Origin of the sequence: Paenarthrobacter aromaticivorans (assembly GCF_019038615.1) — a bacterium.
GTDB lineage: Bacteria > Actinomycetota > Actinomycetes > Actinomycetales > Micrococcaceae > Arthrobacter > Arthrobacter aromaticivorans.
In genome coordinates, this window is record NZ_JAHOPC010000003.1 from 57,672 (window position 1) to 173,014 (window position 115,343).

The following is a 115,343-nucleotide window of genomic DNA, read 5'->3' on the forward strand; positions in this document are numbered from 1 at the left end:
CATCTATACCGGTTTCCTCACGACTACTCGCCCCCCATACTTACAAAGGCTCCAGCTAAGCATAGAAGCTCGGGTTACCTAACCGAAATGGAGCCGCCCCGTGCCGGGCAGATCCTGTATCCATCAATCCTCCGAAAAAAGGACCGGCGAGCCCACCCTAAGGGGCCCACCGGTCCTGGTTCCGCAGCATTCAGCCGACGACGGATCCGTCAGCTTTTCGCCGGAAGGGTCTTCGGTTTGAAGGCGGGCCTGGTGGCCTCGTAAGCGGTGATGTCTTCCTCGTGCTGGAGGGTCAGGCCGATGTCGTCGAGGCCTTCCAGGAGGCGCCAGCGGGTGTAGTCGTCGATCTCAAACGGGGCCACGACGTTGCCGCATTCCACCGTCTTGGAGACCAGGTCCACCTTGACTTCGGTGCCGGGGGCATTTTCCAGGACCTTCCAGATGAGCTCGATGTCATCCTGGGCAACCTGGGCGGCCAGGAGTCCTTGCTTGCCTGAGTTACCACGGAAAATATCGGCGAAACGAGAGGACAACACGGCCTTGAAACCGTAGTCCTTCAACGCCCAGACGGCGTGCTCACGGGAGGAACCCGTGCCAAAGTCGGGGCCGGCCACCAGCACGGAGCCGGCCTTGAACGGGGCCTGGTTGAGGATGAACGACTCGTCCTTGCGCCACGCAGCGAAGAGGGCGTCTTCAAAGCCTGTGCGCGTGATGCGCTTGAGGTAGACCGCCGGGATGATCTGGTCGGTATCCACATTGCTCTGGCGCAGCGGAACACCGATGCCGGTGTGGGTGGTGAATGCTTCCATGGGATCCTCCTAGACTGCGATTCCGGTCAATGTGCCTGCAGAAGCGGGCTCAAGGTCCGACGGCGAGCTCAATGTTCCGCGAACGGCTGTCGCGGCAGCCACCACGGGAGAGACAAGGTGCGTACGGCCACCCTTGCCCTGGCGGCCCTCAAAGTTGCGGTTGGACGTTGATGCGCAACGCTCCCCCGGCTCCAGCTGGTCCGGGTTCATACCCAGGCACATGGAACAACCGGCGAATCGCCACTCGGCACCGAAATCCTTGAACACCTTGTCCAGGCCCTCAGCTTCAGCTTCCAGACGGACACGGGCGGAACCCGGCACCACAAGCATTCGGACCTCCGGATCCTTCTCGCGGCCGCGGATAATGTCCGCCGCGGCCCGCAGGTCCTCAATCCGGGAGTTCGTGCAGGAGCCCAGGAACACGGTATCCACGCGGATGTCCTTCATGGGTGTGCCTGCCTCAAGGCCCATGTACTGCAGCGCGCGCTCCGCGGCAGCTTTGGCGTTCTCATCTCCGAAGTCTTCCGGGGACGGAACCCTGGCTGACAGCGAAACGCCCTGGCCAGGGTTGGTGCCCCAGGTGACGAACGGCTCGAGGGTGTTGGCATCGAGGTCCACTTCGACGTCGAACGTCGCGTCGGCGTCAGTGTGGAGCGTGTTCCAGTACTCGACGGCGGCGTCCCAGTCCGCGCCTTCGGGCGCATGCGGACGGCCCTGCATGTAGTCATAGGTGGTCTGGTCCGGGGCGACCATTCCGGCACGGGCGCCAGCCTCGATGGACATGTTGCAGATGGTCATTCGGGCATCCATCGACAGAGCCCGGATGGCAGAGCCGCGGTATTCCAGGACGTAGCCCTGGCCCCCGCCGGTACCGATCTTGGCGATGACGGCCAGGATGATGTCCTTGGCCGTGACGCCGGGGCGCAGCGTGCCCTCGACGTTGATCGCCATGGTCTTGAACGGCTTCAAGGACAGCGTCTGGGTTGCCATGACGTGCTCGACCTCAGAGGTTCCGATGCCCATGGCCAGTGCACCGAAGGCGCCATGCGTGGAGGTGTGCGAATCGCCACACACCACCGTCATGCCCGGCTGGGTCAGGCCCAGCTGCGGACCCACAACGTGCACGATGCCCTGCTCCTTATCGCCGAGCGAGTGCAGGCGGACGCCGAATTCCTTGCAATTGGCGCGCAGCGTTTCAATCTGCGTGCGGCTGGTGAGGTCCGCGATGGGCTTGTCGATGTCCAATGTGGGAGTGTTGTGGTCCTCCGTGGCAATGGTGAGGTCGGTGCGGCGCAGCTTGCGGCCAGCCAGGCGCAACCCTTCGAAAGCCTGCGGTGACGTCACCTCGTGGACCAGGTGCAAGTCAATGAAAAGAAGGTCGGGCTGGGCATTGGCTCCTTCGCCTTCACCTTTGCGCACTACATGCGCGTCCCAGACTTTCTCGGCCAGTGTCTTTCCCACGGCCTTGCTCCCTTCACTGAAGTTGGATGTTCTTCATCCACTGAACTGTTCTTCTAACCACTGAACTCTTCTAACCACTGAACCAGCAGGGCCGCAAAATAGGCTAGTGAAACAACTTGCATCTCAGATATTGAGACGGCAATATCATTACATGGACAATTCTAGTGGAGTCGGGGTCATTGATAAAGCGGCCCAAGTACTCGATGCCCTCGAGGCCGGGCCAACAACACTTGCACAACTTGTAGCGGCCACTGGCCTCGCCCGGCCCACCGTTCACCGGCTCGCGCTGGCCTTGGTCCACCACCGGCTGGTCAGTCGCGACATCCAGGGACGATTCGTTCTGGGCAGCCGCTTGGTGGAACTCGCATCCGCGGCCGGTGAAGACCGGCTCATCGCTTCTGCAGGGCCGGTACTCATCCAACTGCGGGACGCTACCGGCGAGAGCGCCCAGATTTTCCGCAGGCAGGGCGATTGGCGCGTATGCGTTGCCTCAGCGGAGCGTCCGATCGGGCTGCGCGATACCATTCCGGTGGGAACCCAGCTGTCCATGAAAGCCGGTTCGGCCGCGCAGGTCCTCCTCGCTTGGGAAGACCACGACCGCCTGCTGGAAGGACTCCAGAACGCCCGATTTACGCCCACCGTCCTGGCAGGAGTACGACGCCGGGGCTGGGGTCAGAGCCTGGGCGAACGCGAGCCGGGGGTCGCCTCGGTTTCCGCTCCGGTCCGTGGACCCTCTGGACGGGTCATAGCCGCAGTGTCCATTTCAGGTCCCATTGAGCGCCTCACGCGTCAGCCAGGACGATTGCACGCCGAGGTCGTCTGCAATGCCGCCCGGGTACTGACAGAAGCCTTGCGCAAGAACAACGACTAGACCCGCTGTCTTTGAAGGGGGACGTCCATGACCATCTACGCAGTATTCCTCAGGGGCATCAACGTCAGCGGGATCAACATCAAGATGGCCGACCTGAAATCGGCACTTAAGGGCTACCCATTCTCTGACGTGAAGACGCTGTTGGCGAGTGGAAACGTTGTCCTGAAGAGTGATCTGAGCATCAAGGATGTAAAAGCCCAGTTCGAAAAGTGCCTGCGTGAATCCTTCGGCTACGACGCCTGGGTTGTTGTCCTCACTTCTTCGCGGGTGGCCGAACTCGTGGATGCCTGCCCGTACCCTGCCGACGACAAAGCCACGCACAGCTACATCACGCTCACCTCGGACAAAGCCATGCTGGACGAGCTCTTTGAGGCCGGAGAGGCCCTTGGTGGCGTGGAACAGGTGCGGCTCGGACCGGAAGCTACCGCTTGGCTATCACCGGCCGGAGGCACCTTGGATAGTCCCTTCAGCAAACTCTCTGCCAAGCCGCGGTACAAGGCCAGCACCACAACGCGGAACCTTCGGACCCTGATCAAAGTCAAGGACGCTGCGGCCGATCTATAGACGTCCCTATCCTTTGCGCGCGGTTTTTATCGCCGCGTTGAAGGCACCTAAACGGGCAATCTGCACCTCCACCGGTTCCACGATGCGCTGCTCAGCTACGCCTGCTATCGCGGTTTTCAGTCTTTTGGCCACGCCCTTGGCGCGCAGGCGAGCGGCCCAGCCGCCGATGATTCTGCCGAAGATGGCAAGAACAATCCCCAAAACCACTCCGCAGGCCACCATCAACGTAGGCCAGGGCCATCCCTCAGTCCTCGGAACCTCCGGCACAGGCATTTGGAAATAGCCGAGCGCGGCCAGGAGCCCAAGCCAACCAAGTCCACCGACCGCCAGGAGAAGTGCGATCCATTGAAGTGAGTTGAACAACAACCACCAGAACGGGCGTTTTGACGTTTTGAGATCCGTCCCGGCGATGGCTTGGTCCAGGGCATCCGGCAGTTGCTCGCGGCTTTCCCTGGCCACAGCACGGATGGACGCCCGCCACGGGCCAGGAGCGCCTTCCGAAGCCTCATCCACAAAATCACGCACTGCGGCATCCGTCCTCGCACGTTCGGGTGCGCCCGCTACCGGCAAGGAAGTCCGGTTGAGCTCGGGCCTGGTGTCCTGCCTACCCAGGTTCAGCCTCCGCAGGGGATCAGGCCGGAATCGCAGCAACCAGCGCGTCACGGGCCATCCCGTCCGCCGCGCCGATTCCCTCTTGAAGGATCGCGCTACCGCGTCAACCACCACAGGTACGTTGGCCGCCGTCGACAATTCGGTGGCGAGTCTAGCCTTGGTATTTGCTTTGATGCCGCGAGCCTCGCCTGCACCTGAAACCTGGAACAGTTCGGCAGCAGCCTTGGAGACATCGGCAGCCAAGCGTTTTGTGGCGGCCTCCCGTTGGATCACGACGTCCCGGATGGCACCACGAACGGCATCGATGCCTTCGCCAGTCAGTGCCGAAGCGCCCAGGATGCGAACGTCATCCAGGCCGTCGCGCTCAAGGATGCCTTTCAGGGAATGAAGCACATCAGCGGTGTCGGCGTCGTTGAGCTTGTCTATCTGGTTCAGGACAACAAGTGTGACGGCTCCATGGGAGGCCATCGGACGCAGGAAGTCGTTGTGCACGGCAGCATCTGCATACTTCTGCGGGTCCAGCACCCAGACCAGGACGTCCACCATCCCGACCATGCGCTGGACTACCTCCCGGTTCTCCACTTTCGTTGAATCAAAGTCGGGAAGGTCCAGCAGGATCAGGCCGCTCTCCGCAGACGCCAGGCCTGGGAGCCCAGGCAGGCTGTGCCGCTCCTGCACTCCGAGCCAGTCCAGCAGCGGCCCACTTCCGTCCTCGCCCCAAATTCCTGCCAACGGCGCGGATGTGGTGGGCCGACGGGCTGCCGCGGTTGCCAGATTGCTGCTGGAAACGGCATTGAACAAGGATGACTTGCCGCTTCCTGTGGCCCCGAAAAAGCCCACCACCGTGTGTCCTGCCGACAACGAGCGTCTGGACGAGGCCCGTTCAAGGACCTCATACACGGATTGCAGTTCCTCCTCGGGCAGCACTCCCTCGGCCAGCTCCCGTGCTGTGTTCAGCGCTTCGAGCCGCCGCTGGAGTTGGGACGATTCCCGGACTTGGCTGTGCCGGCTCATGCCGCTCCTGCCAAGCGACGGAGTGCCTTGGCATGGTGGTCGAGGTGCATATCGCTATGGACGGTGCCACCGTCCAAGCCAGTGGCCTCCAGCCGACCGAGGAACCTGTCCCGTTCTTCCTCGAGAAGGCGTTGGCAGGACGTGTGAAGATCGGCCCTGGCTTGCTGGGCAAGCCGACGGACGGCATCCTCACCGAAGACAGCTTCAAGCAGCTTCTGCCCCACCACAGCCGTTCCACCCGCAATGCCTATCTCCAACCCTGTCAAACCGGCAGTCATGGAGAAAACCACCACCATCAGCGCTGCGCCCAGCCCGTTCACGCCGAAGGAGAGCCACCGGGCCTGCGTGCGCTTTTCCTGACCTTGGGTGCGGATCAGTTCCATGAGTCCTTCCTGCCAGGAGCGGATGGCGGCCGCGGCCTTCGCGTCAAAGCCAGGACTGGTCCCTGAAAGATCTGCGGCGCCCAAGAGCTGGCGGCCTGCCGCGTCCGAGCGCCAGCGCCTGTCGACGTTTTCTGCGGCGTTGGCGGCCTCATCAAGAATCACTGCTTGCAAACCTGTTTCGATCGCGGTCTCGACTTTCACAGCCGGGGCGGGTTCACCTCTGAAGAATGCCCCCATCCGGTCCCGCATACGCCCTATGTTCTGCTCAAGTGCACGGAAGAATTCTCCCGTGCCCACAAAATCCTGCCATCGTGCCAGCACTTCCCCGCGGAGCAGCGCACCGTCCTTGGTTGCTTCCAGAATGCGCAGCAGGGCGTCGTCGTATTCGTGAACGCAGACAGAGCGCAGCTCATGCGCCGCAGCATCCTGGGCCGCAGCCGCAGCCGCAATGGCTTCAAACCGGGCGCTCACTGCTTTGATGGCACCATTGAGCGTGCGCCGCGCGACGTCTGCTCGTCCGGCGGAATCAGCGGCAAGGCTGGCCAGCCAAAGCCTCAAATCGCTGACAGCTTCGCGCGGCAGCATGCCCAAATCGTCCAATGCACTTTCCTGAACCACGAAGAGTTCTGCAGCAGCCAGGCCATGACGATCCAACATCGCCTTGAGGTCCGTCCTGACTTCTTCCTCCGCTGCCGGTGGCACGCGGTCCAGCACCACGGCGACCGTAATGTCCCTCGAAGCCGCATCCAGGAGCAGGCGCCACGGGACGGCGTCGGCGTATCTGTTTGCCGTGGTGACGAACACCCAAAGATCCGCTGCGGCGAGCAACTGACCCGCCAGCCTGCGATTGTTATCGGAAATGGAGTCGACGTCCGGCGCATCCAGAATCGCCACGCCCTGGGGCACATGGTCGTGACCCACGAGCACCAGGGACGTGATTGCCTGGGCATCCGGCGCCATCCCGGCTTGATTTGCAGGCAACGGTTCCGCAGAGACGCTACCCCTGATCCGCTCCAGGTTGGGAAGAATGCGCTGGCCCTCAAACCATTCCCCATCCTGCGGATGGTGGAGGAGGATCGGCTGACGCGTTGTCGGTCTAATAGCTCCGGCACGTGTCACCGGGTAGCCTACCAACGCATTAACCAGCGTCGATTTACCGGCACCAGTGGAACCTCCGACGACGGCCAGCAGCGGCGCGTCCAGGCTGCGGTATCTGGGGATCACATAGTCGTCGAGCTGTGCGAGGGTCTCCCTGATCAAGCGGCGCCCGGCTTCGGCATCGGGCAAGGCGAGTGGCAAGGCTGCGCCCGCTAGTTCGCTCCGGGCCGCTTCGAGGGTGTTGACGGCATCAGCCTGGGCTTTATTCGTGACAGGACTGGTCCCTGCTCTTGGCGGCTCTTCATGTGCGGTCACAGCATCATCATGCCAGCCCGAAGACTGTCAGCGGGTCATCAGGTGCCTGGCGGAGGGAATGTCGGGGGCGCTAACCCGCAATGTCGGCTGGTAACCGGAAATGCGCTTAAACGAAGAATTCCCCCGGAACCGGAGTTCCGGGGGAATTGTTTGTGACCCCAGCGGGATTCGAACCCGCGTTACCGCCGTGAGAGGGCGGCGTACTAGGCCGCTATACGATGGGGCCTTGCACTTTTTCTTCGCCGTTTCCGGCGAACAAGCTGAATGAGTATTTCACACTTTCAGCTCTCTTCCAAATCGGCTAAGCGATGTGGAATTCTGATTTTCCGCTGCAATAGAGCGGAATTTCAGAGCTGGGATACCAGGACTCGAACCTAGAATGACGGTACCAGAAACCGTAGTGTTGCCAATTACACCATATCCCAAAGTGACTTTTGGACCGGAGTTCTTCGCCGTGGTTTCCCTTGGCTTTTCCCTCCGTGCCCCTCAGCACGAGTAATGACTCTACCGGAGTCTTGCCACCTGCACAAATCGCGAGGCCGTTACCTGCATCACATGGATGTCAGGCTGCGGATGGTGCCTTAATCAGCAGTCTCGACAACGAATCCACCTGACGCCCGACGAACTCTTCAACCTCTTCCCCGGTCCTGTTGAGCCACACGCCAATAAGGCCGGCGGCCGTTGCGCCGTCCGCGTCAAGAAGCCGGTTGTCCCCAACGTAGAGAGTCTCACCGGGTTCTGTCCCCAGCAGCCGCACGCCCTCAAGGTAGATTGCAGGATGCGGCTTCGCCACGCCGACCGTATCCGTTCCTACGAGGATCTTGATCCTGGACAGGCCCGCCCCATCCAACTTGGCCCGTTGGTAGTCATGAACGTTGTTGCTGACAGCACCGTAGGGAATGTCCGCAGCGTCGAGCGCATCCAGCACGCCTGCTACGTCGTCGAAAGCGCGCACGTAGGCCGTTTGCCGCTGATGGTACTCAGCAACCCATGACTGCGATTCCTCACCGTCTCCGAGCTCAACGCCAAAGTGGCCCAAGGCTGCCCGGCCCCTCAAAAGGCGCTGCTCATTGAAGGTCAGTTCGCCAGCAAGGTAGCGGTCATAGAAATGCGTTGTCTCGTGGGTGAAGATACGGCCGAACTTCACCCACCCGGCCTGGTCAAGGCCGGGCAGGAGATGTTCGCTAACATCACGCAGCGCCGTTGTCATGGCGTACTCAAGGTCCACCAAGGTGTCGTCGATGTCGAACAGAACACCGCGGATAGTTCCGAAGGAGCTTGCAATAGCCATGACCGTTGCCGCCTAGCCCCGGAACGCGCGAACGCGGGCCAATGAGGAGTCCTTACCCAGGATCACCATTGACTCGAACAGCGGCGGAGAAATACGTCGGCCTGAAATAGCGGTGCGCACCGGCCCAAAGGCAGCACGGGGCTTGATGCCAAGGTCCTCGACCAATGCCTGCTTGAGTGCCGTCTGAATGTTCTCAGCGGTCCAATCCTCTATGGGCTCCAACGCAGCAAGTGCCGCGTCAAGCACTTCCTGCAGGTTCTCCGGGAGCCCCTTACGGGCGTCGTCAGCAACATCGATCGCGTCGTCGGCCTTGAAGAGGAAGGCCAACATCTCAGGAGCTTCGCCGAGAAGTGTGATGCGCTCTTGGACCAGAGGAGCCGCCTCCCCGAGGATCTCCTCCTGCCGATGCGTGAGGATCTCCCCCACGAAGCCCGCAGCACGGAGATACGGGACGAGCCTCTGCTTGAAGTCCTCCGGCTCGAGCATACGTACGTGGGTGCCGTTGATGGCCTCGGCTTTCTTAAGGTCGAAGCGCGCAGGGTTACCCAGGACATCATGGATGTCGAAGTTAGCCACGAGCTGCTCCACGGTGAAAATGTCCTCGTCCGCGCTCAGTGACCAGCCCAGCAGGGACAGGTAGTTGAGCAGGCCTTCAGGGATGAAGCCACGCTCGCGGTGCAGGAACAGGCTGGATTCCGGATCGCGCTTGGAAAGCTTCTTGTTACCCTGGCCCATGACGTAGGGCAGGTGACCGAACTCCGGCATGTACTCCGCCACGCCGATCGCGTAGAGCGCCCGGTACAGCGCGATCTGCCGGGGCGTGGAACTCAGGAGGTCCTCCCCGCGAAGCACGTGCGTGATGCCCATGAGGGCATCGTCCACCGGGTTCACCAGCGTGTACAGCGGAGCACCATTGGCACGCACAACCGCGAAGTCGGGCACCGAACCGGCCTTGAACGTGATCTCGCCGCGGACGAGGTCCTTGAAGGTGAGGTCCTCATCCGGCATGCGGAGACGCAGCACGGCTTCCCGGCCTTCGGCCTTGAACTGGGCAAGCTGTTCCTCGGTCAGGTGGCGGTCGAAGCCGTCATACCCAAGTTTGGGATCGCGGCCAGCTGCCCGGTGGCGGGCTTCGATCTCGTCCGGCGTGGAGTAGGACTCGTAGACATGTCCCCCAGCCTTGAGCTTGGCGATGACGTCCTGGTAGATATCTCCACGCTGTGACTGGCGGTATGGCTCATGCGGTCCGCCTACTTCGACGCCCTCATCCCAGTCGATGCCCAGCCACTTAAGGGCATCCAGCAGCTGGTGGTAGCTCTCCTCGCTGTCGCGGGCAGAGTCAGTGTCCTCAATGCGGAATATCAGCTTGCCACCGGTATGGCGCGCATAGGCCCAGTTGAACAGGGCAGTGCGGATCAAGCCAACGTGCGGCGTTCCCGTAGGCGACGGGCAGAAGCGGACGCGGACTGGAGTCTCGGCGTTGACGGCAGGGATGGCGCTGGAGGCAGCGCTGGACGCAGAAGCAGTAGTCATAGTGTTTCAACTTTACCGCTTGATATCGGCCCGGTTCCCCGCAGGAATGGCCCGACGACGGCCCGCGCCTTTCGTACGAAAGTCTCGTGCCGTCGTCGGGCGCTAAGGTCTGGTCCGGCCGTTAGCGGCGAACCACCGGGTTGGACAAGCGGCCGATGCCTTCGATCTCCACTTCGAAGCGGTCGCCCTCGCTGACCAGGCCGACACCAGCCGGGGTTCCCGTCATGATGACGTCGCCCGGCAGCAGGGTGAACGCGTGCGAAACGATCGAGACGAGCTCACGAACGCCGCGGATCATCTGGCTGGTGCTGCCGTCCTGACGGAGTTCGCCGTTGAGCCGTCCCTGGATGGAGAGGTCCTCGTGGTCCAGATCGGTTTCAATCCACGGGCCCAGCGGAGCGGAGGTGTCAAAGCCCTTGGCGCGGGCCCACTGGAGATCGGTTTTCTGGACGTCCCGGGCAGTGAGGTCGTTTCCACAGGTGTAACCAAAAATGACGTCGTCGGCACGTTCCTCGGGGACGTCTTTGCAGATACGGCCGATGATGACGCACAGCTCCGCTTCGAAGGAGACTTCATCGGAGAACTCCGGGAGGACTATCGGATCGTTTGGACCGATGACGGAGGTGTTCGGCTTAAGGAAGAGCAATGGATGCTGCGGAACCTCGTTGCCCAGCTCAGCTGCATGCTCGGCAAAGTTACGCCCAACGCCGATCACCTTACTGCGCGGAATGATCGGGGCAAGGAGCCGCACATCCTCAAGCTTGTGCTTCACGTGGGTACGTTCGACGCCATTGAAGAAGGGGTCGCCGTTGATGACAGTGATTTCCTCACTACCGGGCTCGCCTTCAACAACGCCATAAAGGGGATCAGAATCAACTACAAACCGGGCGATACGCATGGGCTCAAGCCTACCTTCCAGTGCTTGGGCGTTTGCGCGCTAGCTGCGAAGGTAATCCAACTGCGCGGCAACCGACGTCTCAGCTGCCCACCTGACCGAAGGATCGACGTCGGGATACACCGCATCAGTAACTGCGGCAATCGGCGCATCCTGGCCGAGCTGTGCCAACGCAGCCCTGATCTGGTCTAGCCGCTGCTGGCGGTGTTCGCGGTACTCACGGCATTTCCCGTCCAGGGCAGGAAGCACCGGGCCATGGGCGGGAAGGAGCGTAGCTGGGCCCAGGGATTCGAGTTTGTCCAGACTGGCGAGGTAATCGCCCAGGCGGCCATCGGGGTAGTCCAGCACCGTGGTGCCGCGTCCCAGGATGGTGTCACCCGTAAGAACGGAGCCTGTGGGTCCGTCTGCGGGGAGATGGAAGCACAAGGAATCCGACGTGTGGCCAGGAGTTGCCAGGACATGGATCTCCACGCCGCCAGCATGCAGGACTTCGCCGTCCACCAGAGGCTCTCCGCCGTGGCAATACTCCGCGGCAGCAGCCCTGACGGGAGCGCCCGTCAGTTCATGGAACCTGGCGGACGCTGCCGTGTGATCAGCGTGCCGGTGCGTAATGAGCACGGCGTCCACCACGCCTGCCGCCGCAAGCGCTGCCAGGTGCCCTTCGTCTTCCGGGCCGGGATCCACGATGGCGACGTGGCCGGAGCCCGGGGCGCTGATGACGTAGGAGTTGGTGCCATCCAGGCTCATCGGGCCCGGGTTGGGTGCCAGCCGGAAGCGGGTGAGGCTGCTGCTTCTCTGCAGTCCAGAGGTGTCGTCGCCGACGGGATGGTTACCGGAAGTCGCCATTGATTCTGAAGTCACTGTCCCATCTTGGCACCACTTCGGATCCTCGCTCACATCCGGACCCCTTTCCACCGATGCTCGCTCACCTCCGGACCGCTTTTCACCGATGCTCGCTCATTTTGAACGTCGACGGCGGACCGCACCGTTGACCTCAACCGACCACTCCGTATGTGAGAGAACATTCCCGCCAAACGGTCAGGATGTGATAAAGGAATCCAGAAAACCCGTTGGGAAGTGAGAGAAGGACCCTGAAAAACCGTTGGGATGTGAGAGAGGACCGGGGATGGCAACGGCGGCCCTGCCGCTTGGTAACCAAGGGCAGGACCGCCGTTGTGCGTTTCAGTTGTGTCAGGAAACCCGGGTACTAAACCAGGCGGGTCAGCCAGCCGTGGGTGTCTTCGACGGTACCGGTCTGGATTCCCAGGAGCTGCTGGCGGATGGCCATGGTGGTTTCGCCTGCCTTGGCGTCCTCGGATCCGATGAATTCCGTCGCGTCCTTGAGCACACCGATCGGGGTGATCACGGCCGCCGTACCGCAAGCGAAGACTTCAGCGATCTCGCCTGAAGCAACGCCGTCGCGCCATTCGTCCAGTGTGATCTTGCGCTCGGAAACTTCCCGGCCCATGTCCTTTGCCACCTGGATGACGGACATGCGGGTGACGCCCTCGAGGATGGTGCCACTGAGCGCGGGAGTAACCAGCGAGCCGTCCTTCATGACGAAGAAGACGTTCATGCCGCCGAGTTCTTCCACGGCGTCGTCGTTGAAGTGGTCCAGGAAGAGGACCTGCTTGCAACCGTTCGCTTCGGCTTCCTGCTGAGCGATCAATGAAGCTGCGTAGTTGCCACCGCACTTGGCCGCTCCGGTTCCGCCGCGGCCGGCGCGGGCGTACTCACGGGAGATCCAGATGGAGACCGGCTTGAGCTCGCCACCGAAGTAGTTACCGGCGGGGGAAGCAATAACGCGGAAGGACACCTCGCGGGCAGCACGAACGCCAAGGAAAGCCTCGGTGGCGATCATGAACGGACGGAGGTAAAGGGCTTCGCCGTCGCCCGACGGAACCCATTCCTGGTCGGCCTGCACGAGTTCACGGATGGCACCGAGGAAGTATTCCTCCGGCAATTCCGGAAGGGCGAGCCGGCGGGCCGATTTGTTCAGGCGCGCGGCGTTCGCTTCGGGGCGGAAGGTCCACACCGAACCGTCAGCGTGGCGATACGCCTTAAGGCCCTCGAAGATCTCCTGACCATAGTGCAGGACTGCGGCCGAGGGATCCAGGGAGATAGGTCCGTAGGGTTCGATCCGGGCGTTCTGCCAACCGCCATTGCCATCGGCGTCAACTTTGTAGTCGACGACGGCGGTGTGGTCGGTGAAGTAATCGCCAAAGCCTGGGTTCGCCAGGATGGCTGCACGCTCCTCAGCAGACTTCGGGGTTTCCGAAAGCTGCTGGCTGAATTCGACGCCATGGGCAGTCTGAGTCATGTTTCCTCCACAGTCAGCTACCTGGTAGCGCGAAACGGGTCCCGGAGGAAGCGGTTCAGCGGTGGACCAGGGAAGCAGGTAAATAATTCAAGACAAGCTTACGCCTGAGAAATGAGCCTAAAGTGCCGCCGCAATGGCATCGCCGATCGCCGCAGTAGTGCGCGGCTCGCCGGTGCGGCTTTCGACGTCCGCGACCACTGCCGCCTCGATCTTGCGGGCCGCCGTGGTGTAACCAAGGTGGTCCAGGAGGAGCACTGCGGAGAGGATGGCCGCGGTGGGATCGGCTTTCTGCTGTCCGGCGATATCCGGCGCTGAGCCGTGGACGGGTTCGAACATGGACGGTGCTGTGCGGTCCATGTTGATGTTGCCCGATGCCGCCAAGCCAATGCCACCAGTAACGGCAGCGGCGAGGTCGGTCAGGATGTCCCCGAAAAGGTTGTCGGTGACGATCACATCGAAGCGGGAGGGATCGGTAACCATGAAGATGGTTGCAGCATCGATGTGCAGGTAATCGTGGGTGACCTCGGGGAATTCGCTGGCCACTGCTTCAACGGTGCGCTTCCACAAGTGTCCGGCGAAGACCAGGACATTGTGCTTGTGGACGAGGGTGACGTGCTTGCGCGGACGTTCACTGGCGCGGCGGAATGCATCCCGCACCACGCGCTCCACGCCATGCGCAGTATTAAGGGAGACCTCGGTGGCAACCTCGTGCGGGGTTCCGCCGCGCAGGGTGCCGCCGTTGCCTACGTAGGGACCTTCGGTGCCTTCGCGGACAACGATGAAATCGATGACTCCGGGGTTTGCCAAGGGGCTCCCGACGGTTCCATACAACCGGGACGGCCGCAGGTTCACGTAGTGGTCCAGGCTGAAGCGAAGCTTGAGCAGCATCTCGCGTTCGATGATGCCGGAAGGAATCCTGGTATCGCCCGGGGCTGCTCCCACTGCACCAAAGAGAATGGCGTCACGCGTCCGGAGGTCTTCCAAAACCTCGTCCGGCAGGGTCTCGCCCGTTTCAAGCCAGTGCTGCGCACCGAGCTTGTAGTGGGTCTGCTCAAGGGCCACGCCTTCGGCGGCGACAGCCTTTTCGAGGACCTTGACAGCTTCGGCGATGACCTCGGGGCCAATGCCGTCGCCGGGGATGACAGCGAGGTTGATGGACGATGCACTCATACGTCTATCTAGCCAAGCAATCCACATGTTGGTCAAAATCGTCTCACTCTTCGAACACGCGACAAGCGCGAAATCAGACCAGGGCATGATGCCTGCGACCAAACCGAACACATAGAGTCGTACCGTGGACAGAAGGCACGCTTTATACGAATGGTTCCGGATCAACCGCTTCAAGGTAGATCTGGCGGCCACAGGCTTGCTCGTCCTGTTGTTCGGACCTGTCTATCTGGTGGCCGACCGCCCTTTGCTCTTCCTCATCTCCTGCGGCCTCCTGTTGCCGCTGGCTTGGCGACGCACGCGCCCCGTGGTTGCGGCCGCCGTCGTGGTTTTGGTGTGCCTGATCCAGTGGGCGATCGGCGCCGAACCGGTGGCCAGCCAAATAGCCGTGCCCCTGGTCATCTATGCAACGGCCGCTTATGGACCGGCCTGGGCGAGCCGGACGGTCCTGCTCCTTGGTTTGCTGGGCGGTGTCATGCTCACCACGCGTGAATACTCAAGCTCCGCCGAGTCAGGCATCATGGGCCTCACCATCGGGGCCCTGTACACGGTCCTTATCTGGATGCTGGTGCTGGTCAGTTGGACACTCGGCGATCTCACCCGCGTGCGGCGGCTCCAGCTCCAGGCCCTTGAGGACCGGACCCGCCGCCTTGAAATCGAACAACTGCAGGAGCGCCAACTGGCCGCTGCTGATGAGCGCTCCCATATCGCGAGGGAAATGCACGACATCGTGGCGCACTCGCTCTCCGTGATCATTACCCAGGCCGACGGCGCCCGTTACGCCGCCACCGCTAAGCCGGAACTGGCCACCGAAGCATTGGCCACCATCGCAGCCACAGGCCGGGATTCCCTCGGCGAAATGCGCAGGCTGCTAGGGGTCCTGCGTTCGGACGAGGACGCGCCGACAAGGCCGCAACCGAGGCTCTCCGATCTCGATGAGCTGCTGCTGGGATTCCGTGCTGCCAGGCTGAATATCTCCTTCGAACAGCTTGGCATGCCTCGGCGGGCTCTTCCGACCGGGGCCGAACTCACTGCCTACCGGATCATCCAGGAAGCGCTCACCAACGTCATGAAGCACGCGGGACCCCACGCCCGAGCGAGTGTGACGCTCACGTGGCAGGGTCGCGGTTTAGAGCTGAACGTCGTCGACGACGGTCGGGGCGCCGCGGCTGATCCGCCCACAGGAGGAGGGGGAAACGGCCTCCGCGGCATGGCCGAGCGCATCTCGCTCTACGATGGTTCCCTGACCGCAGGCCCCTTACAGGGCGGCGGTTTCCGTGTGTCCGCTTTCATCCCTTATTCGGAGGCCTAAACCATGCCTGAACTCCCCTCACCCATACGGGTGGCGCTCGTCGATGACCAGCAATTGGTTCGCTCGGGGTTCGGCATGCTGATCAATTCCCAACCTGATCTCCAGGTGGTGGCAGAGGCAGGCAACGGCATCGAGGCAGTGCAGGCACTTAGTGCCACCACGGCGGATGTGGTCCTGATGGATGTACGCATGCCGGGTATGGACGGAATCGAAGCCACGAGACGCATTCTAGAACAGGCAGCCACCCAGCCCTCGGGCTCCCAGCGGGCAGAGGTCAAAATCGTAGTCCTGACCACCTTCGACCTCGACGAATACGCTTTGGCTGCGATACAGGCTGGGGCCAGTGGGTTTCTCCTCAAGGACGCCCCGCCGGAGGAGCTGTTGGAGGCTGTCCGCACCGTCTACCGCGGTGACGCCGTCATCGCACCATCCACTACACGCAGGCTCCTGGATCACGTTGCTCCCCTGCTCAGGACACAAACGCCCGAGCAGAGCCGGCACGCTGCCGCCGTCGAACGCCTGACCGCCCGTGAACGCGAGGTTTTCCAGCTGATCGCCCAGGGCCAGTCGAACCCGGAAATAGCCGCCGGGCTGTTTCTGTCGGAGGCCACGGTGAAGACCCACGTGGGCCACATTCTGGCCAAGCTAGGAGCCCGGGACCGCGTGCAGGTGGTGGTCATCGCCTATGAGACAGGCGTGGTTGCGCCAGGAAGCTAGCTGCGCCCCATCACGTGATCGCGGCCTCAGACCACGGTATGAGCTGACCTTGCCCGGAATGGGTCCGTGGCCGGATCCAGCGGCGCATCCCCGGCACATAGCGTGAAACCATGACAACTTTCACGCCTCTCCCCCACCCAACAGGCAACGGCCTCCCCGCTAAATCCGATGCAGCCAGGACACGCACCGCGGTTGAAGCTTTCGCACTGACAAAGGGCTATGGACGCGGCGATACACGAGTCATGGCCCTGAACGAGGTATCGGTGGGCTTCGAGGCAGGCAAATTCACCGCAATCATGGGACCTTCCGGATCGGGCAAATCCACGCTCATGCATTGCCTCGCGGGCCTCGATACGGCGGACTCCGGACGGATCGTCCTCGGCGGCACAGAGCTCACCGGACTCAACGACCGCCAACTCACCGCCCTTCGACGCGAGCGCATTGGCTTCGTGTTCCAGGCCTTCAATCTTGTGCCCACCCTGACAGCGGAACAGAACATCACGCTGCCGCTCGCTTTGGCGGGAACAACCGCCGACGCCGGGTGGCTGGATACCGTAGTCAGCACCCTGGGGTTGAAAGACCGGTTGAAGCACCGACCACACGAGTTGTCCGGCGGACAGCAGCAGCGTGTCGCCGTAGCCCGGGCGCTACTGACGCGTCCCGACGTCGTGTTTGGCGACGAGCCGACCGGCAACCTGGACTCCAAAGCCGGCGGCGAAGTGCTTGCGCTCCTGCGTCGCAGCAGCCAGGAGATGGGCCAGACCATCATCATGGTGACCCATGACCCCGTCGCCGCAAGCTATGCCGACCGCGTGGTGCTGATGAGCGACGGCGGTCTGGTGGGCGAGATCCAGAAGCCCACAGCGGAATCTGTTTTGACGGCGCTCGGCAAGCTGGGGGCTTAAGGCATGCTGCGTGTAGCTCTCTCCCAATTGACGACCCACTTCCGACGATTCGTCGCAATCGGGCTCGCCGTGATGCTGTCCGTTATGTTCCTCTCAGCCACGCTTATGGTGGGCGCGAGCACCAATGCTTCACTTGGCGCCAGTATCGGCGAGGCCTACCGCAACGCGGACCTTATTGCTACATCCAAAAACGGTGAGGCCTTCAGCCAGGCAGCAGTGGATGCCGCGACGTCCGCGCCCGCCGTCAAGGACCATTACGCCGAACGCTCCACGTATGTGACGTTCGTGGCCGGTGGCGGTGAGCAGCAGGGCCGGCTCCGTAATACGGCACCATCACCCCTGGAGGGTGCGGTCTTGTCCTCCGGTTCCATGCCGTCGCAGCCCTTCGAAGCCGTGATCGACGTCAAGACAGCAGAGCATCTGGGACTCACCGTTGGAAGTACGCTCGAGCTGCACGGTGCAGGACCCGTCAAGAACGCCAAGGTAAAAGTTGCCGGCCTGATTCAGGCAACGAATGATCCTTTCTCATCCTCGGCGGCCCAGCTTGTCGCATCAGAGTCTGTCCTGAACGCGGTGCAGGACGCCGGAGCAGGATATTCGGGACTGCAATTCATTCTCCAACCCGGCGAAGACGTCTCCGCAGCGAAGGAGTATATCGCGCACCGCATGGAAGCGGCAGGCGCCGAAGCTCCCACCCTGGAAACCGCGCAGGAGAAGGTCACATCTACGGTCGCCATGCTGAGCGCCGGTCAGGACCAACTCACAGTGGTACTGCTCGCCTTTGCCGGCGTCGCTATCCTCGTCTCCATTCTGGTGGTGGCCAATACGTTCTCCGTGCTGGTGGCCCAGCGAACAAGGGAACTGGCGCTTCTTCGGTGCCTCGGCGCAGGACGGTCCCAAATCCGCGGATCCGTCATGCTGGAGGCCCTGGTGGTCGGATTCATTTCCGCCGTGCTGGGCGTGATTGCCGCAACCGCCCTCATGTACGTACTCATCGCCTGGGCGAAGACACAGCCTGAGCAGGCTTTTGCCACCCTGGCCGTACCGCCGTCGGCAATCATCGCCGGCCTTGTGGCCGGAACGCTGCTGACAGTCATTGCAGCCCTCGTACCCGCCAAAGCCGCTACCGCGGTCGCTCCTCTGGCTGCCCTAAGGCCTGCCGATGACGCTGCCGTTGGCAACCGGCGCGGCAAGGTCCGCCTGGCTCTGGGCCTGGTGGCGCTCCTCGGCGGGGCATCATTGCTGATTTTCGGAAGCACTACCGTCTCGCTGCTGATTGCGTTGTTCGGCGGAGCCCTCTCCTTTGTGGGGATCCTGTTGTGCTCAACCCTGTTCATTCCGACGGTAGTGGCCCTGGCTGGACGCGTGGCTGCACCTGTGGGTGTTCCCGGAAAGCTGGCTGCGGTTAACGCCACGCGCAATCCTGCCCGTACGTCGGCTGCTGCCGCTGCCTTGTTGATCGGCGTCACTCTGGTGTCGCTGATGATGACCGGCGCAGCCACGTCCCGGCAGGCCTTCAACGACACCCTTGCTGAGAATTATCCCGTGGACCTGGCAGCAATGACCGCGACTGGTGCCATCGGCTCCGGCGACGCCGCTGTTTCCCGTATCAAGGCAATCGACGGCGTCAGCACCGCAGTCCTGCTCCCGGCTGTCGGTACCCTTGCCGAGGCCACGCCTGATGGCGGGAATACCATCTATGGAATCTCCGCGGCCGATGCCTCGTCCGTGCTGAGGGATAGTGCTTTGCGGCCGAACCCCGGTACCGTCTACCTGCCCGAGGACTCCAAAGGCGGAGCCGCAACGATCTCGACGGCGGCCGGTCCCGTGTCGCTGGATGCCAAGGTCCTCCGCACCCGTCACATCCCACCTTTCGTTGAGATCTCCAGCCTCCCGTCCAGTGCGTTGCCGGAAACGCCCTCTATGGCGTGGGTGAAACTGGACGACTCCGTATCTGCTGACCGTGTCCAGGCCATTCAAAAGGAAGTGGCCGCGGCATTGGGCGTGCAGGAACGCACTGTTAGCGGCGCTGCAATCGAGCGCGTGACCTTTAACAGCATCATTGACGTCCTATTGCTGGTGGTCACAGGATTGCTGGGGGTGGCAGTGGTGATTGCCCTGATCGGTGTGGCGAACACGTTGTCCCTCTCCGTCCTTGAACGAACCCGGGAGAACTCCTTGCTGAGGGCACTGGGCCTGACGAAGGGTCAACTCCGGGGAATGCTCGCGATCGAGGCCGTACTCATAGCTGGTGTGGCCGCAGTCCTCGGTGCGGGCATGGGCATCGTCTACGGTTGGCTGGGCGCCCAGGCCGCTCTTGGCGGTGTGGCTGATGTTGTTCCGGCGGTTCCGTGGCTGCAGCTCGCAACGGTGTTCGGCGTCGCTGTGGTGGCCGGTTTGCTGGCCTCCGTGATACCTGCCCATCGTGCAGCGCGGCTGTCCCCTGTTGAGGGTCTGGCTACGGCCTAATCCTCTCCCACATCAAACGGGCCATATGAGAAATGCTCTCTCACTTCCTTCCCTTGAACGGGAGGATGTGAGAGAGCATTTCAGCTTTACGGCTGTTATGTGCGAGAGCGAATACTTACGCTTCCACGGGTTCCTCGTAGCGCGGGAAGATCGGCGTCGGGGCCGGAAGTTCAGTGCCCGGAACGATCGGCGTGGCGATGGCGGCGAACTGCCGGGCCTCGCCTTCGGGCTGTCCGAGCACTTCAAGGAGCTTGGCAGACGAGGAAGGCATGACCGGCTGGGCAAGGATCGCCACAATGCGGACAACTTCCAAGGTGACGTACAGCACCGTATTCATACGTTCGACGTCGGTCTTCCGCAGCACCCACGGGGCCTGCTCGGCGAAGTAGGCGTTGGTGTCGCCCAGCACTGTCCAGATAGCCTCCAGGGCGCGGCTGAACTCCTGCTTGTCAAAGGCGCCTCGGGCGGTAGCCAGCAATTCTCCGGCCTTCGCGAGCAATGCGTTGTCCTCAGCCGTGAACTCGCCGGGGACAGGAACCTTGCCTTCACAGTTCTTAGCGACCATGGACAACGAACGCTGGGCAAGGTTGCCGAAGTTGTTGGCCAGGTCCGAATTCATGCGGCCCACGATTGCCTCATGGTTGTAACTGCCATCGGCGCCAAACGGGACTTCCCGGAGGAAGAAGAAGCGGCACTGGTCCAGCCCGTACTGCGCCACGAAGTCCTGCGGGGCGACAACATTGCCCAGGGATTTGGACATCTTCACGCCGTTGTTGGTCAGGAACCCGTGGATCATGACGCGCTTGGGCAATTCCAGGCCTGCGCTCATGAGGAAGGCCGGCCAGTAGATTGCGTGGAAGCGGGAAATGTCCTTGCCGATGACATGGACATCGGCCGGCCAGAACTTCTTGAAGGACTCGGACTCGACATCCGGGTACCCGGCACCGGTGAGGTAATTCGTCAAGGCATCCACCCACACGTACATGACGTGCTTCTCATCGCCCGGAACAGGGACACCCCAGTCAAAGGTGGTGCGGCTGATGGAGAGATCCTCAAGCCCACGCTTCACAAAGCTGATGACCTCGTTGAACCGGGACTGCGGCGCACCAAACTCAGGCTGGGCCTCGTAAAGGGCCAGGAGCTTCTCCTGGTAGGCGGACAAGCGGAAGAAGTAGCTTTCCTCGGCAGTCCAAGTGACGAGCGTGTCCGTCTCCTTGGAATAACGGAGACCATCTTCCTTGACGATGGTGTCGTCTTCGACGTAATACGCTTCGTCGCGGACCGAGTACCAGCCCTCGTACTTTGACAAGTAGATGTCGCCGTTCGCTTCCATCTTTTTCCAGATGGCTTGCGACGCCGCGTAGTGGTCCGGGTCCGTGGTGCGGATGAAACGGTCATGGGAGATTCCCAGGTCCTGGCTCATCTGCTTGAACGCCGCAGAGTTACGATCCGCGAGCTGCTTGGCCGTAATGCCTTCCTTCTCAGCCGACTGCTGCATCTTGAGCCCGTGCTCGTCCGTGCCGGTCATGAAGAACACTTCATGACCGTCCAAGCGCTTGAACCGCGCCATGGCATCAGTCGCGATGACCTCGTAGGCGTGTCCGATGTGCGGCACGCCGTTGGGGTAGCTGATAGCGGTGGTGATGTAGAACGGGGATTTCTCTGCAGACGTCACTCTAAGAAGTTACCTTTTTTTCGAATGGAATGACTGGACCGGCCGCAAATGACGGCCGGTCCAGTCTGTGCCGGACATCCCGGCGAAGGAGCAGTCTTGCGGACTAGTTCAGTTCGGTCAGCGTATCGCTGAGGCGCACCAGTTCGTGGTCGTGCGAAGCGACGAGTACAGCAATGCCATCGCTGGTTGTGTCCTTCAAAATGCCGATGATGCGGTTGGCTGCAGCGCGGTCCAGGCTGGCAGTGGGCTCATCCACCACCAGTACGCGTGTGCCCAGGATCAGGGCCCTGGCGATAGCCACACGCTGGCGCTCACCGCCGGAAAGCTGTGCGGGACGGTGCCGCATGCGGCGTCCGAGGCCCACCAGGTCCAGAAGGTCCTTGGCCATCTCCGTGCGCTGTTCCACTTCTCCATCCGGCACGGCGGGCAGCAGCACGTTCTCGAGGGCGCTCATGCCGTCGATCAAGGCGCCGCCCTGATCGACGTAGCCGATCAAGGCACGACGCCGGTCAGCGATCTCGTCGTCGCCCATAGAGGCCAGGGAGTGTCCCTCCCAGAACACAGTGCCCGACGTCGGCAGGGTCAGCCCGGCGCTGACGGTCAGGATACTGGTCTTGCCCGAGCCGCTTCGGCCGGCGATGCAGTGCATCTCGCCTGCGTGCAGGGTGAGGTTGAAGTCGTCCACGACGTCGACTTCCTCGGCGCCGCCCTTGTCTCCGCCGTAGTGGATGGTGACGCGGCTGAGCTCCAAGGGTGTCGCGTGGTCCGAGGCCCGGACGATGGTGTTGGCGCGTGTCTGCAGCGACTCGTCCGTGGATTCCGGGGTCGCCGTCAGCTCGGGGTTGAGGTTGTCAGTCATTTGACTACTTTCGTTGCAATCGGAATCCAGCAAATTACGGCCAGCAGCCCGGCCAGTCCGGCCCAGAGTGCTGCGTACGGAGCAAGGAGCAGCCCCAGTCCAAGGGCACCAAGGACGCCCAAGGGAAGCGCCACAGTGCCAACAAGTGCATTTTCAAAGAAGCGGACCTGGCCCAGCATGTCCGGGTTCCAGCCCATGGCACGCAAAGTGCCCAGATACTCGCGCTTGGCGTGGAGCTCGAACCGTCCGGTCACGAGTGTGAGCAGCAGACCCACAACCACGCCAAACACAGCGAGGATCACGCTTGGCAAAGCAATGCTCGCGGCGGCCAGCCCACTCAAGGCACTTGCTCCTGCTGCCCGGGGGATGTCGATCAACAATGCGATCAAGGCCCCCACTGCGGCACCGAAGACGCCTACGGCCACGGCCAGCGAGACAGAGTTGAACCGGTTGGTAGTGAGCTGCCTGTTGGCGAACGTCAAGGGCGAATCAACAGTGACGAGGCGCTCATCATGCTGGGGTTCCTGGTCTACCACCACGCGATGACGCAGCTGCTGGGCAGCCAGCAAGGCAGCGCCACTGTAGATGATGAGCATGGTCACTGAGACGATCACAGTGGCAAGGTTCCAACTGAGCAGGCTCAAAATGATCCCTGCAGCGGCCAAGGCAGCCGCACCCACGGCGAACTCTTCGAGCACCCAGGACCTGACGCGCTTCTGGGTCCAGCCCATTGCCCTCAGGATGCCTGCTTCGCTCCGGCGCTGCCGGATGTAGCTGACGGTTGAGGCACCAGTCAGGAGCGTGGCGCCAAGGAGCGTCAGGAAGAGGAGGGTGATGTTTGTGCCTGTCAGCGAACCCGAAACGGCGTCAGCCGCGTCCTGCCGAACCCACGACTGCTGGACCGTGCCCAGCGGAGATTCCTTGCCGGCGTCGTCCTTGCTGTACCCGGGAACGAAGATATTGGCGTCTTCGCGGGCGGAACCGGCCACGACGGTCGCTTCCAGGCCCAGTTCACGGATCTGGGCGGCAAGCTTTTCGACGTCCGGTTGGGCCTGCTTCCACGTTCCAGTGGCGTTGGCGCGGACGCGGATGGCGTCGATGACGTTGGCGTTGGTGTCATAGCCACGGGCTGCGGCCAGGCCGTAATAGTCAGTGATGGCGCCGGCCGACTGGCTGACCAGACCTGTTGCGCTCAGTGATGGCTTCAGGACAGTGCCATTGGCGTCCTTGCCCTCGGCATCCTTGCTCAGTGTCAAGGGAGCCGGGTCATAGCCGCCCAAGGGGAGCTTGTTGACGTCACCGGCTGCAGCCTGAACGTCTGCCGGGTTAAAGGTGCCGTACACCATCGGCATGGGAGTCGCGGGCTTTTTTCCGGTTTCAAGATCTTCCCGGTAGGAGCGCTCATCCACAGGCTTGCGCTGGGTCTGGTCCACGGCTGCGCCGAAGGACGACTTTTCCGGAAGGCGGTTGACTGTGACCCAGTCCCCCGGCGTCGCTGTCTTGTCCGAAGCACCGTTGGCGGCTTCGTCGCCCTCCTTGTACTTCGGGGCTGCAGCAAAAGCAGTACTCCAGGTTGCCGGGTTGTAAAGCCCCTGGCTGAAGGAGGCAGTACTGCCAAGGAGCTGGCTGTGGTCAGTTGAACCCGGCCATTCAAGGGCAAACGGTGCCTTGGAAACGAACGGCAGGTAGTCCTTGTCCAGGGAGCGCGTTACAGTACCGACATCCTTGACTACTTTGCCGTTGTTGTCGATTTCCTCGATCTTGACCGAGTACTTCAAATCCAGGGACGTTCCCGAGCGAACAATCAGCGGAATCGCCTGGGAATCATCGGTCAGCAAGCCGTCGCGCTTTGCCTGCTGGTACTGCGTCATCAAGGGAGCCCAGTACTTCAGCTTCACACCGAGGAAGTCAGGACCTTCCTCAAGCTGGTCCATGCTGAGGCCGCTGGTGAAGAGACTTTCGAAATGCCGGCCAATGGCGCCTGCATTGCGGGCGTCCGCTGGCGGAGCCTTCTCCAAGGGTGCAAGGAAATCACCTGCGGAGCCCAACAGCGCCCTCTCTGAGGCAGGATCGACGGCGACGACGGACTCAGTCACCTCCGGCGCCAGTGGAAGCGCCACCGAAAGATTGAAGAGGTTGTGTTCGGAGCCGAGTGCTGGAGCGGGGAACTTAATCCCGGTCTCGCCGTCCGGCCCTGCAATCCGGACATTCGAACCACCGGCAGCCTGTTCCTGGATCAGGCGGCCCTTACCCAGGGTCCCTTCGGCGCTCGTCTTGAAAAGGGTTTGCTGGTTGACGCCATCGGAGCTTGTGGCGGAGGCTGTCAGCCGATACTTCTTGGGCGTGTCGGACAAAACGGATTCAGCTGCGGGCCACTTGCTGGCGTCCATGGCCGAGGGGTCCCCTGCCGTTATGCCACCGGCAAGGCCGGAGTTGTAGCCCAAGTAGTCCATGGCATTCAGGCGCGGAGCCTCGAGGTTCTGCGAAACCCGCGAAACGAGGCTGATGGGAGCAGCGACGGCCGTCTGGCCCATGGTGCGGATTTTATCCAACTGCTCAAAGCTGATGCCGCCCTGCCCATTGGCGATTTCCGGCTGGATCAGCGCACCGCCGTCCCCGTCCTGTGAGGGGTCCGGCTTTGCCTGGACCAGGATGTCGTAGAGTCCCCGCGAGTTCTCATCCACGGTCCTGTTCAGAGCGGCCTGTGACTGGCTCTGGACTAGGACGGACAAGCACATCGCGACGATCAAAATGGCCGCGGTCAGCAGCAGCACACGGCTTCTGATGAACCTTTGGACGGCGTTCATTGGGCTCCCTGAGACCTTGATTGCGGGCGCGCACACATGCTCCGTGAATCCTTGAAAAACACAAAGGAATCCGGGCTCTATGTGCAAAAAGTAGTGGCCGGCCTGCTGCCGGGTCCGAATCCCGGACCAAGCCATTGTAAGCAGACCGACCACCGTTGCGTGTCAGTGGTGTGTCCCCGGCACGCGAACTTGGCTGATGAGGAGCAAGTCCTAGTCCTCCAGGTCCACCTCGCGGACCATGTCGGCGCCAATGCCCGCCTTGATGGCTTCCAGTACCTGCTGCGGAACAGAACTGTCAATGGTCAAGAGCGCAAGCACTTGACCACCCTCGGTCTGGCGTGCAACCTGCATGCCGCCGATATTGATGTTGTTCATGCCCAGGATGTGGCCGATGGTGCCAATGACACCGGGACGGTCAGCGTAGGCCACAACCACCAAGTGTTCACTGATGGGGATTTCCACGTCATAGCCGTTGACGCCAACGAGCTTCTCCACTTGCTTGGGTCCCGTCAGGGTACCGGCAACGGAGATCTGGGAACCGTCGCTGAGCGCACCACGGATCGTGAGGACGTTGCGGTAATCCTCGGCGTCCGGGGTGGTGATCAGGCGGGTATTAATTCCGCGCTGTTCTGCGATGACAGGCGCGTTGACGTAAGAGACCTGCTCCGTGACGACATCGGCGAAGACGCCCTTCAAGGCAGCGAGCTCGAGCACCTTGACGTCCAGTGCGGCAATTTCGCCGGCAACCTCGACGTCGATCTGGGTCAGCGAGGCGTGGGTCAGCGCCGTGAAGATCCGGCCGAGCTTTTCGATCAGCGGGATGCCGGGACGGATGTCCGGAGCGATTACACCGCCTGCGACGTTCACAGCATCCGGCACGAGCTCTCCGGCGAGGGCAAGGCGTACGGACTTGGCCACCGAGACACCGGCCTTTTCCTGGGCCTCGTCCGTGGATGCGCCGAGGTGCGGGGTGACCACCACGTTGTCCAGTTCGAAGAACGGCAGATCCGTGCTGGGTTCCTTGACGAAGACATCCACGCCTGCTCCGGCGATCTGGCCTTCCTTCAGGGCGATGTAGAGGGCTTCCTCATCTACCAGGCCGCCCCGGGCCACGTTGATGACGTAGGCCGTTTCCTTCATCTTGCGGAAGGCGTCGGCGCCAAGCATGCCCACGGTCTCCGGCGTCTTTGGCATGTGGATGGTGATGAAGTCGGAGTTTTCCAGGAGTTCATCCAGGGTGACCAGCTTGACCCCGAGCTGTGCGGCACGAGCGGCCGTGATGTAGGGGTCGTACGCCAGGATCTCGGTTTCGAACCCCTGAAGGCGGGCTGCGACAAGGGCGCCGATACGGCCCAGGCCGATGATGCCGATCTTCTTCTCGAAGAGTTCAATGCCGGTGTACTTGGAACGCTTCCACTCACCGTTCTTCAGCGCGGAGCTCGCCTGGGGAATGTGGCGTGCAAGGCTCAGGATGTGGCCCACCGTCAACTCGGCTGCTGACACGATGTTGGACGTCGGTGCGTTGACGACCATGACACCGGCCTGCGTCGCGGACTTGATGTCCACGTTGTCCAGTCCCACGCCGGCCCGGGCGATGACCTTAAGGTTCTTCGCAGCGGCAATGGCTTCGGCATCAACCTGGGTAGCCGAACGAACCAGGATTGCGTCGACGTCGGCGATGGCGGACAGCAGCTGGGAACGGTCGGCGCCGTCGGTTTGGCGGATTTCAAAGTCCGGACCCAATGCCTCGACGGTGGCGGGTGAAAGTTCCTCAGCGAGGAGGACGACGGGTTTGGTGGCTGACACGGGGTGGCACCTTACTTTGGACAACTTTGGGACAGTACTGGACAAGGAGCGGATGCGGGGGCCCCGGACACGACGCCGGGACCAGCCCAGAATATCGAACCTGGACAAGGATTCCGGTGCCGGTGAACGATGTTACGGCCCGGTTGAGATTGTTGTGAAGAAATTCACAGGCCGCCGTGTTGGGAGGAACGGCTGCGGAACGGCGACGCCCGCCCGGCATTGTTTGCCGGACGGGCGTCGGTTTCAGGCTTTAGGCACTGGGAAAGATCAGCGGGCTGCCGAGCCTTCGACGTAGTCCTCGTCCTGCTGCTGCCAGGAGAACAGGGAGCGCAGCTCGCGGCCAACCTCTTCGATCGGGTGCTGCTCTGCCTTGGCACGCAGTTCCTTGAACTCGACGGCGCCGTTGTCCTGGTCGTCGATGAAGCGCTTGGCGAATGCCCCGCTCTGGATGTCCGCGAGGACAGCCTTCATGTTTTCCTTCACCTCGGGAGTGATGACGCGGGGACCGGAAACGTAGTCACCGTACTCCGCGGTGTCGGAGACGCTCCAGCGCTGCTTGGCGATGCCACCTTCCCACATGAGGTCAACGATGAGCTTGAGCTCGTGAAGGACCTCGAAGTAGGCGATCTGCGGTTGGTAGCCGGCTTCGGTGAGGGTTTCGAAGCCGTACTGGACCAGCTGGGAAACGCCACCGCAGAGGACGGACTGCTCGCCGAAGAGGTCCGTTTCGGTCTCTTCGGTGAAGGTGGTCTTGATGACACCGGCACGCGTGCCACCGATTGCCTTGGCGTAGGACTTGGCAAGGTCCCAAGCGGAACCGGAAGCGTCCTGCTCAACAGCGATGATGTCCGGGATGCCTCGGCCGGCTTCGAACTCGCGGCGCACGGTGTGACCCGGAGCCTTCGGAGCGATCAGGATGACGTCGACGCCGGCAGGGGCCTGGATGTAGCCGAAACGGATGTTGAAGCCGTGGGCGAAGGCCAGGGCCTTGCCTTCGGTCAGCTTGTCCTTGATGGAGTCGTTGAAGATCGCGCGCTGGTGCTGGTCCGGCGCAAGGATCATGATGACGTCAGCCCATTCGGCGGCGTCGGCAACGTTCTTGACCGTGAAGCCGGCGTCCTCGGCCTTGGCGGCGGACTTCGACCCTTCCTTAAGGGCGATGACAACCTCGACGCCGGAATCGCGCAGGTTCAGTGCGTGGGCGTGGCCCTGGGAACCGTAGCCGACAATGGCGACCTTGCGACCCTGGATGATCGACAGGTCTGCGTCGTCGTCGTAGAACATTTCAGTCACTTGCGTAACTCCTCTTGAGTGGTTTCTGGATATTGATGTGGTGCTGCGGTACTGGACGCAACGCTCGGCATGGCATGCTATCGCGGGCCTTTGCCTGTTTCTTACGCGGAGCGTAGCGCCCTGTCACTCATGGAGCGGGATCCCCGTCCAACGGCCAGGGTGCCGGACTGCACGATTTCACGGATGCCGAACGGCTCAAGCACTGAGAGCAGTGCTGCGAGCTTCTCGGGGGTACCGGTTGCCTCGATCACCAACGAGTCTGTAGACACGTCGACGACGGCGGCACGGAACAGGTCTGCAGCTTGGGTTACCTGCAGGCGTGTCGCGGCATCCGCACGTACCTTGACCAGGATGTGGTCTCGCTGTACGGAAGATTCGGAAGTCAGCTCAACGATCTTGATGACGTTAATCAGTTTGTTGAGCTGCTTGGTGACCTGCTCGATGAGGTCGCCGTCGGCATCGACGACAACCGTCATGCGGGACATGCCGGGAACCTCGGTGGGTCCCACAGCCAGTGAATTGATGTTGAATGCGCGCCGGGCGAAGAGGCTGGCTACGCGGGTCAGCACGCCGGGCTTGTCTTCGACCAGAACGGACAGTGTGTGGCGGCTCATGCCTAGTCCTCCTCTTCCCATTCCGGGGTCATGTTGCGGGCAACCTGGATCTGGTCATTGCTGACGCCTGCGGGCACCATCGGCCACACCATCGAGTTGGGGCTGACAACGAAGTCGATCACCACAGGGCGATCGTTGATTTCGAGTGCCTTCTGGATGGTGGCATCGATGTCTTCGTCCCGCTCACAACGCAGTGCGGCACAACCGTAGGCATCCGCCAGCTTGACGAAGTCCGGAATGCGGACGGTGTCGTGGCCGGTGTTCAGATCCGTGTTCGAGTAACGGCCTTCGTAGAACAGTGTCTGCCATTGGCGGACCATGCCCAGCGAGGAGTTGTTGATGATGGCGACCTTGATCGGGATGTTGTTGATGGCGCAGGTGGCCAATTCCTGATTGGTCATCTGGAAGCAGCCGTCACCGTCAATGGCCCAGACCACGCGATCCGGTTCGCCAACCTTGGCACCCATTGCTGCCGGAACCGAGTATCCCATGGTTCCAGCTCCACCGGAGTTCAGCCAGGCGTGGGGGCGCTCGTACTTGATGAACTGTGCAGCCCACATCTGGTGCTGGCCAACGCCGGCCACGTAGATACCTTCCGGACCTGTGAGCTCGCCGATGCGCTGGATCACGCGCTGCGGTGCCGTCAGTCCGTCCTCGGGCTCAGTCCAACCCAAGGGGTACGTGTCGCGCAGGTTCCCCAGGAACGCCCACCATGCGTCCAGGTCCGGCGCACCGCTCTGCTCGAACTGCGTCTTCACGGCCTCGGTCAGTTCCGGAATGATTTCCTTCACCGAACCGACAATCGGGACATCGGCAGTCCGGTTCTTGGAGATTTCCGCGGGATCAATGTCTGCGTGGATGACCTTGGCGAAAGGAGCGAACGTCTTCAACACACCAGTGACTCGGTCATCGAACCGGGCACCGAGGGTGATGAGGAGGTCAGCCTGCTGCAGGGCCGTAACCGCAGATACGGAACCGTGCATGCCGGGCATTCCAACATGGAGGGGATGCGAGTCCGGGAAGGCGCCGCGGGCCATCAGCGTAGTAACTACCGGCGCTCCTGTTGCCATTGCCAATTCCATGAGTTCGGCAGAGGCGTGGCCCTTGACCACACCGCCGCCCACATAGAGAACTGGCTTGCTGGAAGCGGCGATCAACTTGGCTGCTTCACGCACCTGCTTGCTGTGGCCACGCACCACAGGCCGGTAACCCGGCAGGTCAACCTTCGGAGGCCAGGAGAAAGTCATCTGGCCAACCTGGGCGTCCTTGGCAATGTCCACGAGGACGGGGCCGGGACGGCCGGTGGAAGCAAGATGGAAGGCTTCGGCCATCACATGCGGGATGTCGTTGGGGTCGGTCACCAGGAAGGAATGCTTGGTGATGGGCATCGTGATACCCACGATGTCCGCTTCCTGGAAAGCGTCCGTACCAATGACACCGCTGGCGACCTGGCCGGTAATGGCCACCATCGGCACGGAGTCCATGTGGGCGTCCATGATGGCGGTAACGAGGTTGGTGGCACCGGGTCCCGAGGTGGCGATGCAAACGCCAACCCGTCCGGTAACCATGGCGTAGCCTTGCGCGGCGTGGCCGGCTCCCTGTTCGTGACGGACCAGGATGTGATTCATGCTGGAGGCCATCAAGGGGTCGTAGGTGGGCAGGATCGCGCCACCGGGCAAACCGAAAATATCGTCCACGCCGAGTTCTTCGAGCGAACGGACAATTGCTTGCGAGCCGGTCATCACCGTTGGGGGTACAACGTTGTTCGGCCCAAGTACAGGAGAGAGAGGTGCAGCAGTGTCGACGACGACGGCTTCAGCCGTTCGGTCGACCTTTTCCGGAGCCTTTGGGGCTCCAGCGGACTTTGCAGCCATCAGCGAGGGGCTGATCGGCGATCCTTTGCTCATCGGACTCTTCCTTTGTGGATCTTCAGTTGATGGGTCTTGCTTCGGGGAATAAAAAAACCCCTCAGCCTTTCGGCTTTTCGAGGGGTTGCGCGTGACAGTTCGTTACCAGTCGGGCTAAGCCACGCGCTTGATAAGTACGACGACGCCGACGGTAACGAATGAGATCATGCGTTCAGTGTTCCCTCTAAGTGAGATACGTGTCAATTGACCACAAGCGTATCTCACCATATGGACAGCCGTGTCCGCCTGCCGGACTCCCCCGGCCCGAGGCAGACGGAGTCCGGACGAGGCATCAACCGCAGTAAGCGCCCGTCGAGGCGCTGTGGACCAACTTTGCGTACTTTGCCAGGACACCCTTCGTGAACTTCGCCGGCAGGGGCTCCCAGCCAACCTTGCGGGCTTCAAGCTCAGCTTCGTCCACCAGGAGATCGAATGAACGTGCCGCGATGTCCACACGAATGCGGTCGCCGTCCTGGACGAAGGCGATGGGTCCGCCGTCGACCGCTTCAGGCGCAACGTGGCCGATGCACAGACCGGTGGTACCGCCCGAGAAGCGGCCGTCGGTCAACAGAAGCACGTCCTTGCCCAGGCCAGCTCCCTTGATGGCGCCGGTGATGGCGAGCATTTCGCGCATACCAGGGCCACCCTTAGGTCCTTCATAGCGAATGACTACGACATCGCCCTTGTGGATCTCACCATTGTCCAGTGCGTTCAGGGCCCCTTGCTCGCGCTCGAAGACACGGGCTGTGCCCTCAAAGACGTCGGCGTCGAAGCCTGCGCTCTTTACCACAGCCCCTTCCGGAGCCATGGTGCCGTGGAGGATGGTGATTCCACCGGTCTTGTGGATGGGGTTGTCCAATGCCCGAAGGATCTTGCCGTCAAGGTCCGGCGGGTTGATGGAGGCGAGGTTCTCGGCAAGCGTCTTGCCTGTAACGGTGAGGCAGTCACCGTGCAGCAGCCCGGCGTCGAGAAGCGCTTTCATGATGACCGGCACGCCGCCGATCTTGTCCACATCAGTCATGACGTAGCGACCGAAGGGCTTCAGGTCGCCGAGGTGCGGGATTTTGTCGCCAATGCGGTTGAAGTCATCCAGTGTCAGTTCAACGTCGGCTTCGCGGGCAATGGCGAGCAAGTGCAGAACCGCGTTGGTGGATCCGCCGAACGCCATGGTGACCGCGATGGCATTTTCGAACGCCTTCTTGGTCATGATGTCGCGCGCAGTAATCCCTAGGCGAAGCAGGTTCACCACGGCTTCGCCGGACTTGCGTGCAAAGTCATCGCGACGGCGGTCGGCCGAGGGCGGCGCAGCCGAACCCGGGAGTGACATGCCCAGGGCCTCGCCAATGCAGGCCATTGTGTTGGCCGTGTACATACCGCCGCAGGCGCCTTCGCCCGGGCAGATTGCCTTTTCGATACGGTCAAGGTCTTCGCGGCTCATCTTGCCGGCAGCGCAGGCGCCAACGGCCTCGAAGGCATCAATGAGCGTGACTTCCTTCTCCGAGCCGTCCTCGAGCTTGACCCACCCGGGCATGATTGACCCGGCATAGAGGAAGACGGAGGCGAGGTCCAGCCGGGCAGCAGCCATGAGCATGCCGGGAAGGGACTTGTCACAACCAGCCAGGAGAACCGAGCCATCGATGCGCTCGGCTTGCATTACGGTTTCGACGGAATCGGCGATGACCTCACGGGAAACGAGCGAGAAGTGCATGCCCTCGTGACCCATGGAAATACCGTCCGAGACGGAGATGGTGCCGAACTGCATAGGGAATCCGCCACCGGCGTGGACGCCTTCCTTGGCGCCCTGCGCAAGACGGTTGAGGGAAAGGTTGCAGGGGGTAATTTCATTCCACGAACTGGCCACACCAATTTGCGGTTTGGCGAAGTCGTCATCCCCCATGCCCACTGCACGGAACATGCCACGCGCGGGCGCGGCGTGAATTCCGTCGGTTACGACCCTGCTGCGGGGCTTGATGTCCGGTTTGGTATCTGTCGCAATTTGGGTGGCATCGCTCATGGTCCAAAGTCTATGTGTCCAAGGAAGCGGCCCACGACGTAATCGACCCGGATTAAGCACCAAGAGAAGAATATTTCCTCGGCGCCGGCGGAAAACCCGCCATTTCGACGAAGTCGCCAACTGCATCACAACCGGGATTGGAAGGCCCCTAAACGCTGGACACCCCAATTGCGGCCACGTAACGTCGGAAATACCACTAACTGCACCCTGTGAGCAGAAGGGCCTCACCATGGACTGGTTGATTTGGGTCATTGTTATTGTGCTGATCGTCGCGATTGTTTGGTGGCTCCTGAGCCGCAACAACGCCAGGAATTCCTCAACTGCATCATCGGGCGCTGCACCTGGCACCGGGGCTCCCGGACGGCCGGGCACTGCCGCGCCAGCTGCCATGGAACCCAGCGACACGATGTCGATGCCCGATACCGCCGCGGCGGTGGCTGGGGTAGCGGGCCTGGCTGGCGTCACGAATATGGGGAAGGCAGCGGCTGAGGGCAGCGGCCCCGTCGAATCGAGTATGGAATCGCGAGTCGAAACCGAAGCTGGACCGCCGGTGGACGAACCTGTCGTGGAAATGCCCGAGGTCGACGAACCAGTGGTCGATGAACCAGTGGTGGACACGGATGCGGTGGACACGGAGGCACAGGTCACTGCCGGGGATGTGGATGACTGGGAGGCTACCGGAACGACGGCATCTCCACCCAGGGCGGCCGAGCCAGCAGTAGCGGCGCCAGTGGTTTCCGAGGCCGCAGTGGCGGAGCCCGTAGTTTCCGAACCAGCGGTTTCCGAACCAACGGTTTCCGAATCCACTGAGGGAGTGACCGCGGATGATGTAACGCGCGCCGATGACGCGCCCACGGCGGACGAGTCAGCTGCCAACGCCGCAGACGCCAACGCCGCAGATAAGGCTGAGTGGGAATCCTCGTGGACGGATGCAAGCGGCAGTGCGGTCCACCACCACGAATACACCGATCAACACTCGGCCACGCTGGCGGGAGCGGAAACCGCAGCTGCTGAAACGGAGGACGACGATTCAGCTGCACCCACGGGCCATCTCGCCGCCGAGCATCCTTATGGGGTTGGCTCAGCAGGAGCCGCAGCAGACGGCAGTAGCCCCGAGGGCTACCCAGTGAAGGCCGACGCTTCGACCATGACCTACCACGATGAAGATACCGCCGGCTACGCCGAAGCTACCGCGGATGTGTGGTTTGAGTCGGCCGCGCATGCGGAAGCGGCCGGGTTCCGCCCTCCTCCGCGGAACAGGCACTGACCGGAAGAGGTACATTACGGGACAGGTACGGAACCGAAATCGCATTGACCGGAAGCGGCATTGCCCCGCAGAAAAACTGACTCACTTCCGAGGATCGTTCGCAGGAGAGCGATATGGGCAGATTTGCAGTAAAGGCCGACGGCCCACCCGCCACCCCTTTCTGCTGGTTAGTGCCCACCCGGGCTGCGGTCCTCTTTCTTGCGGCTTTTCTGCTGGCAGCTTGCACGGGTAGTCCGTCGTCGCCCGGTTCCGCGGCCACCCCGGGCGGCTCCCTCAGCTCCAGCATCCCCGTGTCGCCAGGCGCCGGCACCACCTCGGGGTCGGTACCGCCTGCCGTTCCACAAAAACTGGAGATACAGCAAAAGCTCGACGCCGGCTTGCAGCTTCCGTGGTCCGTCGTCTTCCTGCCGGACGGCACAGCCATCGTGTCAGAACGCGATTCGGCCCAGGTCAAAAGCATCCGTGACGGCCGGACAACCACCATCGGGGAGGTTACCGGCGTCGTGCCTGGTGGTGAAGGTGGGCTTCTGGGCCTTGCCCTGTCTCCTGGCTTCGCCAGTGACCACTGGCTTTACGCCTACTTCACCTCGGCCACCGACAACCGGATCGCCAGAATGCGCTTGTCGGAAGAGCCAAGAGGCACTTTGAGGCTTGGCAGCCCTGAAGTGGTCTTTTCCGGCATATCAAAAGCTTCGACCCATAACGGCGGCCGTATCCGCTTTGGCCCTGACGGATTCCTGTATGTGGGCACCGGCGATTCGCAGCGCCGGGAACAGCCGCAGGATACACACGCCTTGGGCGGAAAGATCCTGCGGCTGACTCCTGAGGGACGCGCCGCTCCGGGCAACCCGTTCGGTGATAACCCTGTCTATAGCTATGGACACCGGAATGTTCAGGGCTTGGCGTGGGACAGCGAAGGAAGGTTGTGGGCCAGCGAGTTTGGTCCGGACGTGGACGACGAACTGAACCTGATTACCCCTGGCGGGAACTATGGTTGGCCCACAGTGACGGGAGCCCCGGGCCGCAGCGGGTTCATTGATGCCAAGGTTGTTTGGCCTTCAACCTCTGACGCGTCGCCCAGCGGATTGGAAATTGTCGACGGCGTGGCTTACACGGGCGCCCTTCGCGGCGAACGGCTTTGGGTCGTCCCGCTTAACGGCGAGAATGCGGGTTCGCCTGCGGCTTACTTCACAGGTGAGTATGGTCGACTAAGGGACGTCGCCAAGGCTCCCGACAGGACGCTGTGGGTCCTCAGCAACAACAGAAACCCTGATTTTGCGCTGATTTTGAGACCCTCATCGTGAATCAAGATCCCTTGGTACCGCCGATTTCCCTCATCCGCCGAAGTCGTGTAGAGTTACATGTCGTTGCGGAGATCGCCGAGGGAACAAAAGCCCCCGGGTTTGGTCGAATTCAACAGCTGCACCTCTAGCTCAACTGGCAGAGCAATTGACTCTTAATCAATGGGTTCCGGGTTCGAGTCCCGGGGGGTGCACCAAGGGAAGGCCTTGGAGTGATATTCACTCCAAGGCCTTTTTTCATTACTTCATTGCGCCCGGACACTACTCATCGTGGAATGCATCACGCCGGGATGATGCTGGTTAGCGGCGGTCAAAATGTGGTGTAGAGTTATCTGTCGTTGCGGACGTCAATGGAGAATATGACTCCTTCGTATTGACCGAAACAATAGCTGCACCTCTAGCTCAACTGGCAGAGCAATTGACTCTTAATCAATGGGTTCCGGGTTCGAGTCCCGGGGGGTGCACAGAATACTAAAGGCTCCGGATCGTTGCTACGATCCGGAGCCTTTACTGCTTCCTGTCGTCTTTTCTGCTTTCCCATGCCCGGAAATTTCTTTACCGGCGTGGGTCAGCGGATAAGTCACGTTCAATTGGCCTCGTTCGGGCGGGTCGGCCTCAAAGCTGTGGGTTGGCATCCCCCGCCGAGCCGTCAAGCGCGGGTATTCCGGCAAGGCCCCGGACGACGATCTTGAGTTCGTCGCGCAGCCGGGCGGTATCGACCTCAACCAAGGCGAGCACGTCCTGCTCAAGCCGCACCGCTTCGGCCAAAGCTGCAGAGCCGGCGTCGGTGAGCGTCACAACGTGACTGCGGCGATCCGAGTCGCTGCGCTGACGACTGACATGCCCGTGCAGCTCAAGCCTTGCAAGAGTAGTGCCCATGGTCTGCGCTTTGACCCTGGCAACTTCAGCCAAAGCAGCCTGCGTAATGGGCCCTTTCGCAGCAAGGACTTCCATGGCGATCACGCCGGCATGCGTCAGTCCGATGTTCTTCAATTTTTCATTCCATGAGATTTCCACGAGCCGCGCAGCCGTTGAAAGCAATCGCGTGGTGGGCCATCTCTCCATATCTGGCATGCCGACAGTATATGCGCGCGGAAGCTGCTGCCGTTGCTTCTGGCCACTAAGCTGGGGAGTCGCGAACGTTAGCAAGGAGCAAATTATGGCGGAACGTCTTATTCCCGGCGATGTAGCCCCGGACTTCACACTTCAAGACCAAGATGGCAACGACGTCAGTCTTTCCGACTTCCGTGGACGGAAGGTCATTGTCTACTTTTATCCGGCAGCATCTACGCCCGGCTGCACCAAGGAGGCCTGTGATTTCAGGGACAACCTCGCATCCCTCCAGACTTCTGGTTATGAAGTTGTGGGAGTCTCTCCAGATTCCGTGAAAGCACTTGCCAGGTTCGCGGGGGAAGAACAGCTGACGTTCCGCATACTCTCGGACGCAGAGCATTCGGTGGCCGATGCCTATGGCGCTTGGGGCGAGAAAAAGAATTATGGCCGCACCTACATGGGCCTCATCCGTTCCACCATCGTGGTGGATCCGGACGGAAAGGTCGGCTTGGCCCAGTACAACGTCCGAGCCACGGGGCACGTCGCCAAGCTTCGTCGCGACCTCAAACTCGACAAGTAGCGGGTACACTGGAGGCCGGAAGAAGGCTCCGGTCAGCCCATTGGGCAGTCCAGTGGCCGGCCAGCGCGAGTGGTGAAATTGGCAGACACGCAGGATTTAGGTTCCTGTGCCTTCGGGCGTGGGGGTTCAAGTCCCCCCTTGCGCACACAGTTACCCCCGGTTCGATGAGCATTTCATTCGGACCGGGGGTGTTCTTTCCTCAAGCAGACGGGGACCATGCCCGCAACGCGCCTGAACCGGCACCGGGGGCGTTCAACTAGACTGGAATGCGGTCTGGCCGAAGCCGGCCACAGCACTTCCGACCGGCTTGAGGGGACAAGAGTGGCAAGCAGCATGATACGGCGGCTGGGAATACTGTTCACGGCAGTCTTCGTGATTTTGGGACTGGCATCATGTACCGGAACGCCGGGACCCGCGGCCTCATCGTCGGCAAGCAGCACGGCAGTCGCGGAGCCGACGGCTACCTTTAATTTCGGTACAGCATCCATGCCGTTGGGCCTCGACCCTGCAATGACAGCAGATTCGGAGTCATATCGCGTGACCCGCCAGGTCCTTGAGGGACTTGTAGGCGTCGACGGCACCACCGGGCAGACTACCCCCCTGCTCGCCACGGAATGGAAAGACAGCAACAACGGGCTGAGCTACGACTTCAAGCTCCGTGAAAAAGTAACCTTCCATGATGGAACGCCGTTCGATGCCGCCGCCGTTTGCGCCAACTTCAACCGCTGGTTCACGTTCCCCGCCGACCTGAGGAAACAAGCGCCAGGAATCTCGTTCCAAAGCGTCTTCAAGGCATATTCAGACGAGCCAGTGTTTTCGATCTTCAAGGACTGCAAGGTTGTTTCCGCCAGCAACGTCCAGATCAACCTCACCCGGCCCTTCACAGGTTTCCTGCAGGCCCTGACGCTGCCGGCCTTTGCGATCTCCTCCCCCACCGCCTTGGAAGGGCAGAAGGCCAACGTCCTGGACAAGGTGCAAAATGGCCAGGCAGTGTCCGCATACGCCGGCCATCCGGTGGGGACAGGTCCTTACGTATTCACTGCCTGGGACGAACACAAGATCACGCTGACCAGTTACAAGGGCTACTGGGGCAACAGGGGCCAAATCGGCGTTATCAACTTCATTCCTTACGACCACGCCGAAACGCGACAGCAAGCGCTCCTGGACGGCAAGATCGACGCCTACGATCTAGTGACGTCCGGAACCTTCGATCAACTGGTCAAAAAGGGTGTCCAGATCATCCAGCGTGACCCGTTCTCGGTGATGTACCTCGGCATGAACCAAGCGGTTGCACCTTTGGACAAGCTGGAAGTCCGCCAGGCCATCGAGATGGCTATTGACAAAGAATCGCTTATCCGCAGGTTCTTCATAGACAACACGGCGCAAGCTTCACAATTTGTTCCCCCGAAGCTCAGTGGTTTCAACAACAATGCCCCATCTTTGGGATACAACCCTGAGAAGGCGAAGGAGCTTCTGGAGAAGGCCGGCTACAAAGGCGAGGAACTGAAGTTCTACTATCCGCTGAACGCCACGCGGGCCTACATGCCCACGCCAGAGAAGATCTATGCCGAGATCAGCCGACAGCTGGTAGCCGTCGGCATCAATATCAAGCCGGTTCCCGTGGACTGGGAGGACGGCTATCTCCAAAAGGTGCAGTCCCCTGGCGATCACGCCCTGCACCTCCTGGGATGGAATGGCTCCTATGCGGATGCTGACAACTTCCTGGGCCCGCTTTTCGGCGAGGCCAGGGGTGAGTTCGGATATACGGATTCGGAAGTTTTCCACAAGATCGAGCGGGCCCGCGCCCTGCCCGACGGCGATGACCGCAACACCCAGTACCAGGCCATCAATGCCGAGATAGCGGCGTCAGTACCGGCCGTGCCCATAGCCTTCCCTATCTCTGCGCTTGCCCTGTCCGACAAGGTGGAAAGCTATCCCGCTTCACCTGTCCTCAACGAAGTTTTCACAAACGTCCGCTTAAAGCCTTGACGATTCCCTGTAATTTCAGTATTGCGTCTGCCCGGGGATATTCTGTGACAGCCAGTGCCGCCGCTAACGGAGATTGATCGTGACCTTCATTTCCAAGACTCAACATGCCGACGTCGTCCTTATTGGCGGCGGAATCATGAGTGCCACCCTTGGTGCGTTCATCAAGCAACTCGAACCCACCTGGACCATCTCCCTCTTTGAACGACTCGATGAAGCGGGACTCGAAAGCTCCGGACCATGGAACAACGCCGGCACCGGACATGCTGCGCTGTGTGAGCTTAACTACTCCCCCGCGGCCAAGGACGGCTCCGTGGATCCTTCCAAGGCCATCCACATCAATGAGCAGTTCCAACTTTCGCGCCAGTTCTGGTCCCATCTAGTGGACAGCAATGTCATTGGCTCCCCCAAGGGCTTCATCAACACTGTTCCGCACATGAGCTTTGTCATCGGCGAGGACCACGCGAACTTCCTGAAGACCAGGTACGAGGCCCTCAAGCCCAACACGCTGTTCCGCAGCATGGAATACACCGAGGACCAGGACAAGATCGCCAAGTGGGCGCCCCTTATCGTCAAGGGCCGGGACCGCAAGCAGCGCGTTGCCGCTACCCGTGCGGCGGAAGGCACCGACGTCGATTTCGGCGCACTGACCCGTGAACTGACCGGCTACCTGCGGAACACCGGCGCCGAAGTCAACTTTGGTCACGACGTCACCAACATCCATCGTGCATCAGGTGGCGGTTGGGATCTTTCCCTCAAACACCCAAAATCAGGTGAACACGGCCGCATCCACGCCAAGTTCGTCTTCGTGGGCGCCGGTGGTGGCGCGCTCCACCTGCTTCAGGCCTCAGGCATCCCGGAAAGCAAGGGCTATGGCGGATTCCCCGTCTCCGGCCAGTTCTTCCGCTGCACAGACCAGTCCATCACCTCGCAGCACAGCGCCAAGGTCTATGGCCAGGCGTCCGTTGGCGCCCCACCCATGTCCGTCCCCCACTTGGATACCCGGTTCGTTGATGGCAAGCGTTCCCTCCTCTTTGGGCCGTACGCTGGTTTCTCCACGAACTTCCTGAAGACCTCCAGCTACCTGGACCTCCCGCTGTCCATCCGCCCGGGGAATATTATTCCGATGCTGGCAGTGGCCAAGGACAATATGGACCTCACTGCGTACCTCATTAAAGAGGTGGCCAAGCGCCACGAGGCCAAGGTGGAATCCCTGCGTGAGTACTATCCCGAGGCGGTCGGCGGTGATTGGGAGCTGATCACTGCAGGCCAACGCGTCCAGATCATCAAGAAGCACCCACAAAAGGGCGGCGTCCTGCAGTTCGGCACCGAAGTCATTGCCTCCCGCGATGGATCCATCGGTGCGCTGCTGGGCGCATCTCCGGGAGCCTCCACTGCTGTTCCGATCATGATTGAACTGCTGCAGAAGACGTTCCCCAAGAACTTCAAGGGTTGGCAGTCCAAGCTCAAAGACATGATGCCCGGCTACGGCGTGAAGCTTAACGAGAACCCTGAGCTTGCCGCCGAGCTTGAAGCGAGCACTGCACGGTCGCTGCAACTGGAAGTGGCCAACGCCCTCCAAAGCTAGGCCATCCGGAGCTGCGGCCGGTTACCGTCAGCCGAATTATTCCGTAGATCCCAGGAGACTATGCAATGTTCCGCCTGGCCACGCTGTCCCTGGGAAACCGGGCCCTGATCGCGCTGATCACCGTCTTTGCGGCGGTGTTCGGCGTGATCACCATGGGCTCGCTCAAGCAGGAACTCATTCCGTCCATCGAGTTCCCGCAGATCACGGTCATTACCTCGATGCCCGGCGCTTCTCCCGAAGTGGTGGACAAACAACTGAGCAGGCCCCTTGAGACGGCCCTGAACAGCGTCGAGGGACTCGAGTCCACCACCTCCACGTCCCGCAATGGTGTTTCGCAGATCACCATGGTGTTCACGTACGGCTCGAACCTTGACCGTGCACGGAATCAGATCGACCGCGCGATTTCCAACGCCAAACGCGTTCTTCCGGCCGACGTCGAACCTCAATCCATTGCCGGCAACATCAGTGACTTCCCCATCGTGTTCCTGGCTGTCTCCTCGGACAAACCGCTCAGCGAACTCAATGCCGACCTCCAGCGCTTGAGCGTTCCCCGACTGCAAAAGATCGACGGCGTGCGTGGCGCCGATCTGACTGGCGGCTCCAAGCAGCACATCCTGATCCAGCCCCGCACTGCCGATCTTATGGCGAAGGGTGCGTCCATCCAGTCGATCAGCAGCGCACTGAAGAACAACGGCACGCTGGTTCCTGTGGGAACCATAGAGGACCAGGGCAAAACCCTGTCCCTGCAACTCGGCAGCCCGGTTGATTCCCTCGACGTCATTAAGGGCTTGCCGATATCGGGTGCCAAGGATGCCGCCACCATCGGAACTGTGGCTGACGTCAGCATCGAGGACGACCCCGCCACGTCCATCACGCGCACAAATGGCAAGCCAACGCTGGCGCTGTCAGTCACCAAGAAGCCCGAAGGTGACACCGTGGCGATTTCGCACGCGGTGCGGGATGCACTTGCGCCGATGGAAGCAGAGTTGGGGAACAACGCTGCGTTCACGCCCGTCTTCGACCAAGCTCCCTTCATAGAGAAGTCCATCAAGGACCTCACTACCGAAGGGCTCCTTGGCCTGGGCTTTGCTGTCGCTGTCATCCTCGTCTTCCTTATGTCCGTTCGGTCCACGTTGGTTACCGCGGTATCGATCCCGCTTTCCCTCTTGATCACGTTCATTGGCATTTCCGCCACGGGCTACTCGCTGAACATCCTCACTCTCGGTGCGCTCACCATCGCAATCGGCCGCGTCGTTGATGATTCGATCGTGGTGATTGAGAACATCAAGCGGCACTTGAGTTATGGCGAGCACAAGCTGGCTGCCATCCTGACCTCCATCCGGGAAGTTGCCGGCGCTATCACTGCATCCACCCTGACCACAGTGGCTGTCTTCCTGCCCATCGCGTTTGTGGGTGACCTGGCAGGCGAGTTGTTCCGGCCCTTTGCCCTGACGGTAACCATCGCCCTGTTGTCATCGTTGCTTGTTTCCCTCACGATCGTTCCCGTCCTGGCTTACTGGTTCCTTCCCTCGCCGCGCAAAGATGCCGAAGCGTCAATGACGCGCAACGAGGCTGCGGCGAAGGCCCGGGAGGCCGAGCAGCGTAGCCGGCTCCAGCGAGGTTATTTGCCTATCCTCGCGAAGACGCAGAAGCACCCTGTCCTTACCCTGTCTGCGGCGGCCTTGGTGCTGGTGGCGACGGTCGCGGTATCGCCGCTACTTGCCACGGACCTGCTGGGGAGATCCGGCGAGAACAGCATGACAGTGCGCCAGGTTCTTCCGGCCGGAACGAGCCTGGAGGCCACCAGCGATGAAGCCACCAAGGTGGAGGACATGCTTCGTGGCATGGATGGCATCAAAGACGTCCAAGTGACGTCCGGTAACGCCCAGTCCGGTTTCGCCGCGCTAACGTCCACTGGCTCCTCCAACTCGACCTTCACAATCGTTACGGACGAGAAAGCGAACCAGAAGAAGCTTCAGGATGATGTCCGCTCCAAGCTCCAGGGTGCGGCGGGCAAGATCAGTGTGGGTTCCCAGCAGGGCGGATTTGGCACATCATCCACGGTGGACATCACCATCAAAGCCGCCAATGCCGCTGATCTCCAGTCTGCAAGTGACGCCATGGTCAAGGCGATGCAGGACGTACCCGGCAGCACCGAGGTGTCCACCAACCTTTCGGCGAACCAGTCCGTGGTCCAAGTGCGCGTGGATCGCGCGAAGGCAGTGGCCGCCGGACTGACGGAGGAGCAAGTGGGGGCTTTCCTGGCGTCGACCGTCAGCCCGGTCCCCGCAGGTACGGTACGCATCGAGACCAACGACTACCCCGTCCAGATTGGAAAGGGAACACGCTTCACCAGCATCACCGCGGTGCGTGCACTGCCACTCCCGACGGCGCGTGGTCCTGTGACGCTGGAGAGTATCGCCACCGTCGAACAAGTCGACACGCCTGTGTCCATCACGAGCAGCAACGGCCAGCGGACCGCGAAGGTAACAGTGACGCCGTCGGGGTCCAACTTGGGCAGCGTCAGCACGGAGGTGCAGAAGCGGTTGGCGTCCGTTGAGTTGCCTGCTGGCGTAACAGCTGCCATTGGTGGTGCCACGACGCAGCAAGCCGAGTCCTTCCGTCAGCTTGGCTTGGCGCTTCTGGCCGCGATCGCGATCGTCTACGTGATTATGGTGGCTGCCTTCAAATCGTTGGTGCAGCCGTTGATCCTCCTGGTTTCTGTTCCCTTCGCCGCGACAGGCGCTGTGGGCTTGCTCTTGGCTACGGGCGTTCCTCTGGGGCTGCCATCGCTCATTGGCATGCTGATGCTGGTTGGCATCGTGGTCACTAACGCAATCGTGCTGATCGACCTCATCAACCAGTACCGCAAACCCCACAACGGCACGCCGGGTATGAGCGTGGCCGATGCCATTACCCACGGCGCCCGTCAGCGCCTGCGGCCCATCCTGATGACGGCATTGGCAACAGTGTTCGCGCTGACTCCCATGGCCCTGGGCCTCACTGGTGGCGGTGGTTTCATTTCGCAACCGCTGGCAATCGTCGTGATCGGCGGCCTGGTGTCCTCGACGGCGCTGACACTCATCCTGGTCCCCGTCCTATACAAGTTGGTAGAGGGACGCCGAGAGAAAAAGCAACTCCTGAAGGAATTGCAACACCGTCCCGAAGTCACACCCGGTATGGGAAATGGCGGGAACAGCAACGACGACTTCGCCGATTGGACCACCGGCATGGTGCCCCGGATTACGGGACGCCGGGCGGCTAACAACCCCGCGGAGTAGAGCCGCATCAGCAGCCAACGGGGCCGGGAACAATTCGCGGCCCTGCCCTGTTACAGGCAGTGATACATGCAAATGCATCTAGTTTGAGATACACTGCTTACAGAGCCCGGGACCACGGGCAGGGAGAAAGGCACATCATGCAGATCGGCGTATTCAGCGTCAGTGACATCACCACTGACCCCACCACGGGCCGCACGCCCACGGAGAACGAACGCATCAAGGCTTCCGTTGCCATCGCCAAAAAGGTCGAAGAAATCGGCATGGATGTCTACGCCATTGGCGAGCACCACAACCGGCCGTTCTTCTCATCCTCCCCCACCACCACCCTGGCCTACATCGCAGCCCAGACCGAACGCATCACGTTGTCCACGGCCACAACCCTGATCACCACCAATGATCCGGTCAAGATCGCCGAGGACTTCGCGATGCTGCAGCATCTCTCCGATGGCAGGGTTGACTTGGTGCTTGGGCGCGGGAACACAGCGCCTGTGTACCCCTGGTTCGGAAAGAACATCCAGGACGGGATCGAGCTCGCGATCGAAAACTACAGCCTGCTCCGCAAGCTGTGGGACGAAGATACGGTCAATTGGTCGGGCAAGTTCCGCACACCCCTGCAGAACTTCACGTCTACACCGCGTCCCTTGGACGGCGTTGCCCCGTTCGTCTGGCACGGGTCCATCCGCACGCCGCAGATCGCCGAAGTAGCTGCCTACTACGGCGACGGTTTCTTCGCCAACAACATCTTCTGGCCCAAGGAGCACTACCAGCAGTTGATCGGCCTTTACCGCGAGCGCTACGAGCACTATGGGCACGGCACGGCCGACCAGGCAATCGTGGGCTTGGGTGGCCAGTTCTTCATGAGGAAGAACTCCCAGGACGCCGTCAAGGAGTTCCGCCCGTACTTCGACAACGCACCGGTGTACGGTCACGGTCCTTCCTTGGAGGACTTCACCTCCCAGACACCCCTGACCGTGGGCAGTCCGCAGGAAGTCATCGAGAAGACGCTCACCTTCCGTGAGTTCTTTGGCGACTACCAGCGGCAGTTGTTCCTGATCGATCACGCAGGCTTGCCCCTGAAGACCGTACTGGAGCAGCTTGACCTCTTCGGCGAGGAAGTCCTTCCCGTGCTTCGCAAGGAATATGCTGCCTTGAAGCCGGCCAACGTGCCGGACGCGCCTACCCACGCTTCCCGCGTTGCTGCGGCCATGGAGGCAAGCGTCAACGAGTCCGCTCCAGCTGGAGCCCAGGGTCAGGAGGCCTGATGTCCAGACCTTCGGCGTCCTCCGCCGTTCGCCTCGCCGCCGAGACCTGGGAGTCGCTCTTCCGCTCCCAGGTGGCGGTGATGCGGAAACTTCAATCAGGTCCGGCGTTCAAGTCCCTGCCCGTCAAGGAGTATGACGTCCTGTTCACGCTCTCGCGATGCCCTTCCGGACAGCTGCGGTTGAACGAGATCAATGACAAAGTGCTGTTGAGCCAGTCCAGCCTGAGCCGTTTGGTGGACCGTCTGGAGAAGCGCGGTTTGGTGGAACGGACAACAGCGCCCGACGACGGCCGTGGAGTGCTGCTGTCCCTGACCGAATCAGGCAGCGAGTTGCAGAAAACGATTGGTCGGGAACACGTGCGTGACATTGCCCAACTCGTCGGGCCGGCGCTTACTGTGGAGGAGCAGCGCGAGCTGTTGCGGCTTACGGAAAAGCTGCGGGCCTCGGTGGCAGGACACCAGGCAACGCACGGTTAGGCCTGCCGCTCTCCGCGATCTCAGCGCAGGCGTACGAGCTGCCGTGGATCCTCCATTGGGAGCTCACCGTTGACTGATGCGCTGACTTTGAGGGTCTTCAGCGACAGGCTGCCACCCACCGTGGACAAGAAGGCTGTATCTGAAGAATCCCTTCCTGCCGTGATGCGAAGCATGGACTCGCGGGGCGCCAGCCCAGTGGGATCGATGATGTGCCATTCACCTTCGATGTACGCCTCTGCCACAGCGTGGAAGTCCATGGGGCTCAGACCTGGTGCGTACACGGCCGCGAGGCGGGCGGGGACATCCTTGGACCTGAGCAGGGCAATGGCCAAATGGGCGAAGTCACGGCATACACCGCGGCGGTGGAGAAGCGTCTCCACCGCCCCGTCGGTTCCCCGCGAGGATCCACTGACGTAGCGCAGCTCTCCATTGACCCAATCGCGGACAGCGTGGAGCAGTTCGGCCCCGCCAAGGCTGCCGAACTCGGCGTAAGAGGTGGGCAGCAACCGATCAGATTCGGCGTAGCGGCTAGGCCGGACGTACCGGATGAGTTCCATTGGAGAGGGTGTGTCCCGGTCTGCGAAGCCATGGACACTTGCTTGGTAGTCAACCGTCACTTCGCTGGGCTCCGCGAATTCCATGTATTGGAAGCGGCCCCCGTGATTGTCGCTGAGTTCAGCAAAGGGAATCTCGTTCCCATCCACAGTGATGGAGAGTGTTTCCGTCACTGACTCGTACCCCGGATTGTTGGCCACGGCGATGGCCATGGCCACTTTCGTGTTGGCTACAGTCTTGAAAACGAGCTTGGCAGCAACGTTGCGTTCCATTGATCTCCGGGGTGGGTTGCGGCGGGACAGCCCCCGATGCCACCGTTGTATGGATCAGCCAACCGCAGGACTACAGATTGACCTTCAGAGACAGTAGCATCCGTTGGACGTTGGCGAATTCAGAATCATGGGCGACGTACTTCGCGGCCAGGTCCAACGTGTCAAAAGTCTTTGCCGGGGCTACTTTTTCATCGGCGGCGAAGGCATGGACCGCTGCGACATCCCCGAAAGAGTAGTCGCCCTTGCCGGAAGGTCCCTGAACACGGTTCCTCAGTTCGCAGGCCTGGCCGTCGGCGCCAGCCACCATGTTGGTTATGCCATAGGATCCGAAGAATTTGTAGCCTTGGATCACGCGGAAAACGACGCGGGGATCGATGGTGTCCGGACCATCGGAGTGTGGAACATCCAGTGGCACGCTGCTGATAACAATGTAGGGATGGCTTTGGCCAGTGGGGCAAGCGATTGGCCCTGCAGGTGGCAGGCCTGTCTGCAGTGTCGCGATGTATCGGCCCCCGCCATCTTTCACTTCGACCTTCAGGGCACCTGGCAGTGAACCAGATTCAGCCGTGACCGACTGGGCAATCCAATCGCCAGGGAGTTCGAAACTGACCTTTTTGGCGGGGTCCGTGTAAGTCTTCCAGGTCAATGCCGTGGCTGCCGGGCTCGGGTCAGAGCTGGCTGCAGCACTTGAGCCGGGTGTGGCGGACGGTGAGCTGGAGACGGCGTCTCCTGACGGCGTCGTACTCTTCGACCCGGCGTCCGGGGACGAGAGGCCCGACTCTGAACTGTTGGGATGGGAGTCGGAGGTCTGGGAAACCTGTGGCCCCTTGTTTTCAGTGGAACAGGCCGCTGTAGTCGCAAGCAGGACCGCACCCAGTACCAATGCGCCTAGCCGAAGCTTCGCCGTCCTGCTGTTCGGGTGGACAGTGCCGTTCGGGTGGACAGTGCCGTTCATGCGCACAGCTTATCGGCGGGTAAGGTCCGACACGGGATTTGACGGCGTACTAGGCTGAAGACATGGCTCCCGATCAGCATGACGCATTCGAGGACAACATGCCCACCATGTCCGCCGTTGACGTTGCGGATTGGCGGCTTCGGACCTTCGCCCTCTATGACCAAGTACGGCAGCTGGCGGCCACGGATCCGTTCGATGCACACAACTATTGGCGCCAGGAGCGCGACCGGATGTTTGCTACCCATCCCGCGTCCGCCCTGACAGCAGAGATGAAAGCATCCTTCTCCGGGTTGCGCACGGCCGACTACGATCCCGCCTTCCGGATGTACGTTCCGTTGTCACCGGAGGGCACTGGACAGGAAATGAATGTTGAAACAGGGACCGACGGCGTAGTTCCGTTCGTGCGGATTGGAACCTTTGAGTTGCCGGGACTCGGATCCCTGGCCGTTTGGCGGCTGCGAAGCTACGGCGGCGGCATCTTTGTGCCTTTACGCGACGCTACCGCCGGCAAAGAGGGTGGAAGCTACGGCGCCGGAAGATACCTTTTGGACACAGTGAAGGGCGCTTACCACGGCGTTCGCCGCATCGATGAACAGGAGGAGTTCATCGTGGACTTAAACTTCGCGTACAACCCGTCCTGCGCGTACAACGAAGCCTGGGCGTGCCCCCTTGCCGGACCGCCCAACCGGCTCGCAGCCGAGGTACCAGTGGGTGAGCTGTATTTGGGAGAAGGCTAACGCCACCTGAAGCCAGGCGCCCTGCCGTGTCCAACGGCGGCACAGCGTCACGGAACCGTAAGTTCCGGAACCCCCGCGACAGACCGTAAAAGCCTAGCCTTGGAGCATGAACAGAATCGGGCGGATGATCCGTGCCCACAAGATCCTTGCCACCACAGTGGGCGTGGCGGTCGTGGTCCTGGTCATCGCAGGGGCCGCGCTGTTCCAGCCCTGGCGGCTGTTCACGAGCAGTAGCGTGAACGAGGCCCTGCCGTTCGCTCCTCCCGCCTCAACATCGGCGTTCCCTTCCACTGCACCGACTTCCGATGCACAGACTTCTGATGCGCCAACTTCTGATGCACAGGCCAGCGTCTCGCCAGCCCCCACCACGTCTGCCTCAACCCCGGCAGCCAAGACCGATCCTGTGGTGCTGGGCTTCGGCAATTTCCAATCCCAGGAGCATCAGACTTCTGGTACTGCACAGCTCTTGAAACTGCCCGATGGCTCCCGTGTGCTGAGGTTGGAAAACCTGGCCAGCAGCGATGGCCCGGACGTCAAGGTCTGGCTCAGCAGCCTTGAAGCAGGTGGCGATTGGTACAAGTACCGCTCGGGTCGGTATGTGGACCTCGGCCCGATCAAGGCCACGCACGGCAACCAGAACTATGTCATCCCCTCTGGAGTGGACCTCTCCGGCCTGTCAACGGTAGTGCTCTGGTGTGACCGTTTCAGCGTCGCTTTCGGATCGGCGCAGCTTGCCTGACGCCATGCGGGGCCACGTCTGCGCACTTACGTGGGGTCTTAGGGCGTAAAGCGGGCCCCACAACCTGTTGCAGGACGTAGGATGTCATCATGACTTTTCCCCTTCCCCGTCGTATCGCCCGCGTCCGGCCCTTGGATACACAGGATCCCAACGAGCAATTCTTCGTTGCCAACGACGCCCTGGACTTCGACTCCGCGGCCGGGCAGCAGTGGATTGTTATCGATTCGCCCTTCGGGGCATCAAGGGCAAACGCGAGTAGCCCCTCGCGGCACGGTTGGGAAAAAGGGGCTGGGGTGAGCGAGGGTTCTTTCACTTTCCTCGCACCTTCAGTGCCGGCCAACGTCCTTGGTATGGCCCACAACACCGGGCAAGCTGGCAGGGACCTTCCACCACAGGCATTTCACAAGGCCGCATCCAGCGTGATCGGCTCCGGCGAAGCGATCCAGCTGAGTTCGAACGTTGGTCATGTTGACCCGGAAGCCGAACTGACGGTCGTCGTCGGACGTACAGCGAGGGGCCTGACGCTGGAAACGGCGGGTTCGGCAATCCTCGGCTACACCATCGGGAACGATGTCTCTGCACGCGACCTCCAAAAGACCGACGAACTCTGGATCAGCGCGAAGAGCCAGGACACTTTCACACCTGCAGGTCCGTGGATCGTCACCGACCTGGACGCCGCAGATCTTTCCATCGGGATCGTCCACAACGGCACTGGCCTCACACCCGCCAGCACGGCGGACCTCGGCTGGAAAGTGGACGAGATCATGGTCTACCTGACCTCGTTCATGACCCTCCACCCCGGCGACCTGGTCCTGACTGGCTTCCCCGCCGAATGCGCGCGCATTCAGCCAGGTGACACCGTTGTGTGCCGCGTGGAAGGAATCGGGGAGCTCTCCAACCCCGTCACTACGGCTTCCTGGGAGGACGTGCCCGCATAGTGTGTCAGGCTTAACCTCATGGAGACAGCCGCAGACGCCGCCGAACTGCGGCCGCCTCCCTTACAGAAGCCTGCCAGGAAGAGGCATCGCGGCCTTCTCAAGTACCCTGTGGTGCGGCAACTGCTTCGCTTCACCGGCGTCGGTATTCTCTGCACTGCGAGTTCGCTTGCCCTCTATGCGCTGCTGCGTCCCTGGATTGACCCGCAGCTTGCCAACGCCGTGGCGTTGATCGTCACGTCCTTCATGAATACAGCGCTGAACCGCAGGTTGACCTTCAAGATCAGAGGTAGCAGGAAACGCGGCCAGGACCACATGCATGGGCTGATCGTCATAGGCATTGCCTTGGTCATCACTGGCGGGAGCCTGGGCATCCTGCATCTCATCCACCCCGAGGCTACTGTCAGTGAAGAACTCTGGACCACGACGCTCTCCGGCTTCGTCGCCACGGGCGTCCGGTTCACCCTCTTGAGGCACTGGATTTTCCGCCGCGCCCGCCACGTGTGACTAGTTGTGTTGGGGAGACGCCAGGTTCCGGACACGCCCGACGGCGGCTTCCACGGCTCCGGCAGCTTGCTCGAGTTCGGCTTCGGTAACAGTTGAGGCGAAGCTGAACCGCACGGCTGTTTGCGCTATCTCCGGGACAATGCCCAAAGCCAGCAGCACCGGTGACGGCGCGTCAGATCCGGCAGCACATGCCGAGCCGCTGGAGCAGACCACGCCCAGGCGTTCCAGCTCAAGCAGGACTGATTCGCCGCTGGTTCCAGGGAAGCAGAACGATGCGATCGATGGCAGCCGCTGGCTTCGATGCCCTGTCAGAATGGCACCCGGGACGGTTTGAAGGATGTGCGAGACGAACCGCTCCCGCAGCCCGGAAACCCGCGAGGCCAGCTCCGGCTGCTCGCCAAGGCTCAAAGTCAGGGCGGTGGACAACGCCACGGCCCCGGCCACGTTCTCTGTTCCGGACCTCTTTCCCCGTTCCTGGCCTCCACCATGAACCAACGGCTCCACGCGCGTCCGGCCCTTTGTAAACAGGACACCGGACCCCTTGGGCGCGCCCAGCTTGTGGCCGGAAATGCTCAGGGCATCTACGCCCAGGGCCTTGACGTCCAAGCTCAGCCAGCCAGCCGCCTGGACGGCGTCAGTGTGGAAGGGGATGCCAAACCCGTGGGCTACGGCAGCAAGGTCCGCGACGGGCTGGACCGTACCAATCTCGTTGTTCGCATACATGATGCTCACCATGGCCGTTTCCGGCCGAAGGACGGCGCGTAGCGCGTCCACCGTGACCAGTCCATCCCGGTCCACCGGCACCACGTCCACCGTGAAGCCATGCACGCGTTCGAGGTAGCGGGCGGATTCTTCCACCGCAGGATGCTCGATGGCGCTTATCACTACCCGATTCAGCGAGGGATCAACCGCATGCCGGGCCAGTGCGATTCCCTTGACGGCCAGGTTGTCAGCCTCCGTGCCGCCCGAGGTAAAGGTCACCTCGCCAGCGCGGCAATTGAGCACCTTCGCGACGGCGGATCTCGCCTCTGCGAGCGCCGTGGCCGCCGCTTCACCCAGGCTGTGGTGGCTGGATGGGTTGCCAAACTCGCCGCTGAGGTACGGCCACATGGCTTCGAGCACCTCGCGCCGGACAGGTGTGGTGGCTGCAGCGTCCAGGAAGATCATGGAACTCAGACTGCTTCCAGCTCTGCATCAGCTCGCAGTTCGATATCCAGCCCGAGGTCCAGTGCCGAAACACTGTGCGTCAGCCCGCCGATGGAGATGACGTCTACGCCCGTTGCCGCGATCTCTGCCACTGTGTTGAGGTTGACGTTTCCGCTGGCCTCCACATTTGCCCGTCCATCTACCTGCTTGACGCCTGCCCTGAGTTCATCGATGGAAAAGTTGTCCAGCATGATGGTGTCCACTCCAGCGGCCAGAACGGGTTCAATCTGATCTGCCCGGTCAACCTCAACTTCAAAGTGAGTGGTGTGTCCCAGCTGGGCCTTGGCGGCCACGAGCAGTTCAGTCAGTCTTGCGGGGTCGCCGCCGGTCATGACAGCCAAGTGGTTGTCCTTTGCCAGGACGGCATCCGACAGGCTGTAGCGGTGGTTCGCTCCCCCACCGCAGCGCACGGCATAGCGTTCCAGGACACGCAAGCCAGGTGTCGTTTTGCGTGTGTCCGTGATCCGGGCGCGCGTTCCCTCAACAAGCCTGACGAATTCTGCGGTCTTTGTGGCAATGGCGCTCATCCGCTGCACCAGGTTGAGTCCGACCCGTTCCGCCAACAGTACCGAGCGTGCACTGCCGGTGACGCGGGCGAGGTGGGTACCGGCGTCGAACGCTTCACCGTCGGCCAGCAGCAACTGGACGTCCGTATCCGGGTCGACGAGCTTCATGGCGTCGCGGAACACCGTTCCACCGCTGAACACGCCCGGGACTCGGGCGTTCAGTACCGCAGTGGCACGTGCCCCGGCGGGGATGAGCAGCTGTGAGGTGATGTCACCGCTGGGCGCATCCTCCGCGAAGGCCCTTTCCAGGATGTCCCGGACGGGTGCCGTGGGAAGGGTCAGGTTGGTGGTGGAGGTCAGGTCAGTCATTGACGAGGCTCGCTTTCCGGCTCATGGTGTAACGCTTGTCAAAATCGTCGACGGCGGCTGGTTCCGCCACGCCATCGCTGCGGTAGTGGGCCCCAAGCGACTCCCGCCGCTCCCGCGCAGCACGCACCAGCAACTGCGCCGCGAGCAACAAATTAGCGTCCTCATGCACCCTGGGGTCCAAGGAGACCGGCGCGCTCAGGGGCAGGACGGCCTCGGCCCAGGAATCCAGCCCGGCTTCGGCCTCCGCCAGCAGGACCCCGTTGCGGAGCACGCCTGCCTTGGCAGTCATCAACCGGCGCAGCGCGTTCCGGGAGAACCCCGCCGACGGCACGAAATCGAAACCGGCGGAGGCGCCTTCCATTCTGAGCGGCGCCGGAGACCCCGACAGCGCCGTTGTTGCGTCGCGGTCCCTCAGGAACGCACTCACAGCCCGCCGCCCGAAAACGAGCCCTTCAAGCAGCGAATTGCTGGCCAGCCGATTAGCGCCTTGGACTCCGGTGCAGGCAACCTCACCAGCGGCCAGCAGCCCAGGAACAGATGTGCGGCCGTAAAGGTCCGTCACCACCCCACCCATCCAGTAATGCGCCGCTGGAGCGACGGGGACGGGCTCACGGCTCCAGTCCAAGCCGGCTTGGCGTGTGCGTTCGCTGATGGTGGGGAAGCGCTTCTCAAGGAAGCCTTCCCCCCGCTGTTCCTCGATCACGGTTGCATCGAGGAACACGTGACCGTTGGGGTCACCGAGCGCCGCAAGGTGCAGGGCTATGCTCCGGGAGACGACGTCCCTTGGGGCAAGCTCGCCGTCCGGGTGGTAATCGGCCATGAACCGGCGTCCGGTGGCGTCCACGAGGATGGCACCCTCGCCGCGGACAGCTTCGGAGATGAGCAGAGGGTCAGTGTTTTCTTCTGCCTCAAGGGCATCCCCAGCACGGACCATGCACGTGGGATGGAACTGGAAGAATTCGAGGTCGGACACCTCGGCTCCGACCCTCCAGGCCAACGCGAGCCCGTCGGCTGTGGCTACGGACGGGTTGGTTGTTTGTGCGAACAGTTGACCGGCGCCCCCGGTGGCCAAAAGCACGGCATCGGCGTAGCGGGCCATTTCCCTGCCTTCATGGAGGAAGTTCACCCCCATCACGCGGCCGCGTCCCGGCACGTCCTGGTACAGCTCGCCATCCTGGATCAGTGAGGTTACCTGCGCATGCCCGATCACCTGGATTCTTCCAGCCGTCTGGAAGTCCAACACCGTCTTGATCAGGGCAGCTGCAACGCGGGCACCTGTGGCGTCCCCCCCGGCGTGGAGGATACGCGGGGCAGAGTGGGCGGCTTCGAGTCCAAGGGAGGGATCGCCGTCGTCGTCGAGGTCGAAACGGACGCCGAAGCGTCCAAGCCCGGCAATGTCCATCCGGGCCTCGGTACACAGGACCCGCACGGCTTCCTCATCGCAATGGCCCGCGCCGGCATTGAGGGTATCGGCGATGTGGGCAGCAACGGTATCCCCGGGGGCCGGCTCATCCAGGACAGCCGAGATGCCACCCTGGGCCAAGTACGTATTGCTGTCCGCGAGCGCGCCTTTAGTGAGCAGCACCACTTCGGCTCCGGCTTCGGCGGCAAGCAGGGCTGAGTAGAGCCCCGCAATGCCGCTTCCGACGACGATCAGCCGCTTGGGCTGGTGCCCTCCAGCGAGGCTTCCTGAGGTCATGTGAGGCTCGATTCGGATCGTCCGGAAGACCGGTGTTGGTAGCGGTTAGGCAGGCTTGGCCGCCAGCATGCGCTCCAGCGCAATTTTGGCGTTGTCCTGCACGGTGTCATCCACGGTGATGCGGTTGACGATGCGTCCTTCGACGAGTTCCTCAAGCACCCAGGCGAGGTAACCAGGGTGGATGCGGTACATGGTGGAGCAGGGGCAGATAACGGGATCCAGGCAGAAGATCGTGTGCTGTGGGTTTTCCGCGGCGAGCCGGTTCACCATGTTGATCTCTGTACCGATGGCGAAGGTGGTGGGTTCGGTAGCTGCAGCGATCGCCTTCTTGATGAAGTCGGTGGACCCTGCGGAATCGGCAGCATCCACAACTTCCATGGGGCATTCGGGGTGCACGATCACGTTGACGCCGGGGAAGTCGAGGCGGGCTTTTTCGATCTGGCCCACGTTGAAGCGCTTGTGCACCGAGCAGAAGCCGTGCCAGAGGATGACGCGGGAGTCCAACAATGTTTGTTCGTCATTGCCGCCCAGTTCCTTGCGGGGGTTCCACATCGGCATCTGCTCCAAGGGGACGCCCAGGGCCTTTGCGGTGTTGCGGCCCAGGTGCTGGTCGGGGAAGAACAGGACGCGCTGCCCACGCTCGAAGGCCCATTCCAGGACCACCTTGGCGTTGGAGGAAGTGCAGACAATTCCGCCGTTGCGGCCACAGAAGGCCTTCAGTGCAGCAGAGGAGTTCATGTAGGTGACGGGGATGACCGGAACGCGGCCCTGGGCGTCGGTGTCCGTGCCGAAGATTTCTTCGAGCTGTTCCCAGCATTCCTCTACGGAGTCCTCATCAGCCATGTCTGCCATGGAGCAGCCTGCCGCCAGGTTGGGCAGGATGACTGCCTGTTCGGGCGTGGAAAGGATATCCGCAGTCTCTGCCATGAAGTGGACGCCGCAGAAGATGATGGCTTCGGCGTCGGGCTTGGTCAGCGCAGCATTGGCGAGCTGGAAAGAGTCACCCACGAAGTCGGCATACTGGATGACTTCGTCACGCTGGTAGAAGTGGCCCAGGATCACGGCACGGTCCCCGAGCGTCTTTTTGGCAGCCCGGATACGGGCATCAAGTTCAGCGTCCGTCGCCCGCTTGTACTCCTCCGGGAGCTGTCCCTGCCGCGGCGTCTCCTTGGGAGCGACGTCGCTGCTGGAGGCTCCCGGTCCGTAAGCGGGGGCACCGGCAAGAGCCTCGGCAAGGTCATACTCCCAGGGCCCTTTGGCCAGGGCCGGGCTGCAGGTGGATCCTGCCCGGGAAAGGCCCTTCTCGGCTTCCTCTCGGGTGATCAGCTGGACGGCAGTATTGACGCTGCTCATGGTGTACTCCTGTTATCTGGCCCGAGACCGGGCGTGCCGGTGAAGCGGTAGAGGCGTGGCGGACGGTGTTTTCCGCCCTGCAGGTATTCACCGGTTTCTTCAATGTCCGGTGTGGCTTTGATATGACGGCGGAAGTTTGCCGGATCCAGCTGGCGGTCCAGCACGGCTTCGTAGACTTCACGGACCTGCGCGAGAGTGAAGAACTCTCCCAGCAGGTGGTAGGCGATGGACCCGTAGGCCATCTTGTTGCGGAGGCGCCAGAGCGCGTAATCCACAATCGCATTGTGGTCGAAGGCGAGTTCGCCGAGCCTGTCAGCCCGGAACCACCGCACATTTTCCGATTCGTCTGCGAGGGCCGCTTCGGTTGGCTGGACGAGTGCCCAGTAAACGATGGATACCACTCGCTGGCTGGGCGAGCGATGCAGGCCGCCGAAGGCGTAGAGCTGTTCAAGGTATTGCGGCACCAGGCCCGTGGTGTCGCGAAGGTTGCGCGATGCTGCATCCTGGAGAGATTCATCGTGCGCCAAGGGTCCGCCTGGCAGCGCCCACATGTCTTTATATGGTTCACGGATTCTGCGGACCAGTGGCAGCCATAGGGTGGGACGGCCGGATGTTTCGCTGGGGCGGAGGGCGAAAATCACCGTTGAGATTGCCAACGACGGCGGCGCCAGGCGGCGTTCAGCAACGTTCGCCGATATCGGATTCACGGCGTTCACCTCGCTTCATCGCCGTCTGGAGATCTTCTCTCCACCCTGGAATCTTAGTTAAAGTCATCTTGACTAGAACTAATGGTACGACTCTGCAGCCCCTTGGCAAAATGCCCTGCGTCACACTGACTTGGCGGCGGCTTCCATCAGTGGCAGAGTCCGGCCCTGGATGTGGCTGTTGAGCACTATGACGGACGAACAACGGACCACGGATTTGGTGGCGATCATCGCGTCCAGCACCCGCTGCATATCAGGATTTGAGCGTGCTGCAATGCGAACCATCAAATCGGAATTTCCCGTCACGGTGTGCACTTCAATGATCTCCGGGATGGCGCTAAGGCTCTGGATAATGGCGTCGTGACCGATCTCCTGGGTAATGGTGACCGAACAGAACGCCACCACGGGGAAGCCGAAGTTGGCCGGATCAGGCTGGGGAACCCAGGACCCGATCACTCCGTTCTCGATCATTCGGTCAATCCGGGACTGCACCGTAGCCCTGGCAACCCTCAGCACCCGGGATGCTTCCAACACAGAGGACCTCGGCGAATCCGTGAAGAAACGTACAATTTTTGCATCAAGTGCATCGACCAACATCAAAGTTCCTGTCCCCGGGGATTCTTACCCATCACATCGCCACAGCAAAAAGTGATGTATCTTACAAACTGCGAGAATTATTCCACGGCTCTTGCTGCGTCGTCGACGCCCAGCTTGCTCAGCCCAAGAGGCCGGCTCGCTACACCGAGTATGAAATCCATAGAAGGTAGACACGTATGACAACGAAGTCCATCGCGGCTCCTGCGCCAACTTCCGGCCTTGGCCATTCACTTAAGCCACGCCAACTCACCATGATGGGGCTCGGAAGCGCCATCGGAGCAGGCCTCTTCCTCGGCTCCGGCGCAGGCATCCAGGCTGCCGGCCCGGCGGTCCTGATCTCCTACCTCGTGGCGGGAACCCTGATCATCCTGGTCATGTGGGCCCTGGGCGAGATGGCTGCCGCAAACCCCAACAGCGGAGCATTCTCCGTCTACGCCGAAAAAGCCATGGGCAAGACCGCTGGCGGCACCATTGGCTGGCTCTGGTGGCTACAGCTGGTGGTGGTCATCGCGGCCGAAGCCCTTGGCGCGGCAGGCCTGCTCTTCACCGTGTGGCCGGTGGTTCCAGTGTGGGTGCTCGCCCTGGTGTTCATGGTGGCGTTCACCGGCATCAACCTCGTGGGCGTCCGGAATTTTGGCGAGTTCGAATTCTGGTTCGCCATCCTTAAGGTTGCGGCAATCGTCATCTTCCTCCTCATCGGCGCCGCCCTACTGTTCGGCTGGCTGCCCAACGTTGCCTCACCCGGCCTGTCCACCTTCGGGGACTTCGCCCCCAACGGAATCGGCGGCATCGCAGCTGCTCTGTTCGTGGTGATCTTCGCCTTCGGTGGAACGGAAATCGTCAGCGTCGCCGCCGCTGAAACCGAGAACCCCGCGCACAGCGTCGGCAAGGCCATCCGCACTGTTGTCTGGCGAATCCTGGTCTTCTACATCGGCTCGGTATTCGTCATTGCGGCGGCTCTTCCCGTTGGCTCCGAAGGACTGAAGTCCCCGTTCGCGGGCGTACTGGACCTCGCAGGAATTCCTGGGGCCGGTGCCGCCATTACGCTGGTGGCCGTCGTTGCCCTGCTTTCGGCCTTGAACGCCAACCTGTACGGCGCCTCAAGAATGATCTTCTCCCTGTCGGAGCGCGGCGAGGCCCCGGGCTTCCTGTCCAAGCTGAACGGCTCCAAGGTGCCTGTGGCCGCCGTCGGAATTTCGGTTGCGTTCGGCTTCATCGCAACCGTCCTGGAACTGCTCTTCCCCGAGCACGTACTGCCGGCGCTCCTGAACCTTGTGGGGTCCACCTGCCTGGTGGTGTGGGGCACTGCTTTGGTCTCGCAGTTCATCCTGCGCCGCAGGGCCGACCGCGAAGGCACCGAGCTGCCGCTGCGGATGAAGGGTTTCCCGGTCCTTACGGTCGTCGGGATCGTCCTGTTGGCCATCATCCTCTTGGTGGGCTTTGCCAACCCTGAGAGCGCCGGCCAGCTGATCGGTACGTTCATCCTGATCCTGGTTATCGCCGCTGGATGCTTCCTCAACGCCAAGGCGAAGGCCGGCAAGCAGCCACTACAGACCAAGTAGCCGCCTGCTCATTGAAACCAAGAGGCCCTGTGCAATTTGTTTTGCACAGGGCCTCTTTGCGTATCCAAATTGTACAAAGTGTTTCGTTGAAACTGAGCTGATTGCGCACCCCGATTGTTGGTGACTAGTGTCACAGCCATGACAACGAAACCCGTGCTCGCCGCCGTCGATGAGGATGCGGCGCCGCTTACGCACGAACAGCTGCGTGAGCTCTATTCCCTGATGGCTTCCGTCCGCCACCTGGACTCCGCAGCCGTCGCCTGGCAACGTCAGGGCATCATTCCCGGCTACGCGCCCCAGCTGGGCCAGGAAGCCGCGCAGGTAGGCAGCGGATATGCCGTTGACCGGACCCGCGACTTCGTGTTCCCCACCTATCGCGAGATGGGCGTAGCCCGGGCAATGGGGCTGGACATGGTGGGCTACATGTCCACACACAAAGCCACGTGGCACGGCGGGATGTACAACCCGCTGGAATCCCGCTTCGCTCCCATCCAGGCCGTAGTAGCGGGATCGGTATTGCATGCTGTTGGCTGGGCCCACGGCCAGACCCTCTCCGGAAAGCCCGACGGCGAACGCGGCGTTGCCATGACGTACTTCGGCGATGGCGCATCCTCCCAGGGCGATGTCCACGAGGCCATGAACTTTGCCGCTGTGATGAAGGCGCCAGTGGTCTTCTTCATCCAGAACAACGGCTGGGCAATCTCCGTCCCTACGGAGCGCCAGGTTGCCGGCGGCTCAGTCGCTGCACGCGCCGCCGGATACGGAATTCCTTCCCTGCAGGTGGACGGGAACGACGTCGTCGCTGTCCATGAGGCAACGCGCTCGGCTTTCGCGCATTGCCGTGCCGGTAACGGGCCTGTCGTGATCGAAGCCATGACCTACCGCCGCGGACCCCACTCCACGGCGGACGACCCAGGACGATACCGCACCCTGGAAGAGGAACGCCTGAGCGCGGGTGAGGATCCCCTTGAACGCTTCAAGCAGCGCCTGCTCTCCGAGGGCGTTGCGGATACCGCATTCTTCGCCCGCGCACAGCAGCAGGCCCAGGACGAAGAGGAAGCCGTTCGCACGGGTATCGAAGCACTTGGGCCCCGTCCCGGTGCAGAGATGTTCAGCCTCGTTTTCCAGGAACCAACGCCCACCCTTCAATCCCAGGCCACTGCGTGGCGCAAGGAGTCCGAACATGTCTGAGGCAGCCACAGCACTATCGTTCGCTCCCGGGCCGGTCACGATGGAGACTGAACCCGTTCTGCACCTTTCCATGCAGCAGGCACTGAACCGCGCGCTTGACGAGATCCTGGCCGACCATCCCAAAACGGTCATCTTTGGCGAGGACTGCGGCCGCTTGGGCGGCGTTTTCCGGATTACCGACGGCCTTCAGGCCAAGCATGGCGAAGAACGGGTCTTCGACACCCCACTAGCTGAGTCCGCCATCCTGGGCATGTCGGTAGGACTGGCCATGGCGGGCTTCCACCCCATTCCCGAAGTACAGTTCGACGGCTTCGCCTACCCGGCCATCAACCAGATCGTGTGCCAAATCGCCCGGATGAACTACCGCAGCCGCGGCACGCTCCCGATGCCCATCACACTCAGGGTTCCAAGCTTCGGCGGAATCCGCGCTCCGGAACACCACGGTGAAAGCCTTGAAGCTCTGTTTGCGCACGTTCCCGGCCTCAAAGTGGTTTCGCCCTCCACCCCACACGACGCTTATCACCTCCTCAAGTACGCAGCCACGAGGCCGGATCCCGTCATCTTCATGGAGCCCAAGTCCCGCTACTGGCAGAAAGGTCCGGTAGTCGTCAGCACTGCGACTCCCGGTCAGGCAATGCTCGACGCCGGCATGGACGACGGCGGCAGCCTCACCGGCGCACGCGTTGCGCGGGAAGGTCGTCACCTGACCCTCGTCGCTTGGGGCGCCATGGTGGCACGGTGCCTCCAGGTTGCCGAACTGGCAGCAGAAGACGGCATCGACGTCGAAGTCCTGGACCTGCGCTGGCTGAAACCAATCGACGCCGAAGCCCTGGCGAGGTCCGTCGGGAAGACGCGGCGCGCCGTCGTCGTCCACGAAGCCCCCTTGACCTCAGGCCTTGGCGCCGAAGTCGCCCAACTCATCACGCAGAGCTGTTTCTCAACGCTCAAGGCGCCGGTGGAACGGGTGACCGGATTCGACGTGCCTTATCCCTCCGGTGACCTGGAGGACGAATACATTCCCAACATCGACCGCATCCTCTTTGGGATCCAACGCGTACTGGAGTACCGCCGTGGCTGAACTTTCCTTCCCGCTCCCCGATCTGGGCGAAGGCCTCATCGAAGCGACCGTCCTGGATTGGCTCGTATCCCCGGGCCAGCAGGTGGAACGCAACCAGCCCATTGTGGAGCTGGAAACCAGCAAGTCAGCGCTCGAATTGCCCAGCCCCCAGGCGGGTAAAGTGGTGCGTATTCACGGGGCGCCGGGCCAGACCATCAACGTCGGCGAACCGTTGATCGTGTTCGAGGTACCGGACGACACCGCCGGAATCGTGGGCACTGTTCCAAAGGACGAAGCACCCAAGCGCCGGGTTCGCCTGAGCGCCGTACTCGATGAGGACTGACATGATGACCGGCAGGCACACCGTGGAACAGCAAAGGCACACCGTGGAGGGAACAGACCCTGGTTTGTTTGTGGAAGTCCATGAGCCAGCCACCGACGCAGGCCTCCGCCCGGTTCTGCTGATCCACGGTTTTTCCTCATCCAGCAAGCTAAATTGGGCCGACAGCGGCTGGATCACGGCCCTCCAGGACGCCGGACGCCGGGTCATTACCGTGGACTTGCCAGGCCACGGCAGGAGCCACTCCCCCGAAGACCTGGACTCGTACACGCCCAGCCGGATCCGTGCGGACCTCCTCCAGATCTCCACGGACGCTGGAGCGCGGCCGTTGCGCGACGGCGATCCTTCCACAGGACTGGACATTGTGGGCTACTCCTTGGGATCCCGGCTGGCCTGGGAGTTCGGCGCAACCCAGCCGGACCTGGTTCACCGGATCGTCCTGGGCGGACCCAGCTCAGCGGATCCGTTGGCAGCTTTCGACCTCGTTGCCGCACAGCGGTACTTGGCTGATGGCACACCCATTGGGGACGAGTCCACCGCCGGGCTGCTGAAGATGGCACAACTATTGCCCAGCAATGACCTGTTCGCGTTGCTTTCGCTCATCGAGGCAATCAAGGGTGAGCCGTTCGACCCCGATGAAGCTGCACCGCACGTGCCCATCCTTTTGGTTGCCGGCGAAAAGGACGATCGGGCAGCCACCATGCCCGAACTCGCGCACCTCGCCGGCAAGCGGGGGGCCTTGGTGGAGACTCTTGTAGTCCCGGGACGCACCCACACGAACGTGATCACTAGCAGGGCTTTTAAGGAGGCTGCCATCGAATTCCTTGGCGTGTAGCGATGGCTCCGGCTGGCGCTAGCGGATCAACCGTTCCGCGTTAAGGCTCATTCGTTCCAGGACGCTCAACGCCATGGCATATTCATCGATCCCTATGCCCATGGATAGGTCCTGGCGGGCGGCTTCCACATAGCGGAGGGCCTCGTGGTATTTTTCCCGGCCGAGTTCGCTGAGTGCCAGGCGGTCATCAATCATGGTGATCATGCCCCTGCCCACCAACGAGGCAAGCTCCCGCTCCCGCAGACGCGTGTCATTGCCCCAGAATGGGCGCAGGATCTCATCCAGCTCATCCGGACGGACCGTTCCCTCTGCCAAAGTGGCCAGGGTCTGCCACTGCCGCCGGCTCAGCTTGACCCGGGCCAGCGTGGCATCGAGTTGGAGTTCCAGCGCGGCGTCGAGCCTCTTGATCCAATATCCAATGGGCTTGTTCACAAGCCCATGCTTCCAGCGGATGCCTCACCCGGCAAGCATTGAACGGTAGGCTGGAAGCAGCCAAATTACGTGGAAGTGGGGCAAATGGGCATGCGTTTCAAGGACCGGGCGGAAGCCGGCCGGCACCTGGCCGAAGGACTCCCCCAGTTCAGGGAACGGCCAGACACGATCGTCCTTGGCCTGGCCCGCGGAGGTGTCCCCCTGGCCGTTGCGGCCGCCTCCGCGTTGTACCTGCCCTTCGGTACCATTTTGGTCCGCAAACTGGGGATACCTGGCCGCGAGGAGACTGCCTACGGCGCACTTGCGTGGTGCCAGGGCGACGTCGTCCGCATCGTCAACAAGCCGCTCAAGGAACACGTCCTGGCCCATGGCATCAGTCAAGCCGCATTGGATGCAGTAGAGGCACATGAACGCGCCGAACTACTTAGGCGCGCCAGGCAATACCCGGGAATCGAGAACGACCTTCGAGGTAAGACCGTCATTCTGGTGGACGATGGCCTGGCCACCGGCGCCACCATGCGTGCTGCCGTGGAGGCCGTGCGGGCATCAGGTGCTCGCACGGTGATCGCCGCCGTTCCCGTGGCTTCGCTGGAAGCCGCAACGTCCTTGGCAAGGGTCTGCGACTTCATGATGGCACTGCACACGCCCGGCAAATTCCATGCTGTTGGCGCGTTTTATGACCGTTTTGAACAGTTGACGGACGACGACGTCGTGGAGCAACTGGAAGGCGCAGGCGCCCCAAGGGCGAAATAGCTGCTTACGCTCCAGGTGGGCCCGGTTTCACAACCGCGCCCACCTGGAGACCTAATTCGTTGCTGACTGGATCTGTTGTTGGCCTAGTGATGAACGCTGAAGCCGAGGGGACGGCCCTTGGTTTCCTTTGCAAGAATCACGCCCACCGCTGAGATGATGCACAGGCCCATGATGTACAGGCCCACTGATCCGGACCACTTGGTGGCATCCAACAAAGCCTGGGCGATCAAAGGAGCGAAGGCACCGCCGAGAATGGCGCCCAGGGCGTAGCCGATGGAGATTCCCGAGTAGCGGACGTGTGCAGGGAACATCTCGGCATACATGGCTGACATGGGCCCATAGGACAAGCCAAGCCCAATGGTGAGGACGAACAAAGCTGTTCCGTACAGCAGGATGTCCTTGGAATCGATTAAGGCAAACATGGGGATCATCCACGCGAACACCAGGCCGTAACCGAGCAGGAACGTCCTTACGCGGCCAATCTTGTCCGAAAGCCAGCCTCCCACCATGGTGAAGATGAGCCACCCGAACGAGGCAACCGTGGTGGCGAGGAGGACCTGCGGCGCTGGCATCTTCAGTGCTTTGGTGGCGTAGGAGATAAAGAAGGCGATCAACAGGTAGCCTGCGGCGTTGTTGGCGATGAAGATCAGTGCCGCGAGGATGACCTCCTTCTTGTTATTCCGGAACAGCTCGCTCAGAGGCGCCTTGCTTTCCGCCTTGCGCTGCGCGATTTCCTTAAAGACGGGGCTTTCCCCGACCGCGCGACGAATGAGGTAGCCCACCACGATCAGAACCACGGAGAGCAGGAACGGTACGCGCCAACCCCAGGCGGCAAAGTCTTCCTTTGACATGCCCGACTGCAGGAAGAACAGGAGGCCGGTTGCCAGGATCATGCCAATGGGCACACCGATCTGCGGGTAAGCACCGAAGAGTCCGCGCTTGGTGATCGGAGCGTGCTCCACAGCCATCAGGGCGGCGCCGCCCCACTCGCCACCGGCAGAGAAGCCCTGGACCACCCGCAGGGTGATCAGCAGAATCGGGGCCCAAAGGCCGATTGTCCCGTAGGTAGGCAGCAGGCCGATCAGGGCCGTCGCCGCGCCCATCATGACAAGCGTCATGACCAGGACTGCCTTGCGTCCCAGCCTGTCGCCGAGGTGTCCGGCAACGAAGGCCCCCAATGGCCGGAAGAGAAAGCTGATGCCGATGGTGGCGAAGGACAGAATTTGCGCCACGCCAGGGTTCGATTTTTCCAGCGGAGTCAGGAACAGCGGCGACAACAGCGTTGCCGTGAGCTGGGCAAAGATAAAGAAGTCGTACCACTCGATGGTGGTGCCGACCAAAGTCCCGGCCAGGACCCGGCGCTCTTCGCGCTTACTGCTTGGGCCCGACGCGGAGTCGACAGTGGAAGGTGCGGTCATTGGAACTCCAGGGGTGAGAGTGACTGGTCGGCGCGTGACTTGCATTAACCGACAGAACGGTCAGTTAGGAAAGACTACTACATACCGTGACCCAGCGCACAGCATTTATCTCGGCATGACGAGAATGTGGGGCTCATGAGCAGCATTGTTCTATAGTTGAATAGTCTATTCGTATATGGAACGATAGCCCGATGTGGTGTGCAACACAAGAGTTGACCGCCGCATGCCGTCACCCGCCAACATAGGATGGTTCGCATGAGTCCCCGCAGCGACGTCAAAAGTCCGCAGGAAGCAGCAACCCAGGCCCCGCCGTCGCAAACCCTCTCGCGGGGAATCCGCGCACTGGAAATCCTTGCCGAAGCCGAACGCCCGCTCAGCATCGCCGAACTCGCAGAAGCCCTAGGGGTGCACCGCTCTGTTGCCTACCGCATCCTCCGTACGTTGGAGGACCATTCGCTGTTGATCAGGGACGATTCAGGCCGCGTCCAGCCGGGCCCCGGACTGGCCGTGCTGGCACGTGGCGTCTCGCGCAACCTGCAAACAGCTGCCCTGCCAGAGCTCACCCAGCTGGCGAATACCCTGCACATGACCGCCTTCCTGACTGTTTGGGACCACCAGGAATGCGTCACCCTGGTCACCGTGGAACCCCGGCATTCAGGCGCCGCACTCGCCCAACATCCGGGAAGCCGCCACCCCATCGGTATTGGCGCACCCGGTATCGCCATCCAGTCGACCATGACCGAGGACCGTTGGCGCCAAGTAGGAGCAGGTATCCCCTACCGCCCCGAAGCGCACGAAGCCCGACGGATCGGCTACGCCACCAGCCACGACGAAGTGATCGCTGGGTTGTCATCAATCGCCGCTCCCATCCACGTCCCAGGCGGACGGCCGGCCGCCATCGCCGTCGTCTATATCCGCCTGGACCAGGACGCCGACGCCGTGGGTAAGGAGTTGGCTGCCAGCGCCATGCGGATCGAGGGCCAGCTGGCCTGAACCGCTCCTCCACAGGGCAAGCATTCTTTCTGGGTCAATAGCCCTGCCTCACGGCACAAGACGCGCAGCCAGGGGAAGCCAATACTCGAAGAACGACAGGAATCTCCTGTCGTTCTTGTTCTCGAGCACTGAGAAGGAACCCATGAGCCTGAATCTTCTTGATACCTCCAACTGGCTGCCCCTGGACGGTTTGGCGCCCGGCTTCGATGCCAACAAAGCCCCCACCGTCCAGGACCTTGCGGGACGGGAATTTACTGTCCGCAGCGATGGCGTGCCCATGAATTTCAACTTCGATGACGAAGAAGTGCAGTGGGCTGCGGCGGGACGCAACGGGACGGCACCCTATGAGGCGTTCCTCGTAACCGAGGAACTCTACTACGCCCAATGGCAGAGTCCGGTGGAGCCGGGCTTCGCCGTATCCCTGATCCTCGATCTCTCCAACGGCCGTGCACTCTACATCGGCGCTTTGCTGGGCGGCGGCTCCCGAGGATCAACCGCAGTCCACCACGATTTCCGCGCAGGGACCCTCGATGGCTTCACCGTCAAAGGAGCAGCAATCGCTGAAAGCACGGCCCTGATCGGCCGGCGCGTCGAATGGGTGTACAGCGATGCCCACGCCTACGAACACATTTATCTCAGCCCTACCTGGTACGCCTGGCAGTGCCTCGCCGGACCGGAGCGCGGCCTCGCAGACACCGATTCCAATACCGTCTTCGAAATCCGGCCCGGTATTTTCGTCTTTACCTGGCGCGAAAAGGTCATCCCGTGCGGCTCTGTGACCATAGCCGATCATCGGAGCCCCAAAGCAATCCGCTCACATGGCAGCCTTTTCGGTTGGGATGAGGCTGGCACCAAGCCCGTGCATTTCACGTTCGGCGCCCACGGCCGGTTGATCAGCATCACCCACCACACTCCGGAACTCGACCCCTCGCTCTAACTGGTCGGCTGGATATACAGCCGCAGCGGAAAGGAGAGGAAGCCCCCGGCAGTTGCCGGGGGCTTCCTCTCCTTTCCTGCGGTTTCGGTGTTCGAAGCAGTTTCAGTCTTCCGAGCCGTGGCCGATCCGGGCATAAAGCCCAGGCTGCGAGCGCCGCAGGCGCAGCCCCCACACGATCCCCAGCAGACCCGGCAGCAGCACCACCAGCGGTAGGACAAATGTTGCCGCCGTCGATTCCTTCTGACCGAGCAGGACGTTGAAGTTGGCAAGGATGAGGACAAACACTATCGCCAGGAGTACAAAGCCAAGGCCAGGCGCAACAACCCGTACCCACAGGCTGGCCCCGTGCGGCTTCCGGTGGAAGAAGCCGATCACGGCAACGGACACTACGGTCATGAGCAGGACCAGCCCCATGGCGCCGCTGTTGGTCAGCCAGGTAAACATGGTCAGTACGGGGTACAGTTCACCGAGTTCCGAACCCGATCCCGCGATTGCGAAGGCAAGGGTCACGACGACGGCAATCGCCGATTGCGCCAGCGACCCCGCGAAAGGTGCTCCGCTCCCTGTGCGGACAGCTGCGAAGAACGGCGGGATGACGCGCTCCCGGCCGAGCGAAAAGAAGTATCGGGCAACAGCGTTGTGGAAGCTGACCAGTGCTGCGAAAAGGCTGGTCACGAAAAGGATCTGCGCTATATCGCTCAAGAGCACGCCCCCGTTGGTACCCAGGAAAGCGAAGATCATGTCCGGGCCACTGCTAGTGGCTGTTTCAATGACTGCGGATGGGCCCGCGCCCACGGTCATTGCCCAAGCCGAGGCAGCATAGAACAAGGCGATGATTGCGACAGCCGCGAAGGTGGCCCTGGCAACGGTCCGCTTGGGATCCTTGGACTCCTCGCCATAGATGGCGGCCGATTCGAAGCCCATGAAGGCAGCGATTCCAAAGGAAAGGACTGCGCCAATGCCGGGCACGAACAGGCTCTCCGGGCTGAACGATGCTGCAGTGACTCCTTCAGGTGCCACGGCCAGGCTGATGACGTCGTAAACGATGACCACCAGGAACTCCAGAGCCACCAGGACGCCCAGCACCTTTGCCGAGAGGTCAACCCGGTTGACGCCCAACCAACCAACAATTGCGATGCACACCAGCACTGGGATCCACCACGGAACGCTGATGCCCAGCCTTGCCGAGAGCAGTGAGGAAACGGTGAAGCCGAAGAGCCCATAAATGCCCACCTGCATCAGGTTGTAGGCCATCAACGCGACCAGCGATGCTCCCACACCGGCCGGCCTGGAAATGCCTTGGGCAATGTAGGCGTAGAAGGCGCCCGCGTTGGTGACGTAACGGCTCATGGCCGCATAGCCGACCGCGAAGAGACCCAGGATGCCGCCGAGAATCAAGAACGAAAGCGGAACGCCGGTTACCCCAGTGACGGCGAAAGTGGTGGTTACTCCACCTGCAAGGACTGTCAGCGGCGCCGAGGCCGCAATAATCATAAAGGTCACGGCTGGTACCCCAAGACGCCTCTTGTTGTCTGCGGCTCCAGCGATCATGCCCTTGACGGGGTTATCCACGCTCATAGTGTGCTCCTGCCTCGGTGCCGGACGGAGATTGCGCGGCACGGTGTCGGTCATTCCGCAATCCTCCTCCGCCAAGGCATCGCGTGACTTGTCTCACACGGCAAGGTGTTTGTCGGTGCACGCAAGCACAGCCCCGCAAAGTCCACCGGTGTAGAATCGTGGGCAAGCTCACGTCCGCGCCGGTGGCATTCTGTACCGGCGCCATCAGGTACGGCGGGCATTGAAAGGGACCTTGATGACCGTCGCGGCTGATACCGGCCCCGCAACCGTGCACACAGTTGTGGCGGATTCGTTCCAGGAATGGAGCCGGGCCATCTCAGCATCCTTCGTGCCGTTGCTGGCCAAGGGCCCTAAAGAGCTCGCCTTCCACGGGACAATGCGAGCCCGTGTCCTGGGTCAAATTTCCGTGGTCGAAGTAACAGCTGGTCCCCATACGGTCCTGCGAACGCCTGAGTTGATCGCCAAGTCCACTGGACGCTTCTTCAAGCTCAGCATCCAGCTCTCCGGGACTGGCCGACTGGTTCAGGACGAACGCGAAGCGGTGCTCGGTCCCGGGGACCTCTCCATCTACGACACTTCCCGCCCTTACCAACTAACGTTCGACGACGACTTCCGCACTTTGGTGCTGATGTTCCCGCACGTCCTGCTCGACTTGCCGGCCGAAGCCATGGGCCACGTAACGGCCCTGCGGATTCCCGGGGACGAGGGCCTCGGCGAACTCATCAGCCCCTTCCTGGTAAGGCTCGCCGATAACCTCGAAGCCCTTTCAGGGGCAAATGGCCTGCGTCTGGTCCATAACGCACTGGACCTGGTCACTACCCTGTTCAACGGGGAACTCGACCAACTCATCGAGACAGGCCGCGACCCCCACCTTCTCTTGCTGGGCCGTATCCACGACTACATCGAAGCCAATCTGGGCGACCCCGAACTTTCCCCGGGAACCATAGCCGCCGCCCACTACATCTCCACCCGGCACTTGCACGATCTTTTCCAGGAGATCGGGACCACCGTGGCCGCATCCATCCGGCAGCGCAGGCTTGAACGCTGCAGGCGCGACCTCCTGGACCCGGTCCTGGCAGACCGGCCCGTCACGGCCATTGCGGCGCGGTGGGGATTCACTGACGCAGCCCACTTCAGCCGGATCTTCAGGGCCGCCTTCGGGAACTCCCCCACCGGCTATCGCAACAGCCACTGACCGGGGGCCGGGCCGCGGAACCTAGCTGCCGCCGGGATGATTGTCCGCATCTGGACTACGACTGAGGCCGACGCTTCATGACCAGATAAGTCAGAACTCCCAGTACCAACAAGCCTGCTGCCGCAGCCATGGATACAACGAAGGCTGCACCGGGACCCTGGGTCTGTGCCAACTGCCCGGCAAGGTAGGAACCAAGCGCAGTACCGGCCACGATCCCGCTGGCCAGGGCCGTCATCACGGTAGCAATACGGCCGGTGGGGGCAACCACGCCACCGATGCTGAACACCGTGACCATGACTGGTCCCACGGGGATTCCCAGCAGCAGCAGAACCAACACCATGGGCCAGATTCCGGCGGGAACCAGTAACAGGAGCGCGAACAACGACATCGCCAGGGCAGCGGCAACCCACCTGGCCGCAAGGCTAAAGCGCTGCGGCCAGAAAGCAACGGACAACGCCGCCACGGCAGAGCTCAAACCCATCACGGAGTAAAGGAGCCCGGCGATTTCCGCGGTTGCGTACTGGGCAGAAAAGGCGCTCAGGGCATTCTGCGTCGCACCAAAAAAGGTGCCCATGCACACCATGGCCACCACCGGAACGGCCACTACGGCGCCCGCCCAGCGGTTCCGTCGTCGGGCTGTGTGTTCACCCGCGCTTCCCACGACGACGGCCGTGGCCTTCCGCAGTGCCGGCACCACGGCTTGCTGGCTGGGGTGCACCGCGAAGGCCGGTACAAGCGTAATGGTCATGACCGCCGCCATGGCCAGAGGCAGCCACGGAGCAACCAAGCTGGCAAGAATACCCACAAGGGCCGGTCCTAACACGAAAGTGATCTCGTCAGCGGTGCTTTCATAGGACAGCGCGGTGTCCAGATCCGCGCGACTGGCAGCGACGCTCCGGCTACCGCTCGCGGGCGCACTGGCTGCGGCAGCGTCTCCGGCGGAACCACTGGCCTTGCGTGCTGTCGACAAATTCCGGGTGGTCAGCGCCATCCAGCGAACACGGGCCATGGGGCCAACCTGCGGGCAGCTCGCACCAGCCACGAAACCTGCAACGAGCACCCCTGTCGCGTCCAGCGCAGAGGCATAGCTTGGGCTCAGGTAGGCGGTGGCAAGGAGGCCGGCAACGGCCAGGGTATTGACCACTGCCGCTACGAGCAACACGACACGTTGGCCGGCGCGATCGGCCAACGAGCCGAGGACAGGGGCTCCAGCGGCTGAACCGATACCTACTGCCCCGGCAGCCATGCCACCGATTGCGTAAGAATGACTCACTGCTGTAACCAAGGTCAGTGTTCCCACGGTGAGCATTGCCAAAGGGAGTCTTGCGAAGAGGCCGAGGGGCAGGAACCCCGGCCCGGCGAGCTCAGGCAGCCGTGCGAACCTCCCGGGCAGGCGGGATCGATGCGAGGACGAGGTTGTGGTCAGTTGCGAAGGCATTGACCTTGAGGCCAGTGAAGATTTTTCCATGATTCCGGGTTCGCTAAAGTCTGCGCATCGTCCCTCCTCCCGATGCGCGCGACCCGGTGTAACGGATCAAGTCTATCGGATGCGGCTCAGGCAGGCATTGCTTCGGCAACAACCACCGTGGAACCATGGCGGCCCTTGACCACGTGCAACTGGCTGCTGATGCGTTGCTTCATTTCTGCCACGTGGCTGACCAGCCCGACGACCCGGCCGCCGTCGCGCAAACCCTCCAAGGCATCCATAACCTGTTCCAAGGCTTGCTCGTCCAGGCTTCCGAAGCCTTCGTCGACAAACAGCGTTTCAATGTCCACTCCGCCGGCCTCCTGCTGTACAACATCCGCAAGGCCAAGGGCCAGCGACAAGGACGCCATGAAGGACTCTCCGCCGGAGAGCGTGGATGTGTCACGTCGCTGGCCCGTCCATTCATCCACCACTTCCAGTCCGAGACCGGATTTCTGGTTCCGTGCAGCCCGGGCGTCAGAGTGCTGCAAGGTGTAGCGTCCGTCGCTCATGGCAACGAGTCTCTCCGAGGCCGCGATCGCGACTTGCTCCAGCCTTGCAGCCAACACGTAGCTGTTAAGGCTCATTCGGTAGCTGTTGTCTCCTGCGCCGCGAAGGGTGTCCGCCAGACCACCCAACAGGTTGGCATGCTCGCGCGGTTCCCTTCCTGCCGCGGCAAGGTTTTGATACTCCGCGCGGATCCTCTGCACAGACCGCACAGCTTTGCTTGCGAGCCCCGCCGAAAGCGCCAGTGCCTTTGCAGCTTCCATGGCGTGGGCAGCCTCAGTCTTGGCGACCCTGAGTTCGTCCTCCGACAGAGGCAGTTCGCCTATGCTGACTTCCTTCGCTGCCATGACCAGTTCCTCGCCGGCAAACAGTTCATCCAGGCGGGCAGCTTCGGCCTCGAAATCTGCGAGTGCATTCTCCAATGCCACAACATCCGAGGGTGACATGAGCTCGCGACGCACATCCTCGACCGATGAAAATCCGGACCCGGGCAGTGCCCTTTCCAGGGCCGCGAGCGCCTCCAGGCGCGCAGCCCCGGCACGTTCGAGTTCGTTCGCGGCATCCACGGCAGCCTGAAGCAGCAAACGCTGGGAGGTGAGGGCTTCTGCCCGCGCATGAAGGCTGGCGAAGCCCTGCCTCAGGCCGGCTAGCTCCTGTTCAATCACAAGGTACTGTTCCTGAAGCAACTCGACAGCAGAGCTTGCTTGCGAGGCGGCATTCGTTGACCCGGCATGCTCCTCCTGCACGAGGGCAATGCGTTTAATGAGATCCTCATGCTTTTTGCGGAGCTTCTCCAACGCACCAGAAGCCTTTCGGGCTTCGATCGCCGCAGCTTCGGATGCGGCCAAACGGGCGGCCGATTCCTCTGCATCTGCGGAGCCGCCCTGGGCAGCAAGGCCCGCCAGCAACTGTGCGGCTGCTGATACCTCTTCCGCGCTGCGTCCCAGAGCCTTCTCGCTGGCTTCAAATAGTTTGCTGGCCTCTTCCTCTTCCTGGGCGATGGAAAGAGCAGAGCGGGCTGCGGCGGCGGGGTTCGGGTGCTCGTTGCTGCCACAAACGGCGCAAGGCTGCCCAGGCGCTAGGGCTGCCGCGAGCTCACCGGCGGCATTGGCCAAGCGTGCCTCCCTCACGTCAAGCCATGCTTGCCTGAGGTCCTGCGTTTTGTTGCGGGCGCGGGCGTGGCGCTCAGTGACGTCCTTCAACTTGGCGGCTGCAGCTTTATGACGGGACACAATCGACACTAGTTCGGCGGCGGCGGCTGCCTCGCGCTCCAGGTGTTCGACGCGGGCAGCCGAGGGTTCCAGTGCTTCCGTCCCGGCCTCTACCGCTGATTCCTCGGCTCGAAGGTGGTGCAGGGACTCTTCTGCTGCTTGGGCGGCCGTCAGGTGGCTGGAGTGTTCTGTTCGTTTGGTTGAGAGTCGTGTGGCAACGTCCTCCATGCGCCGCTCATCTGGAAGCCGGGCTTCGAGGACGGCAAGGGTGGTCTTTACTGTCTCAAGCGCAACCACAGGATGTGCCGCATCCATGCCCTTGGATTCAAGCTGCTCCCGGGATCTGTCCCTCTCCACCAAGGCAGACCGGAACTTACGGTCCGCAGCGTCCAAGGCGTCCAGTTGTCCCCCAAGGACGGCGGCACGGCGATGTCCTCCCAGCTTTTCCTTATTTTCCAGTGCCCGCGCAGCAGCCATTTCATGCAGAACCCGCCGCTGCATCCCCGCAGCGAGCCTGGCATGCCGCTGCGCCTTCTCCTGGTCCTCCTGAAGTTGTTCGGCAAGCCTTGTGGCCTGGGCATCAGCTGCGGTGGCCTCGTCTTTACGTCGCCCACCTTCTTCCAGCAGCTCCATCTCCAGGGCCGCGAGCCATGCCTCTGGCCCCTCGGCAGCTGTCTCTACATTTGCCAGCGCATCGGAAAGGCCAAGCTGCTCCCGTTCTGCGGCCGCCCTGCCAAGCAACATCTTCAGTTCAGCCGCATTGTCCTGGACGGCGCGCGCAGCTTCGGCTGCCTGCCGCGCAATTTGCTTCTCCACAGACTCGAATCGCTGCGTCCCAAAGAGTTTTTGGAGGAGCTCGAGCCGATCATTGGCTTTGGAGCGCAGGAACGCCGCAAAGTCACCTTGGGGAAGCATCACGACGCGCGTGAACTGGTCCCGGTCCATGCCCAAAAGCTCGGAGAGCTCGGCGCCGACTTCGTCATTCCGCGAAGATTTTTCCTCCCAGACTCCGGAAACCGACTCGCGGAGCAGCGTCTTGGCTTGTTGGGTGGTGAAACCGTTCCGGCCACGCGCGCTGGGGCGTTCCCAAGCCGGGGAACGCCTGACTTCGAAGCGCCTGCCACGGGCCGAGAATTCACACACCACACGTGGTTCGGCACCCGGCGCTGCATGATCGCTGCGAAGGCGCTTACCTTCCTGGCGCGCACCCGGAACGGAGCCATAGAGGGCGAAACAGATGGCATCGAGGATGCTGGTCTTGCCTGCCCCGGTGGCGCCATTAAGCAAAAACAAACCCTGCGCACTGAGTTGATCAAAATCAATGTGCTGCGCAGTGGCAAAAGGCCCGAAAGCCTCAATTTCCAGTCGATGAATTCTCATAGCTCAGCCTCCTCCAGGCGCACGGCCTCGAGGGCAGCACGAAGGGCAGCTTCTTCCGCAGACCCGGGACTGCGCTCACGAACGTGTTCCAGGAATCCACAGCAGACTTCGAGGTCGTCCTGGGCGGCTGCAAGCCTGCTGCTGTAACTGACCTTGTCTTTGGGACCAGCACCCTCGGGGTCGAAGGACAGGACCAAGGTGTCAGGAAAGCGGGTCCGGAGCTGCTCCATAGCCTGGGCGGGCCGTTCGGCGTCCGTGAGGGTGATTTGGCAATAGGCAGCTTCAGCCCAGGAGTGCTCGCCTGATTCAAGGAGATCGTTCAGCTTGCCTCGCAACACGGCCAGGCTCTTGGCTGCTTCCCAAAGAACTTCCTGGACACCTGCGCTTCCATCGGCATCGATGTCGATCAACCACGCGCCCTTGCAATGTTTGGCTTCGGAGAACGAATACGCCAGCGGGGAGCCGGAGTAGCGGACATTCGGGGCCAGTTCCTGCCGGCCATGCAAGTGACCGAGTGCCGTGTACGCAAAATCCTCGAAGAGATCCAAGGGCACCGCACCCAACCCTCCGATGCTCAAGTCCCGTTCACTGTCAGAAGTGATACCCCCACTGGCAAAAGTGTGTGCAAGGACCACTGGATGCACTGCGCCTGATTTGCGGCGGTCCTGGAGGTCGCGCCGAATCCGCTCGGTTGCTTCATGGGTGACCTCGAAATGACTCGCGGTCTCCACTTCCAGCCGGTCCGCGACAAGCCGCGGTTCCAAATAGGGAATCCCATAGATCGCAAGTGTGGCGCTGCTCTCCCCATCTTTTCCGAAGGGAACAAGCACGGGAACGTCCAGGTCCTCCACCCTTGTCCTGAGGTGAACACCGCCGCGTTCGAGCAAGCGGGACGCGAATCCGAGCCGAATGGCCGAATCGTGGTTGCCGCTGGTGAGCACTACGGTGGCCCCGGCTTGGGTAATACGCACCAAGGCGTCGTCGAGAAGTTTGACGACGTCGAGTCCAGGCAGGGCGCGATCATAGACGTCACCCGCAATGAGGACGACGTCTACAGACTTCGCTTCCACGAAGGACACGAGCTGGTCCACGAAACCGCGCTGGGCTTCAAGCATGCCAACGCCGTGGAATGACCGGCCGAGATGCCAATCGGAGGTATGGAGTAACCGCATATTTTCAAGCTAACTGTGGGCACCGACAAAAAAGCGCAGACAGGCCGTCCGGCGTCGATCCTGTCCGGCTGCTAGCCCTTCTTTCCGTCAAAGAAGTTGCGTGCGTCATCTGCGGCAGCTTCTTTCCGAACAGTCCCGGTCTCCACTGCCACTGCCTCTGCCTCTGCCTGTGCCTGTGCCTGTGCCTGGAAATCGTCAGTGTCATCGGCATCCAGGTGCTCGCCTTCAATGGTTCCGGCCGTCGCTGACGCCGAGTCATCTCCAAGGCTGGTGGCCGCGGAGGCGTAGGCAAAGCCGCGGAAAGCCAGTCCGGCCAGTGCAGCCCCCATCAGCGGCGCCACCCAGAAGAGCCACAGTCCTTCCACCGCCCACGAGGGGCTGAAGAAAGCCAGGGCAGTTGCGCGTGCCGGATTGAAGGGAAGGTTGCCCAAAACCTGGCCAAACTGCAGCAACACGGCGACGCAAAGGCCTACAGCAAAGGGAGCCACGGCAGGAAAGGCGCGGCGTCCGGCAGTCGCTCCAAGGAACACTGCAACCAGCAAAGCGGAGCCAACAACTTCAACGATCAAGACCCCTGCCATCTGGGTTTGGGCAGCAGCATGCTCTCCATAACCGGCCGCCACAGAGCCAAAGGCCGCCCGCGCATCCGTCAGGACCGGAACTGTCAGAACCACAACGAAGGCGAGAGCTGCGCCGATGACGCTGCCGATGATTTGGGCCGCAAGGTACGCCACGGCTGCCAGCGCACGGATACGGCCGGCAATCAGGTTGCCCAGAGTGATTATCGGGTTGAAGTGACCGCCGGAAACATGGCCGAAGGCCAGCATGGCCACTGTCACCGTCAGGCCGGTCGCAAGGGCGGCGGGTAGGGGCGCTGATGAAGGGTTCGAGAAGATCGACACACCCACGGCCACGAGGACGACAAACATCGAACCGACGGCTTCAGCTGACAGCCGCGCGAACAGCACCGGTTCGTGGTCGGTCGTGGCTTGCACAGGAGAGGTCATGTCGAATGATTCCTTACGATTGGTGGTGTTGGACCAGCTGACAGGCTTCGTTGCGCGCTGGGCGAGGGAAAGCCCTTGAGCATCCTGCCAGTTGAGTCTGAACAGTTGCTGAGTCCCTGCTGACTCCCGATCCGAGCTTAGCCGCCCAAGGCGATGGCCGCGATCGCGGTTCCGCCCAGCCCTATCACGGCAAGGGTGCTGACAAAGATGAGTCGTGCCGAAGCTGCTTCGTTTCCAGCATGAAGCTGCCGTGAGCGGACCCACACCACACAAGCCAGGACAATGGTGGCGGCAGCAGCCATGAGAGCGCAGATACCTTGGTAATCCAGCCCGGGAAGGCCCGGAATGAGACGGCCCGTCGAGGGCTCTGAGGTAAGCCAACTGCGCCAGATGAACAGATCCACCACCACAAGCGAAATGAGGGTGCGGCGCCAGGCCAGTGTGGTTCGTTCCGGCTGCAGACCGGGATCACGGAGGTCCATGCTCAACTCGCAAGCCTCGTCATCACGCAAACCGGGTCATCGCGCCACCAAAATCAGTACGGCGAAAGCGAATGCTGCCACTGCCACCACGATCGTCATGAGCAGCATGACCCAGGAGAACGGCAAGGCTTCATCGTTGCGCATGGCAGCTTCCATTTGCCCCCACCTGCGGTATGACAGTGCGGCCAGGCCGGCGCCGATGAGGGACAGAAGCACACAGAGGACGATCCTGACTGGCTGGGGGGCAATGTTCGGAGCCAGCTGATCAATGGCAATCGACCCAGCCAGCAATGCCAGCGAGGTACGGATCCAGGCAAGGAAGGTGCGTTCGTTCGCCAGGGAGAACCTGTAGTCAGGTGTCTTGCCTGTACGTCGCCAAGCCGGTTCACGCACGTCGTCTCTCCAAATTTTCCTAGTGCTGGGCAGCCTCCCAACCATATCAGCGGTGTTCCCCGGCACGGTAAGTTGATGGCATGAGTCTTGAAGCGTCCTCCCTCGCCGTCCCGTCGTTTGAATCCCGCGTCCACGGGACACTCCTGGGAGGGGCATTGGGTGATGCCCTTGGCTACGCAGTGGAGTTCGACCGCCTTGATGCCATTCGTGCCCGTTACGGTTCCGCCGGGCTCGCCTCCTTTGACCAGCTCGACGATGTCGGCCAGTTTTCGGACGACACGCAAATGACGCTGTACACAGTGGATGGCCTGGTGGACGCCCTCGAATGGGCCAATGATGGGGTGGCAGCAGATGAGATCGCCTGCCTTTGGCTGGCCTACCTTCGCTGGCTGGCAACCCAAGATGTTGCGGTTTCCCCTTCTGCCCCGGTTCCGCAACCGCGGTGGATAGACGGCCAGGAAGTACTCCGGCGTCGTCGGGCCCCGGGGAACACATGCCTCAGCGGATTGGCTTCAGGAGACATGGGCACTGTGGCCAGGCCAGTCAATCCAGATTCCAAGGGTTGCGGCACGGTCATGCGTTCAGCACCCTTTGGACTCGTGCCCCATATCTCGCGTGAAGCCGTGTACAAACTCAGTTCGGATGCCGCGTCCTTGACTCACGGACACCCGTCAGCGCGGCTGAGCGCTGCTGCCTTCAGCTTGATGATCCAGAATATTGTGGCCGGCAGTGACGTCCGCACCGCAGCTATTGATGCCCTGGATTACGTTAACGGCCTCCCGACCAAGGCTCCCGAATTAGGTGACCGTTTGGAAGCAGCGTTGAGGTTGTCGTCGGAGCCCGCTCCCCTCAGTCCTGAAACGCTGGTAACCGCACTGGGTGAGGGCTGGGTCGCTGAGGAAGCACTCGCCGTCGGGCTCTATGCCGTCCTGGCCACGCAATGCAGTGAGCCGACGGAACACTTCCGCAAAGCTATCGCGGTTGCCATCAACCACAGCGGCGACAGCGATTCCACCGGTTCCATCGCGGGAAACATCCTGGGCGCCTACTATGGCGAACCAGCACTTCCTGCCGAGTGGCTCGGGGCACTGGAAGGCACGGAGGTCATTCGTGGCATGGCGGACCGGTTGCTCGCTGTCACTACAGGGTGATCAGCTGCCCTCCGGACGCGCGTGTTAGTTTCCGCCCACCATTTGCAGGAATTCCCCTTCCGAGACAACCTCGATCTGCTGTCCTTTCGCATGGAGTTCCAAAACCCGCTTCGCCTTTCCTGTCAGCCGTCCAGCGCGCAGGTCTCCGGCCACGAACCCGTCGCCCACCACAAGGACGGTGGTGCGTGCGGTCACCCTGCTTTCTGGTCGTGCACCCATCTCTGCAGCACGGGACTTTGCCTCCGGACGCGTCATGATGAGATCGCCCGTGAAGACCACCGTCTGGCCGAACAGTGGGTGCCCCGGTTCGGCTGTGGGATTCGGCAACGGATTGGGGCCTTCCTCGGGCCACGCCGAGAATGGACGACCCGTACCGTTCAGGGCGCCTTCCAGGGTTTGCTCCGCAAGGCTTCCTGCCTTCTTACCTCTGGACCCCGCCCCTGCGAGAGCGGCAAGGGTGGGCTTGGAGAGGCCATGCATGGGATCGAAGGCAGGTTGCCTGGGCAAGGTGAGGCCCAGCGAAAGATAGAGTTCCGCGATGCTGTTGGCGTTGTTCCGACGGGCGATGTCCACCAGGATTCCTGCACAGGCGCGTGCGTCCTCGGCGGCATCGTGGTGGTTGACCAGGGGTACTCCCGCTTCCTCCGCTGCATACGGCAGGGAGTTGGACACCAATGAGTAGCAGCGGCGGGACAGCATCACCGTGCAAACGTACTCGTAGGCTGGGCCCGCAAGCCCCGAGACTTCCAAACCGGATCGGATAACGCCCAGATCAAAGGCTGCGTTGTGTGCTGCAAGTACGTCGTTGCCGATGAAGGCGCCAATTTCAGGGAAGAGGTCTCCGAATCTGGGACGGCCGGCAACGTCTTCGGCACGGATGCCGTGGATGCGGGTGTTGTGAAACTCGAAGTGGTCATGGTTCTCCGGCGGGCGCATGAGCCAGGAGGCTTCTTCCACCACCACACCGCCGCGGACTTTGCTGAGGCCGACCGAACACGGCGACCCCCTGAAGCCGTTGGCTGTTTCAAAGTCGATCGCCGTAAAGTCCAATGCCACTGGACAAGGTTACAGGCGGAAAGGGTGGGCTCTTGCCGATTTCCGCGGCGGGGCGGCGTTTCCGGGCAGCTTTGTGGCGAGGGTTACGTCACCGCCCGACGACGGCGGTCCAGTAGGCTTGATAGGTGATCTTTACTGCGATGAGCGACTTAGCCGTATCCACTTTCGGGGGCGCGGGACCGGTGCGTCCACCCATGGCCTCGTTCCTGCCGGACTGGCTGAACCCCCAGGTCTTCCTGGCTGATCCAGCCTTGGCGCCGTGGGTCGTGCTGTTGGTTTGCGGCATTGTCTTTGCCGAAACCGGCCTGCTGGTGGGCTTCTTCCTGCCCGGTGATTCCATGCTGTTCACCGCTGGCCTTCTTGTGGCCACAGACACCATCAAGTTCAATGTCTGGGGCTTGGCCGCCCTCATCATCGTTTCTGCGATCATTGGCAACCAGACCGGCTACCTCATTGGTTCAAAGGCCGGTCCCGCAATCTTCAACCGCCCCGACTCCAGGCTGTTCAAGAAAGAAAACGTCGAAAGCGCCCACGCTTTCTTTGAGAAGCATGGTGGCAAGGCCCTGATTTTGGCCCGGTTTGTCCCCATTATCCGTACGTTCGTTCCGGTGATCGTCGGCGTGGCGCAGATGGACAAACGCAAGTTCTTCCTCTTCAACGTCATCGGCGCCACACTCTGGGGCGGCGGCGTCACCTTGCTGGGATACCTCTTGGGTGACCGCATTCCGTGGGTCAGCAGCAACCTGGACATCATCTTCATCGTCATTGTCCTGATCTCGGTCATCCCCATCATCATCGAGGTAACCCGCGGCGTCGTGGCCAAGCGCAAGGCTGCCGCGGAAGGCAGCAATCCCGTGGAGGAATTCATCGAGGAGCACGAAAGCGGAAAGCACCGCGAGAAGTAGGCCTCACCGCACTCAAATGCCATACAGGAGAAGGCACCCCGCAAAGGCGGGGTGCCTTCTCCTGTATGTCTCAAGCCGGGCTTCCAAAAGCCGGTTTCCAGTGTTGGTTGGAATTGTTAGCTGGAATGAACACCCGAGAGTGCAGCAACGATCGCGGGGAGCAAAGCCCGGAACGCCTGGCCGCGATGGCTGATGGCGTTCTTTTCCTCGGATGTCAGCTCCGCGCAACTCCGGTCCATGCCCACGGGCTGGAGCACAGGGTCATACCCGAACCCACCCTCACCCCGCGGCTCGCGCAGCAGCGTACCTTCAAGCTGCCCGTACTCAACCGTTTCGTGCGTAATTCCATCTGCTCCGGGCACTGCCAAGGCTGCCGCGCAGACAAAAGCTGCCCCGCGGAAGGCGTCCGGCACATCGGAGAGTTGAGCGAGCAGCAACCGCAGGTTCGCTGCGTCGTCCCCGTGCTTTCCCGACCACCGGGCTGAGAAGATGCCCGGCGCACCGCCCAGGACATCAACGGAAAGTCCTGAGTCGTCGGCGATGGCCACCAAACCCGTTGCCTCAGCCACGGCACGCGCTTTCAGGAGTGAGTTCTCAGCAAAAGTGACCCCGGTTTCCGCAACGTCCGGTGCACCAACGGCAGCTGCATCCACCACTTGGGTATCGACGTCGAGCCCTGGAACCTGCCCACGAAGCAGCTCACGGAGTTCCTTCAACTTTCCCTGGTTGTGCGTTGCCAGGACGAGCCGCGGAGCACCGGAGGAACCGTCGCCGCTCACGGAGCTTCCGCCAGCGTCTCGCGCTGGATAGCCGCAAGCTGGCCCGTGCCGATCAGGGCGAGGTCCAACAGGGCGTTGAGTTCATCGCGGTCGAACGGAGCGCCCTCAGCGGTGCCCTGGACCTCCACGAACTTGCCGGATCCAGTGACCACCACGTTCATGTCTGTTTCGGCCCGGACATCTTCGACGTACGGCAGGTCCAGCATCGGCACGCCATCGATGATGCCCACCGAAACGGCAGCAATCGTGTCCACCAGCGGCTCAGCATTACGGGCGATGAGCTTGTTTTCACGGGCAAACCGAATCGCTTCGGCAAGCGCCACATAGGCGCCGGTGATGGCCGCGGTGCGGGTACCGCCGTCGGCCTGCAGGACATCGCAGTCAAGGACGATCGTGTTCTCGCCCAGCGCTTTGGTATCGATGATGGAGCGCAGCGAACGGCCAATGAGTCGGGAGATCTCGTGCGTACGTCCGCCGATCTTGCCCTTCACTGACTCACGATCGGATCGGGTGTTCGTTGCCCGGGGCAGCATGGCGTATTCGGCGGTAACCCAGCCACGGCCCTCGCCCTTGAGCCAGCGTGGAACGCCTTCGGTCAGGGAAGCCGTGCACAGTACCCGGGTGTTTCCGAACTCGATGAGCGCCGAGCCCTCGGCCTGCTTGGACCAGCCGCGGGTAATGCTGATGGGACGCAGTTGATCGGGGGTCCGGCCGTCGGCGCGGATAACGGGTGTGGCTGTAGCTTCAGAAGTCATGGTTCAAGCTTAGCGACGATGGGACAACGCCCGACGCCGTCCATTGGGTGAGGCGTACATGCCACCTCTGGAGGGGGCTAGATCGTGTAATGGACCCCGGCAACGGCAACAGCGACGTCCCCGGAAAACACCGGCTTGGCCTCGGACATGACCTTGGTCTGCGAAGTCCACACCGGAATGTGCGTCAGAAGCAAGCGCTTGGCTCCGGCGTTCATGGCGGCTTCCCCAGCGCGCTTACCGGTCAGGTGCACGTCCTTGATGCCGTCATCGCGGCCTTCCTCGAATGCAGCCTCGCAAAGGAACAAGTCAGCGCCATTGGCTGCATCCTCCAGCCCCTGGCACGAATCGGTGTCCCCCGAATACGTCAGTACCCGGGTTACGGTGGTTCCGTCTTTGCCTGGTTCCGTTGCGGTCACACGCAATGCATATGCCTCTTCCACGGGATGGTTGACGCCGTAGGGCGTCACCGTGAAGGGGCCGACGGTAACGGGCTTCTGTTCGGCCCAATGAGTGAAGTCGAACTCCTCGTGCATGCCTGGATCCAGGTCCAGCCCGTAGGCTGTTGCCATCCTGTCCGCAGTTGCTGCCGGCCCCCACACGGGAATCCGGTCCCGCCCCCAACCGCCGGGCTTCCAGCGGACCGCTACGTGGAGGCCACACAAGTCCATGCAATGGTCCGGGTGCAGGTGCGTGAGAAATATGGCGTCGATGTCCTCAAGATCCGTGTAACGCTGGATGGCACCCAACGCTCCGCTCCCAAGGTCCATCACGATCTTCCATTCCCGCTCACCGTCATGCGCAGTCACCAGATAGCACGACGCCGGCGAGCCGGGACCCGGAAACGAACCAGTACAGCCCACGATGGTCAGTTTCACAGGCCACGTCCTGGGATCGCACTGGAATCAGGGGTGACTCCGTTGTCCGGCTGCACGAAGTAGGAGCGGCGCGACAGTCCGCCGCCGCTCCTGGCTGCTTCCAGCATTTCCGGGGTGATGCGCGCCAGGCTTCCGGTGGGGTATTGCGCAGCCACGTGATCAACGTGTTTGACGGACAAGACCTCGGGGCCCAGGAAACGGCGGGCCAACGCTTCAAATTGGACGGCATCGCCCGTCGCGATGAACTCATGGTTGGGGGCACTTGAATCGGTTCGCTGGATACCGTGTGTGGCCAAGGCACGGTAGACGTCCTTTGCAGTTTCCTCCGCACTGGACACCAGGGTCACGTCCTCGCCCATGACAAAAGAGATCACCCCCGTCAAGAGCGGGTAGTGCGTGCATCCGAGCACCACGGTGTCCACACCAGCGTGTCTCAGCGGTTCCAGATACTCATTCGCCGCTGCCAGGAGGTCCGGTCCGGTCGTGATGCCCGCTTCGACGAAGCTCACGAAGGCCGGGCAAGCCACAGAGGTAATGGCAAGATCAGGGGCTGCCGCGAACGTGTCCTCATAGGCGCGCGAGCCAACCGTGGCGGAGGTCCCTATAACGCCGATCCTGCCGGAACGGGTGGCCGCCACCGCTCTACGCACAGCGGGTTGGATGACCTCAATAACGGGGATCCCATACCGCGCTGTATAGCGTTCACGCGCATCCCGGAGAACTGCAGCCGAAGCAGAGTTGCAGGCAATGGTCAGCAGCTTTACACCCGAATCCACGAGCTCGTCCATCACACCTAGGGCGTTGGCCCGGACTTCGGCGATGGGCAGCGGCCCATAGGGCCCATTGGCGGTATCCCCCACGTACAGGATGGATTCGTTGGGGAGCTGATCGATGATGGAGCGGGCCACCGTCAATCCACCCACGCCGGAATCAAAGACACCAATCGGGCGGGATCCCATGAGCTCATTGGGGACCCCCAGGTCACCGGGCGAGGCAACAACCGGGACCCCTGCGGCGCTTGGTGATCCGGCGCCTGTTGAACTGTCGCCCCTTGAACTGCCGCCCGTTGAACTGCCAGATGCTGAAGTCATGATTATTCGAGAATAAGGCTTCCCCTGTGCTGCGGCCATTACCTGTGGCCTCCGCCTCGTGTCTGATGTGTCACATAGGCGTGCCCGGCGGTGGCCCTCCTGATCAGGATTTTGCCTGCCTGGCCGCCATCATCGATTGCACCAGCGACTCCTGGAGCCAGGTGGTGAAGTTGTAGACCAATGCCAGGTAACTCTCCACGTCCTCCGCCTGGCTCCAGTCCTGCATGCTGTGGATGTGCTCGGCGTCCGCCTCGTCACGGATGTCCAGGCGTTCCGCCAAAACCAGGCGAACATCGTTCAAGGCCATGGACCAGCAGATTGCGTCCTCCGGGGTCAGTACAAGATTGTCCTTGTCCAGGCCCATCGCTGTGGCCTTCAACGCGCCAATCTTGTTTTCCCGCACCGAGCGTTCGGTCAATTGCCGGAACTCAAGCGAGCCGCCGTCGTCGTCCTTCATGACGTTGGGCAAAAGCCGCAGCAAGGCGCGATCGCTCGGTTGCTTCACGTCCATGTCCAAGCCGATCAAGGCGGCCAGCGGGTCCTCGTTCTCCCTGGCATCGGACTCCAACATCGAGATGACGTCGTCCAGCAGCCCCCGTAAAAGATCCCGTTCGGCAGGCTCGAGGTAGCCGGTGATTCCCTTGAGTCCGTACTTGAATGCCTTAGCCACGCTGGCGGCCGCCCTTCCCGGGTGCTTCGTTTCCGCTTGCAGCTTTTTCGACGGTGGCCCATAGACCGAAGCCGTGCATGGCTACCGCGTGCTGCTCAACCTGCTCCTTGCTGCCGTGCGCAACGATGGAGCGGCCCTTCCTGTGGACCTCCATCATGAGCTTGTGCGCTTTGGACTCGGAGTAGCCGAAGTAACTCTGGAACACATAGCTGACGTAACTCATGAGGTTGACGGGATCATTCCAGATCACCAGGTTCCAGGGGATGTCCGGGGCTGTCAGGACATCGGTGGACGTCTGCTCTACAGCTTCCGTCCGCTCATCAATGTCCGTGCCAAATGCAACGCTAGGGGTCATCTGTCCATTCTATGGCGGCTCGCACTAGAGTGAATTCGTGAGTAGAGCCACGTCTTGGGACCATCCCGCCACTTCCTTGTACACCGACCACTACGAGTTGACGATGCTTCAGGCCGCCCTGCACTCCGGGGCTGCCCATCGCCGTTCAGTGTTTGAAGCGTTCGCCCGGCGCCTGCCTGATGGCCGCCGTTACGGCGTGGTAGGCGGAACCGGACGCCTCCTGGAAGGGATCGCAGACTTCAGCTTCGGCGAAGCCGAACTCGCATTCCTTGAGCAGAACAAGGTGGTCAACCAGGAGACCCTGGACTACCTCGCGAACTACAAATTCAACGGAGACATCTGGGGCTACGCGGAAGGCGATGCGTACTTTCCCAACTCCCCCATCCTCATCGTTGAATCCACTTTTGCCGAAGCCTGCATCCTGGAGACCTACATCCTCTCCGTCCTGAACCACGACAGCGCTATCGCCTCCGCTGCATCAAGGATGACGTCGGCGGCCGGTAGCCGGCCATGCATCGAAATGGGTTCCCGGCGCACCCAGGAAGAATCCGCGACGGCGGCTGCCCGCGCCGCAGTGATCGCCGGCTTCGCCAGCACCTCCAACCTTGAGGCCGGACGACGCTACGGCATCAAAACCGTTGGCACTGCGGCCCACTCCTTCACGCTCCTCCACGACACCGAACGTGAGGCCTTCGAAGCGCAAATCGCCGCATTCGGCCCGGGAACCTCCCTGCTCGTGGACACGTACGACGTCGAGACGGCCGTGCGCACCGCCGTCGAGCTCGCAGGGGACAAACTGGGCGCCGTCCGCTTGGACTCGGGCGACCTGATTGCCCAGGCGCAGTGGGTCCGGCAACTCTTGGATGACCTTGGAAACGTGAACACCCGGATAGTAGTTACCTCGGACCTCGACGAATACGCCATAGCCGCCCTCCAGTCCGCCCCGGTGGACTCCTACGGGGTTGGTACGTCCTTGGTGACGGGCTCCGGCGCTCCCACCGCCAGCATGGTGTACAAGCTGGTCAGCAGGACAAACGACGCCGGCGAGTTCATCTCCGTTGCGAAAGCGGCAAAGAACAAGGCCAGCGTGGGTGGACGCAAGTACGCCCTGCGCAAGCTCAACGAACACGGAAGGGCCACGCAGGAGATCGTTGGAATAGGCCGCCGGCCGGAGGACGACGGAAACGACCGTTCGTTGTTGCACCAGTTCATCAAGAATGGTGAACTCCTGCCCGGCTGGACGGGCCCCGAAGGCGTGATCCGCGCCAAAGAACGGCACGCCGCCAGCATGGCCGAATTGCCTGCCGTAGTGAACCGCCTGCAGCGCGGCGAGGCCGCCATCCCCACCATCTACGAGGAGAACTGATGTCCAGGGCCCTGATCATCGTCGATGTCCAGAATGACTTCTGCGAAGGCGGTAGCCTCGCCGTCGAAGGAGGCGCTGCAGTTGCCGGCGCCATAACCGAGTACGTGGATGCAAACCAACAGCATTTCGACCACATCGTGGCCACCCAGGATTGGCACATCGAACCGGGAAGCCATTTCTCCGATGATCCGGACATGGTGGATTCCTGGCCGCCGCACTGCCGGGCCCGGACCAAAGGAGCTGAACTCCACGAAGACCTGGACCCGGAATACATCCAGGCCTACTTCCGTAAAGGACAGTACACGGCGGCCTACTCCGGCTTTGAGGGCGTCCTTGCCCCGGAAGACGACGTCCCTTCCGGGGATCTCAAGGCCGGTGCGGCCGTGTCCGAGGCCGTGGAAGAAGATGCCATCGGGCTCGATGACTGGCTGCAAAGCCACGACGTCGAAGAGGTTGTGGTCGTAGGCATCGCCACGGACTACTGCGTCAAGGCAACGGCCCTTGACGCAGTGCAGGCCGGATACGCCACTACGGTCATCGCGGAACTCACGGCGGGAATCGCCGAGGACCTCACCGAAACCTTCGCCGAAATGGAAGACGCCGGCGTCGAGGTGGAACGCGCCTGACGCTGGCTACTTTCGGCCGATGAACCAATCCTGCAACTTACGCAACCGCGCCTGAAGTTGTTCCTCGTTCGCCTGGGCTACGGCAGGTCCACCGCATAGTTCACGCAGTTTGGTGTGGACCACTCCGTGCGGTGTACCTGTCCGGGCGGACCAAGCGGCTACGTTCTTGGCCAGTTCGTTGCGCAAGTCCATGAGCATGCGGTGATCGGGTACAGCAGGAGAAGCTGCGGCAGCCAAAGGCGACTGGCGCTTTTTGCGGGATTGCTGTTCGTGCTGCCGCTGACGCAGCAACGTCCCTACCTGCTCGGCGTCGAGAAGCCCGGGAATGCCGAGGAAGTCCAACTCCTCATCAGAGCCGATGTCCGCCCCTGTACCGAATTCACCGCCGTCGAAAAGGACGCGGTCAAAAGAAGCCTGCGAATCGAGAGCTTCGAACTTGCCCTTGGTGAGCTCGTCCGAAGCCTTGTCCTCGCGGTTGGCCTCGGCCATGAGGTTCTCTTCAGGGCTGAAAAGTCCGTCCTCATCCTTTTCCGGGCGGTCAAGGGCGTGGTCGCGCTCGGCTTCCATGGTGTTGGCCAGCACCATCAGGGGTGGCACTGACGGCAGGAAGACCGACGCCGTCTCGCCCCTTTTGCGGGCACGCACAAAACGTCCAACGGCCTGGGCAAAGAACAGCGGCGTAGAGGTGGACGTAGCGTAGACGCCCACCGAGAGGCGAGGAACGTCCACGCCCTCGGACACCATTCGGACGGCGACCATCCACCGCTTATCTCCCGAGGAGAATTCCTCGATCTTGCTGGAAGCCTTCGAGTCGTCAGAAAGAATTACCGTGGGCGATTGCCCGGTGATCTTCTTAAGCTGCCCTGCGTAGGCACGGGCGTCGTCGTGGTCCGTGGCGATAACCAGTCCACCGGCGTCCGGGACCGTCCGGCGAACTTCGCTAAGGCGTTTATCCGCGGCGGCAAGGACAGCCGGGATCCATTCGCCGGTCGGGTTCAACGCCGTACGCCACGCCTGTGACGTGATGTCCTTGGTGACAGCCGCTTCCCCGAGGGAGGCCGCCATTTCGTCACCTGCACTGGTCCTCCAGCGCATCTGGCCTGAGTAGGCCATGAAAAGCACGGGACGCACCACGTGGTCCCGGAGGGCATTGCCGTAGCCATATGTGTAATCGGCTTTGGAGCGTCGAATGCCGTCGCGGTCCTCGGCGTACTCCACGAACGGGATGGGTGAAGTATCGGAACGGAACGGCGTACCGGTGAGGGAAAGGCGCCTTGCCGCTGGATCAAAGGCCTCGCGCAAGCCATCTCCCCAAGAAAGGGCCTCTCCACCGTGGTGGATTTCGTCCAGGATGACCAGCGTCCGGGCGGCTTCTGTTTTTGCGCGGTGCAGCATTGGCTTGCTCGCCACCTGTGCATATGTCACGGCGACACCAACGAATCCACGGCCATGCTGGCCATCGGAATTCTTGAAGTTGGGATCAATGGCAACGCCCACCCGGGCAGCGGCGTCGGCCCACTGCCGCTTCAGGTGATCCGTGGGCGCCACGATAGTGATCCTGTTAACAACGCCGCTGTCCAGCAGCGTGGTGGCGATCCGCAAGGCAAAGGTAGTCTTACCGGCTCCAGGCGTAGCCACGGCCAGGAAATCCTTTGGATGCCTGGCCATGTAGAGGTCCAGGGCTTCCTGCTGCCAGGCACGCAGCTTGGGGGCTGTGCCCCATGCGGCGCGTTCAGGGTACGCGGGAGGCAGGGATGGACCACCAAATAGTGTTTCTGTCATGCGGACTCCCCCGGCCTGATGGCAGCGAAAATTAGCCCCGGTTCTCCGGGCACGCGGCAACGGACCGCATTGCGGTCACTACGGGAAGGGGCCTGTGTTCTTTCCCTACCCACTACTTGGAGTTGCCCGGGCCGCTGTCTCCACCGTCATTGCCGGGACGGAGGCCCTCATAGATCTCCTTGCACTCCGGGCAGACCGGGAACTTCTGGGGATCGCGCCCCGGCGTCCAGACTTTGCCGCAGAGGGCAATGACGGGCTCGCCGGTCATGGCCGACTCCATGATCTTTTCCTTGCGGACATAGTGGGCGAACCGCTCGCGGTCGCCGGGCTCCACTTCCTGGCGCGTTTCCTCGCGCTCAATGGTGGATGTGGACGTTCCGGCTCCGGAAAGCTCGCGCATGGGGTCGTTTTCGAATGGATCCGGAGGAAGCGTAGTCATGGCATCCATCCTACCGTCTACAGACCCTGCCACTCCGGCTTGTTGTCATAGGTGTGGCGATAGTAATCGGCCAATTTCAGCGACGACGCTGCGGCTTCGTCCACCAATATTGTGGCGTGAGGATGCATCTGGAGGACGGATGCAGCGCAAATCGCGGCTACCGGGCCCTCGACGAAATCACGCACTGCCTGGGCTTTTTGTGCACCTGTAGCCACCAGGATAACGTGGCGGGCATCCATGATGGTGCCCAACCCCTGGGTGACTACATGGTGCGGGACGTCGTCGATGCTGTTGAAAAAGCGGGCGTTGTCCTTGCGTGTCTGCTCGATCAGGGTTTTGATCCGGGTGCGGGACGCCAGCGATGAGCCGGGTTCATTGAATCCAATGTGGCCGTCCGTGCCCACGCCCAGAATCTGGAGGTCCACGCCGCCGGCATCCTTAATTGCATCCTCGTAGGCCTGGCAGGCTGCTTCCAGATCCTCGGCGGCACCGTCCGGGCCGTGCACGTTCTCAGGCTTGATATTCACCCGGTTGGTAAACTCGCGCCGGATCACCTCGCGGTAGGACTCCGGATGACCGGCCTCAAGACCGACATATTCATCCAAGGCAAATCCATGTGCCTCGCTGAAGTCCACGCTCCCGGCTTCGTAGCGCCGGGCCAATTCGTCGTAGATCGGCAGCGGAGACGAGCCCGTGGCCAAGCCCAGGACCGCGTTCGGCTTGCGGCGCACAAGGGCTTCGATGGCATCTGCCGCCAGTGCGCCAATCTGTTTGGTGCCAGGGAGAATGACAACTTCCATCGTCACTGCCTTTCTTGTGTAAAAACGCGCGGTATTGAGACGAGGTTATCCCATGTCCCATGAGCTTGCCATGGTTGTTACGGGGTTAGCGGTTCACACTGAGCTGGGCGAACATCTCCGGGCCCCGTGCATCCAGCCACTTACCGCCCAGGCGCACTCCGCCAATGAACAGAGCCAGGCCCACAAGTGGGCCCACCCCAAGGTTAATCCAGCCGGGCACGATGCTGCCGGTAAACAGCTGGGCTCCCATCAACGCAAGCTGCGGGAGGAGCAAAAGAACCAGGGCCCCCATGCCTATCATCTGCACGGCCAGTGTCTGGGCAACATTCCCCGGCGGTTTCTTGAACGGGCTGTCACCGGGCAAAGGCACGGCGATGTTGTACCGTGCGGAGATCACCGAGGACAACCCCAAGCCAGTGAACAACGTACCCAGCGACAGGCCGATCAGGTTCGGAGCCCACACCCAGGAACCAGTAAAGAAGAACGGACCTATGGAAAAGAGAAGCACAAGAGGCAGGGAAATGGTCAGGCAGGCGATGGCACGCCCCAGGCGGTCATCCACGCCCCTGACACCAGATGCCAGGTGGAGGGCAAAAGCAGTGTTGTCATAGGAAACATCAGCGCAGATGGACCACGCCATGACAAACGCCGTCAGCGGTCCAAGAAGCATAAGCATGCCGTAATCGCCGCTTTGGCTCCCGCTGAAGAAGAAGATCACAGGGAACAGTGGAACCACCACCAACGAGCCCGCGTAACGAGGATCTTTCATCCAATAGATCAAGGCGCGCGCAGCAACCGCGCCAGCCGGGGTTCCGGGCAAGACATCGAACAGACCACGCTTACCGCCCTTCTTGGCCGAACCTCCGGCGTACGGCGGCGTCACCAAAGCATGTTGCAGCAATACGTGCCAGCAAAGCAGCAATCCGGAAACAGTTGCCACAGCAATGAGGAGTTTCAGTCCGGCAGAAACAACGTCTCCAGCCTCAAGGTCACCACCCAGGGACCAGGCCGCGCCAAGAGGGGTCCAAGAGACTGTACGCGCAAGCGCAGGGAGATAATCCGCCGTGCCTCGAACGCCGTCGACGATACCCACGACGATGGGACCCATCAGCATGAGCGGGATGAAAAAGACGAGACTGCTGACGTCCTTGAAACGGCGGGACGACGCCAGGCCGGCAGTCGCCGTCGTCACTACTTTGGACAACACGATGCAGGTCAGGGCCCCCAAAATCGCGCCCAGCAACGCACCCGCCACCGCTGGAAAACTGCGCCACCAGGTGCCCACTGTGGCAAGCGCGGTAAGTCCTGTGGCGAGGCCCGGGATCCCGATGAAACCCGCCAAGGCAAGGCCGGTGAGAAGCTGGCCGGGTGGGATCGCAGACGTGGTGAACCGGGAGGGATCCAGCGTCATGTCTGCTGCGGATGCAAGAAGGGGAACCACTGCCCAGCCAAGCAGGGCCGCGGCACCACCCAACACCACCACTGTATGGGCGATTTCAGCGTCCGCCCAACGCAGGGCAATCAAGGCTCCAATCAACAGGACCAGGATTCCCAGCGCGTACAACAACCCGATGCCCATGCCAATGAGCTGCGCAGGGCTGCGCTTGAAGCCATTGAGGAGCAACCGCCATTTAAGGCTCAGAAGGTGCGCAACCACTCCAGCCCCTCCGTCCGGTGCCCGCCGCCTACCAATTGCACAAAACGTTCCTCCAGCGTGGAACCGTTCCGGACTTCATCCACGGACCCCGCTGCGAGGACGCGTCCTGCTGCCACAACTGCCACATGGCTGCACATGCGCTGCACGAGGTCCATGACGTGGCTGGAGACGATGACCGTACCTCCGGAAGATACATAGCTCTCAAGGATGCCCCTGATATTGGCCGCCGATACAGGGTCCACCGATTCAAAGGGCTCATCCAATACCAGGAGCCGGGGAGCATGGATCAAGGCCGAAGCCAGCGCAATCTTCTTGGTCATACCTGCCGAATAGTCAACCACCAGGGATCCGGCATCGGCTTCAAGGTCCAAGGCGGCCAATAGTTCGGTTACCCGGGGGCGGACCACGTCCCGGTCCATGCCACGGAGCAGGCCCGCGTAGGTGACCAGCTGTTCCCCTGTCAGCCGGTCAAACAACCGGACACCATCCGGCAGGACGCCCATAAGCTTCTTGGCTTCCAGCGGCCGGGCCCAAACATCCACCCCGTGGACCAACGCCGTGCCAAAGTCCGGCCGCAGCAGCCCAGTGGCCATCGACAACGTGGTGGTCTTGCCCGCACCGTTCGGGCCCACCATTCCATAGAAAGAACCCACCGGAACCTCCAGGCTCACGCCATCGACGGCGATCTTTCCACCGAACCTCTTGGCCAGGCCGCGGATGGAGAGAGCCGATACCGGCAGGTCCGTGTGCGGCTCTGCCGACAGCCCGGGTTCAACCGCAGATTCTAGCGGTGCCGACTGGCCTATGTGGGATGGCTGGGAGAATGGTTCATGGCGCGGTTCCGTCATGGCTCCAGCCTAGCCCCGGCTTCCAGTGGTGCAGGGACGTGCTAGAAGCCGTGGCGGGGTATGGCTCTCTGGTACTGCGGAACCCAGGAAATTTCGTGGCCGAGCTCATAAGCAGCCCTGAGCCACCAGTGCGGATCGCGTAGCGCTGCCCGGGCCATGAAGACCGCATCCGCACGTCCATTCGCCACGATATCTTCGGCCTGGGTGGCACTTGTGAGCAGGCCCACCGCACCGGTGAGTACACCGGCGTCGCGTTTTACCTGCTCGGCGAACCCTGCTTGGTAACCGGGAGCCGGCTTGATTTGTTGATGGGCGACCGCCCCGCCGCTGGAGACGTCCACGAGGTCGACACCGCGTTCGGACGCGGCCTTGGCCAGGCGGACAGAGGCATCAACATCCACTCCCCCTTCAGCCCAATCAGTTGCGGAAATCCGCAACAACAGTGGCATGGAATCGGGAATGACCCCCCTCACGGCGTCCACGACCGCGAGCATCAACCGATTCCGCCCATTCTCCGTGCCACCCCACTTGTCTGTACGCGTGTTGATAAGGGGGCTTTGGAACTGGTGAAGCAGATACCCATGTGCGCCGTGGATTTCCACAGTGTCAAAACCTACGGCCACAGCCCGGGCGGCCGCAGCCGCAAAGTCGGCAATGACTCCATGGATGTCTTCTTCGCTCATGGCTTCCGGCGCTGCATAACCGTCGTAGGGCTGTTGGGCAGGACCAAAGGTGACCCAGCCGCCGTCGGATGCTGGAACGGAACCGGTCCGGTCCGAAAACGGCCAGTAAGTCGACGCCTTTCGCCCGGCGTGTGCGAGCTGGGCACCGATTTTGCAGTCGACGGCGCCGTGCTGGTGAACGAAGTGGACAATCCGCTCCCAGCCAGCTGCCTGCTCATCGGAGTACAGTCCAGCGTCCCTGGGGCTGATCCGCCCGGAGGCATTCACGGCAGCAGCTTCACTCAGGATCAATGCAGCACCACCGGCGGCAAAGGATCCGAGGTGCATCAAGTGCCAGTCGTTGGGTACGCCTTCACCCGTTTCCGGGGTGCAAGTGTACTGGCACATGGGTGAAACCCACCCACGATGCGCAATGCGGAGCGAACGGAGCTGCAGGGGCGTAAACAGTGCCGAGGGCACTAGAACAGAACCCTCGCAAGTCCTTGACGGGCTTTGGCCACCCGCTCATCCGATGTGCCCACTACCTCGAAAAGTTCAAGCAGGCGTAGACGTGCGGTCTCGCGCTCCGGACCGAAGTTCCGACCGATGAATGCAATGATGCGGTTGAATCCATCCTCGATGTGCCCACCGGAGATGTCGAGGTCGGCTACGCCCAACTGGGCCTGCACATTATCGGGCTCCTGTGCGGCCAATTGGCGGAGGTTTTCAGCTTCGGCAGCTGAGATCGTCTCAAGCCGGGCCATCAGCTCCACCTGCGCCAAGCCTGCCTTGGCGTCGGCGTCGGCGGGCATTTCCAACAGTGCTTGCTTATAGGCTGCCGCCGCTCCGGCGTAGTCTCCAGCCTCGATGGCATCAATCGCGGCCTGGTGGAGCGGAGGCAGCGGTGCTGGTTCGGCCTCGCCCTCCTGCGCAGCGTCACCGATGCTGCCCGTAACGCCATTGGCAGCCGCTACCTTGAGCAGTTCATCAACAAGGCTGCGGATCTGCTCGTCATCGGCAGGACCCTGGAAAAGCGGAACCGGCTGGCCTTTGACGACGGCAACAGCCGTGGGTACTGCCTGGACCTGGAAAGCCTGTGCGAGTTGAGGGAACGCATCAACGTCAGCAGCAGCAAGGACCAAGCGTCCGCCGTAGCTTTCAACGACGCGCTGCGCGGCGTCCAGAACAGCGGGAGATTCGGCTGCGTAGCGTGACCAGAGAAGGAAGAGGACAGGAATCTGGGCGGATAGCTGTACCAGATCCTGGAAATTGGTTTCGGTTGCGTCTACACGAAGGGACGCACGTCCCGATTCAGCTCCGCCTGGTCCACCGGAGTCCGGCGTACCGGAATCGGCAGCTCCGCTTGCGGGCGGTGCCTGGGGTGGGGCGGGCGGCCGGCGCAACGACGAGAGGTCGACGGCGCCGCGCAGGTTGAGCTGGCTGGCAGCGGCTGGAGTGGGTCGGTATCCGGGCGAACTCATACCGTCCACTCTAGCCGCTGCCAAGGCATGCCCTACTTGAAGCTGGCGCCCACGAGTCCGCGGGTAGCAGCTACGAGCTTCATGGGATCGGCAGAACCTGCCGGCGGAATGTAAACCGCCACCGATTCGGCGAAGTTCAGGACCATACCGGTGGTTGTTTCCTTGCCGCCGGCGAAAACAGCGGAGTCGTCCTCAAGAATGAGTTTGTCCCCTGCCGCTTTCGGCGTTCCTTCAAAAGCGAAGTCCAAGCGACCCACTACAAGGGCGCCGCCATCTGCCGTGCGCAGAACAACAGTCTGGTTGTTCACCGGTGTATGGGAGAACTTGAAGTTGGCACTGGTTCCGTTCTTCACGGTGTCCGCCTGGTAAGCAAGGGCGCCGGCGATGTAGGGCGAGGACTGACCGTCAGCCAACTTGCTCCTGTTGGGCGAATCGGGGGTAGTCAGCATCTCCCCGAGGATTCCGAGGGCTTCGTTACCGCTGTATGCCAGGCCGGTCTTGTCATCGGCGGCGGCGGGGGCGGTTCCATCGCGGGGAACGGGGAACGACGGGAAGTTGGTGCCCGGTTGCAGCGGAGCGCTGCCCCAGAGCTTGTAGTTTTCCCGCGGTGAGAGCTGCACCAGTGTCAGGACCTGGGGCACGACGTTGCCATCGCCCTGGGTCAGGGCAAAGACCGTACGCGGCCAGTCGCGCTTGGTACTGATCACGCTGCTCTGGAGCTTGGTGGCACGAACCGGCATGCGGGGCTCGTAGGCGGAAACCGTTGAGCGGATCTTGTAGTTCTGGGTGCGGACCTGAAGTTCCATTTTGTCCACGCGCGGTGCAAGCTTGGCAGCGTCCTTGGCGGCGTCGGCTGCGTCAACAGTGCTGGCAACCTGCTCAAGGATTCGCTGCAGTTGCGATTCGAGCATCACAGGTGCTGCCTTGCCTTCCGCGGAGGCGGAAGAAGAAGAGCTGGAAGTGTCCGTCGCTCCGGGTGTGGACGTGGCCTGGGCTGCTACCGCCGTACCACCCACGAGGGCGGCAGCGAGCGCTGCAGCCACAGCACTAATGCGAAGGCTCGGACCTTCTGCACCGGCACCCCGGCGGCCCTCGGTCTTACCTGGCGGCGTCTGGACCGGAAGCGTGGTGGTTTCCCCACCACCATGCGGTCCGCCGAAGCCGTCTCCGTTGCGGTGCCCGTCGCCCTTGCGGCGGTTGTTGATGGCCTTGGTTATGAACGGCAGGGCCGCTCCGGCAAGAATGATGATGATGCCGAGCACGATGAGCGGAACGGCCCACGGCGTGGTTGCGTTGTTCGGGAAGGTCATGGAGATCGACGACGGCGCAGGCTTGGTTCCGTCGCTGGCGACCAGGAGTGACCACTCGCCTCCTGCAGGCGGGTTCCAGGTGTAGTCCAGGTCTCCGCTGGCGTCTTCCGTGTTAACCCAGAGGTCCGAGCCAACGGGAGAAGGGGCTGTTGCCTCGCCATCCGTGGAGGCTACTTCCAAGGACTTCTGGTCCTGGGAGACACCAGTCAGGGTGTTGTGGGCCGTTTTGCCCACCCAGGCGTCGACGTCGTCCGGGCGGCCCGTAGCGACGATGAAGTTGCCTTCACCCTGGATCTTGATCTTCACCGGCCCGTCATGGAGGGCGATCAACTTTTGGTCGATCACGGTCAGCGGGGCAGCTTTTGTGTCACTGGGAACCGAGGCCGTCACGGTCTCGGCGGGGGCCCAGAAGGTTAGCTGGCCAATGCCGGCCAGCATCGTCAGCAGGCCCAGCAGCACCAGCAAGGCTGCAGTCTTCAAACGCACAGGATCACCTATCATCAGCGGTCGTTGAACTTCAAGGGTAACCGTTTTGTTATCAAAGAGTCAGATCGGCCCATCCCGCCAAGGACGCCTGGTTCCCTGCAATGACGCCGCTAAGGCCGGATTCCGGGCTCCTGATAGTGTGGCGATGATCATGATATCCGGGCGACCAACGCCTGTAATCGCAGCGTCACCACCGCATTTAGCTAATAACGTAGACAATAAGTACAAACAACGTAGAAAAGGCAGCAGAACCGCGTGAAAGACCACTTGGAGCCCCGTCCCATCGATGAGTCAGGGTCAACTGTGGTGGACGCCCCTGCGGATGGGACCTCCGCTACTGTTCCGGTCCGCACCGGACGCCTGGCCGCAATAGCCCGCAAGCTGAGGCAACCCATCCCGGGTGCCCGCACCCGGGTCCGGTTCGAGATGCCTCCCGAAGACGAGGCCGTTGCCGTTGCGGAAGGCATCAAGGCCGACGAGGACAACGATTTCGGTGCCCCTGGTCCCCGCATGTCATCCCAGCACCCGTTGTATGTGGGCTTCATGGGCACTGCCGGGGTCGGCGTGGCCCTGCTGGTCTTTTATATCGCAAGCAATACCACCCAGCTGATCCTTTGGATCGTTGCCGCGCTCTTCATCGCCCTCGGGCTGGATCCGGTAGTCCGATGGCTTGAGACCCGAAAGGTCCCGCGCCCTGGCGGCATCCTGATATCTGTCTCTGTCCTGGTCCTTGCGGTTGCCGGGTTCTTTGCAACGTTGATTCCCACCATCGTGGAACAGGTTTCCGAGATCGTCCGGCAGGCGCCGGATTGGATACGGGGCTTCCTCGACTCGGATTTCTTCCGCACCGTGGACAGCCAGTTCGGCATTCGCGACCGCATTACTACCGAACTGGATAAGTTCGTCAAGGATCCCGAAGCCATGGGTGGCATCTTCGGCGGCGTGGTGGGCTTCGGTTCCACTGTGGCCAACGGATTGTTCGGCACGCTGATTGTCCTGGTGCTTAGCCTGTACTTCCTGGCCGCCCTGCCGTCCATGAAGAAATGGGCCTACCGCCTGGCGCCGAGGTCGCGCCGCCCCCGCGTCGAGGCACTTTCGGAAGCGATTACCGACTCAGTAGGCAACTACGTGATCGGCCAGGCCTGCGTCGCCCTGTTGAACGCATTCTTTGCCTTCATCGTCATGAGCATCCTGGGCATTCCCTTCAGCGTCCTGCTTGCCTTCGTCGTGGCGCTCTTGGCCTTCATCCCGCTGGTGGGCGGCCTGATCGCCGCAGTCGTCGTTATCCTCGTGGCCCTCACAGCCGGCTGGCAAACGGCCGTTATCTATGCGATCGCCTACTTTGCCTACCTGCAGTTCGAGGCCTATTTCATCTCTCCGCGCATCATGCAGCGGGCAGTGGCCGTTCCGGGCGCAGTGGCCGTGATCTCAGTGATCGCCGGGGGAAGCCTGCTGGGTGTCCTGGGTGCATTGATCGCCATTCCGACAGCGGCGGCCATCATGCTGCTGATCAAGGAAGTCTTCATCATGCGCCAAGACAGGCACTGACTTTCCCTGTCTACTCATGACGCGTTGGCGACCGGGCCCGCCCACTCACGTGGCAGACCGTCCACGCCGGCACCTGCCGGAGTGACGTCGTCGACGATTTCGTCCAGGACACGCGCTGCGTACTTCTCCCCCACCCACAGGTGCTTGGCACCGTCGACGCCCACCAGCCGGGTCTGCGGTACCAGGCTGAAGCGTTGGGCTGCCTCCGCGGGCCGAAGGTAATCGTCGTGTTCCGGAACCAACACGGTCAGCGGCTTGCCGGAGGCTGCCCACTCCTTGAGGTGCACGTCCGTTGCCCGGTGGAGTGGAGGAGACAGGAGGACCGCGCCCTCGATCTGCGAGGCCACAGGTTCAACTGCGCCGTACATCAGTGCAAGTTCCGTCCCGAACGACCAACCCACCAACCACCGGTTCGGCAGGCCGCGCTCAACGGCGAAACGGACAGCTGCTTCGACGTCGTAGCGCTCACCGATGCCCTCTTCAAACTGGCCCTGGCTGGTGCCGCGCGGCGAGTGTGTACCGCGGGTATTGAACCTCAGGACCGCCACACCTGCCAACGACGGCAGCCTATAGGAAGCCTTGCGGTAGACATGGGAGTCCATGAAGCCACCATGGGTCGGCAGCGGATGGAGGGTGATCAACGTTGCGGTGATCTCCCCGGACTCCGGCACTGCGAGCTCGCCCAGCAGGAGTTTTCCATCATCGGTGGTGAATTCCACATTCTCCCGACGCGCGGGAAGGACGGTGGAGGCCCTGATCGCCGAGGGAGCATCCTGCGCAGTAAAAACGAACGAGGCGGGGTCGAAAGTCATGCCTCCAAGCCTAAGGGAACCAGCGGGACCTGGTCAGCGATACCTGTAGGTTCTGGTCGTCCAGCAGTTGGTGTGCCAGTGCCTGCGCTCAGCCAGTCCGGCGGCTTCGCCAAAAAGGTGATTGTCCGACCACACCACCAGATGTGCGATACCAGGGAGGATAGCTGTCGAGCAGCCCGGGCAGATGTATTGCTTCTCCGCCTTCCGCGCCGTCATGGTACGGACCATCCAGTCGCCATCAGGGGCGCTTTCCCTGCGCGCAATCCCCGCCCTTGCCCGTTCCAGATCCAGTTCCGGGGCTTCGTCCGCCCACTTGCCGGCAGCTTTGTTCGAACGTGTGCTGGCGGCGTTGCGACGAGGGCGGTTGGAACGGGGCATGATTCCATTCTGCCCCAGCGACCGGCCGCCACCGGGTAAGGTAAGGCTGGTGCGACTCGTCATAGCCCGTTGTTCTGTTGATTATGTTGGCCGCCTCAAGGCCCACCTCCCACTCGCCACCAGGCTCCTGTTGGTCAAGGCCGACGGCTCGGTGCTGGTGCACTCCGACGGCGGCTCGTACAAGCCGCTGAACTGGATGAGCCCACCGGCCACGCTGCGCGTAACTTCCCCCGAGGAAACCGAAGTGGAAGAGGGCGTGGTTGAGCAGTGGACCGTGCAGTCGGCCAAGACCGATGACCGGCTCATCATCAACATCTACGAGCAATTGCATGACACTTCACATGACCTGGGTGTTGATCCTGGACTGATCAAGGACGGCGTGGAAGCTGACCTGCAACGCCTCCTGGCAGAACAGATCGAGACGCTCGGAACCGGATACTCACTCATCCGGCGGGAATACTTCACCGCCATCGGACCCGTAGACATCCTTGCCCGGGACGCAACCGGCGCCACGGTGGCGATTGAGCTGAAGCGGCGCGGCGACATCGACGGCGTCGAGCAGCTGACCCGGTATCTGGAGCTGCTGAACCGGGATCCCCTACTGGCGCCGGTCCGTGGGATTTTTGCAGCCCAGCAGATCAAGCCTCAAGCCAAAGTCCTGGCCAACGACCGCGGAATCGACTGCATAACGCTGGACTATGACGCCATGCGCGGTGTGGACGACAGCGAATCCCGACTCTTCTGACTCTTCCCTACAGGGCGTGTGCGGCAGGCCACTAGAATCAGAGTCATGACTGCCGCAGACCAATTCGTCCATTCCTCCGCGCCCAGCCACCAAATTCTCACGGGAACGCTCGTAAGTGACGGCGTGGTGGTGGAAGACGGCCTCGTGGCCATCGACGGCGACCGCATCGCCTATGCAGGCCCGGCGGATGGCTTTGACGCGGACGAGTTTGAAGGCTTCGGGCACGCTATACGCATCGGTGCACCCAGCGGCCACTTCATCTTCCCTGGCTTGGTAGACGTCCACTGCCACGGCGGGAATGGTGGTGACTTTCCAGGCGGGGAGGAGGCCTCGGCCCGTAAGGCAGTGGATTTCCTGCACCGCTCCGGCACCACAACTTTCCTCGCAAGCATGGTTACGGCGCCGCGGGAGGACCTCCTTCGCGGGATTGAACTCTATGTGAAGCTCGTCGACGAAGGTCTTGTGGCCGGCATCCATTTGGAGGGACCTTTCCTCTCCCATGCACGATGCGGCGCCCAGAACCCGGACTACCTGCTGGAGCCGGACCTGGACCTCATGAACGAACTCGTGGGCGCTGCCGCCGGCAAACTTGCCACTATGACGTATGCCCCGGAATTGCCAGGGGCCGCTGCACTGGTGGACTTAATGACCTTCCACGGCGTGACGCCGTCTCTGGGTCACACCGATTGCGACGACGCCACCGCCGCAGCGTCGTTGGCTGCGGCCCGCGAGGGACTGGAATCGGCAGGGTTCGACGGCGTCAGCTCGCTACCGACAGTGACGCACCTTTTCAACGGGATGCCACCAATGCACCACCGCGCGCCAGGCCCCGTTGCCGCCTGCTTGCGGGCCGCCCAGGCGGGAAAAGCCGTGGTGGAACTCATCGCCGACGACACCCACCTGGACCCCAGTATCGTCGCTACCGTATTTCAGTTGGTGGGCGCCGGCAACATTCTCCTGGTGACTGATTCAATGGCCGCTGCGGGGCTTTCGGACGGAAACTACATGCTCGGACCGTCACCGGTGACCGTCAGCAATGGCGTGGCAACCCTGGATGCCACTGGCTCCATCGCAGGGGGCACCGCCACGCTCCTGGAAGTGGTCCGCAAGACCGTGGACGCCGGCGTCGCCCTTCCGGACGCCATCTGCTCAGCGACTGCAGTACCTGCTGCCATTCTTGGGCTCTCTGACGAGGTGGGTGGATTGCGTCGCGGCCTTCGCGCTGACGTTGTTACTACCGATCAGGAACTCGGCCTTACTGCCGTCATGCGCAACGGACAGTGGCTGGCTTAGGACAATCAGACCACGGTGAATTGGGGTTGTCCGCGTTACCTTCTTTTTACCGAAAATTTTCCCGAATTGCCTTAAAGACCGTTGACCTCCGGCACGGCACATGAAAGTGTTGTAGCAGTCTTTGTGTAGGTGGTTTTCATGCTCGCAAGACGAGTTGCGAGCGTGAAGCTCCTGCGAAACCGGACAGGCCAAGCCTGGACGGAATCCGGATCTTCTCGCGGAGTAACAAGGGCCGGTACGAGGTGTATCGGACTGCTGTTCCATAATGAGGAGAAATACATGGCACTGGGAACCGTCAAGTGGTTCAACGCTGAAAAGGGCTTCGGCTTCATCACCCCGGATGACTCGGATGGGGATGTTTTCGTTCACTACTCTGAGATCCAGACCGGTGGTTTCAAGACCCTCGATGAGAACCAGCGCGTTCAGTTCGAGATCGGTCAGGGCGCCAAGGGCCCGCAGGCAACCGGCGTTACGGTCGTCTAGTCTTACTTGTTGATTTTGTTTGTTGCAGTTTCAACAAACGCGTTGGTCCCGGCTTTCCAGTCGGGACCAACGTGTTTAACAGTCAGAATGTCCGGTGAAATGTCTGATATTTCGACAACTCTTGTTACAAACCACGAAGAAATGCTAAACGGCTTCGAAGAATAGGCGTCGTCAATTCAAGCAACCAGCGTTCGCAGTAGTCTGGCGGATTGTCGCACAGACAATCCCGGAAGGTATGCGCGGCTCAGCGCCCGGCCTATTGCGGGCAGGTGCAACGGCTCTTGGTAATACATGTACAAAGTTCGGTAGTCGGGTTGGAAACGTGACTTAAAGGAAGCCAGGGATCGGAAACCGTAGACAGGTTCCAGGGCCTGGCCAACCAGGTCCAACATGCCTGCAAGTCCCTCGGCCCGCTGATCAATCTCGTCCTTCTCCCGTGCCAAGGGCGAACCGGAGAGCGAGATAACCTCCACCGATTCCCTGAGATGGAGGATGGCGGCGGCAATCAGGAATTCCATCACTCCCGGGAAGGCATCGCCGCGGCGACGCATAAAGTCCAAGGTCCAGCTGACAACAGTGCCGTTCCGGTAGACAGGAAGCCAGCTGGTGACTCCATAAACGAACCCGTCTGTATCAGTGGCCACGCAGCACAACACATCAGGGTCCTCAAGCTCATCCAGGCCGCCCAACGTGAATCCCATTTCAGGTACGCGTTTTTGTGCAGCCCACTCTTCGGACACCTCGCCCACTTGTGCGCGCAGAGCATGGGGCAGTGCGTCATACCGGCCCCATGTGGCCGTGATCCCCATCTTTGCCGCCCGGTTGAGGGATGTCCTGACGTTCTGCCACTCCTTGCCGCGGAACTCCAAACCCCTGATCCTCAGCCGGGTTTCCTGCGCGACTGCAACCCTTCGAAAACCGCGGGCCTGAAGCATGGGCCACAACTCATCTGTACACGAGTAGAGGCAAGGTATCAGGGCATGCTGGGAGCAGAAATCAAGGAATCCTGCAGCAGTCTCTACATGGTGCTCCCCGGCTCCTAGAGGACCGGCCAGTGTCAGGGCCACATGTCCATGCTGCTGGTACGCCACTCCTCCCGTACCGTCAGGATTGAACCAATATTTGTTCGGCTCCCAGAGCGACATCCACGACAACGAATCGCCACCGGCTTTCGCCAGCTCGCGTGCGCGGTCCCGCCCTTGATGGTCCAGGCCAGCGGCATGATGGCCCCGGATGAGGAGTATCCAGACGCCAATCAACGCCACAAGCCAGAAGACCGTCCCGGAGTAGGAGAACAGGAAGACTTCCAAAGCGTCACGCTCGGCAAAGACCTTGCGGTACACGCTGGGCAACGGAACCGGCAGGTACTGGCGGGCGAGCTCTGCACCCAAACCCAGCAGGCCGCCGTCGCGCGTCATGCCGCCCGAAGCCAGCCACACGGCAGTGTATGCAAGCGCAAGGGTCGCGCCCGTGAGGCCAACCAGCCAAAAGACACGCCGCCGCAACCGGGCAGAGGATTCCACACGGAAGTGCCCACGATAGGCGAACAAGAGGACCGCCAGGGTCAGCGGAACCAGGACCAAGGGGATCAGATGCACAACTGCAGGGTTCAGCATCGCGGCTTGACGTCCCGGGGGCATAGGAATGCCCGCGAAAAGGCTCAAGTAGACAGTCGAAAGGGCTACGACAACCAACTGGACACCGATCGCTATCCCCAGTGCCAGGCGCCGCCCACGTCGCATGCCGTCAGCACAAATCAGCAACAACACCACGGGCACAACAGCAAGTGCCAGGCCAAAGGGGCCCGTGTAGCCCTGACGGCTAAGCTCGAGGCAAGCCACGTCAATGGTCCCGCCGCAATTACTTTCCAGTTGACTCAGAGTGGGAAGCGGGTTCAGGATGACATCCCGCAGCAGGGCGAGAGGTCCCGAAGGGCTCTTGGCTGCAGCGGTCAGTATGGGGCCGGCAGCGAAAATGGCCATGGTGAGGGCCAGCAGGTTCCGGACTTCACGGCCCGTGGACCGGTGCAGGTGAAGGTGTCCTTGGCTGCTCTGGGTCCACCACGCAGCCCCCAGGCCCAACAAAGCTCCCACAAGCCCCATGACGGTCTCGGCGTGTCCGATGTACAACACCAGCAGCAGGGAAAGGGAAAGGACCACGGTCCTCAATCGTCGTTGCCAAAGCGTTGGCAGCATTGCACTGGCTGCAAGGGCTGTGGCAACCAAAGCACCGTACGGCCCTATCAGCCGGGTATCCACCATCCTGGAGATCCAACCATCATCCATGTACCGCGCCACCTGGGTGACCAGCAGGAATGCCGCAACGCATGCAAACTGGCTGCCGAGGAAGACTCCGGCCGTCCGGAAGAAGCCGAATCGCCGCTCTGCAAGCCCCAGCAGGAACAGGATCATGAGCGCTGCGGTGACAAACGCCAGCAGGTTGGTAGTGAAGAACAATGACGTCCAGATAGACCACCACTCCCCCGACCGCAGCCCCGCCAAGGTCACGCCCGCCACAGGCAGCAATGATTCTGCCGGACCGCCAACGATGCTTCCAGACACGACGGACACCGCCACGAACAACGCAAGCACGAGCGTGGTGAAGGGAGTAGCACGGAGATGTTTGGCCGTTTGCCTCAAGACGGGCTGCACGACGCCTTTCAGGGCGAGGCTCACTGGACTATTCCCCATCGGGCAGACAAGAAATCCAGAGCATCAGGCATACCCCGGACCACAGCATCCCACGAGTGGCCAGCGTGCTGGATGGAGTGTGCTTGGATGGTGAAACCCGCCGCTTTTCCAGCGTCAGCAAGAACGTGCATGTAGTCCGTAAACTCTGTGTCCGTGGCGCCTGCCGCCAAGTACAGGCCGCTGCCTGCGTAATCCCGTTGTTGCATCAAAAACAAGGGGGTCCTTGACTCGAAAGCGGCCACGTCGCCGTCGAACGAGTCTGCGATGGTCTTATTCCGGTCCTTCGCAAGCGATGGCTCCCGCTCAGCGGAAAAGCCCACTATCGAAGTGAACAATTCGGGATGCATTGTCCCCATCTGAACCGCACACGTGCCGCCGAACGAGAAGCCACCCACTGCCCACAGCCGGTGATCATTCGATACTTCCAAGGTGGAGCTGATCCAAGCAGGTACGTCCTGGGAGAGGTAGGTGTCAGCATGCGCGATGCGGCTGTCCATGCATAGGGTGTTGGCGCTTCCCGAACCATTTGGGTCCACCACGACCGCTACGGGGGCGATGCCACCGTGTGCTTCAGCAAATCTGTCCAGTTGCGCACGGAGCTGCCCCCCGGTTAGCCAATCGGCCGGACCACCGGGTTGGCCTGAAAAGAGCACCAGCACCGGCAAGCTTGGCCGTGCTGCGGTTTGATAGGCCGGAGGCAGGTAGATGTAGGCTTCCCGTGCTGTGAAGCCCGATGCGTTTCCCGGGATTTGAGCCTTCCGAAGGATACCGCCCCGCGGCATTGACCCGGGAGCTTTCCAATCCGACAGCGCAGGTCCCGGTTTACTGCCCGGAGCGCGTTGAAGGCTGCCCTCCAAGGGCTGGATACGGGCGACGGCCGTACCAAGAAGGTCCGCCACCGTGTTGTTCAGTCCGAAGTACACATTGACTTGGACGACGCTCATGAGAACTACGCCCAGCATCGCTGCCAGGCCGCCGGCACGACTTTTCCAGGTAGAGCGGGGAAAACGCGTGGCAAACAGCAGAGCGGCCGCGACAGCCGGGACCGACCACGCCAGGGTCTCAAAGGGAAGATTTTCCGAGAAGACGGCCATCAGATCAACCAGGACCCAGTGGGCCAACGCCACAACGGCAACACCACCCGCCACGCAGGCGGCGACGGTCAGTGGCCAGGAACGCTGACGTCTCCACAGGAGGTACGTGGCTCCCGCCACACCGCCGATAATGCTCAACCACAGGAATGGTCCATCAACAAGGCTGATGTCCAGAAGAAAATCCATGGGGCCTAACGCCAGGTTCCGACGCCGATAACAGGTCCGGCCTCGAGCCAGGAGGAAAGACCGGCGTAGGCATCAAAGTTCATGGCAAGCATGAACTTCTTACCTTCATATTGGAGTTCAACCACGACGACGCCAGGCTGCACCTTGACGAGCTCATCCTCAGTAGGTTGACGCCGGCCAAGCAGTTCCAACGAACTGCGTTTGTATCTATGTTTTGGGATCACGCTCAGGGACATCAAGCGGAACCACTCAAGTTCATTGTCCTGATAACGACAAACCCCCATCTGCCAGCTGTTTCCAGCCGTACAAATGGAGGCGTCAACCGTGCCCAGGGCGCGCCGCAGATTGAAGCGGCGCACCCCAAGAAGGCACAGTGAAAAAATCAGCAACGCGAACGCCGTTGCCAGGGCGATGAACGGAATAAGGGAATCGTCCATCAAGGTCGTGCTATCGGATCCCCGCTGTAGCCGCTTCGCCCAGTTGGGCGTTGTCAGCAACAATGACCACGCGATCGTTGTCGACGGAGAAGAATCCGCCGTCAACTACTACCGCAATACGGTCACCGGAAACCGGCTGGATTGCCAGCTCACCCTCAGCCAGGATGGCCAGGAGGGGCGAGTGGCCCGGCAGGATTCCGATTTCACCATCGCTGGTGCGGGCCTTCACCATCTTGGCCGCGCCGGACCACACAAAGTGGTCCGCTGCGACAATCTCAACCTCGAGCTCAGCCATACTACTTGGTCTGTTCCTGGATCTTGGCCCAGTTACGCTCGACGTCATCCAGGCCACCGACGTTGAAGAACGCCTGCTCTGCGATGTGGTCCAGCTCGCCGTCGCAGATAGCGGTGAAGCCTTCCACGGTGTCCTTGATGGACACGGTGGAGCCTTCAACGCCGGTGAACTGCTTGGCGGTGTAGGTGTTCTGGGACAGGAACTGCTGGATACGGCGTGCACGCGACACGACGATCTTGTCTTCTTCAGACAGTTCGTCAACGCCGAGGATGGCGATGATGTCCTGGAGTTCCTTGTTCTTCTGCAGGATCTGCTTCACACGGACAGCCGTGTTGTAGTGGTCCTTGCCGATGTACTGGGGGTCCAGGATGCGGGAGGTCGACGTCAGCGGGTCAACGGCCGGGTACAGACCACGGGAGGCGATTTCACGGGAAAGTTCCGTGGTCGCGTCGAGGTGTGCGAAGGTCGTTGCCGGAGCCGGGTCGGTGTAGTCGTCAGCAGGCACGTAAATGGCCTGCATCGACGTGATGGAGTGGCCCTTGGTGGAGGTGATGCGCTCCTGGAGGAGACCCATCTCGTCAGCAAGGTTCGGCTGGTAACCCACTGCGGACGGCATACGGCCGAGCAGCGTGGAAACTTCCGAACCTGCCTGCGTGAAGCGGAAGATGTTGTCAATGAAGAGCAACACGTCCTGGTTCTGAACATCGCGGAAGTACTCCGCCATGGTCAGCGCAGACAGGGCAACACGCAGACGCGTTCCCGGCGGCTCATCCATCTGGCCGAAGACAAGGGCGGTGTCCTTGAGAACCCCGGCCTCTTCCATTTCAACCCAGAGGTCGTTACCCTCACGGGTACGCTCGCCAACACCGGCGAATACGGAGGTACCACCGAAGTTGCGGGCAACACGGGTGATCATTTCCTGGATCAGAACGGTCTTGCCAACGCCGGCGCCGCCGAACAGGCCGATCTTTCCACCCTTGATGTACGGGGTGAGAAGGTCGATGACCTTGATGCCGGTCTCGAGCATCTCCGTGGAGCCCTCGAGGGAAGCGAAGGCCGGAGCCTTGCGGTGGATCGGCCAGTAGGCGTCAGCCTTGATCTCAGACTCTTCGACGTCCAGCGGCTTGCCGAGGACGTTGAAGATGTGGCCCTTCACGCCGTCGCCGACGGGCACGGAGATCGGAGCGCCGGAATCCTGCACGGTGGTACCGCGGACCAGGCCGTCGGTAGCCTGCAGGGAGATGGCGCGAACGAGGTTGTCGCCCAGGTGCTGGGAGGTCTCGAACGTGATGGTCTTGGTCTGGCCATTGAGAGTGATCTCAGTGGTCAGGGCGTTGTAAATCGAGGGGATTGCGTCAGCCGGGAATTCGACGTCGACAACCGGACCAATAACACGGGCAATGCGGCCGGTGGCACCGGCCGTTGCTACGTGTTCGGTAGCAGTGGCAGTCATCTCTCTCACTTCACTCAGTAGATGGCGTGGGGTTAAGTTTATCTATTTGGTGCAGGTGCGGCTTCGAGCCGAATCCGTACCGGCTAGGACGCGAGGGCGTCGGCGCCGGCCACGATCTCGGAAAGCTCCTGCGTAATCTCGGCCTGACGGGCCGTGTTGCGAAGGCGCGTGTACTTCTTGATCAGTTCCGTAGCGTTGTCACCGGCCGACTTCATGGCACGCTGGCGGGCTGCGAGCTCGGAAGCTGCGGCCTGCAGCATGGCTGCAAAGATGCGGGATTCGATGTAACGCGGAAGCAGGGCATCAAGGACCTGCTCCGTTTCCGGTTCGAACTCGTACAACGGCAGCAGATCGGACTCCGAGGCGGCTTCTTCTTCGACGACTTCCAGAGGAAGCAAACGGATAACCGTCGGCTCCTGCGTCACCATGGACTTGAAGCGGGTGTAGACGACGTGGATTTCGTCCACGCCACCTTCTTCAAAATCAGTGGCGAAGTCTTCGAGGAGTGCAGCTCCGACTTCCTGTGCGGTTTCGAATTCCGGTGCATCCGTGCCGCCAGTCCAATTGCGGGCGTACTCACGGTTGCGGAAATCGAAGTACGCCTGCGCCTTGCGGCCCACCAGGTACGCCTTGACTTCCTTGCCTTCTGCGTGAAGAAGCTCGGTGAGACCTTCAGCCTGCTTCAGCACACTCGCGGAGTAGGATCCTGCAAGGCCACGGTCTGAAGTGATAATCAGGACTGCGGCACGGCGGATCTGCTCCGGCTCAGTGGTCAGCGGGTGGTCGATTTCGCTCTGACTTGCGACAGCAGAAACGGCACGGGTAATCGCGTTCGCGTAAGGCAGTGAAGCTGCTACGCGGGCGCGGGCCTTACCGATGCGCGAGGTAGCGATCAGTTCCATCGCCTTGAAGATCTTGCGCATCGACGTCGTCGAGCTGATCTTCTGACGGTAGACCCGAATCTGGGCTCCCATACTTATCCTTTCCTAAGTTCCCGACGTACTGCCCTGCCGGGGCCCCTGAGGACCCCGGCAGAACAGGTCATCGAAACTAGCGCTTCTGCTTGACGATCTTTTCCTGGTCGACGTCGCCGCCGGAAATCGCTTCGTGCTCTTCGTGGCCGGCGCCAACCAGACGGTCGTCGCCTTCACCGAAGAAGCCCTTCTTGAAGGACACGATTGCTTCCTTCAATGCTGCGGCGGTGTCGTCATCCAGGACGTTGGTCTGAGCCAGCGTGGTCAGGATGGAGGACTTGTGCTTCAGGTGCTCCAGGAACTCGGACTCGAAGCGGCTGATGTCTTCAACCGGGACGTCGTCCAGGTAGCCGTTGGTGCCGGCCCAGATGGAAACAACCTGGTCCTCAACCGGGAACGGTGAGTACTGGCCCTGCTTGAGCAGTTCCATCAGGCGTGCGCCACGGGTCAGCTGCTGGCGGGAAGCCGCATCCAGGTCAGAGGCGAACATGGCGAATGCCTGCATGTCGCGGTACTGCGCCAGGTCCAGCTTCAAGGTACCGGAGACCTTCTTCATGGACTTGACCTGGGCAGCGCCACCAACGCGGGAGACGGACACACCAACGTCAACAGCAGGGCGCTGGTTGGCGTTGAAGAGGTCCGACTGGAGGAAGATCTGACCATCCGTGATGGAGATCACGTTGGTTGGGATGTAGGCGGAAACGTCGTTTGCCTTGGTTTCGACGATCGGAAGACCGGTCATCGAGCCTGCGCCGAGCTCGTCGGAGAGCTTTGCGCAACGCTCCAGCAAGCGGGAGTGCAAGTAGAAGACGTCACCGGGGTAAGCTTCGCGTCCCGGCGGACGACGCAGCAGCAGCGACACGGCGCGGTAGGCTTCAGCCTGCTTGGACAGGTCATCGAAGATCACCAGAACGTGCTTGCCACCGTACATCCAGTGCTGGCCGATGGCCGAGCCTGCGTACGGTGCCAGGTACTTGAAGCCGGCGGGGTCCGAGGCCGGGGAGGCCACGATGGTGGTGTACTCCAGCGCGCCGTGGTCCTCAAGGGTCTGGCGTACTGCGGCAATGGTGGAAGCCTTCTGGCCAACACCAACGTAGACGCAACGAACCTGCTTGGTGACATCGCCCGAAGCCCAGTTGGCCTTCTGGTTGATGATGGTGTCCACAGCGATTGCGGTCTTGCCGGTCTGGCGGTCACCAATGATCAGCTGACGCTGGCCGCGGCCGATCGGAATCATGGCGTCAATAGCCTTGAGGCCGGTCTGCATCGGCTCGTGAACCGACTTGCGCTCGGTGACGCCCGGAGCCTGGAGTTCCAGTGCACGGGTGGTCTCGGCCTTGATCTCGCCGAGGTCGTCGATCGGCTGGCCCAGCGGGTCGACAACGCGACCGAGGAAGGCATCGCCAACCGGAACGGACAGGATTTCACCGGTGCGGTGAACTTCCTGGCCTTCTTCGATACCGGTGAAGTCACCGAGGATAATGACACCGATCTCGCGGACGTCAAGGTTCTGGGCGAGGCCCAGCGTGCCATCTTCGAAGCGAAGCAGCTCGTTCGCCATGACCGAGGGAAGACCCTCAACACGGGCGATGCCGTCACTTGCGGTGGTCACACGACCAACCTCTACGCGCTCTGCGTTTCCGGGTTCGTAGGACGCCGCGAACTCGTTCAACGCATTACGGACGTCGTCGGCGTTGATGGTCAATTCGGCCATCTGCAGTCCCTGCTCTCCTGTTTTCGTGATCATCGTTGCTCACGATGACCGGGTTTTATATCAGTTAAGTTGTGCTTTGTCTTCGCTAGACAGCGAGCTGACGGCGGAGGTCGGTCAGGCGGCCGATAACAGAAGCGTCAAGCACTTCATCACCCACCTGAACCCGGATTCCACCAATCAGGCGGGGGTCAACATTGACGTTGACCTTCAGCTCGCGGCCGTACAGGGCATTCAGCCCGGCCTGCAGACGGCTGGCCTGCGTTTCCGTCAACGGACGGGTAACGCTGACAGTTGCAATCCAGCGCTGCTGACGCTTGGCTGCAAGCTTGGCGAAGGACTCGACGAGCTTGCTCGGCTTGACACCGCGCGGCTGAGTTACGGCCTGGCCAATGAGAACCTTTGCTTCCTCGCTGACGCCAGGAACAAGTTTCTCGGCCAGGACCACCTTGGCCGCGGCGGATGCCTGCGGCTCAGACAGAGCACGTTGTACTTCGTGGCTGGAAGCGACGGCCTGGTTGAAAGCAAACAGATCGTTTTCCAGCTCTTCCAGCCCCGTGATACCAGAGGCAGAAACGGCCGACTTGTTTTCAGCTACGGCAATGACAACCGTGGCGGCAAGAGTCTCGAGTGCATCGCCGATATCGCGTGCAGATGCCCAGCGCAAGCCAGCCAGTCCGCCTGCGATTTCAGCAGCATCAGCGGAGACTTTTCCGCTAACCAGCTGCTTGACCAGCGCCGACTTCTCGTCTCCACTACGGGACGGGTCAGTCAGGGCGCGGCGCAAGCCAGCCGAGCTGTCCACCGTTCCCAGGATTCCGAAGAGGTCCTTTGCCAACTGCAGCGAGGCAAAAGGAAGCTTGGCTTCCAACTGCGCCAGCGCCGTGGTCAGCGATTCGCTCGATATACCTGCCATTACTTAGCTGCACCTGCGTTCTGGGTCTCCAGATCTGCCAGGAAGCGGTCCACAACGCGTGCGGCCCGCTCATCATCAGTGAGTGCTTCACCAACGATGCGGCCAGCCAACGTGGTAGCCAAAGTGCCAACCTCTGAGCGAAGCGAGACAACAGCTGCCTGGCGCTCGGACTCGATGGCAGCGTGTGCCTGCTCGGTGATGCGGGCAGACTCGGCAGCGGCCTTGGCCTTGAGGTCCGCGAGGATCTGGGCGCCTTCAGCGCGTGCTTCTTCACGGATCCGGTTGGCTTCGGCGCGGGCATCGGTGAGCTGCTGCTTGTACTCTTCAAGAGCTGCAGAAGCTTCGGCCTGTGCCTTTTCAGCCTTTGCGATGCCACCTTCAATCGCTTCGGCGCGCTCTGCGAAGGTCTTCTCGAACATCGGGACAATGAACTTGACCACGATGTACAGGAGGACAGCAAAGCCGACGAGGACGACGCCCATTTCCCAAACATTGGGAACGAGAGGGTTAGTGGCCTCTTCGCCTTCAGTGGCGGCTGAGATGATCAGCTGATTCATATTTCACCCGTCCTATCTACTCGGTTGCGGAATTCGCTTTGTTCGAAAGTCGAAGACTAGAGAACGAAAGCGAAGACGAGGCCGAGGATGGCAAGAGCTTCGGTCAGTGCCAGACCAAGGAATGCGATCGGCTGCAGCACGCGCTGAGCTTCCGGCTGACGAGCAACACCGTTGATGTAAGCCGCGAATACGAGACCCACACCGATACCACCGCCGATTGCGGACAGACCGTAACCTACGAGGTTGAGATTGCCTTCCATTTTTTTCCTTTCAAGATGCCACCCATGTGGCAGGTTGCTTGGTTTACTTCAATCCCCTCAAGGGGAAGTTTTTGAGCCTAGTGGCTGTCGGCGTGCAGGGCGCCTTCAATGTAGATCGCGGTCAGCAAGGTGAACACGTAGGCCTGCAGGGCCATGATCAGGGCCTCGAGCATGTACATGGCAATAGCGCCAACAAGGACGAGAACCGAGGTGCCCTTCAAAAGGACGTTCTCCTGCATGATCAGGAACTCAATACCGGAACCGGCGAGCATGACGATCAGGTGGCCGGCCAGCATGGTCGCGAACAGACGGAGGCTGTGCGTAACGGGGCGGACCAGGAAGTTGGAGATGATTTCAATCGGAACAACGATCGGCAGGATGTACCACGGGACACCGGAGGGAACGGTTGCGAGCTTGAAATACTTCAGCCCGTTCTTCTTGATGCCGATGATGATCCAGGTGAAGTACACGATGCCGGCCAGCACGTACGCGCCGCCAACGTGGGAGAAGCTCGGAAGCTGGATCACGGGGATAGCGCCGTAGATGTTGTTCACCAGAATAAAGAAGAACAAGCTGAACAACAGCGGGACGTACTTGATGAAGTCCTTGCCGCCGATGATGTCCTTGGCGATGCTGTTGCGGACGAAGCCATAGGCCATTTCGCCTGCGAACTGCAGCTTTCCGGGAACCAGCTGCTGCTTACGCGCAGCGAGGATGAAGAATGTAGCGATAATGACGACCGAAAGGATCACCAGCAGCATCTGCTTGGAGAAGCCATCGTGCGCACCCCAAGGCAGGATTGCCGGCAGGTGCATTTCGTCGATTCCGGGTGGGGTGAATGACCCCGAATCCTGGGCGGGGAGCGCAAGCGCGATCAACGCGTTTCCTCTCTGCTGTGTCCATCATTGGGCATTGGTTGGAAGCCGGACGCGCTCGACGCATCCATATTCCGTGTGAAATTATTTGGCATTACTGTCCCCGTCCGTGGACGGACCGCTGTCTGCGTTGCTCTCGCCAGAAGAAGAGCTTTGCCTGGTGAGGCCGTGCATATGGGAAAGATAGAACCCTCCTGCGGCTCCCAGCAGAGCGCCAAGGAGCACAATCCAGCGGGTCCCCCACAGATTATCCAAACCCCAGCCTATCAAACTCCAGACAATGATCCCGCCAACGATGTAGCTGAAGACGGCGATGCCGGCGTTGTATCCACCGTCGTTTCCGGCGTCGGCAGAATCGTTGGCGGCACCTTGGGATGGAGTGTGGCTCGACAGCTGGGAATTACGCTTACGCAGAGACATCCGTACCGCCCTTCTCATCCGCAGGATCGTTGTAGATCTGCAGGCGGGCTTTGCTGAAACCGTAAATCTCCGCAGCCTGCCAAAGGACGACGGCCACAACTGCGCCGATGATGAACCATCGGCCGTGCAACCAGGCGGGAGTACCGATAACAAAGAGGACCACTGCAAATCCGACGACTTTTACGAAGTACGTCGCTACGAACAGGCCGACAGCGCCGGAAGGATTATTGCGGCCAACAAAATGACCGATCAGAAGGCTGATCGCAAAGAAGAGCATGACCAGCGCGGCACCGAATGCTGCTGAAAGCGCGCCTAGGCCACCATTCAGGAACGCTGCGACGATACTCGTCACGATCAATCCGGCCAAGGCAGCTGCGGAGCTCAAGAGCAGCAAGCGGAGCCACAGGTTGGATGTCTCCCCGGAAACTCCAACAACACGTTTACCGGACGGGCGTCCGGAATCGGCGTTGGATGTCATGGGGATACCAATCCTCGTGGCACGGGTGCCATATTCTCAAAGTGGGGTTACGGGCGAGTGACTGTCCGCAGAAAGAATTCTACATGAGATAGAACTGTGACCATAACCGAAAGTCATGAGCGCTCCCCCGGCCCCGCCGTGTTCCGCGTGAAGTACGGCCATGCCGTAACGGCGGCCATGACGAGAGCAGCTACGACCACCACGATCAACACAATCTGCCAAGGGAACACTGCGAACGCCACACCGCCGAACGCCAGGATGCACGTCCAGACATAAAGCATGACGACGGCGGTGCGGTGCGAGTAGCCGAGGTCCACCAGCTTGTGGTGGAGGTGCCCACGGTCTGCGGACCAAGGAGACTGTCCCCGGGCGGTCCTGCGAACCACAGCCATCCCGAAATCCAGGAGCGGAAGGGAGAGGACGGCGAAGGGCAGGAGGATCGGGATGATCGTCGGAATGCCGTTGGCGCGGTCGTAGAGCCCAGACCCGATTTGCCCCGTGGCCACTACGCCGGCTGAAGCCATGAGGAGACCGATGAGCATGGCACCGGAGTCCCCCATGAAGATCTTGGCTGGAAACCAGTTATGCGGCAGGAATCCGATGCAGCCACCCACCAGGATCGCCATCAGGAGTGTCGCAAGGTCTGAATTGTCCGTGGATGGGTTGTTCCGGTGCACCCAGTACGCCGTGAGGAAGAACGCACCGCCTCCGATGGTGGCTACACCTGCAGCCAGTCCATCCAGCCCATCAATGAAATTGACGGCGTTCATGGTGGTAACAATCAGCCCTGCTGTCAGGACAATCTGGACGAGTTCGGAGTCAATCAGGATCGGTTCGGGGATGAACGGAACCACAGACATCCTTACGCCCCAAATGGCGACGATGAAAGCCGCTGCTGCCTGTCCCAGGAGCTTGATCCACCAGCGGATGTCCAGGATGTCGTCCGCGACTCCCACTGCGACGATCACTACTGCACCGGCCAATATGCCCCACGGAGCATCGTTATGCCTGAAAATGTCCTTGACGAAGAATGAGTTGCTTGCCACGACAAGTGCAACAAAAAAGCCTGCAAAGATGCCAAGCCCGCCCAGTTTTGAGATGAGTGCGGAGTGCATGTCCCTGCTGCGGATGGGACGGTAAAGCCGTAATTTGTTCCCGAGTACGCGGGCTCCCCACGTTCCGGCATAGGACACCAATGCAGCGGTGAGCGCCATCAGCAGGTACATAATCATGACGCGGCTCCTGAAAGGAGCGCAATGCCGGAATCAGCTACACGGACCAAGGGATGCAGCCGGTGCATCGCTGAAAAGCCGTGTAGTTCCGGGCAGGTCAAGGTGTGGATTTCTGTCTGTCGATAAATGGAACTACTCCGTCGCCATGCCTGCACCGGCTGTGCCAAATGATGCTGGGATTTCTGTGGACTCTAGTCACGATACTAATGCCAACGGTCGTGACCACCGGCGTGACGCAGCCGCAAAGCTACAGCTGATGTGCTGCAGCCAAGCGGCTGCCTTCTACTTGGCAGGCTCCTGGACGTTTCGCAGGGCGTAGATCCCCTTGAGCACTTCGGCGTTGGACCGGGGCGCCTTCAAACTGTGGCGCAGGCCCTTGAACAAGCCATCCAGCAGGATTTTGCGGTTTGACGACGCAGCAATGGTCTTGGCCCAATTACGCAGCGAAGCTCCGGTAAAGAGGACCTTCTCCCAAGGGGCCAAGGCGTTGGATCTGGTGTAAACCCAGAGCTTGTTACGAACTTCGTAGTAGAAACGAGGGCCGGGGTCCGCCCCTGCATCTCCAAACACTTTCGTGTGATGATTGGCTACCGACGCACTGGTAGCCAGGGCAGTTCCCCGGCGCGAAACCCTTGCCGTGTATTCGAGGTCATCGTTCCAGATGAAGTAGTCGGCTATGGGCAGTCCGTGACGCCGGATCTCGTCAGCGCGAATCAGGACAGAGACGAAGGATGCGCTGCGGATCTGAACCGCCCCGATCCTGGCAGCGGTGCTGCGCGCCGCCTCACTGGCACCGATGCGTGGACGCATGCGATTCATGGGGTGGTCGCGCCCATCCGTCCACACTACCCGGCTGGCGATGAAC

General features: G+C 61.6%; 104 protein-coding genes and 5 tRNA genes (2 of these 109 cut by a window edge). 38 read left to right on the forward strand and 71 right to left on the reverse strand.

The annotated features are described in order from the left end of the window. The 3 genes from murA to leuC form a co-directional block, all read right to left on the reverse strand. A protein-coding gene (murA, locus tag KSW38_RS06935) for a UDP-N-acetylglucosamine 1-carboxyvinyltransferase (protein ID WP_216923873.1) crosses the window boundary here: on the reverse strand, positions 1-3 show its start. The gene continues 1,323 nt to the left of window position 1, outside the view; the window shows 3 of its 1,326 coding nt (coding positions 1-3); its start codon is at positions 1-3; its stop codon lies beyond the left edge, outside the window. Between the two features lie 206 nt (positions 4-209). Continuing rightward, complete coding sequence (gene leuD / locus KSW38_RS06940; protein WP_216923874.1) at positions 210-809, reverse strand: 3-isopropylmalate dehydratase small subunit; 600 nt, start codon at positions 807-809, stop codon at positions 210-212. Between the two features lie 9 nt (positions 810-818). Further along, the gene (leuC, locus tag KSW38_RS06945; RefSeq protein WP_216923875.1) at positions 819-2,270 is read right to left on the reverse strand and encodes a 3-isopropylmalate dehydratase large subunit; all 1,452 of its coding nucleotides are present in this window, start codon (positions 2,268-2,270) and stop codon (positions 819-821) included. Between the two features lie 151 nt (positions 2,271-2,421). Between leuC and KSW38_RS06950 the strand changes: the two genes are divergently transcribed. Together KSW38_RS06950 and KSW38_RS06955 are read left to right on the forward strand one after the other, a co-directional pair. After that, the gene (locus KSW38_RS06950) at positions 2,422-3,141 is read left to right on the forward strand and encodes an IclR family transcriptional regulator (RefSeq protein WP_014922101.1); all 720 of its coding nucleotides are present in this window, start codon (positions 2,422-2,424) and stop codon (positions 3,139-3,141) included. 27 nt (positions 3,142-3,168) lie between these two features. Then, entirely contained in the window at positions 3,169-3,705 is a 537-nt protein-coding gene (locus KSW38_RS06955) for a DUF1697 domain-containing protein (RefSeq protein WP_216923876.1), read from the forward strand. A 6-nt stretch (positions 3,706-3,711) separates the two neighbouring features. Here KSW38_RS06955 and KSW38_RS06960 read toward each other — a convergent pair whose 3' ends face one another. The 10 genes from KSW38_RS06960 to KSW38_RS07005 form a co-directional block, all read right to left on the reverse strand. Next, positions 3,712-5,331, reverse strand: a complete 1,620-nt coding sequence (locus tag KSW38_RS06960; RefSeq protein WP_216923877.1) for a GTPase — start codon at positions 5,329-5,331, stop codon at positions 3,712-3,714. Further along, positions 5,328-7,127, reverse strand: coding sequence for a dynamin family protein (locus tag KSW38_RS06965; protein WP_216923878.1), 1,800 nt, complete (start codon positions 7,125-7,127; stop codon positions 5,328-5,330). The genes KSW38_RS06960 and KSW38_RS06965 overlap by 4 nt, the downstream gene beginning before the upstream one ends. A gap of 153 nt (positions 7,128-7,280) precedes the next feature. Continuing rightward, positions 7,281-7,353: transfer RNA gene (locus KSW38_RS06970), tRNA-Glu, on the reverse strand. A 127-nt stretch (positions 7,354-7,480) separates the two neighbouring features. Beyond that, positions 7,481-7,552: transfer RNA gene (locus KSW38_RS06975), tRNA-Gln, on the reverse strand. 137 nt (positions 7,553-7,689) lie between these two features. Further along, the gene (locus tag KSW38_RS06980) at positions 7,690-8,418 is read right to left on the reverse strand and encodes an HAD family hydrolase (protein WP_216923879.1); all 729 of its coding nucleotides are present in this window, start codon (positions 8,416-8,418) and stop codon (positions 7,690-7,692) included. Positions 8,419-8,430: 12 nt separating this feature from the next. Then, on the reverse strand, positions 8,431-9,951 hold the full coding sequence (gene gltX / locus KSW38_RS06985) for a glutamate--tRNA ligase (protein ID WP_216923880.1): 1,521 nt from the start codon (positions 9,949-9,951) through the stop codon (positions 8,431-8,433). 121 nt (positions 9,952-10,072) lie between these two features. Beyond that, positions 10,073-10,849, reverse strand: a complete 777-nt coding sequence (locus KSW38_RS06990; protein ID WP_216923881.1) for a fumarylacetoacetate hydrolase family protein — start codon at positions 10,847-10,849, stop codon at positions 10,073-10,075. A gap of 39 nt (positions 10,850-10,888) precedes the next feature. Beyond that, positions 10,889-11,692: an MBL fold metallo-hydrolase gene (locus tag KSW38_RS06995; RefSeq protein WP_216924143.1), complete on the reverse strand. Its 804-nt coding sequence runs from the start codon at positions 11,690-11,692 to the stop codon at positions 10,889-10,891. A gap of 361 nt (positions 11,693-12,053) precedes the next feature. Further along, positions 12,054-13,166, reverse strand: a complete 1,113-nt coding sequence (locus tag KSW38_RS07000; protein ID WP_216923882.1) for a branched-chain amino acid aminotransferase — start codon at positions 13,164-13,166, stop codon at positions 12,054-12,056. Between the two features lie 117 nt (positions 13,167-13,283). Next, positions 13,284-14,336, reverse strand: coding sequence for a 3-isopropylmalate dehydrogenase (locus KSW38_RS07005; RefSeq protein ID WP_216923883.1), 1,053 nt, complete (start codon positions 14,334-14,336; stop codon positions 13,284-13,286). 124 nt (positions 14,337-14,460) lie between these two features. Between KSW38_RS07005 and KSW38_RS07010 the strand changes: the two genes are divergently transcribed. The 4 genes from KSW38_RS07010 (at position 14,461) to KSW38_RS07025 (ending at position 19,736) form a co-directional block, all read left to right on the forward strand. Further along, positions 14,461-15,645 carry a sensor histidine kinase gene (locus tag KSW38_RS07010; protein ID WP_216923884.1) on the forward strand — a complete coding sequence of 395 codons (1,185 nt, stop codon included), beginning with the start codon at positions 14,461-14,463 and terminating at the stop codon, positions 15,643-15,645. 3 nt (positions 15,646-15,648) lie between these two features. After that, the gene (locus tag KSW38_RS07015; protein WP_216923885.1) at positions 15,649-16,362 is read left to right on the forward strand and encodes a response regulator; all 714 of its coding nucleotides are present in this window, start codon (positions 15,649-15,651) and stop codon (positions 16,360-16,362) included. Positions 16,363-16,472: 110 nt separating this feature from the next. Next, a complete protein-coding gene (locus tag KSW38_RS07020; protein ID WP_216923886.1) occupies positions 16,473-17,267 on the forward strand; it encodes an ABC transporter ATP-binding protein in 795 nt (264 codons plus the stop codon). Between the two features lie 3 nt (positions 17,268-17,270). After that, the gene (locus KSW38_RS07025; protein WP_216923887.1) at positions 17,271-19,736 is read left to right on the forward strand and encodes an ABC transporter permease; all 2,466 of its coding nucleotides are present in this window, start codon (positions 17,271-17,273) and stop codon (positions 19,734-19,736) included. Positions 19,737-19,851: 115 nt separating this feature from the next. On the opposite strand, the gene metG is transcribed toward KSW38_RS07025, so the two are convergent. From metG to ilvD, 8 genes are all read right to left on the reverse strand, one after another. Further along, entirely contained in the window at positions 19,852-21,411 is a 1,560-nt protein-coding gene (gene metG, locus KSW38_RS07030) for a methionine--tRNA ligase (protein ID WP_216923888.1), read from the reverse strand. Positions 21,412-21,514: 103 nt separating this feature from the next. Further along, on the reverse strand, positions 21,515-22,270 hold the full coding sequence (locus KSW38_RS07035) for an ABC transporter ATP-binding protein (protein WP_216923889.1): 756 nt from the start codon (positions 22,268-22,270) through the stop codon (positions 21,515-21,517). Next, the gene (locus KSW38_RS07040) at positions 22,267-25,077 is read right to left on the reverse strand and encodes an FtsX-like permease family protein (protein WP_216923890.1); all 2,811 of its coding nucleotides are present in this window, start codon (positions 25,075-25,077) and stop codon (positions 22,267-22,269) included. Before KSW38_RS07040 ends, KSW38_RS07035 begins: the two co-directional genes overlap by 4 nt. A 210-nt stretch (positions 25,078-25,287) precedes the next feature. Next, positions 25,288-26,883, reverse strand: coding sequence for a phosphoglycerate dehydrogenase (gene serA / locus KSW38_RS07045; RefSeq protein WP_216923891.1), 1,596 nt, complete (start codon positions 26,881-26,883; stop codon positions 25,288-25,290). Positions 26,884-27,150: 267 nt separating this feature from the next. Next, positions 27,151-28,176, reverse strand: coding sequence for a ketol-acid reductoisomerase (ilvC, locus tag KSW38_RS07050; protein WP_216923892.1), 1,026 nt, complete (start codon positions 28,174-28,176; stop codon positions 27,151-27,153). 101 nt (positions 28,177-28,277) lie between these two features. Then, a complete protein-coding gene (gene ilvN, locus KSW38_RS07055) occupies positions 28,278-28,790 on the reverse strand; it encodes an acetolactate synthase small subunit (protein WP_216923893.1) in 513 nt (170 codons plus the stop codon). 2 nt (positions 28,791-28,792) lie between these two features. Further along, positions 28,793-30,697 (reverse strand): acetolactate synthase large subunit, encoded by a 1,905-nt coding sequence (locus KSW38_RS07060; RefSeq protein WP_216923894.1) that lies wholly within the window; start codon positions 30,695-30,697, stop codon positions 28,793-28,795. A 292-nt stretch (positions 30,698-30,989) separates the two neighbouring features. Then, positions 30,990-32,711, reverse strand: a complete 1,722-nt coding sequence (gene ilvD, locus KSW38_RS07065) for a dihydroxy-acid dehydratase (RefSeq protein WP_216923895.1) — start codon at positions 32,709-32,711, stop codon at positions 30,990-30,992. 229 nt (positions 32,712-32,940) lie between these two features. On the opposite strand from ilvD, the gene KSW38_RS07070 reads away from it, so the two are divergent. The 4 genes from KSW38_RS07070 (at position 32,941) to KSW38_RS07085 (ending at position 35,743) form a co-directional block, all read left to right on the forward strand. Next, complete coding sequence (locus tag KSW38_RS07070; protein WP_254186191.1) at positions 32,941-33,978, forward strand: sunset domain-containing protein; 1,038 nt, start codon at positions 32,941-32,943, stop codon at positions 33,976-33,978. A gap of 113 nt (positions 33,979-34,091) precedes the next feature. After that, the gene (locus KSW38_RS07075) at positions 34,092-35,282 is read left to right on the forward strand and encodes a PQQ-dependent sugar dehydrogenase (protein ID WP_216923896.1); all 1,191 of its coding nucleotides are present in this window, start codon (positions 34,092-34,094) and stop codon (positions 35,280-35,282) included. A gap of 118 nt (positions 35,283-35,400) precedes the next feature. Further along, positions 35,401-35,476, forward strand: a tRNA-Lys gene (locus KSW38_RS07080). Positions 35,477-35,670: 194 nt separating this feature from the next. Further along, positions 35,671-35,743, forward strand: a tRNA-Lys gene (locus KSW38_RS07085). A 151-nt stretch (positions 35,744-35,894) separates the two neighbouring features. On the opposite strand, the gene KSW38_RS07090 is transcribed toward KSW38_RS07085, so the two are convergent. Continuing rightward, complete coding sequence (locus KSW38_RS07090; protein ID WP_254186192.1) at positions 35,895-36,353, reverse strand: MarR family winged helix-turn-helix transcriptional regulator; 459 nt, start codon at positions 36,351-36,353, stop codon at positions 35,895-35,897. An 85-nt stretch (positions 36,354-36,438) separates the two neighbouring features. Here KSW38_RS07090 and bcp point away from each other — a divergent pair, with 85 nt between their 5' ends. The 7 genes from bcp to KSW38_RS07125 all read left to right on the forward strand — a co-directional run bounded on the left by bcp (position 36,439) and on the right by KSW38_RS07125 (position 45,505). After that, positions 36,439-36,912, forward strand: coding sequence for a thioredoxin-dependent thiol peroxidase (gene bcp, locus KSW38_RS07095; protein ID WP_216923897.1), 474 nt, complete (start codon positions 36,439-36,441; stop codon positions 36,910-36,912). 63 nt (positions 36,913-36,975) lie between these two features. Further along, positions 36,976-37,057 (forward strand) — tRNA-Leu (locus tag KSW38_RS07100). A 176-nt stretch (positions 37,058-37,233) separates the two neighbouring features. Then, entirely contained in the window at positions 37,234-38,901 is a 1,668-nt protein-coding gene (locus KSW38_RS07105) for an ABC transporter substrate-binding protein (RefSeq protein WP_308169299.1), read from the forward strand. Positions 38,902-38,980: 79 nt separating this feature from the next. Continuing rightward, on the forward strand, positions 38,981-40,486 hold the full coding sequence (locus KSW38_RS07110; RefSeq protein ID WP_216923898.1) for a malate:quinone oxidoreductase: 1,506 nt from the start codon (positions 38,981-38,983) through the stop codon (positions 40,484-40,486). A 65-nt stretch (positions 40,487-40,551) separates the two neighbouring features. Beyond that, on the forward strand, positions 40,552-43,767 hold the full coding sequence (locus tag KSW38_RS07115; protein WP_216923899.1) for an efflux RND transporter permease subunit: 3,216 nt from the start codon (positions 40,552-40,554) through the stop codon (positions 43,765-43,767). 137 nt (positions 43,768-43,904) lie between these two features. Continuing rightward, on the forward strand, positions 43,905-45,029 hold the full coding sequence (locus tag KSW38_RS07120; protein WP_216923900.1) for an LLM class flavin-dependent oxidoreductase: 1,125 nt from the start codon (positions 43,905-43,907) through the stop codon (positions 45,027-45,029). Next, positions 45,029-45,505 (forward strand): MarR family winged helix-turn-helix transcriptional regulator, encoded by a 477-nt coding sequence (locus tag KSW38_RS07125; RefSeq protein WP_216923901.1) that lies wholly within the window; start codon positions 45,029-45,031, stop codon positions 45,503-45,505. The genes KSW38_RS07120 and KSW38_RS07125 overlap by 1 nt, the downstream gene beginning before the upstream one ends. Positions 45,506-45,525: 20 nt before the next feature. On the opposite strand, the gene KSW38_RS07130 is transcribed toward KSW38_RS07125, so the two are convergent. Then, complete coding sequence (locus tag KSW38_RS07130; protein WP_216923902.1) at positions 45,526-46,332, reverse strand: transglutaminase-like domain-containing protein; 807 nt, start codon at positions 46,330-46,332, stop codon at positions 45,526-45,528. A 70-nt stretch (positions 46,333-46,402) separates the two neighbouring features. After that, positions 46,403-47,287 (reverse strand): hypothetical protein, encoded by an 885-nt coding sequence (locus KSW38_RS07135; protein WP_216923903.1) that lies wholly within the window; start codon positions 47,285-47,287, stop codon positions 46,403-46,405. A gap of 62 nt (positions 47,288-47,349) precedes the next feature. On the opposite strand from KSW38_RS07135, the gene KSW38_RS07140 reads away from it, so the two are divergent. The 4 genes from KSW38_RS07140 (at position 47,350) to KSW38_RS07155 (ending at position 50,205) form a co-directional block, all read left to right on the forward strand. Further along, the gene (locus KSW38_RS07140; protein WP_216923904.1) at positions 47,350-48,024 is read left to right on the forward strand and encodes a DUF1684 domain-containing protein; all 675 of its coding nucleotides are present in this window, start codon (positions 47,350-47,352) and stop codon (positions 48,022-48,024) included. Between the two features lie 106 nt (positions 48,025-48,130). Further along, positions 48,131-48,763, forward strand: coding sequence for a DM13 domain-containing protein (locus KSW38_RS07145; protein ID WP_216923905.1), 633 nt, complete (start codon positions 48,131-48,133; stop codon positions 48,761-48,763). Positions 48,764-48,852: 89 nt separating this feature from the next. Next, positions 48,853-49,701, forward strand: a complete 849-nt coding sequence (locus tag KSW38_RS07150) for a fumarylacetoacetate hydrolase family protein (RefSeq protein ID WP_216923906.1) — start codon at positions 48,853-48,855, stop codon at positions 49,699-49,701. A gap of 18 nt (positions 49,702-49,719) precedes the next feature. Further along, complete coding sequence (locus tag KSW38_RS07155; protein ID WP_216923907.1) at positions 49,720-50,205, forward strand: GtrA family protein; 486 nt, start codon at positions 49,720-49,722, stop codon at positions 50,203-50,205. Here KSW38_RS07155 and KSW38_RS07160 read toward each other — a convergent pair whose 3' ends face one another. The 6 genes from KSW38_RS07160 to KSW38_RS07185 all read right to left on the reverse strand — a co-directional run bounded on the left by KSW38_RS07160 (position 50,206) and on the right by KSW38_RS07185 (position 56,639). Continuing rightward, on the reverse strand, positions 50,206-51,372 hold the full coding sequence (locus KSW38_RS07160) for a cysteine desulfurase family protein (RefSeq protein ID WP_216923908.1): 1,167 nt from the start codon (positions 51,370-51,372) through the stop codon (positions 50,206-50,208). A 5-nt stretch (positions 51,373-51,377) separates the two neighbouring features. Beyond that, positions 51,378-52,286 carry a carboxylating nicotinate-nucleotide diphosphorylase gene (gene nadC / locus KSW38_RS07165; protein ID WP_216923909.1) on the reverse strand — a complete coding sequence of 303 codons (909 nt, stop codon included), beginning with the start codon at positions 52,284-52,286 and terminating at the stop codon, positions 51,378-51,380. Continuing rightward, entirely contained in the window at positions 52,279-53,985 is a 1,707-nt protein-coding gene (gene nadB / locus KSW38_RS07170) for an L-aspartate oxidase (protein WP_216923910.1), read from the reverse strand. Before nadB ends, nadC begins: the two co-directional genes overlap by 8 nt. Before the next feature lie 45 nt (positions 53,986-54,030). Further along, positions 54,031-55,338 carry a quinolinate synthase NadA gene (gene nadA / locus KSW38_RS07175; RefSeq protein ID WP_216923911.1) on the reverse strand — a complete coding sequence of 436 codons (1,308 nt, stop codon included), beginning with the start codon at positions 55,336-55,338 and terminating at the stop codon, positions 54,031-54,033. Continuing rightward, on the reverse strand, positions 55,335-56,054 hold the full coding sequence (locus tag KSW38_RS07180; protein ID WP_216923912.1) for an NUDIX hydrolase: 720 nt from the start codon (positions 56,052-56,054) through the stop codon (positions 55,335-55,337). Before KSW38_RS07180 ends, nadA begins: the two co-directional genes overlap by 4 nt. A gap of 111 nt (positions 56,055-56,165) precedes the next feature. Continuing rightward, positions 56,166-56,639, reverse strand: coding sequence for an Lrp/AsnC family transcriptional regulator (locus tag KSW38_RS07185; RefSeq protein ID WP_216923913.1), 474 nt, complete (start codon positions 56,637-56,639; stop codon positions 56,166-56,168). Between the two features lie 176 nt (positions 56,640-56,815). Here KSW38_RS07185 and KSW38_RS07190 point away from each other — a divergent pair, with 176 nt between their 5' ends. The 5 genes from KSW38_RS07190 (at position 56,816) to KSW38_RS07210 (ending at position 61,624) form a co-directional block, all read left to right on the forward strand. Beyond that, positions 56,816-58,201: an amino acid permease gene (locus KSW38_RS07190; protein WP_216923914.1), complete on the forward strand. Its 1,386-nt coding sequence runs from the start codon at positions 56,816-56,818 to the stop codon at positions 58,199-58,201. Positions 58,202-58,339: 138 nt separating this feature from the next. Beyond that, the gene (locus KSW38_RS07195) at positions 58,340-59,392 is read left to right on the forward strand and encodes a thiamine pyrophosphate-dependent enzyme (RefSeq protein WP_216923915.1); all 1,053 of its coding nucleotides are present in this window, start codon (positions 58,340-58,342) and stop codon (positions 59,390-59,392) included. A gap of 40 nt (positions 59,393-59,432) precedes the next feature. Beyond that, positions 59,433-60,470, forward strand: a complete 1,038-nt coding sequence (locus KSW38_RS07200) for an alpha-ketoacid dehydrogenase subunit beta (protein ID WP_216924152.1) — start codon at positions 59,433-59,435, stop codon at positions 60,468-60,470. Beyond that, a complete protein-coding gene (locus KSW38_RS07205; RefSeq protein ID WP_216923916.1) occupies positions 60,463-60,792 on the forward strand; it encodes a biotin/lipoyl-containing protein in 330 nt (109 codons plus the stop codon). The genes KSW38_RS07200 and KSW38_RS07205 overlap by 8 nt, the downstream gene beginning before the upstream one ends. Before the next feature lies 1 nt (position 60,793). Beyond that, complete coding sequence (locus KSW38_RS07210; RefSeq protein ID WP_216923917.1) at positions 60,794-61,624, forward strand: alpha/beta fold hydrolase; 831 nt, start codon at positions 60,794-60,796, stop codon at positions 61,622-61,624. An 18-nt stretch (positions 61,625-61,642) separates the two neighbouring features. Here the strand turns inward: KSW38_RS07210 and KSW38_RS07215 are convergent, their stop codons facing one another. Further along, complete coding sequence (locus tag KSW38_RS07215) at positions 61,643-62,056, reverse strand: MarR family transcriptional regulator (RefSeq protein WP_216923918.1); 414 nt, start codon at positions 62,054-62,056, stop codon at positions 61,643-61,645. Between the two features lie 69 nt (positions 62,057-62,125). Here KSW38_RS07215 and KSW38_RS07220 point away from each other — a divergent pair, with 69 nt between their 5' ends. Then, complete coding sequence (locus KSW38_RS07220) at positions 62,126-62,809, forward strand: phosphoribosyltransferase (RefSeq protein ID WP_308169300.1); 684 nt, start codon at positions 62,126-62,128, stop codon at positions 62,807-62,809. Between the two features lie 83 nt (positions 62,810-62,892). Here the strand turns inward: KSW38_RS07220 and KSW38_RS07225 are convergent, their stop codons facing one another. Next, positions 62,893-64,227: an MFS transporter gene (locus KSW38_RS07225; RefSeq protein ID WP_216923919.1), complete on the reverse strand. Its 1,335-nt coding sequence runs from the start codon at positions 64,225-64,227 to the stop codon at positions 62,893-62,895. Positions 64,228-64,473: 246 nt separating this feature from the next. Between KSW38_RS07225 and KSW38_RS07230 the strand changes: the two genes are divergently transcribed. Beyond that, positions 64,474-65,220: an IclR family transcriptional regulator gene (locus KSW38_RS07230; RefSeq protein WP_216923920.1), complete on the forward strand. Its 747-nt coding sequence runs from the start codon at positions 64,474-64,476 to the stop codon at positions 65,218-65,220. A gap of 142 nt (positions 65,221-65,362) precedes the next feature. Further along, positions 65,363-66,157, forward strand: coding sequence for a MoaF C-terminal domain-containing protein (locus KSW38_RS07235; protein ID WP_216923921.1), 795 nt, complete (start codon positions 65,363-65,365; stop codon positions 66,155-66,157). Positions 66,158-66,259: 102 nt separating this feature from the next. Here KSW38_RS07235 and KSW38_RS07240 read toward each other — a convergent pair whose 3' ends face one another. Next, positions 66,260-67,735, reverse strand: coding sequence for an APC family permease (locus KSW38_RS07240; RefSeq protein ID WP_216924155.1), 1,476 nt, complete (start codon positions 67,733-67,735; stop codon positions 66,260-66,262). A gap of 235 nt (positions 67,736-67,970) precedes the next feature. Between KSW38_RS07240 and KSW38_RS07245 the strand changes: the two genes are divergently transcribed. Further along, positions 67,971-68,930, forward strand: coding sequence for an AraC-like ligand-binding domain-containing protein (locus tag KSW38_RS07245; RefSeq protein WP_216923922.1), 960 nt, complete (start codon positions 67,971-67,973; stop codon positions 68,928-68,930). A 55-nt stretch (positions 68,931-68,985) separates the two neighbouring features. Here the strand turns inward: KSW38_RS07245 and KSW38_RS07250 are convergent, their stop codons facing one another. The 6 genes from KSW38_RS07250 to KSW38_RS07275 all read right to left on the reverse strand — a co-directional run bounded on the left by KSW38_RS07250 (position 68,986) and on the right by KSW38_RS07275 (position 76,547). Further along, a complete protein-coding gene (locus KSW38_RS07250; protein WP_216923923.1) occupies positions 68,986-70,398 on the reverse strand; it encodes an MFS transporter in 1,413 nt (470 codons plus the stop codon). Between the two features lie 86 nt (positions 70,399-70,484). Then, positions 70,485-73,493 carry an AAA family ATPase gene (locus KSW38_RS07255; RefSeq protein WP_216923924.1) on the reverse strand — a complete coding sequence of 1,003 codons (3,009 nt, stop codon included), beginning with the start codon at positions 73,491-73,493 and terminating at the stop codon, positions 70,485-70,487. After that, positions 73,490-74,665, reverse strand: coding sequence for an exonuclease SbcCD subunit D (locus tag KSW38_RS07260; RefSeq protein WP_216923925.1), 1,176 nt, complete (start codon positions 74,663-74,665; stop codon positions 73,490-73,492). The genes KSW38_RS07255 and KSW38_RS07260 overlap by 4 nt, the downstream gene beginning before the upstream one ends. A gap of 71 nt (positions 74,666-74,736) precedes the next feature. Beyond that, positions 74,737-75,672 carry an MIP/aquaporin family protein gene (locus tag KSW38_RS07265; RefSeq protein ID WP_216923926.1) on the reverse strand — a complete coding sequence of 312 codons (936 nt, stop codon included), beginning with the start codon at positions 75,670-75,672 and terminating at the stop codon, positions 74,737-74,739. Between the two features lie 137 nt (positions 75,673-75,809). Beyond that, positions 75,810-76,154 carry a DUF202 domain-containing protein gene (locus KSW38_RS07270; RefSeq protein WP_216924157.1) on the reverse strand — a complete coding sequence of 115 codons (345 nt, stop codon included), beginning with the start codon at positions 76,152-76,154 and terminating at the stop codon, positions 75,810-75,812. A gap of 36 nt (positions 76,155-76,190) precedes the next feature. Beyond that, the gene (locus KSW38_RS07275) at positions 76,191-76,547 is read right to left on the reverse strand and encodes a YidH family protein (protein WP_308169301.1); all 357 of its coding nucleotides are present in this window, start codon (positions 76,545-76,547) and stop codon (positions 76,191-76,193) included. Positions 76,548-76,627: 80 nt separating this feature from the next. Between KSW38_RS07275 and KSW38_RS07280 the strand changes: the two genes are divergently transcribed. Further along, positions 76,628-77,698, forward strand: a complete 1,071-nt coding sequence (locus KSW38_RS07280) for an ADP-ribosylglycohydrolase family protein (protein ID WP_216923927.1) — start codon at positions 76,628-76,630, stop codon at positions 77,696-77,698. Positions 77,699-77,722: 24 nt separating this feature from the next. Here the strand turns inward: KSW38_RS07280 and KSW38_RS07285 are convergent, their stop codons facing one another. Further along, the gene (locus KSW38_RS07285; protein WP_216923928.1) at positions 77,723-78,754 is read right to left on the reverse strand and encodes a 3'-5' exonuclease; all 1,032 of its coding nucleotides are present in this window, start codon (positions 78,752-78,754) and stop codon (positions 77,723-77,725) included. A gap of 140 nt (positions 78,755-78,894) precedes the next feature. Between KSW38_RS07285 and KSW38_RS07290 the strand changes: the two genes are divergently transcribed. After that, positions 78,895-79,659, forward strand: a complete 765-nt coding sequence (locus KSW38_RS07290; RefSeq protein ID WP_216923929.1) for a DedA family protein — start codon at positions 78,895-78,897, stop codon at positions 79,657-79,659. Between the two features lie 116 nt (positions 79,660-79,775). On the opposite strand, the gene rdgB is transcribed toward KSW38_RS07290, so the two are convergent. The 6 genes from rdgB to clpS form a co-directional block, all read right to left on the reverse strand. After that, the gene (rdgB, locus tag KSW38_RS07295) at positions 79,776-80,438 is read right to left on the reverse strand and encodes an RdgB/HAM1 family non-canonical purine NTP pyrophosphatase (RefSeq protein WP_216923930.1); all 663 of its coding nucleotides are present in this window, start codon (positions 80,436-80,438) and stop codon (positions 79,776-79,778) included. Further along, a complete protein-coding gene (rph, locus tag KSW38_RS07300) occupies positions 80,435-81,193 on the reverse strand; it encodes a ribonuclease PH (RefSeq protein WP_254186194.1) in 759 nt (252 codons plus the stop codon). Before rph ends, rdgB begins: the two co-directional genes overlap by 4 nt. 77 nt (positions 81,194-81,270) lie before the next feature. Continuing rightward, the gene (locus tag KSW38_RS07305; protein WP_216923931.1) at positions 81,271-82,068 is read right to left on the reverse strand and encodes an MBL fold metallo-hydrolase; all 798 of its coding nucleotides are present in this window, start codon (positions 82,066-82,068) and stop codon (positions 81,271-81,273) included. Further along, the gene (gene murI / locus KSW38_RS07310) at positions 82,065-83,027 is read right to left on the reverse strand and encodes a glutamate racemase (protein ID WP_377650623.1); all 963 of its coding nucleotides are present in this window, start codon (positions 83,025-83,027) and stop codon (positions 82,065-82,067) included. Before murI ends, KSW38_RS07305 begins: the two co-directional genes overlap by 4 nt. A 235-nt stretch (positions 83,028-83,262) precedes the next feature. Beyond that, positions 83,263-83,829, reverse strand: coding sequence for a DUF2017 domain-containing protein (locus KSW38_RS07315; RefSeq protein ID WP_216923933.1), 567 nt, complete (start codon positions 83,827-83,829; stop codon positions 83,263-83,265). Continuing rightward, positions 83,822-84,184, reverse strand: a complete 363-nt coding sequence (gene clpS, locus KSW38_RS07320) for an ATP-dependent Clp protease adapter ClpS (protein ID WP_216923934.1) — start codon at positions 84,182-84,184, stop codon at positions 83,822-83,824. The genes KSW38_RS07315 and clpS overlap by 8 nt, the downstream gene beginning before the upstream one ends. A 37-nt stretch (positions 84,185-84,221) precedes the next feature. Here clpS and KSW38_RS07325 point away from each other — a divergent pair, with 37 nt between their 5' ends. Together KSW38_RS07325 and KSW38_RS07330 are read left to right on the forward strand one after the other, a co-directional pair. Beyond that, positions 84,222-85,550 (forward strand): nicotinate phosphoribosyltransferase, encoded by a 1,329-nt coding sequence (locus KSW38_RS07325; RefSeq protein WP_216923935.1) that lies wholly within the window; start codon positions 84,222-84,224, stop codon positions 85,548-85,550. Continuing rightward, a complete protein-coding gene (locus tag KSW38_RS07330) occupies positions 85,550-86,176 on the forward strand; it encodes an isochorismatase family protein (RefSeq protein ID WP_216923936.1) in 627 nt (208 codons plus the stop codon). Before KSW38_RS07325 ends, KSW38_RS07330 begins: the two co-directional genes overlap by 1 nt. Before the next feature lie 6 nt (positions 86,177-86,182). On the opposite strand, the gene KSW38_RS07335 is transcribed toward KSW38_RS07330, so the two are convergent. The 8 genes from KSW38_RS07335 to KSW38_RS07370 all read right to left on the reverse strand — a co-directional run bounded on the left by KSW38_RS07335 (position 86,183) and on the right by KSW38_RS07370 (position 95,656). Continuing rightward, positions 86,183-87,958: a DEAD/DEAH box helicase gene (locus KSW38_RS07335; RefSeq protein WP_216923937.1), complete on the reverse strand. Its 1,776-nt coding sequence runs from the start codon at positions 87,956-87,958 to the stop codon at positions 86,183-86,185. Positions 87,959-88,070: 112 nt separating this feature from the next. Continuing rightward, entirely contained in the window at positions 88,071-88,406 is a 336-nt protein-coding gene (locus KSW38_RS07340) for a DUF3039 domain-containing protein (RefSeq protein ID WP_216923938.1), read from the reverse strand. A gap of 8 nt (positions 88,407-88,414) precedes the next feature. Then, a complete protein-coding gene (gene nagB, locus KSW38_RS07345) occupies positions 88,415-89,197 on the reverse strand; it encodes a glucosamine-6-phosphate deaminase (RefSeq protein WP_216923939.1) in 783 nt (260 codons plus the stop codon). Positions 89,198-89,282: 85 nt separating this feature from the next. Next, positions 89,283-90,854, reverse strand: a complete 1,572-nt coding sequence (locus tag KSW38_RS07350; protein ID WP_216923940.1) for a transporter — start codon at positions 90,852-90,854, stop codon at positions 89,283-89,285. After that, entirely contained in the window at positions 90,836-91,702 is an 867-nt protein-coding gene (locus KSW38_RS07355) for an ABC transporter ATP-binding protein (protein WP_223946367.1), read from the reverse strand. The genes KSW38_RS07350 and KSW38_RS07355 overlap by 19 nt, the downstream gene beginning before the upstream one ends. Before the next feature lie 41 nt (positions 91,703-91,743). Then, complete coding sequence (locus KSW38_RS07360; protein ID WP_216923941.1) at positions 91,744-92,844, reverse strand: NADH:flavin oxidoreductase/NADH oxidase; 1,101 nt, start codon at positions 92,842-92,844, stop codon at positions 91,744-91,746. Then, positions 92,844-93,845: a tetratricopeptide repeat protein gene (locus tag KSW38_RS07365; RefSeq protein WP_216923942.1), complete on the reverse strand. Its 1,002-nt coding sequence runs from the start codon at positions 93,843-93,845 to the stop codon at positions 92,844-92,846. Before KSW38_RS07365 ends, KSW38_RS07360 begins: the two co-directional genes overlap by 1 nt. 32 nt (positions 93,846-93,877) lie before the next feature. Continuing rightward, on the reverse strand, positions 93,878-95,656 hold the full coding sequence (locus KSW38_RS07370; protein ID WP_216923943.1) for a DUF8094 domain-containing protein: 1,779 nt from the start codon (positions 95,654-95,656) through the stop codon (positions 93,878-93,880). A 240-nt stretch (positions 95,657-95,896) separates the two neighbouring features. On the opposite strand from KSW38_RS07370, the gene KSW38_RS07375 reads away from it, so the two are divergent. After that, positions 95,897-97,189, forward strand: coding sequence for an AI-2E family transporter (locus tag KSW38_RS07375; protein WP_216923944.1), 1,293 nt, complete (start codon positions 95,897-95,899; stop codon positions 97,187-97,189). 14 nt (positions 97,190-97,203) lie between these two features. Here KSW38_RS07375 and KSW38_RS07380 read toward each other — a convergent pair whose 3' ends face one another. Further along, entirely contained in the window at positions 97,204-98,001 is a 798-nt protein-coding gene (locus KSW38_RS07380; protein WP_216923945.1) for an alpha/beta hydrolase, read from the reverse strand. 33 nt (positions 98,002-98,034) lie between these two features. Further along, the gene (locus KSW38_RS07385) at positions 98,035-98,379 is read right to left on the reverse strand and encodes an ATP/GTP-binding protein (RefSeq protein WP_216923946.1); all 345 of its coding nucleotides are present in this window, start codon (positions 98,377-98,379) and stop codon (positions 98,035-98,037) included. A 49-nt stretch (positions 98,380-98,428) separates the two neighbouring features. Here KSW38_RS07385 and nucS point away from each other — a divergent pair, with 49 nt between their 5' ends. The 3 genes from nucS (at position 98,429) to KSW38_RS07400 (ending at position 100,900) form a co-directional block, all read left to right on the forward strand. Then, positions 98,429-99,124, forward strand: a complete 696-nt coding sequence (gene nucS, locus KSW38_RS07390) for an endonuclease NucS (protein ID WP_216923947.1) — start codon at positions 98,429-98,431, stop codon at positions 99,122-99,124. A 45-nt stretch (positions 99,125-99,169) separates the two neighbouring features. Next, entirely contained in the window at positions 99,170-100,417 is a 1,248-nt protein-coding gene (locus KSW38_RS07395; protein WP_216923948.1) for an N-acetylglucosamine-6-phosphate deacetylase, read from the forward strand. Positions 100,418-100,696: 279 nt separating this feature from the next. Beyond that, positions 100,697-100,900, forward strand: a complete 204-nt coding sequence (locus tag KSW38_RS07400) for a cold-shock protein (protein WP_018776337.1) — start codon at positions 100,697-100,699, stop codon at positions 100,898-100,900. A 176-nt stretch (positions 100,901-101,076) separates the two neighbouring features. Here KSW38_RS07400 and KSW38_RS07405 read toward each other — a convergent pair whose 3' ends face one another. From KSW38_RS07405 to KSW38_RS07475, 15 genes are all read right to left on the reverse strand, one after another. Further along, a complete protein-coding gene (locus KSW38_RS07405; protein WP_216923949.1) occupies positions 101,077-103,590 on the reverse strand; it encodes a DUF2156 domain-containing protein in 2,514 nt (837 codons plus the stop codon). Beyond that, positions 103,572-104,870, reverse strand: coding sequence for an alpha/beta hydrolase (locus KSW38_RS07410; protein ID WP_216923950.1), 1,299 nt, complete (start codon positions 104,868-104,870; stop codon positions 103,572-103,574). The genes KSW38_RS07405 and KSW38_RS07410 overlap by 19 nt, the downstream gene beginning before the upstream one ends. Before the next feature lie 5 nt (positions 104,871-104,875). Beyond that, positions 104,876-105,307: a DUF2550 domain-containing protein gene (locus KSW38_RS07415; RefSeq protein ID WP_216923951.1), complete on the reverse strand. Its 432-nt coding sequence runs from the start codon at positions 105,305-105,307 to the stop codon at positions 104,876-104,878. 10 nt (positions 105,308-105,317) lie between these two features. Next, positions 105,318-105,602 carry a F0F1 ATP synthase subunit epsilon gene (locus KSW38_RS07420; protein ID WP_216923952.1) on the reverse strand — a complete coding sequence of 95 codons (285 nt, stop codon included), beginning with the start codon at positions 105,600-105,602 and terminating at the stop codon, positions 105,318-105,320. A 1-nt stretch (position 105,603) separates the two neighbouring features. Beyond that, positions 105,604-107,055, reverse strand: a complete 1,452-nt coding sequence (gene atpD / locus KSW38_RS07425) for a F0F1 ATP synthase subunit beta (protein WP_144649785.1) — start codon at positions 107,053-107,055, stop codon at positions 105,604-105,606. Positions 107,056-107,138: 83 nt separating this feature from the next. Then, on the reverse strand, positions 107,139-108,029 hold the full coding sequence (locus KSW38_RS07430) for a F0F1 ATP synthase subunit gamma (protein ID WP_216923953.1): 891 nt from the start codon (positions 108,027-108,029) through the stop codon (positions 107,139-107,141). A 76-nt stretch (positions 108,030-108,105) separates the two neighbouring features. Beyond that, positions 108,106-109,743, reverse strand: a complete 1,638-nt coding sequence (atpA, locus tag KSW38_RS07435) for a F0F1 ATP synthase subunit alpha (RefSeq protein WP_216924164.1) — start codon at positions 109,741-109,743, stop codon at positions 108,106-108,108. Positions 109,744-109,828: 85 nt separating this feature from the next. Then, positions 109,829-110,656, reverse strand: a complete 828-nt coding sequence (locus tag KSW38_RS07440) for a F0F1 ATP synthase subunit delta (protein WP_216923954.1) — start codon at positions 110,654-110,656, stop codon at positions 109,829-109,831. After that, on the reverse strand, positions 110,656-111,213 hold the full coding sequence (locus KSW38_RS07445; RefSeq protein ID WP_216923955.1) for a F0F1 ATP synthase subunit B: 558 nt from the start codon (positions 111,211-111,213) through the stop codon (positions 110,656-110,658). The genes KSW38_RS07440 and KSW38_RS07445 overlap by 1 nt, the downstream gene beginning before the upstream one ends. Before the next feature lie 56 nt (positions 111,214-111,269). Next, positions 111,270-111,473: an ATP synthase F0 subunit C gene (gene atpE / locus KSW38_RS07450; RefSeq protein WP_009356484.1), complete on the reverse strand. Its 204-nt coding sequence runs from the start codon at positions 111,471-111,473 to the stop codon at positions 111,270-111,272. Between the two features lie 77 nt (positions 111,474-111,550). Beyond that, positions 111,551-112,351 carry a F0F1 ATP synthase subunit A gene (gene atpB / locus KSW38_RS07455; protein ID WP_216923956.1) on the reverse strand — a complete coding sequence of 267 codons (801 nt, stop codon included), beginning with the start codon at positions 112,349-112,351 and terminating at the stop codon, positions 111,551-111,553. An 81-nt stretch (positions 112,352-112,432) separates the two neighbouring features. Next, complete coding sequence (locus KSW38_RS07460; protein ID WP_216923957.1) at positions 112,433-112,768, reverse strand: hypothetical protein; 336 nt, start codon at positions 112,766-112,768, stop codon at positions 112,433-112,435. After that, positions 112,755-113,246: a Cg1360 family ATP-synthase-associated protein gene (locus KSW38_RS07465; protein ID WP_216923958.1), complete on the reverse strand. Its 492-nt coding sequence runs from the start codon at positions 113,244-113,246 to the stop codon at positions 112,755-112,757. The genes KSW38_RS07460 and KSW38_RS07465 overlap by 14 nt, the downstream gene beginning before the upstream one ends. A 113-nt stretch (positions 113,247-113,359) precedes the next feature. Next, positions 113,360-114,478 (reverse strand): MraY family glycosyltransferase, encoded by a 1,119-nt coding sequence (locus tag KSW38_RS07470; protein WP_216923959.1) that lies wholly within the window; start codon positions 114,476-114,478, stop codon positions 113,360-113,362. 282 nt (positions 114,479-114,760) lie between these two features. Further along, positions 114,761-115,343 carry the 3' portion of a glycosyltransferase gene (locus KSW38_RS07475; RefSeq protein ID WP_216923960.1) on the reverse strand. The gene runs 374 nt beyond the window's last position, so the window shows 583 of its 957 coding nt (coding positions 375-957); its start codon lies beyond the right edge, outside the window — the gene reads right to left on this strand; the stop codon is at positions 114,761-114,763.

Bases quoted from the DNA above. Each gene is read 5' to 3' on its own strand.
- leuD (WP_216923874.1), bottom strand. From the start codon at position 809: ATGGAAGCATTCACCACCCACACCGGCATCGGTGTTCCGCTGCGCCAG.
- KSW38_RS06950 (WP_014922101.1), top strand. From the start codon at position 2,422: ATGGACAATTCTAGTGGAGTCGGGGTCATTGATAAAGCGGCCCAAGTA.
- KSW38_RS06955 (WP_216923876.1), top strand. From the start codon at position 3,169: ATGACCATCTACGCAGTATTCCTCAGGGGCATCAACGTCAGCGGGATC.
- KSW38_RS06960 (WP_216923877.1), bottom strand. From the start codon at position 5,331: ATGAGCCGGCACAGCCAAGTCCGGGAATCGTCCCAACTCCAGCGGCGG.
- KSW38_RS06980 (WP_216923879.1), bottom strand. From the start codon at position 8,418: ATGGCTATTGCAAGCTCCTTCGGAACTATCCGCGGTGTTCTGTTCGAC.
- gltX (WP_216923880.1), bottom strand. From the start codon at position 9,951: ATGACTACTGCTTCTGCGTCCAGCGCTGCCTCCAGCGCCATCCCTGCC.
- KSW38_RS06990 (WP_216923881.1), bottom strand. From the start codon at position 10,849: ATGCGTATCGCCCGGTTTGTAGTTGATTCTGATCCCCTTTATGGCGTT.
- KSW38_RS06995 (WP_216924143.1), bottom strand. From the start codon at position 11,692: ATGGCGACTTCCGGTAACCATCCCGTCGGCGACGACACCTCTGGACTG.
- KSW38_RS07000 (WP_216923882.1), bottom strand. From the start codon at position 13,166: ATGACTCAGACTGCCCATGGCGTCGAATTCAGCCAGCAGCTTTCGGAA.
- KSW38_RS07005 (WP_216923883.1), bottom strand. From the start codon at position 14,336: ATGAGTGCATCGTCCATCAACCTCGCTGTCATCCCCGGCGACGGCATT.
- KSW38_RS07015 (WP_216923885.1), top strand. From the start codon at position 15,649: ATGCCTGAACTCCCCTCACCCATACGGGTGGCGCTCGTCGATGACCAG.
- KSW38_RS07020 (WP_216923886.1), top strand. From the start codon at position 16,473: ATGACAACTTTCACGCCTCTCCCCCACCCAACAGGCAACGGCCTCCCC.
- KSW38_RS07025 (WP_216923887.1), top strand. From the start codon at position 17,271: ATGCTGCGTGTAGCTCTCTCCCAATTGACGACCCACTTCCGACGATTC.
- KSW38_RS07035 (WP_216923889.1), bottom strand. From the start codon at position 22,270: ATGACTGACAACCTCAACCCCGAGCTGACGGCGACCCCGGAATCCACG.
- KSW38_RS07040 (WP_216923890.1), bottom strand. From the start codon at position 25,077: ATGAACGCCGTCCAAAGGTTCATCAGAAGCCGTGTGCTGCTGCTGACC.
- ilvN (WP_216923893.1), bottom strand. From the start codon at position 28,790: ATGAGCCGCCACACACTGTCCGTTCTGGTCGAAGACAAGCCCGGCGTG.
- KSW38_RS07060 (WP_216923894.1), bottom strand. From the start codon at position 30,697: ATGAGCAAAGGATCGCCGATCAGCCCCTCGCTGATGGCTGCAAAGTCC.
- ilvD (WP_216923895.1), bottom strand. From the start codon at position 32,711: ATGAGCGATGCCACCCAAATTGCGACAGATACCAAACCGGACATCAAG.
- KSW38_RS07070 (WP_254186191.1), top strand. From the start codon at position 32,941: ATGGACTGGTTGATTTGGGTCATTGTTATTGTGCTGATCGTCGCGATT.
- KSW38_RS07075 (WP_216923896.1), top strand. From the start codon at position 34,092: ATGGGCAGATTTGCAGTAAAGGCCGACGGCCCACCCGCCACCCCTTTC.
- KSW38_RS07090 (WP_254186192.1), bottom strand. From the start codon at position 36,353: ATGCCAGATATGGAGAGATGGCCCACCACGCGATTGCTTTCAACGGCT.
- bcp (WP_216923897.1), top strand. From the start codon at position 36,439: ATGGCGGAACGTCTTATTCCCGGCGATGTAGCCCCGGACTTCACACTT.
- KSW38_RS07115 (WP_216923899.1), top strand. From the start codon at position 40,552: ATGTTCCGCCTGGCCACGCTGTCCCTGGGAAACCGGGCCCTGATCGCG.
- KSW38_RS07120 (WP_216923900.1), top strand. From the start codon at position 43,905: ATGCAGATCGGCGTATTCAGCGTCAGTGACATCACCACTGACCCCACC.
- KSW38_RS07125 (WP_216923901.1), top strand. From the start codon at position 45,029: ATGTCCAGACCTTCGGCGTCCTCCGCCGTTCGCCTCGCCGCCGAGACC.
- KSW38_RS07130 (WP_216923902.1), bottom strand. From the start codon at position 46,332: ATGGAACGCAACGTTGCTGCCAAGCTCGTTTTCAAGACTGTAGCCAAC.
- KSW38_RS07135 (WP_216923903.1), bottom strand. From the start codon at position 47,287: ATGAACGGCACTGTCCACCCGAACGGCACTGTCCACCCGAACAGCAGG.
- KSW38_RS07140 (WP_216923904.1), top strand. From the start codon at position 47,350: ATGGCTCCCGATCAGCATGACGCATTCGAGGACAACATGCCCACCATG.
- KSW38_RS07145 (WP_216923905.1), top strand. From the start codon at position 48,131: ATGAACAGAATCGGGCGGATGATCCGTGCCCACAAGATCCTTGCCACC.
- KSW38_RS07150 (WP_216923906.1), top strand. From the start codon at position 48,853: ATGACTTTTCCCCTTCCCCGTCGTATCGCCCGCGTCCGGCCCTTGGAT.
- KSW38_RS07155 (WP_216923907.1), top strand. From the start codon at position 49,720: ATGGAGACAGCCGCAGACGCCGCCGAACTGCGGCCGCCTCCCTTACAG.
- KSW38_RS07160 (WP_216923908.1), bottom strand. From the start codon at position 51,372: ATGATCTTCCTGGACGCTGCAGCCACCACACCTGTCCGGCGCGAGGTG.
- nadC (WP_216923909.1), bottom strand. From the start codon at position 52,286: ATGACTGACCTGACCTCCACCACCAACCTGACCCTTCCCACGGCACCC.
- nadB (WP_216923910.1), bottom strand. From the start codon at position 53,985: ATGACCTCAGGAAGCCTCGCTGGAGGGCACCAGCCCAAGCGGCTGATC.
- nadA (WP_216923911.1), bottom strand. From the start codon at position 55,338: ATGAGCAGCGTCAATACTGCCGTCCAGCTGATCACCCGAGAGGAAGCC.
- KSW38_RS07185 (WP_216923913.1), bottom strand. From the start codon at position 56,639: ATGTTGGTCGATGCACTTGATGCAAAAATTGTACGTTTCTTCACGGAT.
- KSW38_RS07190 (WP_216923914.1), top strand. From the start codon at position 56,816: ATGACAACGAAGTCCATCGCGGCTCCTGCGCCAACTTCCGGCCTTGGC.
- KSW38_RS07195 (WP_216923915.1), top strand. From the start codon at position 58,340: ATGACAACGAAACCCGTGCTCGCCGCCGTCGATGAGGATGCGGCGCCG.
- KSW38_RS07200 (WP_216924152.1), top strand. From the start codon at position 59,433: ATGGAGACTGAACCCGTTCTGCACCTTTCCATGCAGCAGGCACTGAAC.
- KSW38_RS07210 (WP_216923917.1), top strand. From the start codon at position 60,794: ATGATGACCGGCAGGCACACCGTGGAACAGCAAAGGCACACCGTGGAG.
- KSW38_RS07225 (WP_216923919.1), bottom strand. From the start codon at position 64,227: ATGACCGCACCTTCCACTGTCGACTCCGCGTCGGGCCCAAGCAGTAAG.
- KSW38_RS07230 (WP_216923920.1), top strand. From the start codon at position 64,474: ATGGTTCGCATGAGTCCCCGCAGCGACGTCAAAAGTCCGCAGGAAGCA.
- KSW38_RS07235 (WP_216923921.1), top strand. From the start codon at position 65,363: ATGAGCCTGAATCTTCTTGATACCTCCAACTGGCTGCCCCTGGACGGT.
- KSW38_RS07240 (WP_216924155.1), bottom strand. From the start codon at position 67,735: ATGAGCGTGGATAACCCCGTCAAGGGCATGATCGCTGGAGCCGCAGAC.
- KSW38_RS07245 (WP_216923922.1), top strand. From the start codon at position 67,971: ATGACCGTCGCGGCTGATACCGGCCCCGCAACCGTGCACACAGTTGTG.
- KSW38_RS07250 (WP_216923923.1), bottom strand. From the start codon at position 70,398: ATGGAAAAATCTTCACTGGCCTCAAGGTCAATGCCTTCGCAACTGACC.
- KSW38_RS07255 (WP_216923924.1), bottom strand. From the start codon at position 73,493: ATGAGAATTCATCGACTGGAAATTGAGGCTTTCGGGCCTTTTGCCACT.
- KSW38_RS07260 (WP_216923925.1), bottom strand. From the start codon at position 74,665: ATGCGGTTACTCCATACCTCCGATTGGCATCTCGGCCGGTCATTCCAC.
- KSW38_RS07265 (WP_216923926.1), bottom strand. From the start codon at position 75,672: ATGACCTCTCCTGTGCAAGCCACGACCGACCACGAACCGGTGCTGTTC.
- KSW38_RS07270 (WP_216924157.1), bottom strand. From the start codon at position 76,154: ATGGACCTCCGTGATCCCGGTCTGCAGCCGGAACGAACCACACTGGCC.
- KSW38_RS07280 (WP_216923927.1), top strand. From the start codon at position 76,628: ATGAGTCTTGAAGCGTCCTCCCTCGCCGTCCCGTCGTTTGAATCCCGC.
- KSW38_RS07290 (WP_216923929.1), top strand. From the start codon at position 78,895: ATGAGCGACTTAGCCGTATCCACTTTCGGGGGCGCGGGACCGGTGCGT.
- rph (WP_254186194.1), bottom strand. From the start codon at position 81,193: ATGACTTCTGAAGCTACAGCCACACCCGTTATCCGCGCCGACGGCCGG.
- murI (WP_377650623.1), bottom strand. From the start codon at position 83,027: ATGGGATCCCGCCCGATTGGTGTCTTTGATTCCGGCGTGGGTGGATTG.
- clpS (WP_216923934.1), bottom strand. From the start codon at position 84,184: ATGACCCCTAGCGTTGCATTTGGCACGGACATTGATGAGCGGACGGAA.
- KSW38_RS07330 (WP_216923936.1), top strand. From the start codon at position 85,550: ATGTCCAGGGCCCTGATCATCGTCGATGTCCAGAATGACTTCTGCGAA.
- KSW38_RS07335 (WP_216923937.1), bottom strand. From the start codon at position 87,958: ATGACAGAAACACTATTTGGTGGTCCATCCCTGCCTCCCGCGTACCCT.
- KSW38_RS07340 (WP_216923938.1), bottom strand. From the start codon at position 88,406: ATGGATGCCATGACTACGCTTCCTCCGGATCCATTCGAAAACGACCCC.
- nagB (WP_216923939.1), bottom strand. From the start codon at position 89,197: ATGGAAGTTGTCATTCTCCCTGGCACCAAACAGATTGGCGCACTGGCG.
- KSW38_RS07355 (WP_223946367.1), bottom strand. From the start codon at position 91,702: ATGACGGAACCGCGCCATGAACCATTCTCCCAGCCATCCCACATAGGC.
- KSW38_RS07365 (WP_216923942.1), bottom strand. From the start codon at position 93,845: ATGAGTTCGCCCGGATACCGACCCACTCCAGCCGCTGCCAGCCAGCTC.
- KSW38_RS07370 (WP_216923943.1), bottom strand. From the start codon at position 95,656: ATGATAGGTGATCCTGTGCGTTTGAAGACTGCAGCCTTGCTGGTGCTG.
- KSW38_RS07380 (WP_216923945.1), bottom strand. From the start codon at position 98,001: ATGACTTTCGACCCCGCCTCGTTCGTTTTTACTGCGCAGGATGCTCCC.
- KSW38_RS07385 (WP_216923946.1), bottom strand. From the start codon at position 98,379: ATGCCCCGTTCCAACCGCCCTCGTCGCAACGCCGCCAGCACACGTTCG.
- KSW38_RS07395 (WP_216923948.1), top strand. From the start codon at position 99,170: ATGACTGCCGCAGACCAATTCGTCCATTCCTCCGCGCCCAGCCACCAA.
- KSW38_RS07400 (WP_018776337.1), top strand. From the start codon at position 100,697: ATGGCACTGGGAACCGTCAAGTGGTTCAACGCTGAAAAGGGCTTCGGC.
- KSW38_RS07405 (WP_216923949.1), bottom strand. From the start codon at position 103,590: ATGGGGAATAGTCCAGTGAGCCTCGCCCTGAAAGGCGTCGTGCAGCCC.
- KSW38_RS07410 (WP_216923950.1), bottom strand. From the start codon at position 104,870: ATGGATTTTCTTCTGGACATCAGCCTTGTTGATGGACCATTCCTGTGG.
- KSW38_RS07415 (WP_216923951.1), bottom strand. From the start codon at position 105,307: ATGGACGATTCCCTTATTCCGTTCATCGCCCTGGCAACGGCGTTCGCG.
- KSW38_RS07420 (WP_216923952.1), bottom strand. From the start codon at position 105,602: ATGGCTGAGCTCGAGGTTGAGATTGTCGCAGCGGACCACTTTGTGTGG.
- atpD (WP_144649785.1), bottom strand. From the start codon at position 107,055: ATGACTGCCACTGCTACCGAACACGTAGCAACGGCCGGTGCCACCGGC.
- KSW38_RS07430 (WP_216923953.1), bottom strand. From the start codon at position 108,029: ATGGGAGCCCAGATTCGGGTCTACCGTCAGAAGATCAGCTCGACGACG.
- atpA (WP_216924164.1), bottom strand. From the start codon at position 109,743: ATGGCCGAATTGACCATCAACGCCGACGACGTCCGTAATGCGTTGAAC.
- KSW38_RS07440 (WP_216923954.1), bottom strand. From the start codon at position 110,656: ATGGCAGGTATATCGAGCGAATCGCTGACCACGGCGCTGGCGCAGTTG.
- KSW38_RS07445 (WP_216923955.1), bottom strand. From the start codon at position 111,213: ATGAATCAGCTGATCATCTCAGCCGCCACTGAAGGCGAAGAGGCCACT.
- atpE (WP_009356484.1), bottom strand. From the start codon at position 111,473: ATGGAAGGCAATCTCAACCTCGTAGGTTACGGTCTGTCCGCAATCGGC.
- KSW38_RS07460 (WP_216923957.1), bottom strand. From the start codon at position 112,768: ATGTCTCTGCGTAAGCGTAATTCCCAGCTGTCGAGCCACACTCCATCC.
- KSW38_RS07465 (WP_216923958.1), bottom strand. From the start codon at position 113,246: ATGACATCCAACGCCGATTCCGGACGCCCGTCCGGTAAACGTGTTGTT.
- KSW38_RS07470 (WP_216923959.1), bottom strand. From the start codon at position 114,478: ATGATTATGTACCTGCTGATGGCGCTCACCGCTGCATTGGTGTCCTAT.